Genomic DNA, 111,766 nt, shown 5'->3' on the forward strand with positions numbered 1-111,766 from the left:
GACGAACTGACGACGGCGGGCGAGGTCACCTGGGCGGGCTGCGGCGCGCTCTCCGGCGGCGACGGCTGGATCGCCCTGGCCCCGGCCGACGTGGCCGACCTGCTGCTGCCCGAAGTCGTCGAGGACATCCCGACCGGCCCGCTGCACGACGCAATCGTGTCCACTTTGGAGGGTGGCGCGCTGTTCTTCCGCCAGCTGGTGGACCGCGCGACGGTGCTGGTGGACAAGGCCCCGAACGACGCCGAGGTGGTGGCGGCGCTGTGGGACCTGGTCTGGGCCGGCCTGGTCACCGGCGACACGCTGGGCCCGCTGCGGGCGCAGGTCGCCGGGCACGGCGCCCACAAGCCGCGGCGCCAGGCACCCCGTGGCCGGTACGCCCGGCTGCGGGCGGGGCGGCCGCAGATGCCGTCGCGGTCCGGGCCGCCGACGGTGGCGGGCCGGTGGGCGCTGACCCCGCCCCGCGAGACCGACGCGACCCGCCGCGCCCACGCGCGCACGGAAGCGTTCCTGGAACGCCACGGCGTCCTGACCCGCGGCGCGCTCGACACCGAACGCGTCACGGGCGGGTTTTCCGGGATCTACAAGGTGCTCCGCGGCATGGAGGACACGGGCCAGGTGATCCGCGGGTACGTGGTGGAGGGCCTCGGCGCGGCCCAGTTCGCGGCCAAGGGCGCGGTGGACAGGCTGCGCGCCCTGTCGGGCCCGGGCCGCCCGGCACCCGGCCGCCCGGTGGTCCTGGCGGCGGCGGACCCGGCCCAGCCCTACGGCGCCGCCCTCCCCTGGCCGGCGGCCACCGGCGACACGAAACACCGCCCGGCCCGCAAGGCGGGGGCGCTGGCGGTACTGGTGGACGGGGTCCCGGCCCTGTACGTCGAGCGAGGAGGCAGGTCGCTGCTGAGCTTCACGGAGGAAAGGAAACCGCTGTCGGAGGCGGCCCAGGCCCTGTCGGCAGCGGTCCGCGAGGGCTGGCTGGGCCAGCTGTCGGTCCAACGCGCGGACGGCGAGCAGGCGTTGACATCGGAACTGGCGGAGGTGTTGCAGGAGGCGGGCTTCCGGGCCACGCCCTCGGGCCTGCGGCTGCGGGCTTGAGGGTTCGCCCCGCCGACGTGGGCGTGCGTCGGCGGAGAGCGCCACGACTTGCCTCCGTCACCAGCGCCGGCTCGCCGCGCCGCGGTCTCCGCCGCCGGTGCGGCGAACCGTCCCGGTTCTCGGGTTTCCGGTTCGCCCGCGGCGGCCATCGCGGCTGGCCTAAGCTGCCAGTCCGACACGCACGAAGGATGTTCTGCTCATGGCGATGCGCGAACTGCGCTATTTCGGCGACCCGATCCTCAAGTCCGTCTGCGATCCGGTCACCGTGTTCGACGAGAAGCTCGAGGCGCTCGTGCGGGACCTCGTCGACTCGGTGAAACCCGCCGGGCGCGCCGGGCTGGCCGCGCCGCAGATCGGCGTGGGGCTTCGGGTCTTCAGCTACGACGTCGCCGGTCTCGCGGGGTACGTCGTCAATCCCGAGATCGTCGAGCTGTCCGAGGAAACGCACGAGATCGACGAAGGCTGCCTGTCCGTTCCGGAGCTGTGGTTCCCCACCAAACGGGCGAAGCACGCCAAGGTCCGGGGCGTCGACGTCCACAACGAGCCGATCGAGGTCGAAGGCGAGGACGTGCTCGCGCAGTGCCTGCAGCACGAGACCGACCACCTCGACGGTGTTCTCTACCTCGACCGGCTCACCGCCGAACGCAAGAAGTCCGCAATGCGCGCCGCCCGGGACAAAGACTGGTTCTGGAAACGCTGAGCCCGTCTCAGACCGGCCGGAACAACCTCAGCTTGGCGCCGTCCTCGGCGCCGCGTTCCGTGCGCAGGCCGGCGCGGGCCGCCGTGCGCGGCAGGACGTCGTCGCCCGCCAGGCAGTCCGCGGACAGCTCCGTGATGCCCTGGGCCTCCGCCAGCACCGCGAGGCGCGCCAGCAGCGCCGTGCCGATGCCCTGCTGCTGCCAGTCGTCCTCCACCAGGAGCGAAATCTCCGCGCCGCCGGACGGCATCGGGATCAGCTGGGCCAGGCCGATCACCTCGCGGCCGAAGACCGCCAGCACGCTCGTGCCGCGCGGAGGCACCAGCAGCCGGTGCAGCCAGCGGCGCGGCACCGATCGCACTCCCGTGTGGTAGCGGCGGAACAGCGTCGCCATCGAGCAGCGGCGGTGCAGCTCGGACACCGCGTCGGCGTCGCCGGGGACACCCTTGCGCAGCACGATCGCCGCGCCGTCCGGGCGGTCGAGGACCACCGGGCCGGCGACGTTGCGGGCCGCCGCGGCGAGCAGCGTCACCAGCGCCTCGGCCCGGGTCAGCTCCAGCTGCACGAACGGCGCCCACCGGCGGCGCGCCACCAGCGCGCTGCCGCCGGCCAGTGCGAACACCGCCCGGTGCCCGCTCTCCGTGCGCGCCGGGTTCGCTTCGACGGCGGGGACGAGCGTGACGACGTCCGCCGCCAGGACGTCCTTGAGCACATCGGCGAGGCGGGCCGGGTCGTCGACCGCGCGGCGGGCCGCGAGCAGCGTCGACGCCGACGGGTCGACCAGCTCGTGGACGTCGGCGTCGATGATCGCCGTGCATTCGCAGCCCTCGGCGCGGATGGCGTCAGCCAGGTGCCGGCGCGGCAGGCCGGTCGCGGGCCGCAGCACGATCTCGTCGAGCACGCCGCCCGGCACCGGCAGCACGGACAGGCCGAGGATGTTGCACTCGAGGTCGGCGAGCCGGATCGCGATGCGGGCGAGGGTGCCCGGGTGGTCGTGCATCCGGATCCGCACCCGCCACGCCGACGGTGTGCCCGGCTCCTCGGCGACGGCGGCCGTCCGGCCCGGCTGGGGCAACGCTCTGGAGGTCTCCATGCCCCCACGGTCCCCCGGGGTTGTTGCCGCTCCAGGACGCCGGTGTTTCGTGCAGGTCAGCGTTCGACGCGGCCCGGCAACCCGGCCGAAACACCGAGCCAGGCCCGCAGCTCGGCCGCCAGCGCGACCGGGGCGTCCAGCTGGACGAGGTGGCCCGCACCGGCGACCGGGGCGAACGTCGCGCCGGGGAGGCCGGCGGCCAGCCGCTCGCCGATCGCCGGCGGGATCCACGTGTCCTCGGCGCCCCACAGGACGCGGACCGGCACGTCGGCCGCGCCCAGCCGTCGCTCGTTCTCGGCCAGGTACTGCTCGTCGTAGGCGGCGATCTGCCGGTAGAACGCCGGCTGTCCCTCGTCGCCGAGCCACGGGGCGGCGAGTTCGGCCAGGTCGGCCTCGCGCAGCTGCCGGCAGGCCGCGTTCGCGACGTAGGCGCGGACCAGCGCCTCGTGGATGTACGGCGGCACCTGGGCGAGCACGTCGGGGTGCTCCTTGACCAGCCGGAAGAACGGCGAGCCCGACGGCGGGATGACCACGGCGTCGGCCAGCAGCAGCGACGCGTACGGCACGCCGTGCACCAGGTGGGCGCGTAGCGAGACGGCGCCGCCGTAGTCGTGGGCGACGACGTGCGGCCGCTCGAGTTCCCAGTGCGCGAGCAGGGCCACGAACGCCTCGGTCTGGACGCCGAAATCGACCGGGTGCTCCGCGTCCTTCGACGAACGGCCGTAGCCGGGCATGTCCCAGAGGTACACGGTGAAGTCGGCGCTCAGCGCTTCGGCGAACGGCCGCCACAGCCACGACGACCAGGGTGTGCCGTGGCAGAACACCACCGCCGGCCCCGATCCGGCGCGGTCCCAGGCGATCCGGCGGCCCTGCCAGTCGAAGCTCTCCATGGTCCCCACGCTAGGTCAGCGCGGGGTCAGCACGCAGAACTCGTTGCCCTCCGGGTCCGTCAGCACGCGCCACGGCAGCGCGGGACCACCCAGATCCGCCGGCGCACCCCCGGCCGCGACGACCTCCGCCACCGCCGCGGCGTGATCCTCGCCCGCCGGGGGCGCGACATCCAGGTGCACGCGGTTCTTGACCCGCTTGACGTCGTCGTTGCGGAGGAACTCCAGCCACGGCCCCCGGCCCACCGGTGAACGCAGGCCCACCACGACGTCCCCTTCGCGGGCCTGAACCGGCCACCCGGTGATCCGCGCCCAGAAATCCGCCAGCGGCTCGGGTGCGTGGGCGTCGACCACGATCGACGCCACCGCACCCGTCCCCGCGTACCGTTCACGCGGCTCGAGGACGCAGAACTCGTTGCCTTCCGGATCCGCCAGCACGACCCACGCCACGGCCCCCTGCCCGAGGTCGACGCGACGGCCGCCCAGCTCCAGGGCGCGCGCCACCAGCTCGGCTTGGTGCGCGGGAGTGGTGCTCGCCAGGTCCAGGTGGACGCGGTTCTTCACCGCCTTGGGTTCCGGTACCGGCACGAAAACCAGGTCCAGGTCCCAGCCGTCGCCCGCCGGTGCGCGGACGTCGACCTCGCCGTCGTCCTCGATCGCGACGTGCCAACCGAGCAGCGCGGCCCAGAAGCCCGCCAGGATTTCCGGCCGCGCCGCGTCGATCACCACGTTCACCAGGCGTGTGCTCATGCGGCGCAGGCTAACCGCCACCCCCGACAGTTCCGGTTCGGCTTCCCCACCGGCCGGTCCGTCATCGGGTCGCGAGCCGCAGCAGCGCCCAGAGCTGGGCCGCCTGGTCGTGCACGCCCCGCACGGTCACCGCGGTCAGGGACGCGCGGCCCCAGAGCCACAGGTAGAGCTGCGCGGGTCCGGCCGTGACGACGTCGTCCGCGGCCTCGGCCTCCTCGGCCGAGCAGCGCCAGGCCTCCGTGGTCACGGGCCCGGCCCGCGCGATCCAGCTGTGCGCGCCGGCCCGGACGCCGACCGTGCCCGCCTTGGTGCCGGTCAGGCCGAGCATCGGCAGCTTCTGCCCGAACCACAGGGTCAGCGCCTCGTCGATGCCGTCGATCGCGACGTCGTCGGGCACACCGCGAGGCTCGGTGCCCGCCGCCTGTTCGACGTCGACCCGGTGGACGACCGTTTCGTGCAGCATCCGCCGTCGCCAGAAGCCGTACGTGCGGTCGGCCGGCCACCAGGTGTCGGCGCGGTCTTCCGGGTCGTGCGCGGCCAGCTCGTCGAGCAGTTCGGTCAGGCCCGTCTCCAGGAAGTCCCGCAGGTTCTGGCCCGGTTCGGGGTCGCGCGGCCAGTCGTCGGGGCTCCGGCCGTCGGTCAGGCGGCGCCGGACCATCCGGTAGAGGCTCCCGACGTGCCGGGCCACTTCGCCGAGCGACCAGCCCGGGCAGGCGGGCACGGGCGCCTCGACCGGCGCGGCGTGCACCGCCTCGGCCAGCAGCCTGCCTTCGATTCCCAACGCCGTGAGCAACCGCCCCTGGTCGACCGGGCCGTGCTCACGCGACATGGGCTTCCCCGGTGATCGGCAGCCCGTGCACGAGCCGGCGGACCAGCTCCAGGAACGGCGTGGCGGCGCGCACGAGCCCCTCGGCCGACTCGGCGGTGACCTTCCCGGTGATCCCGGCCTGCGCGGCGGCGCGGGTGGCGGAGTTGCTGGCGAAGAAGGCGGACCACTCCCGCAGTTCGGGGGCGACGGAGTCGAGCAGCACCCAGGTGCTGGCGGGCCGCGCCCGCCCCCGGTGCGGCCGCCCCCGCGCGGCGAGCACGGCGGCGGCCCCCCGCAGCGCGGCGAGGTAGGCACTGATGAACCGCTCGGCGGGCCGGGTTTCCCGTTCGGCCTCGGCGAGCCCCCGCCGGGCCTGGGCGAGCAGCCCGGCAGCGGCCGGAGAAGCCGGCGGCCGCAGCGCCATGGGCAGAGCGGCCTGATCGGAGCCGGCAGCGGGCGGCCGGAGAGCCATGGGCAGTTCGGAGTGCGCGGCCGGAGCGGGACGCTGCGGCGGAATCGGCAGCTCGGCCGAGGTCTGGTCCGGCTCCGCGGGGGCCGACCGGCGTTGCTGAGCCGGCGCGGGCGGCCGGGGCTGCGCCGACTCCGGGGAAACCGAGCGCCGCCGAGGCTGCGCGGCATCTTCAGGCGAAGGCTGCTGCCGCTCCGCGGGAGCCGACGGACGCTGCCGAACCTGCGCGGACGGCCGGGGCTGCCCCGACTCCGGCGACACCGTGTGCCGCTGCTGCGCAGGCTGCGTCGGCTCCGCAACGGCCGGTGGGCGCAGCTCGAGCTGCCCCGAGTCCGCTTCCGCAGTCGCCGTGGTCGGTCGCGAGAGGGCTGGGTCCGCAGGCGCCGAAGCCTGCGGGCGCGGCTCTCCGGAGGCCGGGTCCGGGCGAGCCGAGCGCAACTCGGGCTGCCCCGAGTCAGCGACAACCGAATCCGCGAAAGCCGAATCCGGGGTGCGCAGCATCGGCAGCTCCGGCTGCCGCGAATCCACCGACGGCGCCGGCGGGCGCGGGCGGGACTCGCCGGGCGTCAAGCACTGACGTGAGCGCCTGGCCGCCGGCTGTGGGGTCTGCGGGCGCAGCGACATGGGCAGCTCCGGCTGCCCGGGATCCGTGGGGGACACGACCTTGACGGACATGGCGACCCTCCTCCTGCGCGGGGTGAGCCCGATCAAGGGCCCGGTGCCGAGACGCTTCCCCCGTCCCGGTCCCGGGCACCTGACCGGTGCGCGCTCACCAGATGTCGAACGCCTGTTCGAACAATTTCCAGAGTAACCCGGACCGGGTGCCCGCTCAACCCCCGGGGGCGTGGTGCGGGACACCTGGTCGGCGGCGTGATCTCATAGGCTCATGAGTTCGCTGGAGCACCCCGCCGTCGCCAAGGTGGCGGCCGCGCTGGCCGAAGCCGGGCAACGCGGCGCCGCCGAGGGCATCCGTGTCCTGCCCGCCGAGGTCCGGACCGCCGCGCAGGCGGCCGATGCGCTCGGCGTGCCCGTCGGGGCCATCGCCAACAGCCTCATCTTCCGCCTGGGGTCCGACAAAAAAGCGCTCCTCGCCCTCACCTCGGGCGGTCACCGCGCCGATCCGGCCACCCTCGCCCGGCTGGCCGGCGGCGAAATCGGCAAGGCCGACGCCGACTTCGTGCGGGCGCACACCGGGCAGCCGATCGGCGGCGTCGCGCCCACCGGCCACCCGGCGAAGCTGCCGACCCTCGTCGACACCGCGCTGCGCGCCCACGACGTCGTCTGGGCCGCCGCGGGGCACCCGAAGGCCGTCTACCCGACCACCTTCGCCGACCTGGTCGCCTTGACCGGGGGCACCCCGGGCGCGCTCGGCGGCGCGGAGGAAGATGGACCGCTGTGACCGCGATGCCCGCCGGCTGCTCCCGCTACGTCCAGCTCTCCGCGGACGAGTTCCGCTCCCGCCTGCCCGAAGCGCTGGACATCTACGTCCGGGCGATGCGGTACCCGGCGGGCACCGCCGAGCAGCGCGCACCGATGTGGCTCACCCACGCGCTGCGCGAGGGCTGGCGCTGCATGGCCGCGTTCGACGCCGACGACGTCCTGCTCGGCCTCGCCTACGGCTACCGCGGCCGGGCCGGGCAGTGGTGGCACGAGCAGGTGCGGCACGGCCTGAGCCGCCGCGCGGGGGCCGCCGAGGCCGACCGCTGGCTGTCGGACTACTTCGAGCTGACCGAGATCCACGTCCGGCCGGAGAACCAGGGCCACCAGATCGGCGAGGACCTGCTCCGCGGCCTGCTCGACGGCGTGCCGAGCGCCAACGTGCTGCTGTCGACGCCCGAGGGCACCAGCCGGGCGTGGAAGCTCTACCGCCGCACCGGGTTCGTCGACGTCCTGCGCGACTACCACTTCGCGGGCGACCCGCGGCCGTTCGCGATCCTCGGGCGGGCGCTGCCCCTCGACCCGCGCTGAGCCGAGGGGCAGCGTCCCCTCAGCGCGGTTCCGGGCGCCAGTAGCCGACGGCCAGCGCCGCGACCAGCACGGCGGCGCCGCACCAGGCCGTGCCGCTCAGCCGTTCCCCGAGCAGCACCGCGGACAGCACCGCCGCCGTCAGCGGTTCGAGCACCGCCGACAGCGCGCCGAGCACCGGGTGCGCGCCGGCGAGGCCGCGCAGGTAGGCGGCGTAGGCGAGGGCGGTCGGGACGGCGCCGAGGTAGCACACGGTCGCGAGGACGTCCGCGTGCAGCGGGAGCGCCATGCCGGACCAGCTCGCGACCGGGAGCAGCAGCAGGCCGCCGGTGAGGCAGCCGGACGCCGTCGTCGACAGCGGGTCCAGACCTTCGACCGGCTTCGCGGTGACCAGGGTGAGGGCCGCGAAGCCGGCCGCCGCGAGCAGCGCGAAGCCGAGGCCGCCGAACGAGATCGCTTGACCGGGTGACCACTGGAGCAGCACCAGGCCGGCGAGGGTGCCCGCCACCGACACCACCGTCCAGCGCCGGAACTTCCGCACCGACAGCAGGGTGACGACGACGGGTGCGGCGCCGATCGTGGTCATGGTCGCGACGCTGACCGAGCTGAGCGCGACGGCGGCGAAGTAGCTCGCCTGGAAGAGCGCGAAGAGGCCACCGACGACGAGGGTGCGCCGGAGGGCTTCCGGTGTGCGCGGGAGACCGCGGCCCTTCAGGAGGAGGGTCGCGACGGCACCGCCGACGAGCAGCCGGTAGTCGGCGACGGCGAGCGGGTGGAGGCCGGCCCGCCGGGCGAGCAGTGAGCCGGCGAGGCCACCGGTGCCCCAGAGGACACCGGCGAGGACGAGCGCGGCCGACGAACGGGCGCGCGTGGGGAGGACGAGGGACATGAACGCTCCTGCGTCTGCGTCGAAGGAAAGGGAGTCCGACGAACGCGGGGCGGTGCGCACCATGGATCAGCCGCGGGCCGGGACGGGCCACGCGGCGAGGACCACCCCGCTCAGACGCGGGGCGGTGGGGTGACGAAAAGCCTTCGGCGCACGAGAAGAACCTATCCGGGGGAAGCGAAGCGGGGCCACCGGATTTCCGGTGACCCCGCCCACGAGCCTCAGTCCAGGTGGGACAGCTGCTCCCGCAGCGTGTCCAGACCCATCCCGCCGAGCTTCAGGGCCGCCGTGTGGAACCGCTTGATGTCGAACGCCGCCCCGGTGCGGGAGCGGGCCTCCGCGCGGGCCGCCAGCCAGAGGCGCTCGCCGATCTTGTACGCCGGGGCCTGGCCGGGCCAGCCCAGGTAGCGGTCGATCTCGTCGCGGACGTGGGCCGGGTCCGTGATCGTGCGCGTCAGCATGAACTCCAGGCCCAGCTCCGGTGTCCAGCGTTCGCCCTCGTGGAAGCCCGTGCCCGCGGGGATCGCGAGCTCCAGGTGCATGCCCAGGTCCACCACCACCCGCGCCGCGCGGAAGAGCTGCTCCGACAGCATCCCCAGCAGGTCGCCGTCGTCCGACAGGTACCCCAGTTCCTCCATCAGGCGCTCCGCGTACAGGGCCCAGCCCTCCGCGTGGCCCGACGTGAACGCCATCAGCCGCTGGTACTTGTTCAGCCCCGCCGACTGGTCGACCGCCGTCGCGATCTGGAGGTGGTGGCCCGGCGCTCCTTCGTGGTACACCGTGCTCGTTTCGCGCCAGGTGACGAACTCGTCGCGGCCCGCCGGGAGGGACCACCACATGCGGCCCGGGCGGGCGAAGTCCTCGCTCGGCGCCGTGTAGTACGCGCCGACGCCGCCGCCCGGCGGGGCGATCCTGCACTCCAGGGCCATCACCCGGTCGGAGATCTCGAAGTGCTTGCCGCGCAGGAACTCCAGGGCGTCGTCGGACAGGCGCTGCATCCACGCCTCGAACTCCGCGCGCCCCCGGACGCGGTAGCGCGGGTCCGCGTCGAGGACTGCCGCCGCTTCGGCCGGCGACGCGCCCGGCTTGATGCGGTTCGCCACCGCGCGCATCTCGGTCTCGATGCGGGCGAACTCCGCCCAGCCCCACTCGTACGCCTCGCGCAGGTCCAGCGCCGCACCCACGAAGTACCGGGACCACAGGCGGTAGACGTCCTCGCCGACGGCGTCCTTGACCGGGGCCTTCGGCGCCAGCTCCGCGCGCAGGAACCCGGCGAACTCCGCGAACGCCTCCTCCGCGGCCCGCGCGCCGTGCGCGAGGTCCGCCTTCAACGCCGAACCGGGCGAAGACGCGACGAGCTCGGTGAAGAAGCCCGTCTCGTCCTTGAGGCCTGCCCACGTCTCGCACTGCTCCGCCACCCTCGAGACCTGTCGCAGCGCCGCGACGTGCCCCGCGTCGGCCGCCGAGAGGAGGCCGCCGCGGAGGTTCGCGAGTGCGCGGGGGACCTCGCCGATGCGGGCCGAGACCACCGACCAGTCCTGCTCGGTTTCCAGGGGCATCAGGTCGAACACCATCCGCAGGTCCTGCACCGGGCTGGCGATGACGTTGAGGCTCGCCACGTCCAGGCCGGCCTCGTGGATCTCCAGCTCCAGGCCGATGCGCTCGGTGAACACGGCCTTCGCCGCCCGCTCGGCGGCGTCCCGCGGCTCGGTGGCGGCGACGGCGGCGTGCGCCCGCGCGGCGATCCCGGCGCGCTCGGCGAACCCGTCCGCCGAGTAGTCGGTCAGCTGGTGGTCGTGGCCGTTGATGCCGTGGACGGTCGCCGCGACCGGGTCGGCGGCCACGTGTTCGTCGACGTAGCGGTCACAGATGTCGTGCACGCCCGGGGAAGCAGAAGAAGCCATGGCCGCACGCTACCTGTAGCGGGTACCGGACGGTACGTACTTAAGCACGGGCGGGGACGAGGCCCAGCCGGGCGATCACCTCGCGCGTCGCCTTCGACCGGTTGAACGTGTAGAAGTGCAGGTTCGGCACGCCCTCGGCGATCAGCTTCTCGCACAGCTCGGTGATGACGTCGATGCCCGCCGCGCGGAACGCCTTCGGGTCGTCGGCCAGCGGTTCGAGCCGGTCCAGGAGCTTGCGCGGCGCCGGCGCGCCGGAGAGCTTGATCGTCGTCTGCAGCGTCCGCATGGTCGTCAGCGGCATCACGCCGGGCAGCACCGGGACGTCGCAGCCGGTCGCGGCCACCCGGTCGCGCAGCCGGAGGAAGTCCTCGGCGTCGTGGAACAGCTGCGCGATCGCGAAGTCCGCGCCCGCGCGCAGCTTGCGGACCAGGTACTTCGTGTCGGTTTCGAGGTCGGCCGAGCGGGGGTGGCCGTAGGTGGAGGCCGACACGCCGACGCAGAAGTCACCCAGCTCCCGGACCAGCTGCACCAGCTCTTCGGCGTAGGTGAGGCCGTCGGGGTGCGGGATCCAGTCGCCGTAGACGTCGCCCGGCGGGTCGCCGCGCAGCGCGAGGATGTTGCGGACGCCGACCGACGCGTACCAGCCGATCACGTTGCGCAGCTCGGCCACGGAGTGGTTGACCGCGGTCAGGTGCGCCATCGGCACCAGCGTCGTCTCGGTGGCGACGCGGGCGATGCTGCGGATCGTGCCGTCGCGGCTGGAGCCGCCGGCGCCGTAGGTGATCGACATGTACGCCGGGTCGTACGGCTCGAGCTCCCGGACCGCCTTCCACAGGACGGCCTCGTCCGCCGCGTCCCGGGGCGGGAAGAACTCGATGGAGAACTTCGGCCCGTCTCCGCGCAACCGCTCGATCACCGACGTCATACCTCGAATGTTAAGGGTCCCGGCTCTAGACTCGATACAGGAGTGAACGATGAGGGTTGACGACGCGAGCTGGGACGAAGACGTGCGCCTGGCCGTCTACCACGCCTTCGCCGACCACGGCCGCGCGCCGTCCGCGCCGGAGCTGGCCGACGCCGCGGGCGGGTCGCTGGCCGTGGCCAAACAGGCGCTGCACCGGCTCGCCGCCGCCCACCACCTGGTGCTCGACGACTGCGAGCACGTCGTCCTGGCCCACCCGTTCGCCGCGAAGTCGCTCGGGTTCTCCGTGATGGGCTCGCACACGCTGTGGTGGGGCGGCTGCGCGTGGGACTCGTTCGCCGTCCCCCACCTGGTCGACGCCGAGCCGGAGGTGCTCGTCGCGACCCGCTGCCCCGGCTGCGGGCAGCCGCACGCCCTGGTCGTCGAGCGGTCGCAACCACCCGAAGGCGCGCAGGTCGCGCACTTCCTCGTGCCCGCCGCGCGGATGTGGGACGACGTGCTGCACACGTGCGCGCACCAGCGGCTCTTCTGCTGCGAGTCCTGTGTGGACGCCTGGCTGGCGGAAACCGGGCAGGCCAAGGGGTCCGTGCTGGACCTGGTGACGCTCTGGCGGCTCGCACGCGGCTGGTACGCGGGCCGGCTGGAGCGCGGCTACCGGCGGCGCGAACCGGACGACGCCGTCGCCTACTTCGCCGAAGCGGGCCTGACCGGGCCGTTCTGGGCCCCCACCGCCGGAGTCTGAGCCGGAGTCTGATTCGCCACATCCGGGTGCCCCGGCCGCCCGCGCGCCCGCGGGTTCGGCGAGGATGGCGGGATGAACGCGCCCGCCGCCGACAGTGCCCTGCCCGCCCACGTCGAGCGCGCGCTGGCCGGGTTCCTCGATCGGGCGGGCACCGCGATCCTGGACACCGAGCCCACCGTGGCCGCCGGGATCGACGCGCTGCGCGGGTTCGTGCTGGGCGGCGGCAAACGCCTGCGCCCCACGTTCGCCTGGTGGGGCTGGCGCGGCGCGGGCGGCGACCCGGACGGCCCGGACGCCGAGGGCGTCCTGCAGGCGGTGTCCAGCCTCGAGCTGATCCAGGCGTGCGCGCTGATCCACGACGACCTCATCGACTCCTCCGACTCCCGCCGTGGCAACCCGACCGTGCACATCGCGGGCGCGAAGCTGCACGCCGACCGCGGCTGGCTCGGCTCCCCCGCGACGTTCGGCCTGGCCACCGCGGTGCTGGTCGGCGACCTGGCGCTGGCCTGGGCGGACGACATGTTCGCCGACGCGCCCCTGCCCGCGGAGACGCTCGCCGCGGCGCGCCCGGCCTGGCGCGCGATGCGCACCGAGGTGCTCGCCGGGCAGTACCTCGACGTCCGCACGCAGGCCACCGGCGACGCCTCGGTCGAGGCGGCGCTCAAGATCGACCGGCTCAAGACCGCCGCCTACACCGTGCAGCGGCCGCTGCACCTGGGCGCGGCGCTCGGCGGCGCCTCCCCCGAGCTGATCGCCACCCTGCTGGAGTTCGGCGGCGAGGTCGGCGTCGCGTTCCAGCTGCGTGACGACCTGCTCGGCGTGTTCGGCGACCCGTCGGTCACCGGCAAGCCCGCCGGCGACGACCTGCGCGAGGGCAAGCGCACCCTGCTCGTCGCGCTCGGCCTGCAGCTGGCCGCCGAAACAGGCGAGCAGGCCGCGGCCACGGTGATCGCCGACGCGATCGGCGACGCGGACCTGTCCGACGAGGGCGTCGAGACCGTCCGGATGGCGTTGCAGCAGGTCGGCGCGGTCGACGCGGTCGAGCGGCGGATCGACGAGCTGACGACGGCGGCGATGGCCGCGCTGGACCGCGCGCACCTGGCCGAGCCCGCGCCCGCGGCGCTGACCGGGCTGGTCGTCAAGGCCACCCAGCGGACGTACTGACGTGCGCACGCTGGACGGGCCGGCCGACCACGTCGTCGTCATCGGCGCGGGCCTGGCCGGGCTTTCGGCGACGCTGCACCTGCTCGGCGCCGGGCGGCAGGTCACGCTGCTGGAGCAGGCGGACGTCCCGGGCGGCCGGGCCGGGCAGCAGAGCTTCGACGGCAACGCCGTGGACACCGGCGCCAGCGTGCTCACCATGCCGGAGCTGCTGGAAGAGGCGTTCGCCGCGGTCGGCGAGCCGCTGGCCAAGAACCTGCGCCTGACCCGGCTCGACCCGGCGTACCGGGCGCGGTTCGCCGACGGCTCGGAACTGGCGCTGCACACCGACGGCGACGCGATGGAAGCCGAGGTCCGCGCCTTCGCGGGCGGCCGTGAGGCGGCGGGTTACCGGGCGCTGCGGCGCTGGCTGTCCGAGCTGTACGCCGTGCAGCGGGACCACTTCCTGGCGGCGAACTTCGACTCGCCGCTCGACCTGGCCCGCCCCGAGCTGGCCCGCCTCGCCGCGTTGGGCGGCTTCGGGCGGCTCGGCCCGCGCGTCGGCCGCTACCTGCTCGACGAGCGGGTCCGGCGGCTGTTCACGTTCCAGGCGCTCTACGCGGGCCTCGACCCGGCCCGCGCGATCGGCGCGTACGGCGTCATCGCGTACATGGACACCGTCGGGGGCGTCTACTACCCCGAAGGCGGGATGGGCGAGATCGGCCGGGCGATGACCGGGGCCGCCGCGCGGGCGGGCGCGGACGTGCGGTTCGGCACCGAAGCCGCCTGGCTCGAACGGGTGAATTCGCGGGTCCGTGCGGTCCGGACGCGCTCGGGCGAGCGGATCGCGTGCGACGCCGTCGTGCTGGCCACCGAGCTGGGCACGGCCTACCGGCTCCTCGGCGCGCGGCCCCGCCGTCCGCTGCCGCTGCGCTACTCGCCGTCCGCCGTGGTGCTGCACGGGCGTGCTCCGAAGGCCTGGGACCTCGGCCACCACACGATCTTCTTCGGCGGGGCCTGGGAGCGGACGTTCGCCGAGATCATCCGCGAGGGCAAGCTGATGAGCGACCCGTCGCTGCTGGTCACCCGGCCGACGGCGACCGACCCGGGGCTGGCCGGGCGCGGCGGCGAGATCGTCTCGGTGCTCGCGCCCGCCCCGAACCTGCGGCGCGGGCCGATCGACTGGGACCGCGTCCGCGGGCCGTACCGCGAGGAACTGCTCCGGACGCTCGAGGCCCGCGGGCTGACCGGTTTCGGCGACGAGTTCGCCGTCGACGAGACGATCACCCCGGCGGACTGGGCGGCGCGCGGGCTCACCGCCGGGACGCCGTTCTCGCTGGCGCACACGTTCGCCCAGACGGGCCCGTTCCGCCCGGCGAACCTGGTCCGCGCGGCGGGCAACGTCGTGCTGGCCGGCTGCGGCACCACCCCCGGCGTCGGCATCCCGCCGGTGCTGATCTCGGGACGGCTGGCGGCGGCGCGGATCACCGGCCGGCAGCCTTCCGCCTGAGCGCGCGGGAGGTTCGACGGCGGTCGTAGGCTGCGATCATGACCGAACGACGCATCCGGATCGGCCTGCAGCTCCAGCCGCAGCACGCCGACTACGACAGCATCCGGCGCACCGCGTCGGCCGCCGAAGACCTCGGGGCCGACATCATCTTCAACTGGGACCACTTCTACCCGCTCTACGGCGACCCCGACGGCATGCACTTCGAGTGCTGGACGATGCTCGGCGCGTGGGCCGAGTCGACGTCCCGGGTCGAGATCGGCGCGCTGGTCACCTGCAACAGCTACCGCAACCCCGAACTGCTCGCCGACATGGCCCGCACGGTCGACCACATCTCCGGCGGCCGGCTCATCCTCGGCATCGGCTCCGGCTGGTTCGAGAAGGACTACGACGAGTACGGCTACGAGTTCGGCACGGCCGGCGGCCGCCTCGACGACCTGGCGGAGTCGCTGCCGCGCATCGAGTCCCGCCTGGCCAAGCTGAACCCGGCCCCGACCCGCAAGATCCCGGTCCTGATCGGCGGCGGCGGCGAGAAGAAGACGCTGAAGCTCGTCGCGAAGCACGGCGACATCTGGCACGGCTTCGGCGACCCGGAGGTCGTCGGCCGCAAGGTCAAGATCCTCGACCAGCACTGCGCGGACGTCGGCCGCGACCCGGGCGAGATCGAGCGTTCGTGCGGCGTCCAGGGCGAGCCGGACGAGCTGGGCCCGCAGCTGCTGGAGCTGGGCGTCACGACGTTCACGGTCGGCGTGGGCGGCCCGGACTACGACCTGGGCGCACTCGAGAAGTGGATCGCCTGGCGCGAGAAGACCCAGGGCTGAGCCGGCGGTGGCCGGGGCCCGCCCCCGGCCACCTTCAGCCGCAGCTGACGACGGCGTACGCGCCCGAGCTGCTGTTCTCCGACACGACAGTGCCGTTGCCGCGGCTGATCCGGCAGGTGATCGTGCCGCCACCCGAGTTCTGCGCGTTCATGTTGATGCCCGTCGTGTCGCCGTCCGCTTCGACGGTTTTCGACCACTTCTTCCCGCGGACGCTGGTCTCCTGAGAGATGGTGAAGCCGGGCTTCGCGTAGGTGATCATCGAGATCCCCGGCCCGGTCGTCGTGACGCTGTAGACGATCTGGTTCGCTTTGCGCTCGGCTTCCTCGTCCGCCTTGCGCTGCTCCTCGGCCGCAGCCGAGGAGCTGGCCGCCGCCTCCGATTCCTGACGCGCGGACTCCGAAGAACGGCTCTTGTCCGCTTCCAGGCTCGCTTTCGCGGCGGAACTCTCCGCGGCGGCGACAGCGGGGTCCGTGGTGGTGACCGGTGCGGCCGTGGCGGTCCCGGCCGGGGTCCCGCCGGCCGTGAGGGTCGGCGCGGGATCGGCGGTGGCCGAGATCGAGCCGATGAGGACGAAGGCCGCCAGCCCCGCGGTGACCCAGGGCCACTTGGGGTGCTTCTTCGGGGTCACGGGCGGCTGCGAGGCGGGGAAGGTCATGCGGGTTCTCGTTTCGGGTCTTGCCGACGGGTTCTCCCGCGACGTCGTGACCTTCGGACGGTTCATTACCCTCCGCGACGAAAACAGGCCGAAAGACCCGGGTCGGCAGGCCGGACGACCTCAGTGCGTCACGACCGGCCCGATGCGCGACCCGCTCCCGCGTCGCGCAGCTGCCCGCGATCGCCGGGACCGGCCCGGCCGGGCTGCTCGGCGGGGCGGCCGGGATCGTGGTCGCCGTCGCGCTGGTCGCCGCGGCGATCCCGGTCGCGTGGGGGCCTGGTCCACAACGCGCCGCTGCGGCGGGCGACCGTCGCCTCGACGATCCCCTGCGTCGGCATCGGCATGGTCACCGTGTGTTACCCGTCGCTGGGCGCGACCCACCTGCGTGGCCCGGCGGACGGCCCAGCGCTGGCCGCCGGGTCCCTGACGGCGCACCTGATCACCGCGGCAGCCCTTCAGACCGCCGCGGAGAGCTGTTTCCGCAGGTCAGAACGCCATGGCCTGGGCGCGCCGCTTGACCTCGGTGCCGTGGCTGGTGCGCAGCGCGTTGATGGGGGTGCTGCCGGGCAGCGTGTCGTCGGCGGTGAACAGCCAGCGCAGCATCTCCGTGCGGCTGAACCCGGAGTCGGCGAGCACGGTGATCGTTCCGGTCAGGCCCTTGACCACGCCGTCCTTGACGAAGAAATCGCCGGGCACGCACAGTTCGCCGCCGCGCTTCAGCGCGATCAGCTGCCCGTCGCGCAGCATCTGCCGCACCTTGTTGGCCGAAGTCCCGAGGACGGCCGCCACCTCCGTCAACGGGAGGACCGCGATGGCGGTGTCGAGGATGTCTTCGGCGACAGGAATCCCACTCACAGGTGACACTGTGCCACATTCCGTCCCCCCACCCGCTAGTGCGCACGGGTGACCCGCCAGGTCTCCTCCACGAGGCGTGCGCGGTTCCGTACGATCCATACTCGTGACACGCACCCAACCCAGCCTGGTCGGCACGCTCCTGGAGCGGCGCTACCGGGTGGACCGGCTGCTCGCCCACGGCGGAATGTCTTCCGTCTACCGGGGGACGGACACCCGGCTGGACCGTCCGGTCGCGATCAAGATCATGGACCCGCGGTTCGCGGACGACCGGTCGTTCGTGGACCGGTTCGTCCGGGAGGCGCAGTCCGCGGCGCAGCTGCACCACCCGCACGTCGTGGCGGTGCACGACCAGGGCTTCGACCTGCCGCAGGGCGCGGAGTCGGGCCTGGCGTTCCTGGTGATGGAGCTGGTCGACGGCGGCACCCTGCGCGACCTGCTGGACGACCGCGGCCCGCTGGAGGTCGCGCTGGCGCTGAGCGTGGCCGAACCCGTGCTGTCGGCGCTGGCTGTCGCGCACCGCTCCGGCCTGGTGCACCGGGACGTCAAGCCGGAGAACGTGCTGATCGGCCGGGTCGGGCAGCAGACCGGCGGGGCGGTGAAGGTCGCGGACTTCGGCCTGGTGCGGGCCGTGGCGAGCGCGGGCACGACCTCCTCGAGCGTCATCCTCGGCACGGTCGCCTACCTCTCCCCCGAGCAGGTCGCCACCGGCGCGGCGTCCGCGCGCGGCGACGTCTACTCGGCCGGGATCCTGCTCTACGAAATGCTCACCGGCCAGGTGCCCTACACCGGCGACACGGCCATCTCGGTGGCGTACCGGCACGTGAACGACGACGTGCCGCGCCCGAGCGAGCTGCGCCCGGACCTGCCGCCGGCCCTCGACGACCTCGTCGTGCGCGCGACGCGGCGTGACCCGCAGCTGCGCCCGGCCGACGCCGGGGAGTTCCTCACCGAGCTGACGGCCGTGCGCGCCCAGCTGGGGCTGCTGCCGGTGACCGTGCCGATCCCGGTGTCCCACGGCCAGGGCGACCTCGCCGACACCGAGCGCACGCTGCCGCGGATCCCGCAGGTGCCCGACACCCAGCAGACCATGCCGGTGCACCGCCCGAACGCGACGCGGGCGCTGAGCCAGATCGCGTCGCCGGTGGCGCCGCCGCCGCAGCAGCCCCGGCGGCGGAGCCGGCCGGAGCCGGAGCCGGCGAAGAAGCCGGCGGGCAACCGGAAGCTGCTGCTGGGGATCGTCGCCGGAGTGCTGCTGCTCGGCGGGCTGATCGGGGCGTTCGCGTTCATCCTGACCGACACCGGCGGCGACAAGACCGCGCGGGTGCCGCACCTGGTCGGCCTGAACCAGGCCGCGGCCGGCGACGCGCTGCGCGCGGTGAAGCTGAACCCGCAGTTCAGCCAGGAGTACGACAACACGGTCCCGTCGAACACGGTGCTGCGCGCCGACCCGGCGGAGGGCACGACGCTGTCGCCGAACGCGAACGTGTCGGTGGTGCTCTCGAAGGGCCGCCCGGCGGTGCCGGACATCCGGCCGGGCACCGCGCCGGCCGACGCCGAGCAGGCGATCAAGGCGGCCCAGCTGACGCCGGTCCGCGGAACCGACGACTTCGACGCCGACGTCCCGCAGGGCGCGGTCATCCGCACGTCGCCGTCGGCGGGCAGCCAGCTGACCATCGGCGGCCAGGTCACGATCATCGTGTCGAAGGGCCCGATCCCGCTGCCGCCGGTTCCGGACGTCGCCGGCCGGTCCAAGGACGAGGCGTTCCAGCTGCTGCAGCAGGCCGGGTTCGAGCCGTTCCAGGCGGGTGAGGAGTTCCGCCAGGACGTCCCGGGCGGCGCGGTCACCCGCACCGACCCGCCGGCCAACGCGCAGCCGAAGGCCAAGCGGATCGGCGTGTTCGTCAACAACGCCGTCCAGGTGCCGGACGTCCGGTTCCGCTCGTTCGACGACGCCCAGAAGCTCCTGGAGCAGGCCGGCCTCAAGGCCGACCGCGACGGCGGCCGCGGCCGCGGCAACGGCGGCGGGTTCGACTTCGTCTTCCAGCAGGACCCGCAGCCGGGCACGTTCGTGCAGAAGGGCAGCAAGGTCAAGCTGAAGGGCTTCGGGGGATGATCGGCAGCCGAGGCCGCGTGACCGGCACGATCGGCCCCGGCCTCATCGGCGAGGTACTGCTCAACGTCCGCGGCGGCACGGAGGCGTTCTACGCGTACCCGGTGAACCCGGAGGAGACGTTCACGTCGGGGACGCAGGTGCTGGTGGTGGACTTCGAGCCGCCCCGGACGGTTTATGTGGAACGGTGGCAACCCCTGACCCGCTGACGGCGTCGAAGAGGCACCAACACACCCACAACAGAAAAGCGAGGGGGTCGGTGCCATGAGTCTCGTCGAAATCCTGCTGGTCTCGGCCGGTGGCGTCATCGCCGTGCTGATCGTCGTCTTCGGGATCCTGCGGTTGCTCTACAAGGTCGCCGAGCCGAACGAGGCGCTGATCATCTCCGGGCTCGGCGTGCGCGTCGACCGGGCGGAGACCGCGGACAGCCTGGGCTTCAAGATCATCACCGGCCGCGGGGTGAACGTCATCCCCGGGTTCCAGACCGCGCGGCGGCTGTCGCTGGACACCCGGGGCGTCAACCTGCAGGTCTCCTGCGTCACCAAGCAGGGGCTGCCGGTCACCGTGCGGGCCGTCGTCATCTACAAGGTCGGGGACGACTACGCCTCCATCGCCAACGCCGCCCGCCGGTTCCTCGACCAGCAGAAGGGCATGAACGACACCATCCACGAACTGTTCTCCGGGCACCTGCGCTCGATCGTGGGCGGGCTGACCATCGAGGAGATGATCCACAACCGGGACGCGCTCACCGGCGAGGTGCGCCAGTCCTCGGCCACCGAGATGATCAAGCTCGGCCTGATCGTCGACTCGCTGCAGATCCAGGAGATCGACGACGAGTCCGGCTACATCAACAACCTGGGCAAGCCGCACGCCGCCGCGATCGCCGCGTCGGCCCGCATCGCCGAGGCGCAGCGGGACCAGGAGGCCGCCGAGGTCGAGCAGGTCTCCGCCGCGAAGAAGGCCGCCGCCGTGCGCGAAAGCCAGATCCAGCAGGCCGGCTACCAGGCCGAAGTGGACCAGGCGCGCGCCAAGGCGTCGCAGTCCGGGCCGCTCGCCGAGGCGACGGCGCGCCAGGAGGTCGTCGTCCAGGAGACCCGCGCCGCCGAGCTGGAGGCCGCGCTGGCCGAGCAGCGGCTGCAGTCCCAGGTCCGCAAGCCGGCCGACGCGAAGGCTTACGACACGCGCACGACGGCCGACGCCGCCCGTGACGCCTCCATCGCCAAGGCCCAGGCCGAGGCGAAGGAGACCGAGCTGCGGGCCGCGGCGGACGCGACCCGCGTCAAGACGGCCGCCGAGGCCGAGGCCCAGGCCACCAAGGCGCGGGCCGAGGCGATGGCCGGCGCGACCCGGGCGACCGGTGAGGCCGAGGCCGCCGCGGCCAAGGCCCGCGGTCTCGCGGAGGCCGAAGCCGCGAAGGCGCGCGGCCTCGCCGAAGCCGAAGCGGCCCGCGCGAGGGGCCTCGCCGAGGCGGACGCGATCAAGGCGCGCGCGGCGGCGCTGGCGGAGAACCAGGAAGCCGTCGTCGCGCAGCAGCTGGCCGAGCGCTGGCCGGAGATCGTCGAGGCGGGCGCGAGCGCGTTCGGCAACGTCGACCACATGGTGGTGCTCAACGGCGCCGACGGCATGTCGGACATGTTCGCCAAGGCGCTGTCGCTCGGCGGGACCGGCCTCGGCCTGGCCCGGCAGCTGATGGACGCCATGGGCAAGCCGCCCGAGAAGGAGCTCGACGAGCCCGCCCGGAAGAACGGCGAACTGAAACTGAGCGACTGATCGCTCACGCTGGGTGTACGGCCTCTGTGGCCCGGATCACGGGTCGCGGGGGCCGTACCCCCGTTCGGGGGCGGAAATTCCCGCTCGCTTGTCCTACCGTGGGCCCATGGTGCCGGACCGTGCGTCGCGGGCCGTCCGATGAGCTTCTTCACCGGCGGTCCCCGTGAGCGTCCCCTGTTCCCCGTTCCGGAGCAGGAGCTTTACGCGTTCAACGGACGGCACTGGACCGACCCCCCGCGCGAGTACATCGTCCCGGCGGTGCTGCCGTGGGCGCAGCCGCTGGGCCGCGCCGAGCGCACGGTGGTCGCGCTGCGGGCCATCGAGGTGTGGCCGCAGGCGCTGACACTGCGCGTCACGGTGTTCTCCCGGGACAGCCTGGTGGACGACCCCGCCGAGGGGCTGATCGACCACCGGCGCAAACCCGACTACAACGGGCTGCTCGTCGGCGTGCTCTTCGCCGACGGCAGCCGGGCGAGCTCCGAGACGATCTCGGTGCCGTCCGCGTCCGAGCCGGAGGCCCCGGTGCTGCGCGCCCAGCCGGTCGGCGGGACGCGGTTCGCCGTCGACCACGAGATCTTCCTGTGGCCGCTGCCCCCGGCCGGTCCGCTGAAGGTCGTCGTGCAGTGGACGGACCGGGACATCCCGGAAACCCGGACGACGCTCGACGGCGGCGCGATCCGGGCCGCGGCGAAGGACGCCGCGGAGATCTGGCCGGGTCTCGGCAGGCGGCAGGTGAACGGGCTGCCGGTGCGCCGCGTCGGCAAGCAGGTCGCGCTCACCCCCGACTGGGGGACGCCCGCCGAGCGGGCCGAAGAGGAACCCCGGCCGGCACCGAGCGAGTGAATTTCCTTCGTGATCTGTGAGCCCGGGCACCGTGGCCCGGGGTATCTCGAATGGATGAACGGGGTCGGTAGTTAGCGTCGTGGAAACACTTCGACCACCCGGCCGTCATGTCGGGCTGGTGCAGTGAGTTCCTCCCTTCCGACGCACGAGGCCGTGCGCCCCACCGCGAACCCGGAAAGGTCGCCCATGGCAGGCTCGCCGCTCAGCGCACTCGACGTCGCTTTTCTTTGCCTGGAAAGCGAAACCTCCCCGATGCACATGGGGGCGGTGGTCACCTTCACCGCCCGCGGCCCGGTCGATCCCGCCGCGCTGACGGCCCTGCTCGCGCAGCGGGCCGCCCGGCTGCCGAAGCTGCGCCAGCGGGCGCGCGCGGAGCTGTTCCCGCCCGGCTCGGCCAGCTGGGCCGACGACCCGGGTTTTGTTGCGAGCGACCACATTCACCACGTCGTGTTGAGCTCACTGTACGAACCGGACCCCCTTTCGGCGTACGCGTCGCGCTGGATCGCCGAGCCGCTCGACACCTCCCGGCCGCTGTGGCAGCTGACCCTCGTCACCGGGCTGCCGGACGGAAAGTTCGCGCTGCTGCTGAAACTGCACCACGCGCTGACCGACGGCGCCGGGGCGTACGCGGTCGCGGCCGGGCTGCTCGACGGCGCCGGACGGCCGGACCGGATTCCCGCGCCGGCCCGCCCGATCCCGGCCCCGCGCTCCACATTGGACACGGTGAAGGGCGCGCTCGGCACGGTCTGGGACCAGGCGAACGAGACCGCCGGGATCGCGTCGTCGGTGGTGCGGGCCGCGCGCCCGCCGCTGTCCCCGGTGTCGGCCCCGCCGTCCGCCCAGCGGCGCCTCGGGTTCGTGCGGCTGCCGCTGACCGAGCTGCGCCGGGTGCGCCGCGCGCACGGCGGCACGACCAACGACGTCGTGCTGGCGGTGCTTTCGGGCGCGCTGCGCGAGTGGCTGGTGAACCGCGGGCAGCGCGCGGACGGCCGCACGCTGCGCGCGCTGATCCCGGTCAGCGTGCGCGGGCGCGCGCCCGGCCAGCTCGGCGGCAACAAGCTTTCCGGCTACCTGTGCGACCTGCCGGTCGGCGAGGACGACCCGGTCGAGCGGCTGCGCGTGGTCCGCCGGGCGATGACCCGCAACAAGGCGGCCGGCCCGAGCCGGGGCGCCGGCGCGCTGCCGCTGCTCGCCGACCGCGTCCCGCCGCTGCTGCACCGCCTGGGCACGCGCACCGCCGGCCGGGCCGCGCCGATGCTGTTCGACCTGGTGATCACGACGGTCCCGGTGCCGCCCGCCCGGCTGTCGCTGGACGGCGCCCGGCTGGCGGAGGTGTACCCGTTCGTGCCGCTGGCGCCGCGCCACGCGGTCGGCATCGCGGTCGCGACCTACCGCGACTCCGTCCACGTCGGTCTTCAGGTCAACGGCGCGGCGGTGCCGGACGTCGGCTCGCTGCGGGACGCGGTGCTGAAGTCGGCGGCCCGGCTGCTCGACGCTTCCTGACCGGCGGCCGCCCGGATCAGCCCCCGGGCGGCCCGACGGCCGGGCTCAGCCGCGCAGCATCTCCGCGACCAGGAACGCCAGCTCCAGCGACTGCTGCGTGTTCAGCCGCGGGTCGCAGGCCGTCTCGTAGCGGCCGGACAGGTCGACGTCCGAGATCTCCTGGGCGCCGCCCAGGCACTCGGTGACGTCCTCGCCGGTCAGCTCCACGTGGATGCCGCCCGGGTAGGTGCCCAGCTTGTTGTGCACCTCGAAGAAGCCCTGGACCTCGTCGACGATCCGGTCGAAGTGGCGGGTCTTGTAGCCGGTGGACGACTCGTGGGTGTTGCCGTGCATCGGGTCGCACTGCCAGATGACCTTGTGCCCGGACGCCTCGACCTTCTCCACGATCGCCGGCAGCACCTCGCGGACCTTGCCGTTGCCCATCCGCGCGATGAGCGTCAGCCGGCCCGGCTCGTTGCGCGGGTCGAGCCGCTCGACGTACTCCAGGGCCTGCTCCGGCGTGGTCGTCGGGCCGATCTTCAACCCGATCGGGTTGGCCAGCAGTTCGGCGAACGCGATGTGCGCGCCGTCCAGCTGGCGGGTCCGCTCGCCGATCCAGAGGAAGTGCGACGAGAGGTTGTAGAGCTTCGGGTCGGCCGCGTCGGCCTGGTCGAGCCGCAGCATCGAGCGCTCGTAGTCGAGCAGCAGCGCCTCGTGGCTGGCGAAGATCTCGGTGGACTGCAGCGACGTGTCGGTGACACCGCAGGCGCTCATGAACCGCAGGCCGCGGTCGATCTCGTTGGCCAGCGACTCGAAGCGCTGCGCCGCGGGCGAGGCCGACACGAAGTCCTTGTTCCAGTCGTGCACCTGGTGCAGGTCGGCCATGCCGGCCGCGGTGAGGGCGCGGACCAGGTTCATCGCCGCACCCGCGTTCGCGTAGGCGCGGATCATCCGGCCCGGGTCCGGCACGCGCAGCTCGGGCTTGGCGACGAGCGAGTTGATGATGTCGCCGCGGTACACCGGCAGGCCCAGCGCGTCGGTCGCGGCCGAACGCGGCTTCGCGTACTGGCCGGCGATGCGGCCGACCTTGACCACCGGCAGGCTGGCGCCGTAGGTGAGCACGACGGCCATCTGCAGCAGCGTGCGCAGGTTGGCCCGGATGTGCGGCTCGGTGTTGGACTCGAACGTCTCCGCGCAGTCGCCGCCCTGCAGGAGGAATGCTTCGCCGCGGGCGACCATCGCCAGCCGGCCCTTCAGCCGGTCGATCTCGGCCGGGACGGTGATCGGCGGCACGCTCTCGAGCACGCCGCGGACCCGCCGGGTCGCCTCGGGGTCGGGCCACTCGGGCTGCTGCGCGGCCGGGAGCGACAGCGCCCGGTCGAGCCGCTCACGCAGTTCGGACGGCAGCGGCGGCAGCTCGGGCAGTGTGTCGACGGGGACGTCCACAGTCCAGTTCACGAAGACCAGGATAAGGTTCGCCCCGTGTCGCGCTTCGCCCGGTTGGCCACCGAGGTCCTGGCCCCCTGGGTGTGGGTCCTCACACTGCCCCTCGCCGTCGCCTGGGCCGCCACGGGCCACCGGCCGCTGCCCGCGCTGGGCTGGGGGCTCCTGATCTCCGTCACCGGCTCGCTGATCCCGATGGCGGTGATCGTCCGCGGCGCGAAACGCGGCAGGTGGGACGGCCACCACGTGACGAACCGGGCCGGGCGCCGGGTCCCGCTGCTGGCCGCCGGGGTGTCGCTGGGCCTCGGGTTCGCCGTGCTGCTCGCCGGCGGCGCGCCCGCGCAGCTGATCGCCCTCGCGGCGTCGATGCTGGCCAGCCTGGTGGTCGCGGTGGCGATCACGTTCGGCGCGAAGTTCAAGATCTCCCTGCACGCCGCGGTCGCGTCGGCCGCGGTCGTGGTGCTCACCCTGACGTACGGCCCGTGGGCCCTGCTACTGGCGCTGCCGGTCGCCTGGGTGGCGTGGTCGCGCGTCGCGCTGCGCGACCACACCACCCCGGAGGTACTCGCCGGCCTCCTGATGGGGGTCGTCGTCGGCGGTGGCGGCTACTGGGCGCTGCTCACCGCCTTGACCTGACCCCGGGGATCAGCAGGCGTCTTCCCGGACTCCGCCCTGGGCTGACGCGCGGTCACGCGGCTTGCGCGCGGTTGTACAGGTTCTGCACGTCGGCGCCGAAGTACGGCCCGAACATGTAGCCGGGCAGGAAGTTGTAGCCGAAGCTGTTCACCGAAGCCTGCACGCCGGTGCCGGTGCTTTCGTTGAAGGACAGGAACCACGGGCCGCCGCTGGAGCCGCCGGTCATGGTGCAGCTCATGCCGTGGTCCTTGGTGAGCAGGAAGTCGGTGAAGGTGGTGCCGCTGCAGTAGATCAGCTTGGTCCCGTCGTAGGGCGCCGCGGCCGGGTAGCCGAAGGTGTACATGTTCTGGTTCTTCGGCTGGTTGAAGGCGATCCCCTGCGCACCGACGACGTCGGTGAGCCGCTGGTTGTTCAGTGGGTTGACGACGGCCATGCCGACGTCGTAGTTGATGTCCTCGCTGGCTTCCCACTGCGTCGTGCTGAGCGTGGCCCGGGCGGACCACTGGCCGTAGGGGGCGTTGCCGTTGTCGTAGCCGGGCACGAAGACCCACTGGGTGTGGCGGCTGCCCTGGTACTTCACGCAGTGCCCGGCGGTGACGACGACGCTGCCGTTGATGCTGGTGACGGCGTCGCCGGAGCAGGACGCTTTCTGGCCGTTGAAGAGGAAGAAAACGCGCCCGGCGGTCTGGGCGACCTTGCCGCCGCCGGTCCAGGCGCCGCCGCCGTTCGGGATGCTCCGGATGATCACGCTCCGGCCTTCGGCCACCTCCTCGGGCGTCGCGACCGGCGCTTTGACGAGGGAGTCCATGGGGACGGCCGCCCGCATGGCATCGGGCGTCCAGAAGGGTTTCGGCGCGGCCTGGGCGGGCGCACCGGCCAGGGCGAACGCGAGGGAGAGGACGGCGGTGATCACCGCGGCTTTCGTGTGCTTCAAGACGCCCCACCTTCCGGAGAAGTGAATCGTCGCAAAGGCGACACAACGTCTCGAAAGTAGTTGGCCGCGTACACACCGCACAGCCGCCGTCCGGCGGGATCGGCGGCCACCGTTCGACGTATCACCGACGGCGAAGGCCCCCTCACCGGCGGCGAGGGGGCCTTCGAGCGAAACGGATCAGACGACCGCGAGCGGCAACGCCGTCGGGTGCACCGGCGCCGGCAGGTCCGACGCGCCCGTCAGGTACGTGTCCACCGCGTTGGCCACCGAACGGCCCTCCGCGATCGCCCACACCACCAGCGAAGCTCCCCGGTGCGCGTCGCCGCAGACGAACACGCCCGGTGTCTCCGTCTGCCAGTCCGCGCCGCACGACAGCGTCCCGCGGCGGGTCAACGACAGGCCGAGCCCGCCGAGCAGCGGCATCTCCTCCACGCCCTCGAAGCCGATCGCCAGCAGCACCAGGTCCGCCGGCACCGTCTCCACCTCGTCGTTCACCGGGATGACCTCGCGGCGGCCCGTCGCCGGGTCCTTCTGGACGCGGACCTGCTGCAGCTCCACCGCCGTCACGCGGCCTTCTTCGGACCCCACGAACCGGCGGACCGCCACCGCGAACTTGCGCTCGCCCGCTTCTTCGTGCGCCGCGTACGTGCGCAGGATGTACGGCCACGTCGGCCACGGCGATCGCTCGTCGTCGCGCGCGGACGGCGGCATCGGATACTGGTCGAGCTGCGTCACCGACAGCGCGCCCTGGCGGGTGGCCGTTCCGTAGGAGTCCGCTCCGGTGTCGCCGCCGCCGATGATCACCACGTGCTTGCCGCGGGCGTCGATCGCCGGGGGGCCGTCGCCCTCCACGTACTTGTTGGCCGGGACCAGGTGCTCCATCGCCAGGTGGACACCCGCGAGCTCACGGCCCGGGGTCGTCGTGTCGTCGCGGCCGCGCAGCGCGCCGACCGCCAGGACCACCGCGTCGTACTGGGCGCGCAGGTCTTCCACCGACAGGTCGACGCCGACCTCGCAGCCCGTCACGAACCGGGTGCCCTCCTTGCGCAGCTGCGCCAGGCGGCGGTCGAGGACCTTCTTCTCCATCTTGAACTCGGGGATGCCGTACCGCAGCAGGCCGCCGAGGCGGTCGTCGCGCTCGTACACCGTGACCTCGTGGCCGGCGCGGGTCAGCTGCTGCGCGGCCGCGAGCCCGGCCGGGCCGGAGCCCACGACCGCCACCCGGCGGCCACTGGACACTTCGGACACCTGCGGCTGGACGTAGCCCGCTTCCCAGGACTGGTCGGCGATCGTCTGCTCGACGCGCTTGATCGCGACCGGCCCGCCCGACATCGGCGAGATCGACAGCACGCAGCCCGCCTCGCACGGCGCCGGGCACAGCTTCCCGGTGAACTCGGGGAAGTTGTTGGTCGCGTGCAGCCGGTCGCTCGCCGCCGCCCAGTCGCCGCGGCGGACGAGGTCGTTCCACTCCGGAATGAGATTGCCCAGCGGGCAGCCGGAACCACCGGAGTGGCAGAACGGGATGCCGCAGTCCATGCAGCGTGACGCCTGCTTGCGGACCTTTTCGTTGCGCTCGCCGGGATCGACGTCCGCGTAGACCTCACCCCACGAGGAAAGCCGTTCCTCGTGGGACTTCTTCGCGGGCTCTTCGCGTTCGAACTTCAGGAAACCGGTCGGGTCAGCCACGAGCGGCCTCCATGATCGCTTCGTCGACGTCGCGGCCGGCGGCGCGCGCCGCCTTCGCCGCGTCCAGGACCCGCTGGTAGTCGCGCGGCATCACCTTCGTGAACGCCGCCGAGCGGCGCGGCCAGTCGCCGAGCAGCGAGGCCGCCACCGCGGAGCGGGTGAGATCGTAGTGCTGGTGCACGGTTTTCTTCAGCCACGCCAGGTCGTCGGCGGTCGGGCGCAGCAGGTCCACCATGTCCTGGTTGACCTTCTTGCGGTCGACGTCGAGGACGAAGGCGATGCCGCCGGACATGCCGGCCGCCAGGTTGCGCCCGGTCGGGCCGAGCACCACCGCGCGGCCGCCGGTCATGTACTCGAAGGCGTGGTCGCCGACACCCTCGGCGACGACCGTGGCGCCGGAGTTGCGGACGCAGAAGCGTTCGCCGACCTGGCCGCGCAGGAAGATCTCGCCGCCGGTGGCGCCGTAGGCGATCGTGTTGCCCGCGATCGTCTGCGCCTCGGCGGCGAAGGCCGCGTCCGGGTCGGGCCGGACGACGATCCGGCCGCCGGACAGGCCCTTGCCGACGTAGTCGTTCGCGTCGCCGACCATGTCGAGGGTGATGCCGCGCGGCAGGAACGCGCCGAGCGACTGGCCCGCCGAACCGGTGAGCGTGACGTTGATCGTGCCCTCGGGCAGCCCTTCGCCGCCGTAGCGGCGGGTGATCTCCGACCCGAGCAGCGTGCCGACGGTCCGGTTGACGTTGCGCACCGGCAGCTCGATGTTCACATGGTGCGCGTCTTCCAGGGCCGCCTCGGCGAGCTGGATGAGCGTGCGGTCCAGGGCGTGCTCGAGGCCGTGGTCCTGGCCCCGGGTGCGCCGCTTCGCGCCGCCGTACGGTGTCTCCTGCGGCATCTCGAAGATCGGCGCCAGGTCCAGACCGGACGCCTTCCAATGGTCGACGGCCTCGTCGGTGTTCAGCAGCTCGGCGTGGCCGATGGCCTCGTCGAGCGTGCGGAAGCCCAGCGCTGCCAGCGTTTCCCGGACTTCTTCGGCGATGAACTTGAAGAAGTTGACGACGTGCTCGACCTGGCCGGTGTAGCGCTTGCGGAGCTCGGGGCTCTGCGTGGCGACGCCGACCGGGCAGGTGTCGAGGTGGCAGACGCGCATCATGATGCAGCCCGCGACGACGAGCGGCGCCGTCGCGAAGCCGTACTCCTCGGCGCCGAGCAGCGCCGCGATGACGACGTCGCGGCCGGTCTTCATCGCGCCGTCGACCTGCACGGTGATCCGGTCGCGCAACCCGTTGAGCAGCAACGTCTGCTGGGTCTCGGCGAGGCCGATCTCCCACGGTGTGCCCGCGTGCTTGAGCGAGTTCATCGGGGACGCGCCGGTGCCGCCGTCGTGGCCCGAGATGAGCACGACGTCCGCGTGCGCCTTGGACACGCCCGCCGCGACCGTGCCGACACCGAGCGAGGACACCAGCTTCACGTGGATGCGGGCGTGCTCGTTGGCGTTCTTGAGGTCGTGGATCAGCTGGGCCAGGTCCTCGATGGAGTAGATGTCGTGGTGCGGCGGCGGCGAAATGAGGCCGACGCCCGGCGTCGAGTGCCGGGTGCGCGCGATCCACGGGTACACCTTGTTCGGCGGCAGCTGGCCGCCTTCACCGGGCTTCGCACCCTGCGCCATCTTGATCTGGATGTCGTCGGCGTTCACCAGGTACTCGCTGGTGACGCCGAACCGTCCACTCGCGACCTGCTTGATCGCGCTGCGGCGCTCGGGGTCGTAGAGGCGCTCGGGGTCTTCGCCACCCTCACCGGTGTTCGACCGGCCGCCGATGCGGTTCATCGCGATGGCCAGGGTTTCGTGCGCCTCGGCCGAAATCGAGCCGTACGACATCGCGCCGGTGTTGAAGCGCTTGAAGATCGCCTCGGCGGGCTCGACCTCGTCCAGCGGTGCCGGCTCGCGGACGCCGTTCTTGAACGAGAACAGGCCGCGCAGCGTGCCGCCTTCGCGGTAGAGGCGGTGCACCTCGTCGGTGTACTTGCGGTACACCTCGTCGCGGCCGGTCTTGGACGCGTGCTGCAGCAGGAACACCGTCTCCGGCGTGAACAGGTGCAGCTCGCCCTCGCGGCGGTAGGCGTACTCGCCGCCGGTGTCGAGTCCACGGTGGACACGCTCGGTCGGGTTGTCCGGGTACGCGCGGCGGTGCCGGACGGCGACCTCTTCGGCGAGCACGGTCAGGCCGACGCCGCCGAGCTTCGACGACGTCCCGGTGAAGTACTCGTCGAGCAGGTCCTGGCTCAGGCCGAGGGACTCGAAGACCTGGGCGGCGGTGTACGCGCCGACCGTCGAGATGCCCATCTTGGACATGATCTTCAGGACGCCCTTGACCAGCGCCTGCACGTAGTTGCGGATCGCCTTGCCCGCCTCGATGCCGGTGACCGCGCCCTGGCCGATCATGTCCTCGATGGTCTCGAAGGCCAGGTACGGGTTGACCGCGGCGGCGCCGTAGCCGAGCAGCAGCGCGATGTGGTGCACCTCGCGCGCGTCGCCGGATTCGACGACGAGCGCGACGCGCAGGCGTTCCTTGGTGCGGACCAGGTGGTGGTGCACCGCGGCGACCAGCAGCAGCGACGGGATCGGCGCCATCCGGTGGTCGGAGTCGCGGTCGGACAGCACGAGCGTGCGCGCGCCGGCCGCGATCGCCTCGGACGCCTCGCGGCGCACGCGCTCGATCGCGCCGGCCAGCGCCTCGGCGCCGCCGTCCACTTCGTACAGTCCGGAAAGGACACTGCAGGCGAAGCCGGGGAGGTCGCCGTCGTCGTTGATGTGGATGAGCTTGGCGAGCTCGTCGTTGTCGATGACCGGGTACGGCAGCTTCAGGTGGCGGCACGACGCCGGGCCGGGGGCCAGGAGGTTGCGCTCCGGGCCCATGATCCGCGCCATGCAGGTGACGAGCTCTTCGCGGATCGCGTCCAGCGGCGGGTTCGTGACCTGGGCGAAGTTCTGCTTGAAGTAGTCGTACAGCAGCCGCGACCGCTGCGACAGCACCGCGGGCGGGGTGTCCGAGCCCATCGAGCCGATCGGCTCGGCGCCCTTCTCGGCCATCGGCGCGAGCAGGATCTTGAGCTCCTCTTCGGTGTAGCCGAAGGAAAGCTGGCGGCGCAGCACGGAGTCGTGGCTCTGCACGACGTGGTCGCGGTCGGGCAGCTCGGCGATCTTGAGCAGGCCCGCGTGCAGCCACGAGTCGTAGGGCAGCTCGGCGGCCAGGGCGGACTTGACCTCTTCGTCGTCCACGATCCGGCCGGCCTCGGTGTCGACCAGGAACATCTTGCCGGGCTTGAGCCGCCCCTTGGCGACGACGTCCTTCGCCGCGACGTCCAGGACGCCGGCCTCGCTGGCCAGGACGACGCGGTCGTCGGCCGTGCGCCACCAGCGCGCCGGGCGCAGGCCGTTGCGGTCCAGGACCGCGCCGACCAGGCTGCCGTCGGTGAAGGTGACGCACGCGGGGCCGTCCCACGGCTCCATCAGGCTCGCGTGGAACTGGTAGAACGCGCGGCGCTCGGGCTTCATGGTGGCGTGGTTCTCCCACGCCTCCGGGATCATCATCAGCACCGCGTGCGGCAGCGACCGGCCGCCCAGGTGCAGCAGCTCGAGGACCTCGTCGAAGGACGCCGAGTCCGACGCGTCCGGCGAGCAGATCGGGAACAGCCTGCTCAGGTCGCCGGTGAGGACGTCGGATTCCAGCAGCGCCTCGCGGGCCCGCATGCGGTTGCGGTTGCCGCGGATGGTGTTGATTTCCCCGTTGTGGGCGACGAACCGGAACGGGTGGGCGAGCGGCCACGACGGGAAGGTGTTGGTGGAGAAGCGGGAGTGCACCAGCGCGATGGCGCTTTCCAGGCGTTCGTCGCGCAGGTCGGCGAAGAACGCGGGCAGCTGCTCCGGCGTCACCATGCCCTTGTAGACGAGCGTCCGGGAGGACAGGGACGGGAAGTACGTGCCGCAGCCGGCGGTGACGCTTTCGTGCTCGACGCGCTTGCGCAGGCAGAACGCCAAGCGGTCCAGCTCCAGGCCGGATTTTCCGTCGCCGGTGACGAAAAGCATGGCGAAGTGCGGCATGACCGAGCGGGCGGTGGGGCCGATGTCGGCCCGGTCGGCGTCGACCGGGACCACACGCCAGCCGAGGACCTCCAGGCCCTCTTCGACGGCGATGCGTTCGGCCAGCCCCACGGCCTTGCGGCGTTCCTCGTCGTCCTGCGGCAGGAAGGCGATGCCGGCGGCGTAGGTGTGGTGGCCTTGGTCGTCGGGTTCGGGCAGCGCGAAGCCGGCTTCGGCCCGCAGCAGCGTGTCGGGCAGCTGCAGCAGGATGCCGGCGCCGTCGCCGCTGGTGGGTTCGGCGCCCGCGGCGCCGCGGTGGTCGAGGTTGGTCAGCGCGGCCAGGCCGTCGGTGACGATGCCGTGGGAGCGGCGCCCGCGGATGTCGGCCACCATGGCCACACCGCAGGAGTCCTGTTCGGTCTCCGGATCGTAGAGACCCTGCTTGCCGGGAATGGCGGAGAAGATCATGAAGGGACCTCCTTCGTCGTCTTGTCGTGCGGGGCCGGGCTACCGGCCGGGGAGCGCACGGGACGACGATGGCCCGCTTGTTAGCGCGACTTTAACACCTGGGAAACACGCCAGCAGCCCGTCGGAGCGCCCCGAACGGCGTCGGACGGTAACGATCTGGCTGCGCGGAACGACATAGTTCCTGATGGGTTCCCGGTAGTTCGCTCGGCTAAGTATACGGCCCGGAAACGCCGGTCAAGCCCAACGTGACGTGATCGAAGCCGTGTGTCCGCGGTCACTAGAACGTGTTACATTTCGCCGCATGATCCTCGATCGGTTCAAGCTCACCGACCAGGCGGCGGTGGTCACCGGAGCAGGGCGCGGAATCGGCGCGGCCACCGCCGTGGCCCTCGCCGAAGCGGGCGCCGACGTCGTGATCGCCTCCCGCACCGCGGCCCAGCTGGACGAGGTCGCCGCCCGCGTTGCGGCGGCCGGCCGGCGCGCGATCCCGGTGCCGGTGGACCTGTCCTCCCCCGAAGCGGCGGCGGCACTGGCGGCGACGGCGGTCTCGGAGTTCGGCCGGCTCGACCTGGTGGTCAACAACGTCGGCGGCACCTACCCGCGGCCGTTGCTGGAGAGCTCCGTCGAGTTCATGGAGGAAGCGTTCCGCTTCAACGTGGCGACGGCCCACGCCCTGACGGTGGCGGCGGCCCCGTCCCTGGTGGAGACGGGCGGCTCGGTGGTCAACATCTCGTCGGTGATGGGCCGCGTCTCAGGCCGCGGCTTCGCGGCGTACGGAACGGCGAAGGCAGCCCTGGCCCACTACACCCGCCTGGCGGCGGCGGACCTGGCGCCCCGCGCCCGGGTGAACGCGATCTCGGTGGGCTCGGTGGCGACGTCGGCGCTGGAGATCGTGGTGGGCAACCCGGAGCTCCGCGCCAAGATGGAGGCCGCAACGCCGCTGGCGAAGATCGGCGAGGCGGAGGACATCGCGGCCACGGTGGTGTTCCTGGCCTCCCGGGCCGGCGGCTACATCACGGGCAAGATCCTCGAGGTCGACGGCGGGTTGCAGACACCGAACCTGGAGCTGGGCCTGCCGGACCTCTGAGCCGCCCGAAACTGTCGGTGCCCTCCGGTAGCGTGGAAACCGGGGGGCGGCGCCCCAGCCCCGCGCACGAAGAAGGCCGCCACCAGGAGTCCCGGCGGCGGCCTTCCGAAAGCGCACTCAGCTCTCGTCGGTCTTCTTCGGCTCCTCGGCCGGCGCCTCCGCGGCAACAGGCTTCTCCGCGGCAGCCGGTTCCGCCGCCACCTTGACGTGCTCCGGGTCGGCGCCCTCCGAAGCCGCCTCCGCCGAGGCCGCCTCCGGCGACGCTGCGACCTTCGCGTGCTCCGGCTCGCCGTCCTCCGAGAGCGCTTCCGACGAAGCCACCTCGGCCGGGACCGCGTCCTTGCCCGCCAGCAGCTCCGGTGCCTCCCGCGGTCCCCGCTTCGCGGCGACGACGAAGTACGCCATCGCGCCCAGGAACAGCAGGATCGACGTCCACACGTTCACCCGCAGCCCGAGGATGTGGTTCGCCGTGTCGGTCCGCATCATCTCGATCCAGCCGCGGCCGACCGTGTAGCCCGCCACGTACAGCGCGAACACGCGGCCGTGGCCGAGCTTGAAGCGGCGGTCCGCCCACACCACCAGCAGCGCGACCAGCAGGTTCCAGATCAGCTCGTACAGGAACGTCGGGTGCACCGGGCTCTCCGGCAGCGGGATGTGCCCCGTCGCGACGCCGTTCAGCAGGTTGTCCGGGTCCTCCGGGTTGAAGCGCTGGTAGACCTCGAGCCCCCACGGCAGGTCCGTGTGCGCGCCGTACAGCTCCTGGTTGAAGTAGTTGCCGATGCGGCCGATCGCCTGCGCCACGACGATGCCCGGGGCGACCGCGTCCGCCATCGCCGGCAGCGGGATGCCCTTGCGGCGGCAGGCGATGAGCGCGCCCACCGCGCCGAGGGCGATCGCGCCCCAGATGCCGAGGCCGCCGTCCCAGATCGCGAACGCGTTCCACGGGTTGCGGCCCTCGGTGAAGTACAGCTCGGGGTCGGTGATCACGTGGTACAACCGGCCGCCGACCAGGCCGAACGGCACCGCGAACACCGCGATGTCGATCACCGTGCCCTTGGTGCCGCCGCGGGCGATCCAGCGCCGCTCGCCCCACCAGATCGCCACGATGATGCCGGCGATGATGCACAGGGCGTACGCGCGGAGCGGGATCGGTCCCAGGTGCCAGACGCCGCGGTCGGGGCTGGGGATCGTCGCGAGAAAGGCGCTCATCACGCGGCCACCGTAGCGCTAAGGCACCGGAGCATCCAAGGCGGCCAGGTACCCCGCCACCAGCGCGTGCGCGACCTGGGTGACGGCTTGGTCACGCGGCAGGAAGCGCTCGTCGTGCAGGCTCGGCACGCCCGCGGTGTCGCCGAGGCCGACGAACATCATCAGCCCGCGGGTGCCGCCGCCGCAGTAGTGGGCGAAGTCGTCCGCGCCGAAGGACCGGAACTGGTCGTCGACGGTGAACCCCGCGTGCCGCAGCCACTGCTGCGCGCCCGAGGCCAGCGCGGCGTCGTTGTCGAGGACCGGCTCGCACGGGCTGATCTCCAGCTCGGCCGTGCAGCCGTGGGCGCGTGCGGTGCCGTGCACGATGTCGGAAAGCGTCTCCAGGGCCCGCTCGCGGTCCTTCGCGCACATCAGACGCAGCGAGCCGAACGCGCTCGCGCTGTTGGGCACGACGTTGGCCGCCGCGCCGCCCTGGATCCGCCCGATCGAGCAGACCGCGCCGAACACCGGGTCGATCCGGCGGGACGCGAGCTGCTGCAGGCTCACGACCAGCTGCGACAGCGCCAGGATCGGATCGCGCAGCAGGTGCGGGTAGCCGGCGTGGCCGCCCTGGCCGTGCATGGTGACCTCGAACTCGTCGGTGGAGGCGTTCACCGGCCCCGGCACCGCCGAGACGACGCCGTGCGCGATCCGCGGCTGGACGTGCGCGCCGATCACCGTGTCCACGCCGTGCTCGGCCAGCACCCCGGACTCGACGACGTCGAGCGCGCCGGGCGGGGACGTCTCCTCCCGCGGCTGCAGCAGCGCCAGGATCGGCCGCGGCACGCCCACGCGGACCGCCGCGCGGCCGGCCGCGACCAGCGCGGCGAGGTGGACGTCGTGGCCGCACGCGTGCATGAACTCGTTCCCCGACGCCCACGGCACGCCGGTGCCCTCCAGCACCGGCAGGGCGTCGAGCTCGGCCCGCAGCGCCACGGCCGGGCCCGCTTCCCCGGGCAGCAGGACGGCGCGGCCGGTCTTGGCGACGCGGGTGCCCTCGCCGGCCCCGAGCGCGTCGACGACCAGGCGGGCGGTGTCCTCCTCGTCGCCGGACCCGCGGGGGTCGGCGTGCACGGCGTGCCGGAGCTCGACGGCGGCGGGCAGTTCGTCGGCGATCGCCTGCGTCCACCGGGTCCACAGATCACTCACACGTGCTCCAAGCGGTAGATCCTCTTCGCGTTCTCGTGCCCCACCAAAGCACACAGCCGGACGGCGTCCTTTTCGGACATCGCGTCGGCCGCCAAAGCGGCGCGCAGGAAGTCCGACAGGCCCTGCCGGAACAGGGCCGTGCCCAGGTGGTACAGCTCGGCCAGGCCGAAGGCGTCGGTGGAGAAGAGCACCTTCCCGAACGGCGCGAGCTCCAGGAGCTCGGCCAGCACGGCCGGCGCCCGGAAGCCCGCGTTGTGCGTGATGAGCCCGGCGTCGACGAACACGTGCCCGAAGACCTGCGCCAGATACGCGGCGTGGCGGTGGTACGGGTAGTTGTGCAGCAGCAGGATCGGCACCCCGCTGCCGCGGGTCGCCCGCAGCAGCCCGGTGAGCAGCAGCGGGTCGCAGCGGTGCAGGTCGACGTCGGCGTCTCCGTAGCCGACGTGGAACTGCACCGGCAGACCGAGGTCGAGCCCGGTGAACACGAGGTGCCGGTGCAGCACCTCGTCGGCCAGGCGGCCGCCGCCCGCGGCCAGCCAGCGCCCGGCGGCGGCTTCGACCGCCGGCCGCGACGGCCGCTCCCCCGCCAGGTCCAGGCCGACGCGGTAGGCCGCGATCGACTTGAGCCCGACGGCCGTCTCGGCGCGTTTCCCCAGCTCGTCGGCGAAAGCGGCGGCGAACCCGGCCGCGGTGGTCCCGCCGATCACCGCTTCGGCGACCTGTTCCAGCCGGACGACGTCGTGCGCGCGGGTGCCCGCCAGCCCGGCGAACTCCGCGGTCGTGGTCAGCGCGTCCGGCCGGAACCCGCCGTCCAGCAGGAAGTCGGTCGTGCCGGTGGCCCGCAGGAACCGCCGGGCCACCTCGGCCGCGCCCAGTTCCGCGCGGCGCTGCAGGTAGACCTCGGCCGGGGCGTGCTTCGGCAGGCCGAGCACGGGCGCGCAGCGTTCGCGTACGGCCAAGCCGATGAGCGAGTCGAACAGGCTCGTACCGAGCGGCGACGTCGTGTCCGCTTCGGTCAGCATCCCTTCGAAGTCCGCCCGGGACACGTCCGCGGTGCCGACGCCGTGGCAGTGGTGGTCCACCAGCGGCAGGTCCGCGACGAACGGGAGCAAACCGGTCATGCGCCTCCGTCCACCGTGCCGAGCCTCTCCCCCACCCTACGAGCGTAGGCAGGCGCGGACAGCACGAAGATCACCGCGAGCACCAGCACCGCCGCGGCCACCACCGGGAACCACCGCGCCGGGCCGTCGGCCGGGTACGGCACCACGTTGACGTACACCGTGTACCCGAGCACGGCGAGCGCACCGACCGGGAACACCAGGTGCCAGGCCGGCACGCGCATGCGGCGCTTGACGAACAGCAGCAGGATCGCGCCGGCCGTCGTGAGCAGGTAGATCACCAGGAGGATCAGCGTCCCGATCGAACCGCTCCACGCGAAGGTGTCCGACGCCGTCGCGCCGAAGAACAGCGCGCACACCAGGATGATCAGGGCCGCCGCGCCCGTCACCGCGCCGACCGCCGCCACCGGTGTGCCGCGCGAGGACGTCCGGCCGAGACCGACCCCGGCGTCGCGGCCCAGCGCGTAGAGCAGCCGCGAACCGCCGACGACGCAGGCCAGGCAGCAGCCGAACGCGCTGATCGCCGCGCCGACGCTGATGACGTCGCCGACCCACGCGCCCGCGTACCGGCTGCCGAGGTCGCCCAGCAGGGACGGCGAGTCGTGGAACGCGCCCGCGTCGCCGCCGAACGCCATCATCTCGACCGCCGTCACCACCACGAAGTAGAGGCCGCCGAAGATCGCCGTGCCGAGGATCGCGCGTGGGATGTTGCGCTTCGGGTCGTGGGTTTCCTCGCCGAGTGTCGCCGCGGCTTCGAACCCGGCGAAGGACAGGAACCCGAAGACCGCACCGAGGAACACCCCGGACAGCCCGGTTTCCGGCACGAAGACGGTCATCGTGAACCGCGCGCCGCCGGGGGCGCCGCCCGCGAGCAGGCGGACCAGGATGACGACGGTGACCAGCAGGATCACCGCGATCGTCGCGCCTTCGACGGCGAGCAGGGTGCTCGTGCCGCGGCGGGCGGGCAGCACGGACAGCAGCCACGCGCCGATCAGCGCGACGGCCGTCAGCACGAACGGCCCCCAGGACGGCGGATCCGGCCAGAGGCCCACCTGCGTCAGGAAAGCGGTGCCCAGCGTGCCCGCGGCCGAGCTGGTGACGACGGCGTAGAACGTGTACGTCCCGAGGAGACCGATGCCGGAGACCACGCCCGCGCGCGGGCCGAGGGTCGCGCCGACGAAGGCGTACACCGATCCGGCGTGCTGGTAGTGCTGACAGAGCTTCACGAAACCGTACGCGACCAGCAGGACGCCGACCGCCGAGAGCAGGAAGGCGAGCGGCACGGCGCGGCCGGCGGCGGCCGCGGTCTGCTGGGGGTTGATGTTGGCGGCCATGCTCGGGGCCATCAGCGCCACGGACAGGCCGACGGCCTGCCAGACCGAAAGGGAGCGGCGCAGACCTGGACGGGTTTCGACGGTGTCTGACACGATCTTCACCTCATTCTTCAGGCGAAGAACCAGTGAACATCGACGGGGGCAGGATGAGCCAGCTCGATCGGGCCGAACTCGCGCAACAGGGCGCCATCCGGGCCGACGGCCTGCGCGCCGCGGGCGTCGAGCTCGTCGCGCTGACCTTCGTGGACAACAGCGGCATCGCGCGGGTCAAGGCGGTGCCGGTGGACCGGCTGTGGTCGGCGGCGGCGTGGGGCGTCGGCGCGTCGAACTCGTTCGACTTCTTCCTCGCCACCGACGACATCGTGGGCGGCACGCACTCACGCGGCCCGGTCGGCGACCTGCGGCTGCACCCGGACCTCGACGCCCTCGTGCCGCTGGCCGCGCAGCCCGGCTGGGCGTGGGCGCCGGTCTGGAAGTACGACCAGGAAGGCGAGCCGCACCCGCAGGACGCGCGGGCGCTCGCCGCGGCCGCGACCGCCCGGCTCACGGAACGGGGCTACCACGCGCGGACGGCGTTCGAGCTCGAATGGGTGATCACGGCGGCCGGCGCCCCGGACGACCCGCGCTCGGCCACCGCAGGCCCGGCCTACGGCTACGCGCGGCTTTCCTCGCAGGCGGCCTACCTGCGCGCGCTGGTGTCCACGTTGACCGCCCAGGGGGTCGCGGTGGAACAGATCCACCCGGAGTACGCGGCCGGGCAGTTCGAGGTGTCGGTGGCCGCCGGCGACCCGGTGCGCGCGGCCGACATCGCGGTGCTGACGCGCGAGACCATCCGGACGGTCAGCGAGCAGCACGGGCTGCGGGCGTCGTTCACGCCGAAGTTCGCGCCCGACGGCGTCGGCAACGGCGGCCACGTCCACCTGAGCCTGTGGGACGGCGACCGCAACCTGTGCGCCGGCGGCGACCGGCGGTTCGGGCTCACGGAGACGGCGGAGGCGTTCGGCGCCGGGATCCTTTCCCGGCTGCCGGCGCTGCTGGCGATCGGCGCGCCTTCGGTGGTCAGCTACCTGCGGCTCGAGCCGCACCACTGGGCCGGGGTGTTCCGCGTGTGGGGCCTGGAAAACCGCGAGGCGCCGCTGCGGCTGGTCCAGGGCCCGGCCGGGCAGCGCGACCGGGCGGCGAACTTCGAGGTCAAGTGCTTCGACCTGACGGCGAACCCGTACCTGGTGGTGGCGGCGCTGATCTTCGCGGGCCTGGCCGGGGTCGAAGCCCGCTCGACGCTCCCGGAGCCGGTCGACGTCGACCCCGCCGCGCTCCCCTCGGCTTCGCGGCTCCCGACGTCGTTGGCCGAGGCGGTGACGGCGTTCGAAGCGGACGCCGTGCTGACGTCGGCGTTCGGGGCGGAGCTGGCGACGACGGTGCTGGACGTGCGCCGCGGCGAGATCGACCGGCTGGGCGCCCTGCCGCCCGAGGAGCTGTGCGCCGTGATGCGGTATCTGCATTGATCTTTCCCGGGCAGCTTTTCGCCGTGAATGCCTGAATTGTACCCGGAAATCGTTCTGTGATCGGGTCGTTATCTGTGCTAGCGTCCTGCGCCGGGTGAGGTGAGGAGGCCGAAAGAAGGCACAGTCCATGCCAGCAGCTCGTCCCCGCCACCGGCAACGGCCCTGGAAGCTCAAGGTGACCGTCGCGGTGGCCGCGGCGTCGCTGGGCGCGGTCGGGATCGCGGTGGCCGCACCGCGCACCCCGGCGCCGCCGCCCGCGGCCCCCAATTCATCGTGCACGCTCAAGGTGCCCGAAGATCCGTTGTCGGCGGGCGGTCTCGCCACGCCGTACCAGCTCTCCGCCACCGATCCGCGGCAAGGCGCGTGCCACGAGTCGGTGGACGCGCAGGGCGCGTTCGCCGAGGCGACCGTCCTCGACCCCGCGACCGGGAAGCTCTCGGTGTACCACCCGCTGGTCGTCGACGCGGGCACCGCGCCCGCCGCCCCGCCGGTCGTCCCGGCCCTGCCGCGGGGCGCCGTCGTCGGCCTGTGGTTCGGGTTCAACGGCGACACGCTGACCGTCACCGGCGGCCGGCGGGGCCACTGCGTCAACGGCCTCGGCGGTTCGCTGTTCGGCCAGGTCGCCTTCTGCGGCGCGCAGGCGTTCTTCGACGCGGCGAACAAGGCCGTCCAGGCCGGCAAGCTGCGGATCCCGCCACTGGGCCGGGCGAAGGACGGCCGGCCGTGCCCGTCGGTGCGCGACTTCTCGCTGGTGGACCAGGACCAGAGCGACAACGTGACGACGACGTACCTGGCGACGCGCGACGGCCGGACGGCCCAGGCCACGGCGGCGAACTCGCGGCGCGGGGGCAAGGTCACGACGCTCGCGAACGGCAGCGACAACCGCCTGCTCGACGCGTTCGTGGACCCGGCACTGGGCTGCACCCCGTTCACGGCCCCGGACCTGACGGACGGCGGCCGGCCGACGACGTCGCTCGCCCTGAACGAGCTGCAGGCGGCGGCCGGCCAGCGGAACCCGGTGGCGCTGGTGCCGCCGGGCGACCCGATGACGCTGGTCGACGGGAAACCCAGCCCGGCGAAGACGAACCTGTACCGGGCGGGCGTGGACCAGCCCGCACTCGACCGGCGCTCGGCGAGCACCCGGGCGTACTGCCGGTCGCTGCGGACGGCGGGGCTCGACCGGCTGACGTCGGACCGGCGGCTGCTGCGGGCGGCGCCGTCCCCGGACGACGGGGTGGGGTTGCTGAAGTTCCTGACGGATCGGCTGCAGGGATCGTTGCAGCAGCTGGGCTGCACCCACCCGGCGGCCTCCCGGCACCCGGCCGCGGCGGCCGAGCCGGACCCGGCGGACCAAGCGGCGGCTTCGGACGCGGTGCGGACGTTGGAGACGCTCAAGAACGGGTGATCACGACGCCAGGGCCCTGGCGACCTCGGTACGCAGTTGCGGGAGCTTCGCGTACAGGCGGTCGCCGGGGCACTCGGTGTTGTAGAAGTCGCGGTGGCCCTTGATCTCCTCGACTCCGATGCCGTACTGGCGGCAGATGTAGGCGCAGAACACGACCAGCGAGGCCCACTGCGCCTGCGGCGGCTCGACGCTCGTGTACGTGCCCTCGTTCTCGATGCCGATGGCGTTGGTGTTCTGACCCGGGCAGTGGGCGCCCTGGATCATCGTGGTGCCGCCGCGCAGGGCGTCGAGGCTGCCGTGGCGGCCTTCGAGGCGGTAGCCGCCGCGGCTGACCGTGAAGTGCTGGCCCGTGTCGGACCAGCCGTTGTTGTCGATGTGGTCGTGCTGGTCGTCGCGGGCGACCTGGAAGGCGTGCGCGAGGGAGTAGTCGGTGCTGTTGGGGCAGGCGATGTGGTGGATCAGCACCCGGTTCGCGGGGTGGTCGAGGGTGGTGAGCGCATCGGCGGGCGGGCGCGCGCCCCACTCGGCGCAGCTGTAGATCCGCGGCGCGGTGACGGCCCGCGCGGCCTGCGGGAGGAGAAGACCGGCCGCCCCGGCGGCGGCCAGGCCGGCGGCGCCGCGGAGGAAGCCGCGCCGCGGGAGGTGTGCGATGTCCATGCCGCAGACCCTCCCGCGGCGACGTACAGCTTTCGTACAAAGACCGTCGGAGGCGGATCCCGGCGCCGCCGGGACCGGGTGCTTCCGGCTCAGGCGGTCGCGACCGCCCGGCGCACACCCTCGGCCAGCTCGGCCGACAGCCGGCGAACGCCGTCAGCGCCCTCCGCCGCCGCCGTGACCAGGGCCGAGCCCACGATCACCGCGTCCGCGAACGACGCCACCTCGGCCGCCTGGTCGCCCGAGCGCACCCCCAGGCCCACACCGATCGGCAACGTCGTGTGCGCCCGGGTGCGGCGGACCAGGTCCTCCGCGCCCGCGCCGACCTGGTCGCGCGCGCCCGTCACGCCCATCACCGCGGTCGCGTAGATGAAGCCCGAAGACGCCGCCGCCGTGCGGGCGAGGCGCTCCTCCGAGGACGACGGCGCCACCAGGAACGTGCGGTCCAGGCCGTGCTCCTCCGAAGCCGTCATCCAGGACGACGCCTCGTCCGGGATCAGGTCCGGCGTGATCAGGCCGAGCCCGCCCGCCGAAGCGAGGTCACGCGCGAAGCGGTCCACGCCGTAGCGGTTCACCGGGTTCCAGTACGTCATCACGACCGCGCGGCCGCCGCGGGCCGACACCGACTCGACCACCTCGAACACGTGCTTGAGGCGGAAGCCGTTGTCCAGCGCCGTCACCGACGCCGCCTGGATGGTCGGGCCGTCCATCACCGGGTCCGAGTACGGGACGCCGACCTCGATCAGGTCCGCGCCGCCGTCGACGCAGGCCGCGATGAGGTCCTTCGAACCGTCGACCGTCGGGAAGCCCGCGGGGAGGTAGCCGACCAGCGCCGCCCGCCCCTGCGCGCGCGTCGAAGCGAAGAGGTCGTCCAGCCCGCTCATTCGTTCACCAGTCCGAACCACTTGGCCGCCGTGTCCATGTCCTTGTCGCCGCGACCGGAAAGGTTGACCACGATCAGGCCGTCCGGGCCCAGCTCGCGGCCCAGCACCAGCGCGCCGGCCAGGGCGTGCGCCGACTCGATCGCCGGGATGATGCCCTCGGTGCGGGACAGCAGCTTGAACGCGTCCATCGCCTCGGCGTCGGTGACCGGGCGGTACTCGGCGCGGCCGGTGTCCTTCAGCCACGCGTGCTCCGGGCCGACGCCCGGGTAGTCCAGGCCGGCCGAGATCGAGTGCGACTCGACCGTCTGGCCGTCCTCGTCCTGCAGCAGGTACGTCATCGCGCCGTGCAGGTTGCCCGGGGTGCCCTTGGTCAGGGTCGCGCCGTGCCGGTTGCCCTCGATGCCCTCGCCGCCCGGCTCCAGGCCGACCAGCCGCACGGACGGGTCGTCGTAGAAGCCGGAGAAGATGCCGATCGCGTTCGACCCGCCGCCGACGCAGGCCGCGACGACGTCGGGCAGGCGGCCGGCCTGCTCGAGGATCTGCTCGCGGGCCTCGGTGCCGATGACGTGGTGGAAGTTGCGCACCATCGTCGGGAACGGCGCCGGACCGGCGGCCGTGCCGAACAGGTAGTGCGTGGTTTCGGAGTTGGTCACCCAGTCGCGCAGGGCCTCGTTGATCGCGTCCTTCAGCGTCCGCGACCCGGTCTTGACCGGGATGACCTCGGCGCCGAGCAGCCGCATCCGGGCCACGTTCAGCGCCTGGCGCTCGGTGTCGACCTCGCCCATGTAGACGACGCAGTCGAGGTCGAGCAGCGCGCACGCGGTGGCCGTCGCGACGCCGTGCTGGCCCGCGCCGGTCTCGGCGATGACGCGCTTCTTGCCCATCCGCTTGGTGAGCAACGCCTGGCCCAGCACGTTGTTGATCTTGTGCGAGCCGGTGTGGTTCAGGTCCTCGCGCTTGAGGAACACCCGCGCGCCGCCGGCGTGCTCGCCGAAGCGCTTGGCCTCGGTGAGCAGCGACGGCCGGCCCGCGTAGTCGCGGAGCAGGCGGTTGAACTCGTTCAGGAACTCCGGGTCGTGGCGGGCCTTGTCGTACTCGGTGGCGACCTCGTCGACGACGCCGATCAGCGCCTCCGGCATGAACCGCCCGCCGTACGGGCCGTAGTAGCCGCGCTCGTCCGGGTCGTGCTTGTCGTGCTGTTCCGTCACCGCGACGGCCTCGGGCAGGCGGGGTGGGAACCGGCGGTGACCAGCTTGACCAGGGCGCCCTTCGGGTCGCCGGAGGCGACGAGCCCCTCGCCGACCAGCACCGCGTCGGCGCCGTGGCCGGCGTACGACATCAGGTCGCCCGGGCCGCGGACACCCGATTCGGCGACCTTGTAGACGTCCATCGGCAGGCCGGGGGCCAGCCGCGAGAAGACGTCCCGGTCCACCTCGAGGGTGTGCAGGTTGCGCGCGTTGACGCCGATGACCTTGGCGCCCGCCTCGAGGGCCCGGTCGGCCTCCTCGGCGTTGTGGATCTCCACCAGCGCGGTCATGCCGAGGGACTCGACGCGGTCGAGCAGCGCGACGAGCGCGTTCTGCTCCAGCGCGGCGACGATCAGCAGCACCATGTCGGCGCCGTGCAGGCGGGCCTCGTGCACCTGGTACGGGCTGACGACGAAGTCCTTGCGCAGGATCGGGATGTCGACCGCCGCGCGGACCGCGTCCAGGTCGGCCAGCGAACCGCCGAAGCGGCGCTGCTCGGTGAGCACGCTGATCACGCGCGCGCCGCCGTGTTCGTAGTCCTTCGCCAGCGCGGCCGGGTCGGGGATGTCGGCCAGGTCACCCTTCGAGGGGCTGCGCCGCTTCACTTCGGCGATCACGCCGATGCCGGACTCGCGCAGCGCGGACATCACGTCGCGGGGCCCGGGGGCGGCGGCCGCCCGGATCTTCAGTTCGTCGAACGGCAGCGCGGATTCCCGCACGGCGAGATCCTCCCGCACGCCGGCGACGATGTCTTCGAGCACGCTCACCGGGCGCCCCCACCAGGGCGCGTGCTCACGGTTTCACTCGCAAGGTCGCTCACAAAAACCTTCCCCTTCCCGCCGAAACGATGCTAACCCCCGCATCCGAGACGCCCGGTTCCGGGTGTGCGCGTTACTCCGAATGCCTGCCCCGGACGTCCGTCGGGTCTTCCCCTTCGGACAGCGCCTCCCACAGCTCGGCGTCCGGGTCGCGCACCTTCTTCCGGGTGGCCGGGGCCGCGTACTTCGTGCCGAGGCGCGCCGCCCGGCCGGCGCCCTTGACGGCGACCAACCCGCCGGCGGCGACGAGAATTCCCCCGAGCACGGCCAGGCCGCGGCCGAGCAGCATCTGGGTCACCGGCAGCCCGTCGGCGTAGCCGGAGAACCGGACCCCGGCGACGCCGGTCCAGACCGCCGCCACCCCGGCCAGCGCCAGCACCACGCCGAGCACGCGCCGCGCCCAGCCGCCGGTGGCCACGACCCCGGCCACGCCGGCCAGCGCGAGCAGGGCCAGCGGCACCAGCGCGGTCGCCTGCTGCTCGCCGGACTCGCGGTACAGGACCGTGCCGCGGACGCCGCCGTCGCGGAACTCGGCGAACCAGGTCAGCCGTGACGCACCCCACAGCGCGGCCGCGCCGAGCAGCAGCGCGACCACGATCATCCACAGTGGACGCCTCGACGCCGTCCCCGCCGCGTCGGCCGCGTCGGCAGCGTCGGCCGTCGGGGAGGCGGCGCCCGGCGCGTCAGACATGAGCGGCGTCCGCGGCCGGGTCGAGGGCCCCCGCCGCCACCATGGTCTGGGCCGCGGCCACCGCCGAGAGCACGGTCCGGGCCTTGTTCAGCGATTCGGTGTCCTCGTAGTCCGGCACCGAGTCGGCGACCACCCCGCCGCCGGCCTGGACGTGCGCGATGCCGTCCTTGACCAGCGCGGTGCGGATCGCGATCGCGGTGTCGGCGTCGCCGGCGAAGTCGAGGTAGCCGACGACCCCGCCGTACAGCGCGCGGCGGACCGGCTCCAGCTCCTCGATCAGCTGCATCGCGCGGACTTTCGGGGCGCCCGAGAGCGTCCCGGCCGGGAAGCACGCGGTGACGGCGTCGAAGGCCGTCTTGCCCTCGGCCAGCTCGCCGGTGACGGTCGACACGATGTGCATGACGTGGCTGTAGCGCTCGATCTGGAAGAAGTCGACCACGCGCACGGTGCCCGGCTTGCAGACCTTGCCGAGGTCGTTGCGGCCGAGGTCGACGAGCATCAGGTGCTCGGCGCGTTCCTTCTCGTCGGCGAGGAGGTCCTTGGCCAGCTGGGCGTCCTCTTCGGGGTCGGCGCCGCGCCAGCGCGTGCCCGCGATCGGGTGCGTGGTCGCGCGGCCGTCCCGCACGGTGACCAGCGATTCGGGGCTGGAGCCGACGATGTCGAAGCCCTCCAGCCGCAGCAGGTACATGTACGGGCTCGGGTTGGACGTCCGGAGCACGCGGTAGATGTCGAGCGCGTCGGCCGCGGTCGGGATCTCGAAGCGTTGCGACGGCACGATCTGGAACGCTTCGCCGGCCTTGATGGCCTCGACGGCCTTCTCGACCGCGGCGTGGAAGTCCGCCTTGGTCCGCTTCCGGGTGAATTCCGGGGCGGGCCGGTCGAACGCGGCGACGGTGGCGGGCGCGGGCACCTGCAGCTGCTCGGTCATCGCGCCCAGCCGGGCGACGGCGTCGTCGTAGGCCGCGTCCACGCGCTCGGGCGAGTCGTCCCAGTTGACGGCGTTCGCGATGAGCGTGACCGTGCCCTCGTGGTGGTCGAACGCGGCGAGGTCGGTGGCCAGGAGCATGGTCAGCTCGGGGATGTCGAGGTCGCGTTCGGCCAGCTCCGGCAGCCGTTCCAGCCAGCGCACGGCGTCGTAGCCGATGTAGCCGACCATGCCGCCGGTCAGCGGGGGCAGGCCGGGCAGCGGCTCGGTGTGCAGGGCCTCGATCGTCTCGCGCAGGACGTTCAGCGGGGTGCCCTCGGACGGCAGGCCGACCGGCGGGGTGCCGGTCCAGACCGCTTCGCCGTCGCGGACGGTGAGCGCGGCCGGGCTGCGGACCCCGATGAACGACCAGCGGGTCCAGGACGCGCCGTTCTCGGCGGACTCGAACAGGAACGTGCCGGGCCGGTCGGCGGCGAGCTTGCGGTACACCCCGATCGGCGTCTCGCCGTCGGCGAGGACCCGGCGCACGACCGGGATCACGCGGCGGCTCTCGGCGAGGACGCGGAAGTCCTCGCGGGACGGGCTGACCATGCCGGGACCGGCGGATGCGCTGACCATGGACCTCATTGTGCCGCTTGCGCGGAGCACGGCGGGCGCCGGGGCCGGAATTCAATGGATGTTGAATTCGTGGTGGCCATCGGTCATGATGGAGTGCGTGAGCACCGAGACTAACGCCCGCCGCCGCGGCCGGCGCCCCGCCGGCCAGGACACGCGCACCGCGCTGGTCGAAGCCGCGCGGGCCGTGTTCGCCGAGAACGGCTACGACGGTGCGACCGTGCGCGCGATCGCCACCCGCGCCGGCGTCGACGCGGCGATGGTCAACCACTGGTTCGGCAGCAAGGAGGGCCTGTTCGCCCAGGCCGTGCTCGAGCTGCCGTTCGACCCGATGGAACTGCAGGAGGCGCTGCGCAACGGCCCCGACGACGAGCTGGGCGAACGGATCGTCCGCACGTTCATCACCCGCTGGGACAGCGCGGGCGGCGGCCAGTTCGTGGCGCTGATCCGCAGCGTCACCGGCCACGAGCAGGCCGGCCACGTGCTGCGCGACTTCTTCCAGCGGTTCTTCAGCGCGCTGATCTCCTCGATCGGCTCGGACCGCACCGCGCTGCGGATGAACCTGTGCGCCACCCAGATGGTGGGGCTCGGCATGGTCCGGTACGTGGCGAAGTTCGAGCCGCTCGCGAACGAGGACGTCGAGGTCCTGGTGCGCGCGATCGCGCCGAACCTGCAGCGCTACCTCACCGGCGACATCGGCTGAAGCCGCGTCACCGCCGTCCCCCGCCTTCGGTGCGCTTGGCCGTCGCGACCGCCGGGACCACGTAGGGGCCGGGACGGCTCGGGCCGTTCGGGAAGAGGACGACCATGTGCCGTCCCCAGCCGCCCACCCAGGCGAGCCGGTCGGTGAAGATCGCCAGCGCCTTCGCGCCGTGCGTCGAGGGCACGGCCCGCAGCCTGATCCCGGTGCCCTCGCGGTAACGGACGTGGATCTCCGGCTGCGGCCGCCTCAGCCCGCCGCGGGTGGTGGTGAAGACCGGCACGATGTCGACCGTGGCGTTCCGCCAGCCGGTGGCCGCGACCGCGCGGGCCCGGCCCCGCCAGCCCAGCGCGGCCACGGCGGCGACCGCCGTCCCGAACGCGCCGGCCACCGCCAGGACGTAGCCGAGGTTCACGAAGAACTCGTCCTCGTTCGCCTCTTCCGTGGTGCGCACGCGGTCCGGGTCGGCCGGGTCGAAGACCACGGTGACGTGCTCGCCGACGAGGTAGGAGTCCTTCGGGTCGCGGACGATCTCCGCGGTCCGCGAGCCGTAGCGCACCTCGAACGTCAGCCGGCCCCGGTTCGCAGGCTGCACCGAAACCACCTCGCCGGTGGTCCGGGTGCCGGTCGCGAGGAGGTCGTCGGCGGCCCGGTCGAGCAGGACCAGATCCGCGGCCCCGGCCCCGGCCAGCGCCACCCAGACGAGGACGAGCGCCGCCGCGCGCCGAGCGACCCGGCGCAGCCGCCGGGTTTCGGCCGGGAAGTCGATCCGGCGGTCGTGGTCGTGCCGGGTGGGCGGCGGCAGCCAGCTCTCGAAACCGCCGAAGGGATCCATCAGCGGAGCTTAGAACCGCTTGCGCGGCCGAGGTACGGCGAGGAACGGCACAGGAAAGCGGGGCAACCGAAGGAAATCCACGGGCGTACGAGGGAGCAGGCTCAGGATCCCGGCAGCCACCGGAAGGTTTCGGCGCGCACGCCGAACAGCACCGCCTTGTCGCGCACGGGCGGCTTCGGCAGGACGAGCACCACCATCGCCGCCGGCCCTTCGCCGGCCACCAGGGCAGGCAGCCCCGGCAGCTCCGAAAGCGCCTGCACCGCGTGGCCGCCTTCCACCGGCCGGAGGTCGATGCGGCTGCCGTCCGAAAACCGCACGGCGACGGTGCCCGGCAGCCTCCTCGACGCCACTGCGCCGAGCGTCACCGTTGCGGTGCGCCAGCCCGTCCGCCGGGCGGCGAGCACCTGCCGGTGCCGGACGAACGCCCCGTAGCCGGGGATCCCGGTCAGGACCAGCGCCGCCGCCGCGGGCACCGTGAGCCCGGCGAACAGCCAGGCCGCGGCGACCAGCAGGCCCGGCACGGTGGCGAACACCGCCCGCGCGAACCTCGCCCGGAGCAGCGCCGCGCCCCGGGCCGCCCCGTCCGGCTCACCCGGTTCCCGCGGCGGCAGCCAATCGGGCACCTACCGCGCGATCAGCAGCGCGACGAGCGCCAGCGCACCGGGGAGCACCTGGACGAACAGGATCCGCTTGCTGGCCGTCGCGGCGCCGTAGAGACCCGCGACGATCACGCAGACGAGGCCGTACAGCTGCAGCTGGAACTGGCCCGCGACCAGGCCCCACACCAGCGCGAGGGCCAGGAAGCCGTTGTACAGCCCCTGGTTCGCCGCGAGGGTCTTGCTCGCCTCCGCGAACTCCTCGGTGGTGCCGAACGCGGCGCGGGCGCGGGGTGTCGTCCAGAGGAACATCTCCAGGACGACGATGTAGACGTGGATCAGGGCGACGAGCCCGACCAGGATGTCGGCGACGATGGTCACGCGTGCTCTTTCTCATCGGCCAGGAGGAGGCGCTCCTCGGTGTCGAAGCAGGTGTGCGTGCCGGTGTGACAGGCCGGGCCGGTCTGGTCGACGCGCAGCAGGACCGTATCGCCGTCGCAGTCGATCCGCACCTCGCGGACGTGCTGGTAGTGCCCGGACGTCTCGCCCTTGACCCACAGCTTCTGCCGGCTGCGCGACCAGTACGTCCCGCGGCGGGTGGCGAGCGTCGCGGCGAGGGCGTCGTCGTTCATCCAGGCCATCATCAGCACGTCCGAAGTGGCGTGCTCGACGACGACCGCGGCGATCAGGCCGTCGGCGTTGCGCTTGAGGCGCGCCGAGACGGCCGCGTCCAGGGTCATGCTTCGGCTCCCAGGATGTGCCGCTTGAGCGGCATCGAGTTCAGCAGGACGAACGCGTAGCCGTAGCCCGCGAAGGACAGGCCGGAGAACAGCTTGACCCACCACAGCTCGGCGGCGAGCAGCAGGAACGCGTGCAGCAGCGCGAAGACGACGGAGACGACCAGGCCGCCGATCCGCGCGCTGCCGTGCTTCAGGACGAGCCCGGTGGTCACGACGCCGCCGAGGATCAGCGCGAGCGCGGGCATCCGGTAGATCTCCAGGCCCGACCCGGCGCCGAGCACCTGGATCAGGTCGAGCAGCGCCCACGCGACCGGCAGCCCGACGAGCAGGAGAGCGGTGACTTTCACCTCGACGGGTGCCTGCCAGGACTTCACCGGACCTCGACCCCGCCTTCGCGCAGCGCGGTCTTGACGTCCCCGATCTTCAGCTGTCCGAAGTGGAACACGCTGGCGGCGAGCACGGCGTCGGCCCCGGTCCGCACGGCGGGCAGGAAGTGCCCGACCGCGCCGGCCCCGCCGCTGGCGATCACCGGGACCCGCACGGCCTTGCGGACGAGCTCGATGAGCTCGAGGTCGAAGCCGTTCTTGGTGCCGTCGGCGTCCATGGAGTTCAGCAGGATCTCCCCGACGCCGAGTTCCTCCCCGCGCGCGGCCCATTCGACGGCGTCGATCCCGGTCCCCCGGCGGCCGCCGTGGGTGGTGACCTCGAACCCGGAGGCGGTCGGCTCGCCGCCCTCGGGCACCCGCCGGGCGTCGACGGAGAGCACGATGCACTGGGCGCCGAACCGCCTCGACGCCTCGCTGAGGAATTCGGGCCGCGCGATGGCGGCGGTGTTGATGCTGACCTTGTCGGCCCCGGTCCGCAGCAGCCGGTTGACGTCGTCGTTGGAGCGCACGCCGCCGCCGACGGTGAGCGGGATGAAGACCTGCTCGGCGGTCCGCCGGACGACGTCGTAGGTGGTCTCGCGATCCCCGGAAGACGCGGTGACGTCGAGGAAGGTGAGCTCGTCGGCACCCTCGGCGTCGTAGCGCCGGGCCAGCTCGACAGGGTCACCGGCGTCGCGGAGGCCGGCGAAGTTGACACCCTTCACGACCCGGCCCGCGTCGACGTCGAGACAGGGGATCACCCGCACCGCGACAGACATGCCCACCAGCGTAGTCAAGGGGGTCGGGACCACCGCCGATGGCGCCTCGATCCGGCATCCCGCGTTCACGTCCCGGTCATCCGATTCGTCTACTTTCCGCCCGTGCGCAGACTCCTCCCGGTGGCCGTCGCCGCCCTCGCCCTCCTCGCCGCCGCGCCCGCCTCCGCCGCGCCGCGCGATCCCGCGCCCGTCTCGCAGACCCAGGCCTTCACCGGGGACGCCGACGCCGACGACCCCGCGATCTGGGTGCACCCGCGGGATCCCGAGCGCAGCGTCGTGGTCGGCACGCTGAAGGAAGGCGGGCTCGCCGCCTTCGACCTCTCCGCGCGGACCCTGCAGCTGGTCCCCGCCGGGCCGGGCGGGCGGTTCAACAACGTCGACGTCGTCGGCGATCTCGCCGTCGTCAGCGACCGGGGGCGGGACCGGATCCGCGTCTACCGGATCGACCCCGCGGGCTCGGGCGCCGGGGCGCACGTGCTCCGCGACGTCACCGACCCCGCCGCCGCGCCGGTGTTCTCCGCGTCGGAGTCCGAAGTGGACGAGCAGCGGACCGCCTACGGCCTGGCCGCGGCCCGCGACCCGCGCACCGGGGTCCGCTGGGTGGCCGTGACGCGGCGGCACGAGACGCGCGTCGCGCTGCTGCGGCTCGCCGACCGGCCGGACGGCACGGTCGGCACCGCGCCGGTCGCCACCGTCGACCTGCCGTCGCGGTTCCGCCTGCCGGACGGCTCGTCGTGGTCGCCGTGCGAGGAGCCCGGCGAAGGACCGCAGCTGGAAGGCTCGGTGATCGACGGCCGCGTGCTCTACACCGCCCAGGAGGACGTCGGGATCTGGCGGATCCCGCTCACCTCGGCCGGCTTCGGGCGGCCCGAGCTGATCGACCGCGTCCGCTCGTTCGGCGTCCCGCAGCGCTGGGACGCCACCACGGAGGAGTGCGTCCCGGACGGCCCCGACCCGGGCTTCGGCGGCCGGTGGCTGACCGCCGACGCGGAGGGCCTGGCCGTGGCGGACGGCACGCTGTTCGCGTCCAGCCAGGGCGACTCGCGGTTCGTCGTGTACCGAAAGCATGTCCGTGACCTGCGGATCGTCGCCGGCCGCGGGACGGACTCGGTCGAGCACTCCGACGGCTCGGCGATCTCCACGGCGTACCTGGGCCGCCGCTTCCCGCACGGCCTGCTGGTCGTCCACGACGGCGAGCGGCACCCCTCACCCGGGGACGAACCGGCCACCGGCTTCGCCTTCGTCCGGCTCGAAGACGTCCTCCCGCGATAAAACTTTTCGCCGCCGTGCATCAGCGCGGTCCTCTCGTGCGTCCCTGGGGTGAGGAGAAGGGACGCGTGTGAGCTTCGAAGAGTTCGTGGCGGAGCGGCTGGACGGGCTGCTCCGCTACGCCACCGTCCTGACGAACGACCCGCACCTGGCGCAGGACATCGTCCAGGACGTGCTGCTGCGCGCCCAGCAGCGCTGGGACGGCATCGCCGCCCCGCCGACGTACGTGCGGCGGATGGTCACCAACGAGTACCTGTCGTGGCGGCGGCGGGCCGTGCGGCGGATGGTGCCGAGCAGCCACGACGTCCTCGACGCGCTCAGCCCGCCGCAGGCCGATCCGGCCGCCGCGTGGGACGAGCGGGACGCCATGCTCGGCCTGCTCGCCACGCTGCCGCGCAAGCAGCGCGCGGCGGTCGTGCTGCGGTACTACGAGAGCTACTCCGACGCCGAGATCGCCGCGGTCCTGCGCTGCGGGGTCTCCACCGTGCGCAGCCAGATTTCGCGGGCCCTGGCCACCCTGCGCCAGGCCCCGCACCCGACGTCCATCCCCACCGGAGTCCCCGAATGACGCGCAGCGAGCACGACACCGAGACGCTGATCCGGGAGAGCCTGGACCGCCTCGCCGCCCGCGCGCCGGACGGCCACGCGGTGCGTGACGCCCTCGCGCGCGCCGGGCGCCGCCGGCGGCCCGCGACCCGGCTGGCCCTGGTCGCCGCCGCGGTGGTGCTGGTGGTCGTCGGCGTCGTCGCGGGCACGCAGCTGCTGACCCGGCCGGACCTGGAGCCGGCCGCGAGCCGTCCGGTGCTCGCGTTCGGCCCGGAGTGGCTGCCGGACGGCTTCACCGAGCAGTACCGCGAAGGCGGACCCGGGATCACCCCGCAGGTGCGGCGGTGGTTCGCCGGGCCGGCCTCCATCACGCTGCAGACGTACTCGACCGCCGACCCGGAGTGGTCGCAGACCGCGCTGAAGATCGCGGCGATCAAGGACCAGGTGCTGGTGCGCGGCCGGGTCGCGATGGTCACCGGCGGCGGCGACGCAGCGCAGCTGACCTGGCTGGCCGACGACGAGCACGTGCTGGTCGCGGCGCTCACCGGCGTCCCAGACGCCCGTGCGGTCGCCGAGCGGGTCGCCGGCGCGGTCGCCGCCGAGCCGGTCGGCGTCCGCGGCGAGCTGCGGTTCGGGCCGCTCCCGGGCGGGCTGGCCGAGCGGTCGGCCGCGGTGCGGGGCACCGGGCCCGCCGACGCGGCCACCGTGCTGACCGCGGCCGACCCGGCCCGGCCGTCGGCCGCCGCGGTGTCGGTCACCGCCGGCCCGGCATCCCCCGGGGTGAGCGGCGCGGCCTCCGTGACCGTCCGCGGCGGCGAGGGTTTCTTCGTGCCGCCGGTGAACGGGCGGGACGCGACGGTCGCGGTCCGGCTGCCGTCGGGGCGGTGGCTGACCGTGTCGGGTTCGCGGCCGGAGGCCGAGCTGATCGCCGTCGCGAACGGCGTCCAGCTCGACCCGGCACCCGACTACCGCTGGCTCGGGCGGCCTACCAGTTGACCATCGGGAACCAGATGTACCCGAGCCGGCCGAGCACCCGGACGTCCCAGTAGAGCAGCGTGAACGTGCCGCCGACGAGCAGCGCGGCGCCGGTCACGGTGGCGATCCGGGCCGGTTTCGCGGCCAGCCAGCGCTGCACGCGCCCGCCGGTGGCGTAGGTGAGGACGAGGAACAGCACGGCCATCACGACGATGTTGCCGAGCGACTGCAGCGCGAACGCGGCGGCGCCGTAGAGCACGTTGTGCTGCTCGGCGGCGCTGCGGAACATGATCCGGAACAGCGGGTACGGCCGTCCGATGAGGAACCCGCCGATGAGCGCGCCCATCAGGACCAGCGGCGCGGCGGGGTGGCGGCGGGTGAAGCTCTCGAAGGGGTTGCCGACGATGCCGAGCGCGATCAGGCCCATCACCAGGAAGACCAGGCCGACGACGCCGAAGGCGATCATGGACTGGATGCTGCGCGGCGACAGCCCGGTGGTCTGGGCGGTGGAGAACTGCGGCATCCGCGTGCCGACGATCGCCACGATGACGCCGTAGACGATCGACACGGTGAGCATGCCCGCGGCGATCCAGCCGAGCGGCTTGACCGGGTTCCGCCGCTCCCCCGCCTGGTCCCCGACGAGCGGGGCGACCGCCCCGAAGGCGGCGATGTTGCAGGCGGTGAAGGACCCGGCGAGGCCGGAGACGAACGCGAAGAGCGTCCCGGCGACGACACCGCTGATCGGGGTGGCCTTGGCGTCGTAGCCGAGCAGGCCGTTCGCGACGCTGTCCCCGATCACGGAGTCGACGAACGGTGCCGACCAGATCGCCGTGAGCACGAACCCGGCCAGCACCGCGGCGACGGCGACGGCCGCCCGCCGCGCGGGATACGGCCCGGCGCCGAAGAAGCCGGCTTGCGGGTGAGCCGGTAGTTGCTGTTTGACCGCCATCAACGCCTCCCAGTGAGCGGATGATCCAGCCCAAGAAGCGTTGCAGACGTAGGTGTTGAAACGCTTCGGCCGGGCGTGTGCGGTTTTGGCTCCGAAAGGCGTAGGCGGTTCTCACGGGCGCGTCCGGCTACGGTGGGCGCATGACTTCCGAGACCGACCGGCTCGCCGCCGAGCGCTACGTCGTCCTGACCACGTTCCGGCGCGACGGGCGGGCCGTGCCGACGCCGATCTGGGTCGCCGGGGACGATGGGGAGCTCGTCTTCTGGTCGGAGCGGAAGGCGGGCAAGGTCAAGCGCATCCGCAACGGCGGCCGCGTCGAAGTCCAGGCGTGCGACCTGCGCGGGCAGAAGACGCACGGCGCGAAGGCGTCCGGGGAGGCCCGGCTGCTCGACGCCGCGGACACCGAGCGGGTCCGGCGGGCGATCGCGCGCAAGTACGGCATCGTCGGCCGCGTCACGATGTTCTTCTCGAAGCTGCGCGGCCCGGCGGACCGGACCGTCGGGATCGCCGTCAAGCTGGCCGGCTGAAGCTGCGGAAGCCGCGCCGCAGGTAGTTGGGCAGCGCGTTCGGGTGATCGAGGGTCGAGGTGTGCAGCCACACGCGCCGGGTGCCGGGCAGCGCCCACGCGTCGGCGACGACGAGGGTGAGCGCGTACCCGCCGAGCCCCTTCCCGACGAACGCCGGCACCAGCCCGAAGGTGGTGATCTCGACGACGCCGCCGGGCTGCGGCTCGAAATCCGCGGCGCCGGCGACTTCGCCGCGGTATTCGACCAGCCGGTACTGCCGGCCCGGTTCGGCGAGCCAGCGATCCCAGTCTTCGTCGCCGCGGGCGACGCTCGGCCACCGGTACGGCGTGCCGATCAGGACGTGCAGCTCGCGGATCAGCGGCCCCGGCGGGACGGCGCGCACCGCGACCCCGTCGACGGCCGGAGCGGGGTTGAGCTGATCGGCGGCGGTCATTTCGAGCTGGGTGACGATCTCCTCCACCCGCGGCAACCTACGACTCCGGGGGACCGCTGTCAGCCCCTTTTCCCCCCTCAAGCGGCGGCGGCCCGCAGGGCGGCGGCCAGCGCGGCCGAGTCGTGGTCCGGGCCGCAGCCGTCCACCAGGATCAGGTCACCCGGGATGTGGTCCGCGCGCATCCGCAGGATCTCGCGGTAGGCGGGCGAGTCGTACCACTCGCGCGCCGCGGCGAGGCTCGGGAACTCGATGACCACCAGGGCGCCCGGCCACTCCCCTTCCCGCACCTCCACCTGCGCGCCGTGCACGAGGAACTTGCCGCCGTACGGGTCCAGCGTCACCTGGATCCGTTCCATGTACTCGAAAACCTCCTCCGACAGCACGGCGGGCGGGCGGAGGTGGGCGACTCCGTAGGCGGTCATGGCGTGTTCCTTTCGTTGTCCTGAAAGGAATCTTCGCGGACCGGGGGAACGGAGTCGATTACGCCGGAGGTAATGCCGGCTGCCCGGCCAGCAGCCGCTCCACCAGTGCCGTGACGAGGTCGCGCCGCTGCTCGCCGGTGAACAGGTCCGGCAGGGTCAGCCGTTCCACGATCAGCCAGTTCAGCGCGAGCCACAGCAGCACGACCGTGGTCCCGTCCCCGGGCAGCCCGGCCTTCTCGTGGTAGCCGACGTTGAACTCGACGTCCGCCCGGATGCGCCGGGTGAGCACGTCCCGCAGCTCGGGCCGCCGGGTGGCTTCCAGCCGCAGTTCCAGCAGGGCCAGGAAGCCGGTCGGGAAGGCGGCGACGCGGTCGACGAGCGCGTGCATCAGCTCGGTGACGCGGGCGGCGTCCCGTGGCCCGTCCAGGCCACCGGCGAGGACGGCGTCGTCGACGAGCCGTTCGTAGACCCGCTCCCCCGCGTGCCGGAGGATTTCGTCGCGGCTGGCGAAGTAGTTGGACGCCGTGCCGACCGGGACGCCGGCCCGCTGGTCGACCGCCCGGAAGGTGAGCCCGCGGGCGCCGTCCTCGGCCAGGACTTCGATCGAGGCGTCGAGCAGAGCCGCCCGCCGCTCGGGGTTGCGTCGCACCATGACCACTCCCGCCACTCGGACTACCGCAGCGAAAGTACTACAGCCGGAGTGGACCCCGGCCAGTCGGCGGATCCAGGCCGTCCTGGCCTGACGCCGCCGTGTCCCTACCCGGCTAGACCCGCGCGACCGCGGCGAGGGCCTCCGGCAGCGTGAACGCGCCGGCGTAGAGCGCCTTGCCGACGATGGACCCCTCGACGCCGTCGGAGGCCAGGCCCGCCAGCGCGACGAGGTCGGCCACGCTCGAGACCCCGCCCGAGGCGATCACCGGCGCGTCGGTGCGGGCGACGACGTCACGCAGCAGGTCGAGGTTCGGGCCGCGCAGCGTGCCGTCCTTGCCGACGTCGGTGACGACGTAGCGGGAGGCGCCGTCGCGGTCGAGCCGCTCGAGGACGTCCCACAGGTCGCCGCCGTCGGAGGTCCAGCCGCGGGCGGACAGCCGGTGCCCGGCCTCGGTGATCCGCACGTCGAGGCCGATCGCGACGCGGTCGCCGTACTCGCCGATGACCCGGGCGGTCCACTCCGGGTCTTCGAGGGCGGCGGTGCCGAGGTTGACCCGGCGCGCCCCGGTGGCCAGGGCGGCCTTCAGCGACGCGTCGTCGCGGATCCCGCCGGAGAGCTCGACCTGGACGTCGAGCTTGCCGACGACCTCGGCGAGCAGCTCCCGGTTGCTGCCCTTGCCGAAGGCGGCGTCGAGATCGACCAGGTGGATCCACTCGGCCCCGTCCCGCTGCCAGGCGAACGCGGCTTCGAGCGGGCTGCCATAGGAGGTCTCGGTACCGGCCTCGCCCTGGACGAGTCGCACGGCCTGGCCATCGGCCACATCAACGGCGGGAAGCAGCGTGAAAGTCACGCCGTCAACTGTAGGGCGGAGACCCCGATCACCCGGTCAGAGGGTCGCCAGCCAGTTGCGCAGCAGCTGCGCCCCGGCGTCGCCCGACTTCTCCGGGTGGAACTGCGTCGCCCACAGCGGCCCGTTTTCCACCGCCGCCACGAAGTCCTCGCCGTGGTGGGCCCACGTCACCTTCGGCTCCTGGCCGGGCAGCCCGTCCAGCTGCCACTTCCGCGCCGCGTAGGAGTGCACGAAGTAGAACCGCTCCTCCGGGTCGAGCCCCGCGAACAGCTGCGAATCCGCGGGCGCGCGCACCGTGTTCCAGCCCATGTGCGGCAGGACGTCGGCGTGCAGGCGGTCGACGACGCCGGGCCACTCGCCCGTGCCTTCGGTCTCTTCGCCGTGCTCGACGCCGCGGGCGAAGAGGATCTGCATGCCGACGCAGATGCCCAGGACCGGGCGGCCGCCGGCCAGGCGCTTGCCGATGATCCGGTGCCCGTGCACGTCCAGCAGCCCCGCCATGCAGGCGGAGTACGCGCCGACGCCCGGCACGACCAGGCCGTCGGCTTCGATCGCGGCCTGGGGGTCGGCGGTGACCTCGACGTCGGCCCCGGCGCGCGCCACCGCGCGTTCGGCGGAGCGGAGGTTGCCGGAACCGTAGTCGAGGATCACCACACGAGACACGCCACCCAGCGTAGCCGCCCCGCTCAGCGGCGCTCGAACGAATAGACGTCCGTCACCGTGTTGCACGGCGACGGCGGCACGACCTCCACCCGCAGCACGCCGGCGTCGTAGTCGACGCCTTCCGGGGTGAAGGTGCCGGTGCAGGTGCTGACCAGCGGGACCTGGCCGATCTCGTGCACCCGCGCGGTGACGTCACGGCCGGTCAGCGGGCGCGCGAGGTCGATCTGCAGCAGCTGGAGGTTCGTCGGGTACAGGTCGTTGTACGGGTCGCTGGTGGCGCAGATCAACGTCGTCACGCCGGTGAAGTCGCAGCCCTGGGCGCTGCGGATGTGGTGGTCGAGGTGGATCTCGGCGGCGACGGGGAGGTCACCCGCCTGCCGCGGGCCGCGCGGGTTGAGGAACGGCGTCGGGGAGACGTACAGGCGGTCGATCTCGCCGAGCGGGCCCGACACGAGCCACTGCCCGTCGGGGGTGGCCGCGACCTGCGCGTTCGCGTTGGCGGCCGGCTCGTCGGCCTGCAGCGGGTGGACGAACTCCGTCGTCGTCCCGTCGGGCCGGGTGACCAGGTACATCTTCGTCGCCGGCGCCGGGGTGCGGGTGTCCTGGTAGACGTCGAAGACGTAGCCGCGCAGCGAATCGGGGTCGCCGACGTGGCCCCAGCCCTCGTCCTTCAGGGGCTGCGGAATGGTGGCGCCGTTGCGGTAGACGAGCTCGGGGGCGTGGCCGGGCAGCCGGAGGGTCGTCAGGCCCTCCCCGCTGATGCGGTTCTCGACGCCGGTGTGGCCGGTCTGCTTCCAGCGGGTGCCGTGCGCGGTGGCGACGCCGGTGGCGGCGAGCAGGGTGGCGGCGGTGAGGGCGAGCAGACTTGCCGTCCGCAGTGCGCGCATGTGCGCTCCTCGGGAGTTGAGGCCTTGGCGGCGGCGAGGCGATTCTTCCACGGACGGGGCGCCGGCCGGAAGAATCTTGGCGAAGGCCGTTTGAGCGTCCCGCTCGCCGGGTATCAAGTCACCCGATCGTGTGGGTCCAGCCCGGCACGACCGGACGCCGGGAGGCGAAGATGGCCGAGGACGACCTGCTGTCCCAGATGCTGCACGCCTGGCGTGACGACATCGAAAGCGTGCCGTTTCCGCAGTTCAGCGAGCTGCTGATCCCCCGGCAGCAGGTCCGGCCTCGCTACCACCCGGGTGGATCTGCTGCCCGCGTGACGAACGCCACGCGGAGAACAGACGCCTGACTGTGGTTTCCTGCGGTGGCCGCATCGTCGCGTCCACCGGGAGCCCTCATGAGCAGCACCCCTGATCCGCACGACTTCCTCGACCTCGACGCCGGGCTCGCCGAGGAGGAACGCGCCATCCGCGACGCGGTGCGCGCGTACGCGAAGGACAACCTGCTCGACCACGTCGCCGACTGGTACGAGACGGGCGCGCTCCCCGCCGCCGAGCTCGCGAAGGGCTTCGGCTCGCTCGGCCTGCTCGGCATGCACCTGGAGGGCTACGGCTGCGCCGGCACCAGCGCCGTCGCGTACGGCATTGCGTGCCGCGAACTGGAGGCCGTCGACTCGGGCCTGCGCAGTTTCGTGTCGGTGCAGGGCTCGCTGGCGATGTACGCGATCCACAAGTGGGGCAGCGAGGAGCAGCGGCAGGAGTGGCTGCCGCGGATGGCCACCGGCGACGCGCTGGGCTGCTTCGGGCTGACCGAGCCGGACGCGGGCAGCGACCCCGGCTCGATGCGGACGCGTGCGGTGCGCAACGGGTCCGACTGGGTGCTCTCGGGCACGAAGATGTGGATCACCAACGGAACCGTCGCCGACGTCGCGGTCGTCTGGGCGCAGACCGACGACGGGATCCGCGGGTTCGTCGTCCCGACGTCGACACCGGGGTTCACCGCGAACGAGGTCAAGCACAAGCTGTCGCTGCGGGCGTCGCTGACCGCGGAACTGGTCCTGGACGGCGTCCGGTTGCCGGCGTCGGCCGCGTTCCCCGAGGTCCGCGGCCTGCGCGGGCCGCTGTCGTGCCTGAACGAGGCCCGCTACGGCATCCTGTTCGGCGTCGTCGGCGCGGCGCGCGCGTGCTACGAAGCCGCGTTGGAGTACACGCTGTCGCGTTCGCAGTTCGGCAAGCCCCTCGCGGGGTTCCAGCTGACGCAGCGCAAGCTCGCCGACCTGATCGTCGAGGTCAACCGCGCGGGGCTGGTGGCGCTGCAGATCGGCCGGCTGAAGGACGCCGGTTCGCTGCATCACAACCACGTCAGCTTCGGGAAGCTGGCGAACGTCCGGTCGGCGCTGGACGTGGCCCGCACGGCGCGGTCGATGCTCGGCGCGAACGGGATTTCGCTGGAGTACCCGGTGATGCGGCACATGGCGAACCTCGAGACGGTGCTGACGTACGAAGGCACCGAGGAGATGCACGCGCTGTCACTCGGTCAGGCGGTCACGGGGCTCGCGGCGTTCCGCTGATCCGTTTTTGTCGGTGGTGCCCGCTAGCTTCGGCGGCATGACCTTCTCCGACTTCGAAACCGTGCTGGAACTGCGGCGCTACACCCTGCACCCGGGCCGTCGTGACGAGCTGATCGAGCTGTTCGAACGCGAGTTCGTCGAGCCGCAGGAAGCGGCCGGTGCGCACCTGTTCGGGCTGTTCCGGTCGCGGGCGGCCCCGGACGAGTTCGTGTGGCTGCGCGGTTTCCGCTCGATGGCCGGGCGCAAGGCGGCGCTCGAGGAGTTCTACTTCGGGCCGGTGTGGAAGGAGCACCGGTCGGCGGCGAACGCGACGATGATCGACTCGGACGACGTCCTGCTGCTGCGCCCGGTGGCCGGCGGCCTCACCGCGCCACCACCCGGCGCGGAGCTGTACGTGACAGTTTCGCCGCCCGCGCCCCCGCCCGGTCCGGTGTTCGCGGCGTTCGAGACGGAGCCGGCGGAGAACACGTTCCCGCAGCTGCCGGTCCGCACCGACGGCCCGTTCGCGGTGTGGTTCAGCCGCGCGCCGGTGTCGGAGGCGTCGGTCCGGCTGGAGCCGACGTCACGATCGCTGCTCCGGTGAAAGGAACTCGACGAGGCCCCGGGGGTACAGGATCCGGCGGCCGTCCCGGAACTCGGCCAGCTCGACCCACCGGGCGGTGGCGGGATCGTCGAGGATCTTCATTTCCTCACGCCGGTAGCGGCTTTCGTCGGCGAATTCGGCTTCGTACAGGAAGGTGATCTCGTGCCCGGGCCGGCCACGCCAGGTGAAGACGTTCTCGAGCACGCCGAGGAGCGCGTGCACGGTGATCTCGGCGTCGAGTTCCTCCCGGAACTCGCGCACGAGCGCGTCCGCGCTGTGTTCCCCGAACTCGATCCCGCCGCCGAGCGGGCGGCAGTAGGTCTCGCCCTTGACGTCGTCGTGCGCTTCGAAAACCAGAAGGGCGGTCCCGCGGCGGATGACGGCGAGGACGATCGGCCGGATCGAGGGCATGGCGCCACGCTACCGGCCGGCCCCCAGGAAGTCCCGGATGGACATTCCCAGCGAGCCGGCGTCCAGGCCGTGGGCCAGGTCGTGGTCCGCGATGTCCCCGTACGAGCGGATTTCGACGTCGCGCCGGACCCCGAGGGCCTTCACCCGGTGCGGCACCTCGGAAAGCGCGTCCGCCACGCAGTGCGCCGACGTCCCGGCGAGGTACGGCTCCACCAGCACCACGTCCGGGGCGGCGTCGAGGACCGCCGCCCGCAGGCGGGCGCCGTCGAACGGGCGGATCGTCGAGGCGTACAGCACCGTCACGTCCAGGCCCGCCGTCGCGCGCAGGACGCGGTCCAGCACCGGTCCCACCGCCACCACCACGCCCCGGGATCCCTCGCGCAGCCTCGTGAAACCGACGCCCAGGTGCGCGGAAGCGTTCTCCTGCGCCGAAAGCCGCAGGTACACGCGGCCGTCGCCCGGGATCGACTCCAGCAGCAGGCGGCGGGCCTCCGCCGGGTGGCCCGGCACGTGGACCGTCCAGTCGGGCAGGGAATCGATCAGGGCCACGTCGGCCGGGGACTGGTGCGTGCGGCCCGCCGTCGGCATGTCGTACGAGGCGCCCCACGAGACCAGGACACCGCCCACGTCCTGGTGCGAGAAGTCGAGCTTGATCTGCTCGAACGCGCGCTCCACCAGGAACGACGGGAACGTGTGCACGATCGGCCGCAGCCCGGCCAGCGCCAGGCCGGCGCCCGTGCTGACCAGCAGCTGTTCGCGGATGCCGACGTTGATCACGCGGTCCGGGTGGCGCTGCGCGGCGCCGGCGAGCTGCGCGGCCGAGATGTCGGCCAGCACGACCGCGACGTCCGGGTCCGCGTCGATGATCCGTTCGGTGGTGGCGAGGAATTCTTCGCGCATCGGCAGCCTGGTCAGCCTTTCGGTTCGACGACGGCGACGACGGCCAGCGGCCGGCCGGGGTGGGGGGTGGTGAAGGCGTCGTAGAGGGCGTCGTGGTCGCGGCCGGACACCGTGCGGGTTTCCCAGCCTTCGACGGCGAAGCGGCGGGCGATCCCGCCCGGCCAGCCGCGCGTCGACGACTGGTTGTCGATCACCACGGTGGTCAGGTTTTCGAGGCCGGCCCGTGCCGCGACGACGATCGCCTCGTGGTTCGAGCCCTCGTCCAGTTCGGCGTCGCCGACGAGCGTCACGACCTTCGCCCGCGTCAGCCCGCGGGCCCGCAGGCCGAGCGCGGTGCCGAAGGCGATCGGGAGGCCGTGGCCGAGCGAGCCGCTGGAGATTTCGACGCCGGGGATGCGGCGCCGGTCGGGGTGGTGGCCGAGCCGCGACACCGGGTCGGACCACGTCGCCAGCTCCGCTTCGGCGATGAAGCCCTTCGCGGTGAGCACGGCGTAGTACGCCATCGGACCGTGCCCCTTGGAGAGCAGGAAGCGGTCGCGGCCGGGCTCGCGGAAGTTTTCGGTCGTGACGTCGAGGACGCGGTCGTAGAGCACCCAGATGACGTCCAAAGTGGACTCGGCGGCGGCGCTGTGCTTTTCGTCGCCGGTCATCAGCGCGATCAGCCGCGGCAGGTCGGCGTAGCCGGGTTCGGTCACAGTGGTCATGACCCGACGATGCAACCTCGACTAAACTCGAAGTCAAGGATAGCCTGACCTGGTGACCAGGCTCGCTGAACATCTCAGCATCGGACAGGTGGCGGAACGCAGCGGGGTTCCGCACACGGCACTGCGGTTCTACGAGGAGAAGGGGCTGATCAGTTCGGAGCGGTCGGCGGGCAACCAGCGTCGCTACGCGCGCTCGGTGCTGCGCCGGATCGCGTTCATCCGCGCCGCGCAACGCGTCGGGCTTTCGCTCGAGGACATCAGCTCGGCCCTGGCGACGCTTCCGGTGGACCACGCCCCGACGAAGGCCGACTGGGCGCGGCTGTCGCGTGACTGGCAGCACGAGCTCGACGCCCGGATCGACGCCCTGCAACGCCTTCGCGACCGGCTCACCGGCTGCGTCGGGTGCGGTTGCCTGTCCCTGCGCAGCTGCGCGTTGTACAACAACGACGACGAGCTGGCCCGGTTCGGCCCGGGCGCGAGCAAACTGCGCCCGGCCGTCGAAGGCGGCATCTAAACCGCTTGCGGGCGGGGAGGATGCTGGAAGGGCAATGAACGAAAAGCACCTGATCCGCATCTCCAAGCGCATGGCGAAGCACCTGCGCCACGACCCGGCCGCGGCCGGCCTCACCCTCTCCCCCGACGGCTGGGCACTGGTCGACGCGCTCCTGCGCGCCCTGTCGATCACGCGCGAGGACCTCGACGAGGTGGTCGAGCGGAACAACAAGCGCCGCTTCGCCTTCGACGAAACGGGAACGCGCATCCGCGCGAGCCAGGGCCACAGCGTGGCGGTCGACCTCGGCCTGCCGGACGCAATCCCCCCGGAGATCCTCTACCACGGCACGGTGTCGCACTTCCTCGACGCGATCTTCCACGAGGGCCTGCGCCCGATGAACCGCCACGCGGTCCACCTGTCGGCAACGATCGACACGGCCCACGCGGTGGGCGCCCGCCGCGGCAAGCCGGTGATCCTCCGCGTGGACGCGGCCGCGATGACCGCCGCCGCCCACACCTTCCAGGTAAGCGCCAACGGAGTCTGGCTCACCCCGGCAGTCCCACCGCAGTACCTCTCCCGCCCCGCCTGATGCCCCACCAATCACGAATGATGCCCCACCAATCACACGAGATACCCGCCTGATCACACGAACCGACCGCCCGGGTACACGAACCGACCACCCGGGTACACGAACCGACCACCCGGGTACGCGAGCCGACCTCCTGGGTACGCGAGTCGCGTGATCAAAGCCGGAACTCGCGTGCTTGGGCGCGCATCTCGCGTGATCAGCCGGGCATCTCGCGTGCTTGCGCGGGCATCTCGCGTGTTTGCGGGGGCATCACTGCCGTCAGAAGGTGACGACCGGGGTGATGGTTCGGCGGCGGGGGCGGCCGAGGAGGCGGCGGCCCACGTCCAGCAGTTCCGTGCGCAGCTCGTCGTCGCCCAGGGCGGCCAGATCCGGGGAGCCGCCGGCCATTGCGATGCCTGTCAAGGTCACCAGGGCGTTGACGCGGGCCGTCGTGTCCGGGGCCGGGCCGGAGAGGATTCCCAGCAGCGCCTGGCCGAAGCCTTCCATTCCGCCGTGGGCCGACTTCTCGATCGCGCGGGCGATGCCCGGGTCGCTCGAAAACAGCGCCACCAGCGTCCGGTGGCGGATCACCAGGTCGACGAACCCCTCCAGCAGCAGGTCCACCTGCGCGCCGCGGCGCTTCTGGGCGGCCGCGCGGCGGACCAGCTCGTCCAGGTCGCGGACGCCCGGCTCGGCGACCGCCTCGGTGATCTCCGCCTTGGTCTTGAAGTGGTAGTACACCGCCGCCTTCGTGATGCCCAGCGCGTCCGCGATCATCTGCAGCGACGTGCCCTCGACCCCGTGTTCGGTGAACAGGCGCAGCGCGGTCTGCAGCAGTCGGGTCCGGGTGTCCTCGGCCGGGCCGGCGGTCATTCTTCCTCCTCAGCGAGCCGTCGGAGCCTACGTCACGCCCTGTCGATCGGCAAACCGTCTTCCTAGCCGAACGGCTAGGAACAAACCTTGCTGTTCGGCAAGTCACATACTTGCCGATCGGCTTGGAGTCACCCTTGCCGATCGGCTAGCTTGGAAAAGACCCTGTGGAGTGACCTGACCCCGTTCGGGCGAAACGGAGCTGACTCGTGGCGACCTTCCTGTACCGGCTGGGCCGGTTCTCCTTCCGGCGGAAAGCGCTGGTCGCGGCCGTCTGGGCGGCCGTGCTCGTGGCGCTCGGCCTGGGCGCGCTGACGCTGTCGGGCCAGCTGTCGAACTCGGTGACGATCCCGGGCACCGAGTCGCAGCGGGCGGTCGACCAGCTCACCGAGAAGTTCCCGCAGGCCAACGCGGGTGGCGCCACCGCGCGCGTGGTCATCGAGGCTCCGGCCGGGACCACCGTGACCGACGCGAAGGGCAAGGCTGCCGTCGAGACCCTCGTCGGGCAGCTGAAGACGGCCCCGAAGGTCGCCGTCGTCGTCGACCCGTTCCAGGCGCAGTCCATCTCACCCGATCGGCGCGTCGCCCTCGCCCAGGTCAGTTACGGAGCGAAGGCGTACGAGCTCACCGCCGAGGACCGCCAGGCGTTGCAGGCGCCGGCCGACGCGGCCCGGGCGGCCGGGTTCACCGTCGAGTTCGGCGGCGACGCCGTGCAGGGTGTGCCCGCGACCGGCGCCACCGAGGGGCTGGGCGTGGCCGTTGCCGCCATCGTGCTGATCATCACCTTCGGCTCGCTGGTCGCGGCCGGGATCCCGCTGCTCACCGCGCTGATCGGGGTCGGCACCGGGATGGGCGGCATCTTCCTCGCCTCCGGGTTCCTCGAGCTCAACTCGAACACGCCGATCCTGGCGCTGATGATCGGCCTCGCGGTCGGCATCGACTACGCGCTGTTCATCGTGTCGCGCTACCGGCACGAGCTGAGCATCGGCCGCGACCCCGAAGAAGCCGCCGGGCGCGCCGCGGGCACCGCCGGGTCCGCCGTCGTGTTCGCCGGGCTCACCGTGATCATCGCGCTGGCCGGGCTCACCGTGGTCGGCATTCCGTTCCTCGGCCAGATGGGCGTCGCCGCCGCCGTCACCGTCGCGATCGCCGTGCTCATCGCCCTGACGCTGCTGCCCGCGATCCTCGGATTCGCCGGTGCCCGGGTCGCCGGCGGCCGCATCCGGCTGCGTCGCAAGCCGGTCGAAACGACGCACGGCGAGCGTTGGGCGCGGTTCGTCGCCCGCCACCGGATCCCGGTGCTGCTCGTCGCGCTGGCCGGGATGGCGGTGGTCGCGCTGCCCGCGCTGAGCATGCAGCTCGGCCTGCCCAACGACAGCACCGCGGCGCCCGAGTCGACGCAGAAGAAGGCCTACGACATCGCCAGCCGCAGCTTCGGCGAAGGCTCCAACGGGCCGCTCCTGGTCGTCGTCGACGTCTCCGCGAGCGCCAACCGCCAGGCCGCGCTCGGCCAGGCCGCGGCCGGCATCCAGAAGCTGCCCGACGTCGCCGCCGTCACGCCGCCGCGCGTCAACCAGGCCGGTGACACGGCGCTGCTGACGGTGATCCCGAAGAGCGGCCCGAGCAGCACGCAGACCGAAGACCTGGTGGCCGCGATCCGCGCCGAATCCGGCAAGCTGGACGCGAAGCTGGCGGTGACAGGCCAGACCGCGGCGAACATCGACGTCTCCGAGAAGCTGTCGGACGCGATGCTGCCGTACCTGGCGCTGATCGTCGGGCTGGCGTTCGTGCTGCTGATGCTGGTGTTCCGCTCGGTGGTGGTGCCGCTGAAGGCGACGATCGGCTTCCTCGGCTCGGTCGCGGCGACGTTCGGCGCGGTGGTCGCGGTGTTCCAGTGGGGCTGGCTGACCGACCTGCTCGGCGTCGAGTCGACCGGCCCGATCATGAGCATGCTGCCGATCCTGCTGATCGGCGTGCTGTTCGGGCTGGCGATGGACTACCAGGTGTTCCTGGTGACGCGCATGCGCGAGGAGCACGTGCACGGGGCGGAGCCGCAGGAGGCGATGGTCACCGGCTTCCGCCACGGCGCGCGGGTCGTCGTCGCGGCGGCGCTGATCATGATCAGCGTGTTCGCCGGGTTCGTGCTGGCGGAGTCGTCGCTGATCCAGTCGATCGGCTTCGCGCTGGCGTTCGGCGTGCTGGTGGACGCGTTCGTGGTCCGCATGACGCTGGTCCCGGCGGTGATGTCCCTGCTGGGCCGCGGCGCGTGGTGGCTGCCGAAGTGGCTGGACCGGGTGCTGCCGGACGTCGACGTGGAGGGCGAGAAGCTCACGAAGCAGCTCGACGAGCCCGAAGAGCGGGAACTGGTCGGCGCGAACCGCTGACCCTGGTTGTCCACAACCCCGCGGGGTTGTGGACAACCAGGCTTCGGCCACGGGTTTTGTCCGGCCCTGCCGGCCCCACACCCTGCGCCCGGTCGACGTCGGCGACGAGACGCTGGCGGAGCTGGAGGTGCTGGTCGGGTTCGACCACGACCTGTCCGGCGAAGCCACCCACATCGCGAACCGCATCCGTGGCCTGCTCACCGGTATCCACCCCGCCCGGACCACGGATCTCCCATCCGGCGGTGCTGGAGATCCTTTCCCGCTGCGGCGGCCCGCGGCCGGCATCGCCAAGGCCGGCTGCCGCAAACCCACTGCGATCGCGAAGGTCCACGCTCCCCGCATGAGCGAGCGGGACATCCGGCCACCTACGCCGGCATCGGCCCCCGGTCACCCACCGCTCCGGAACCAACATCACGAGCGAGCACCCGCAAGGACCGGCAACCGCCGGCTCAACCGCGCGTTCTTCCTCGCCGCCTTCGCCGCCCTGTCGGCCGCGCCTACTCCGACCGCAAACGAGCCAAAGGCGGCACCACCCGGGAAGGCGGGAGCCGACTCAGCCGCCCAGGTTGACCGCCCGGCGCACATCATCGGCATACGCCGCCGGCTGTTCCCACGCTGCGAAGTGGCCGCCTTCCCCGTGTTCCACGTACTCCCGGATGTTCAGGAACGCCTCGGCGTAGCTCCGCGGCTCCGGTTTGGTGTCGCGCCGGAACACCGAAAGCACGGTTGGCGTGTCGATCCGGGCCGGGAGGGCCGCCGGTTCGGTGTACGTGGCGAACGAGGTTCCGATCGTGCCGGTGACCCAGTAGGCCGTGATCCAGGTGAGCAGCTCGTCCGTGGTGAACGCCCCTGCGCCGGACCAGGACTCGAGTTTCTCCGCGATCCACGCCGCCAGGCCGGCGGGTGAGTCGCCGAGGGCGATCGTGAGGGTGTTCGGGCGGGTCGACTGCTCGGCGATGTACCCGCCCTCCGCGCGGAACCACTGCCCCGCGCGGGCGAGGTAGGCCGCCGCGTCGGGTGCGAGGCGTGCCGGGTCGGCCGTCAGGGCGCGCTGTGGGGCGACGTTCGTCAGGTGGAGGGCAGCCACCCGGTCCGGGTACCCGCCCGCGAGGATCTCCGCGACCGTGCCACCCACGTCGCCGCCGGACACCGTGTACCGCGCGTAACCGAGCTCGGCGAGCGCGGCCGCGATGATGCCGGCCATCCGGGCCGCCGACATCCCGGGCGTGGACAGCGGCGCCGCGAACGGGAAGCCCGGCAGCGCGGGCACCACCACGTGCACGTCGGCGAGCAGCGGCAGGACGCGCTCGAACCGCAGCACCGAATCCGGCCAGCCGTGCAGCAGCACCACGGCCGGCGCGCCGGGATCCGCGGACCGCTGGTGGATGACCCGCAGGTCGGTGCCCTCCGCGCGTACCGTCGCCCACGGGTACTCGCCGATGCGGCGCTCGTGCACGGCCCAGTCGTACCCGTTCGCCCAGCGTTCGAGGAGCGCGTCGAGGCGGGTGCCGCCAAAGCCGCGCGTGCCGTCTTCACCCCACGGGGTCGTGACCCGCCGCGTCCGCCGGAGCCGGTCGCGCATCTCGTCGTCCATGTGTATCAGCGTACACATCATGTGTATGCTCGTACACATGATTTCGCGCGACGCGACCGCCACCCGGCAGCGGATCCTCGAGCACGCCCGGCGCCAGTTCGCCCGGCACGGGTACACGGCGGTCACGGTCAAGGGCGTGGCCGACGCCGCCGGCGTGTCCCCCAACCTCATCACGCGCTACTTCGGCGGCAAGGACGGCCTTTTCCTGGCCGCCACCCGCGTGGAGATCCCGGTCGCGGACTCCTTCGACGGCGACCGCGAAACGCTGGGGGCCCGGCTCGCGGCGAACATCGTCCGGCGCTGGTCCGCCGCCCCGGGCGAGGATCCGCTGCTCGTGCTGCACCGGGCGGCCGGCGAACGCCCGGAGGCGGCCGAGGCGCTGGCCGCGTTCCTCGACACGAACTCGCTGGAACCGCTGCACCGCTACCTGCGCGACAGCGGCCTCGACGACGCGGACGCCCGCACCCGGGCCGCGGCGATCGACGCCTTCGTCCTCGGCGTTTCGACGCGGCGCCGGGTGCTGCGGTCCGAACTCGGCGATCCCGCCGAGCTCGAGGCGTGGCTGGGCGCCACCATCCAGCGGCTCGCCGACGGGTGAAGGCCTAGCTGGCGAACCAGAAGATCGCACCACCGATCGCGAGCAGGGCCGCGACGCCCAGCACCACCGCCATGAACTTCGCCGTCTTCCACGTCGAATAGACGCCGCCCACGAGGAAACCACCGAGGGCGAGCAGGAGCACGCCGACGACTCCGTTGTTCACAGGACGCCCTTCGTGGAGGGGATGCCGCCCGCGCGCGGGTCCGGCTCGGTCGCCGCGCGCAGCGCCCGGGCCACCGCCTTGTACTCCGCCTCCGCGATGTGGTGCGGGTCGCGGCCGTGGATCACCCGCACGTGCAGCGCGATCTGCGCGTGGAACGCCAGCGAGTCGAACACGTGCCGCGTCAGCACGAACGGGTAGTTGCCGCCGATCGTGAAGGTGGTGAACTGCTCGGGCTCGCCCACGTGCACGCAGTACGGCCGGCCCGAGACGTCGACGGCCGCGTGGGCCAGGGTTTCGTCCATCGGGATCCACGCGTCACCGAAGCGGCGGATGCCGCTCTTGTCGCCCAGGGCCTGGCGGATCGCCTGGCCCAGGACGATCGCCGTGTCCTCCACCGTGTGGTGGGCGTCGATGTGGACGTCGCCGGTGGCCTCGACCTTCAGGTTCAGCGAGCCGTGGACGCCGAACGCCGTCAGCATGTGGTCGTAGAACGGGACGCCGGTCGAGATCTCGACCTCGCCCGTGCCGTCGAGGTCCAGCTGCACGAAGATCGAGGACTCCTTGGTGGTCCGTTCGACCTTGCCGATGCGGGTCATCGGGAAACTTCCTTACTCGCCTCGAGGAAGGCGTCGTTCTCTTCCGGGGTGCCGATGCTGACGCGCAGGTGACCGGGGATGCCCGGGTCGCGGACCAGCACCCCGCGGTCCAAATAGGACTGCCAGGCCGCGTGCGGGTCGCCGAACCGTCCGAAGAGGACGAAGTTCGAGTCGCTCGGCACCGGGTCGTAGCCCAGGCCCGCCAGTGCTTCCACGACGCGGTCGCGTTCCGCGGCCAGCTTGTGCACACTGTCCAAAGTGGCGTCCGCGTGCCGCAGGGCCGCGCGCGCCGCCGCCTGGGTCAGTCGCGAGAGGTGGTACGGCAGGCGGACCAGCTGCAGCGCGTCGACCACCGCCGGCGCCGCCGCCAGGTAGCCCAGCCGGCCGCCCGCGAACGCGAACGCCTTGCTCATCGTGCGCGAGACGATCAACGACGACGGGTAGTCCGCCAGCAGCGAGACCGCGCTCGGCTGCGACGAGAACTCCGCGTACGCCTCGTCGACCACCACGATCCCGGTGGCCGCATCGAGCAGAGCGCGCAGCTCGGAAAGCGGGATCGAGCCGCCGGTCGGGTTGTTCGGGCTGGTGACGAACACGACGTCCGGCCGCTTCGAACGCACGAGAGCCGCCGCCGCGGCCGTGTCCAGCGAGAAGTCGTCCCGGCGCGGCGCCGGGACCCACTCGGTGCGGGTGCCGGACGCGATGATCGGGTGCATCGAGTACGACGGCTCGAACCCCAGCGCGCTGCGCCCGGGACCGCCGAACGCCTGCAGGATCTGCTGCAGCACCTCGTTGGACCCGTTCGCCGCCCAGACGTTCGCCTCCGACAGCACCACCCGCGTCGACACGCTCAGGTAGTCGGCCAGGTCCTGCCGCAACGCCACCGCGTCGCGGTCCGGGTAGCGGTGCAGCTCGGCGGCTTCGAGCCGGACCGCTTCGGCGACGTCCGCGATCAGCTCGGGCGGCGGCGGGTACGGGTTCTCGTTGGTGTTGAGCCGGACCGGGACGTCCAGCTGCGGCGCGCCGTACGGCGACTTGCCGCGCAGGTCGTCGCGCAGCGGCAGCTGGTCCAGGGTGACCTCTTCGCCGATCGCCATCAGAGCGAACCCCCGAAGCGCGCGGTGACGGCCTCGCCGTGCGCGGGCAGGTCCTCGGCGTCGGCCAGCGCGACGACGCGGCCGGCCACCTCGCGCAAGGCGTCCTCGCTGTAGTCCACGACGTGGATGCCCTTGAGGAAGCTCTGCACGGACAGGCCCGAGGAGTGGCGGGCGAACCCGCCGGTGGGCAGCACGTGGTTGGACCCGGCGCAGTAGTCGCCGAGCGAAACCGGGGCGTACGCGCCGACGAAGATCGCGCCCGCGTTGCGGACCCGGGCCGCGACCGCGCGCGCGTCCGCCGTCTGGATCTCCAGGTGCTCGGCGGCGTAGGCGTCGACCACGCGCAGCCCGTCATCCACTGTGGACACCAGGATGATGCCGGACTGCTTGCCGCCCAGCGCTTCGGCGACGCGTTCCGAGTGCTTCGTCGCCGCGACGCGGTCGGCCAGTTCCTGGTCGACGGCGTCGGCCAGCTCGGCCGACGTCGTCACCAGGACGCTCGCCGCGAGGGGGTCGTGCTCGGCCTGGCTGATCAGGTCGGCGGCGACGTGCACCGGGTCGGCCGTCTCGTCGGCGAGGATGGCGATCTCGGTCGGCCCGGCTTCGGAGTCGATGCCGATCAGGCCGCGCAGCAGGCGCTTCGCCGCGGTCAGGTAGATGTTGCCCGGGCCGGTGACGACGTCGACGGGGGTGAGTTCGGCGCCGTCGGTGTCCGTGCCGCCGTACGCCAGCAGCGCGACGGCCTGCGCGCCGCCGGCCGCCCACACCTCGTCGACGCCGAGGAGCTCGGCCGCGGCGAGGATGGTCGGGTGCGGCAGCCCGCCGAACGCGGCCTGCGGCGGCGAGCAGACGACCAGCGAGCCGACGCCGGCGATCTGCGCCGGGACGACGTTCATCACCACGGTCGAGGGGTACACGGCCAGCCCGCCCGGGGCGTACAGCCCGACGCGCTCGACCGGCACCCACTTCTCGGTCACCGTGCCGCCGTCGACGACCGTGGTCGTGACGTCGGTGCGGCGCTGCTCGGCGTGCACCTTCCGGGCGCGGGTGATCGACTCCTCCAGCGCGGCACGCACGGCCGGGTCCAGCTCCGCCAGCGCCTGCGTCAGCGAAGCACGCGGCACGCGCACGGACGCCGGGCGCACCTTGTCGAACTTTTCGGTGTACTCGAGGACGGCTTCGACACCGCGGGCGCGGACCGCCTCGACCACCGGGCGCACGTGGTGCAGCGCCGCGTCCACGTCGTATTCGGCGCGGGGGAGCTTGGCGCGCAGTTCGGCGGCGGTCGGGACCTGCCCGCGCAGGTCGGTGCGGTTCAACATGTCCTCCAGGGTACGAGGTCACGCCCAGCCGGTTTTCAGCGATACTCCCCGGTGACGGCCGATCCCAGCATGCAGGAGGCAACGGTGGCGCGAATCGCGTTGTGCCAGGTCAACTCGGGTGACGACCCGGAGGCGAACCTGAAGCTCGTTCGCACCGGGGTGGAAGCCGCGGTGGCGGACGGCGCGCGGATCGTCGTGTTCCCCGAAGCGACCATGGCGCGCTTCGGACGGCCGCTCGAGCCGGTCGCGGAGCCCCTGGACGGGCCGTGGGCGTCGGCGGTGGCCGCGGTGGCGGCCGAGCACGACGCGGTCGTCGTCGCCGGCATGTTCACCCCGGCGGACGACGGGCGGGTCCGCAACACGCTCCTGGTCACCGGCGGCGGCCACCACCGCGGCTACGACAAGATCCACCTCTACGACGCGTTCGGGTTCGCCGAGTCCGACACGGTGGCACCCGGCACCACGGCGACGACCTTCGAGCTGGACGGCGTCGTCTACGGCGTCGCGACCTGCTACGACGTGCGGTTCCCGGAGCTGTTCCGCGCGCTGGCCGACGACGGCGCCGACGTCGTGCTGCTGCCGGCGTCCTGGGGCGCCGGCGAGGGCAAGCGCGAGCAGTGGGAGGTGCTGGTGCGGGCGCGGGCCCTGGACTCGGGCTGCTGGGTGCTGGCGTGCGGCCAGGCCGACCCGGCGGCGACCGGCGTCACGGTCAACCCGAAGGCACCGACCGGGATCGGCTTCTCGACCGTCTCCGACGGCTTCGGCCGCGTGGTGGCCCAGGCGGGCGCGGCGCCGGAGACGCTGCTGGTGGACGTCGATCCGGCCGTGTCGGCCAAGGCCCGCACCGCCACGGGAGCCCTGGCCAACCGCCGCCTCTAGCGGAGCAGGCCCTCGCGGATGGCGACCCGCACGAAGCCCGCGCGTCGCCGTTCGCCGGTCTTGTCGCGGATCCGGTCCAGGTAGGACCGGACCGTGCGGACGCTGATGTTCAGGATCTCCGCCACGTCGACGTCCCGCTCCCCCGCCGCCACCAGGCGGAGGACCTGCTTTTCCCGCTCCGACAGCACGATCTTCGGGCCCGCGTGGCGCTCTTCGCTGTCCTGGATGATCATCCCGGCCAGCGTCGGCGACACGTACGCGTTGTCGTCGGCGATCGTGCGGATCGCGCGAAGCAGCTCGTCGCCGTCGACGTCCTTCGACAGGAAGCCCTTCGCGCCCGCCTGCATCGCGCCCAGGACCTCCGGCTGTTCCGCGTGCGCGGACACCACCAGCACCTTGTGCCCCATCTGCCCCACCTCCAGGACCGCCGCCGCGTCCTGGACGCCCCGCAGCTTCAGGTCCAGCACGACGACGCTGCCCGCCGGCTGCTCCTGGACCGCGAACCGGGCCACCGAATCGGCGACCGCGCCGAGCTCGATGTCCGGGGCCTCGGTGAGCACGCGGGTCAGCGCGTACCGGTAGAGCGGGTGGTCCTCGATCACCCCGACCGGGATGCGCCGCGCGGAGTCGCTCATTTGCGGCCGCCGCGCCGGGGGCCCGCGCCGCCGATCAGGCCGCGGCGGATGGCTTCCTTGACCAGTCCCGGCCGCCGCCGTTCGCCGGTCTTGTCGCGGATCCGGTCGAGGTAGCCGCGGACCGTCCGGACGCCGATGCCGAGGATCAGCGCGATGTCGACGTCCCGCTCCCCCGCCGCCACCAGCCGCAGCACCTGTTCTTCGCGCGGCGACAGCTCGGCTTCGGCCGACACGGCCGGGCGGTCGGCGTTGTCCTTCATGATCATCCCGGCGACCACGGCCGAGACGTACGCGCCGCCGCCGGCCACCGTCTTGATCGCGATGAGCAGCTCGTCGGCGTCGACGTCCTTCGACAGGAAGCCGCGCGCCCCCGCCGCGATCGCGCCGAGCACGACCTCCGGCTCGGCCTGGGCGGACACCACGAGCACGTGGTGCCCCAGCTCGCACACCTCCAGCACCGCCGCCGCCCCGGCGACGCCCGGGAGTCCGAGGTCGAGCAGGACCACGCTGCCCGGCGGCTGCCGGTGCACGTGGAACCGGGCGACCGAGTCGACGACCGCGCCGAGCTCGACGAAGTCCGCCTCGGCCAGCACACGTTCCACGGAGACGCGGTACAGCGGGTGGTCTTCGATGACCGCGACCCGGACCCGCCCCTGGTCCAGTTCACCCTCGGTCGAGCGCTCTTCTGTCATTTGCACGACTTTCACCCCGTTCCACCCGACGGAGCCGGCCGTCCGGCCGAGGCCGGGTCCAGCGCGGGGCCCGTCGGCACCAATGCCAGCAAACTACCTGCGATCGGCGGCTTGGCGACGCTTCCGTAGCCGAGCGAGGCCAGGGACTGCGCGTTCACCACCGGGTACTTCCGGCCCGTGTCGGTCACCAGGTACGTCGTGACCGAACCGGCTTCGACGACGACGGCCCCGCCCGAAGGGGGGACGAAAACCTCGTCCGCCACCCGTGCTTCGGTCCGGGTGGCGACCTGGATGGCCTTGGCGCCGGCGGGAAGCGGGAATTCGGCCGAAACGAGCAACCGGCTGCCCTGAACGCACAGCGCCACGGAGTTCCCGGTGATCGGCGCCTTGCCGGGGATGCGGTCGGGGAAGGCCGCCGGGTCGGCGCCACCGGCCCGCGGCGCGGCGACCTTCGGCACCGCGGCGACGTCGGCCGCCCGGACCTCGACCGGCGCGGGCCGTCCGGGGTAGGCGGCGGCGTTGGCCTCCGTCGTCACCAGCAGGCTCGCCTCGGTCTGCCCGACCGGTTCGAGGCCGCCCGCGCGGACCAGGTAGTACGACGTGGCGGTGCCGGGCGCGGCCATGGCGTCGACGACGGCGAGGACCTCGCCGACCCGGCTGCCGCGGCCGCCGATCGGGGGTCCCGCGGAACCGGCGCCGTCGACCGGCAGCGCGGTCAGGTCGCGGCCCGCCGGGACGGTGTCGATCCAGCGCGAGGAGACCGCGATCGTCGGGTAGCTGTCGAACTGCAGCGCGGTCGCGGCCTCGTCGCTGAGCTTGTAGCGCCGTCCGCCCGCGAGCAGGAAGCGGTCGCCCTGCGGCAGCCGCACGATCACGCCCTGGTCCCGCGGCAGTTCGACGCCGGAGGCGGGCGCGGCCAGCAGGACGGCGGTGCGCGGCTCGGCCGACGCGGGCGCGTCCTGGGTGGTCCGGCTGCAGCTGGTCCAGGGGACGGTCACGAGCGCGTTCGGCGACGGCAGCGAGTCGGGGGCGCCCGGGATGCCGATCTGGGTGCCGCGGCCGGCCTTGCCGAGGTTCTCCGGTGACACCGACACGGTCGCGTCGCCGGCGCCGCCGGCCAGCAGCCGCGCCGAGGCGTAGTTGAGCACCGGGTGCAGGACGCCGTCGGCACCGAGCACGAACCGGGCGCCGGTGCCCTCCTCGACGATCACCTTGCCGCCGGCCAGCCAGTCCTTGCCGCCGGAGGGGTTGAGCAGGCCGATGATGCCGAAGACGGCGGTCACCAGGAGGGCGGCCACGACACCGAGCACGGTGCCGAGGACGAGCCGCCGGCTCGGCGAAGTGGGGTGGTTGGCGTCGGCGGCGACGAGCGCGGAGACGAGCCTGCGGCGGAGGAACTGGTACGCCTGGATCTGGTCCCGCTGCGTCCACACGCTGCTGCGCCCCCGCTGTGTGCGTCGTCCCTCCGAGCAGCCGATGGTAGGCACCGGACCAGGGTGCGGCGAGGGTAATTTTTACGCCCACGCCGCATCTGGGGAGGCAGTAGCGTCGGGGCCCGGGGAAAGGGGAGCCCGTGTCCGCCGATACCGCCGCCGTCCACCTGCCACCGTCCCGGCCCGCGGCCACGCCGCTGCCGTGGCTGCTGCCGATCCGCCCGCTGCAGGCCGCGCTGTGGGAGATCGCCGCGATCGCCGTCCTGCTCGCGTGGATGGTCGACGCCGTCACGCAGCCGGTGCGGATCGCCGTCAGCGCGGCGGCGGGGGCGCTGGTGCTGCTGACGTCGGTGCGCGTCGCCGGGCGGCACCTGGCGGGCTGGGCGCTGACGTGGACGGCGTTCCGCTTGCGCCGTCACGACACCCGCCGCGACAGCCCGGACCCGCTGCTGTCGGTGGCCGGCCCGGTGAAGGTCCGCCAGCACGTCGACCGCGCGGGCAACCGGTTCGGCGTCGCGGAGGTCGACGGCGGCTGGAGCGCGTTGGTCCGCCTGACACCGGGACCGGGCGCACCGGGCCCGCTGGTCGACGCCCTGCGGTCGGCGTACGAGCGAGCGGACATCCCGCTGGCGTCGGCGCAGCTGCTGACGTGGGCGATCCCGCGCGGCGAGCAGGTGCTGCGGGTGCGGTGGCTGGCGGTGCGCTACCGGCCCGACCTGGCCCCGATCGCGGCGCTGGCCCGTGGAGGCGGCGATCTGGGTGCGCTGCGGAGCACGGCGTCGGCCGCGTTGAGCCTGATGGGCGTGCTGGCCGAGGCGGGGTACCAGAGCACGGTCTTGGAGGCCGGGGAGCTCGCGAAGGAGCTTCGGGTGGCGTTGGGCGTTCAGGGGCCGGCTTCCGGTGCGCCTGAAGGGTGGCGGGCTTGGACGTGGGGCGGGGCCGCGCAGGTGTGCTTCACGCCGCGGTCGTCGCGGGTGCTGGATCTGGCGGTCCCGGGGGCGGCTTTCACGGCGACGTCGTACACGCTGACGCGGACCGCGGGCGGCCGGGAGAAGGCGGAAGTGACGGTCCGGGTGGGGGCGCGGCCGGGGGCCGCGGTGCCGGTGCCGCCCGCGGTGGTCCCGCTGCACGGACGGCACGGCGCCGGGGTGCGGAAGACTTTGCCGCTGGCCCTGGACTCGTGACCGGGCTCAGTTCACGACGAACGTCCGGATGCTGCGGGCCGGCAGCTGGGCGTTGAACGCGCCGTTCGAAATGGTCACGTCGGTGGAACGCGCAAGGTTCGCGCTCGCGTTCGTCAGCCAGGTCTGCGCGGTCGCGGACCCGGTGTCCCGGACAGTGAATGCCAGGTCGGCCGCCGCGGTGTTCTTGTTGACGGCGACGATGACGATCCTGGCTCCGCTCTTGAACGCCGAGACGTAGACGTTCGCCTGCGGGTTCGCCGTGGCGGTGATCCGGGAGAACCCGGGGCGGACCCACTTCGCGAAGTGCGCCATGCAGGCGCCGCGCTTGCTGATCTGCCCGTCTTCGCGCAGCGGGCCGTAGGAGCGGCGGATGTACCACCACACGTACGTCTGGAACCGGCCGTCCACCAGCGCGCGGTGGATGTGCTCGCCGACGTCGAGGGCCTGTGGCCACAGGTCGGCCGAGTCGGTGCTGTTCGGGTAGTAGACCTCGGTCATCCACAGCTCCTTGCCGCCGCCCTTCTGCTGGAAGAGCGGGTAGGGCAGGTCGGCGAACGAGGTGCCGTAGAGGTGCGTGCCGATGATGTCCACGTTCGCCAGCGCGGTGGCGTCGTTGAGGATGGGATCGGACATGGTCTTGCGGTACTGGAACGACTCGGGCGCGATGACCCGGGTGCTCAGGGAGCCGGCGTTCTCGCGCAGGAACTTGACGATCTCGGCGGGGGTCCACGCCGTCCACGCCTGCGCGTAGTCGGGCTCGTTCTGGACCGAAATCCCGTACAGGGGCACGCCGTTGTTCGCCATGAACGCGGTGAAGTCGTTGAGGTGCTGGGCATAGGCGCCGTAGGAGGCGTACTTCAGCCGCTTGCCCCCGGAGAAGCTCTCGGTCATCGACGCGGGCGGGTTCCACGGCGAGGCGATGACCTTGGCGCCGAGCTCACTCGCGCGTTTGGCCGTGGCGACCTCGCGGCTCCAGTTGTTCCGGTCCTCGTGGACCGGGATGCGCAGCACGGTGAACCCCAGCTGCCCCGTGCCGTTCCCGAACGCCGTTTCGCGCTGGGCGGCGGTGAGATCGCTGATCCAGACGGTGTGGTTCATCCCGCCGAAGCCCAGGATCGTCTGCTGGACGTTGGACGGCTCGACGACCACCGCGGTGGCCGCCGCGGCCGGGGTCGCCGTCGCCAGCACCGGCAGCGCGGCGCCGGCCACCAGCACCGTCCGCCGGCGCAGGAGCGGCGAACCCGCGGTTTCGGCCTGTTCTGGACGTGACGTCATGGCATCTCCCTGAAAGTCGACGGCGCGAACAGTCTGGGAGCGCTCCCACGTCAGTCTTAACAGCGGGCGGGCGCCACCGTCAACCCCGGACGGCTTCGTACACGCCCGCGATCATCCCGACCGCGGGCACCAGCGACAGCAGCACCAGGAACTCCGACACGTCCAGCAGCCGCGACCAGTACGGCGAACGCAGTCCCCGCGCCACCCGCGTCGCGTACACCAGGCAGATCACCGCCGCCAGGACCACCGCGCAGCCCGCCGCGAACACCGCCGTGCGGTTGCCCGAGGCCACCAGCCACACCCCGGCGCACACCAGCGACGGCACGCCGAACCCGATCAGCACCAGCCGCTGCGCGCGGCCCGCGTACGACCGGGACCGCAGGATCCACGCCAGCCCCAGCAAGCCGGCCAGCCCCGCCTCCCACGGCCCGCCCGAAGCCAGCACGACCGACGCCGCCAGCACCACCAGGCCGAGCGCCACCAGCAAGCCGGTCAGCACCGCCTGGGCCCGGGACGTCCGGCCGATCATCTCGGTTCCCAGCGACGGCTGCTCGTCCGCGCGGAACGCCTCCATGTCGTCCGGGACGCGCGGCAGCGGCAAGCGGGCCAGGCGCAACGCCAGCATCGGGGCCACCGCCGCCAACGCCGTGCAGAGCACCGCGACCACCGCCGCGGCCGACCCCGCCGAGACGCCCGCCAGCAGGACCACCCCGCAGGTGACGGCACCGAAGCCCGCCGCGCCCGTGATCGCCACGAACCACGGCAGGCGGTCCGCCACCGAAACCGCCGCCAGCACGCCGTACACCGTCACCGCCGCGAGGCCCGCCGCCAACGGCCCCGCCGACAGCGAAAACAGCGGGTGCGGCGGCAGCACCGACATCCCCGCCAGCAACGCCACGCCGACGCCGGCCACGGCTCCCGCGGCGCCCGCTTCGGCGTCGCCGTACGCCCGGCTCAACGCGCCGCCGCCGAGCAGCAGCACCAGCGCCAGCAGCCCGGTCCCGATCGGCGCCAGGACGCTGCCCGACGCGGCCGCCTGCACCAGCAGGCCGCCCGCCAGCAGCAGGACCACCGCCGCCACCAGGCCGGACCGGCGGGCCACCGCGGGGCCCCAGCCCCCGGAGGTGTCGGCGACGCTGGCGATCGAGTCGACAACGTCGTCGAACAGCAGCGGACCCCGCGGGCGCTCCCGCGGGGTCAGGTGCAGCACTTCGCCGTCGCGGATCTGGGCCGCGGCGACGCTGAGCCCCAAGGCGAGGGGTGCCCCGCCGAGCCGGGACAGCACCCACCCCGGGTGCTCGGCCGACGCCTGCCCGGCCGCACCGGCCAGCCGGACCAGCTGCGGCACCAGCTCGGCGAACGTCGACTGCTGCGGCAGGGCGACGTCGACGCGGGCCCGCGGCGTGACCACCGTGACCCGCCGGGTCGTGCCGGTCAGAGACGCCGTCATCACACGTCTTTCGCGGCCGCGATCACCGGGGCGAACTTGGCGCTCGAAGCCTCGGCCAGCTTCTGCAGCCCGGCGTTCACCGCCTCCAGGACGATCTCCGACAGGTTGCGGGCGTCGTACTCGCGGATCGCGCGGGGGTCGATGTCGATCGAGGTGAACCGGCCGTCGCCGCGGAGGGTGACGGTGACCTCGTTCTGCCGCGAGTGCGCCTTGACCTCCATCGCCTCGACCGTGCGCTGGATCCGCTGGACCTCTTCGGTCTGCTTGCGCACCTGCGCGAGCAGCTCGTCCATGTCCGGCACCGCGTACGGATCGGTCACTGTGCTTTCCCTTCGTGCTGGCGGACGTGGACGCTGCCCACGAACCGCTGGAAACCGGGTGCGAGCCGCCGCGCGGTCGCGGGGGCGGCCGTGCAGGCGAGCTCGAGCACCAGCCGCTCCGCCGGCGTGGCGCCGGGGACGGTCAGGTGCACCTGGGTCTGGATGAGCTCGGTGCCTTCGCCGGTGCGCAGGCGCAGGAGCTGCATGACGCCGGGCGCGGCCGGCTCGCCGACGTCGCGGCGGTTCAGCACCTCGATCCCGGCCAGCGTCAGCGAAAGCCGTTCGACGGCCTCGTCGGCGACCGCGTCGATCGAGGCGCCGTCCGGCCGCTGCTGCACGCTCACCGTGATGTTCGGGACGAACTCGCCCGGCGAAGCGGCGTGCACGGCGACGAACACCGCACCCGAGTCGCCCGGGTCGACGGCGGTCCAGCCGTCCGGGATGACGAAGTCGAGGGGAAGCGTCATCACAGCCCCACGGACGAAACGGCGTCGTTCCAAGCGGATCCGACGGCGTCGGCCGCATCGGTTGCCGCGTGGCTGACCGCGTCGACGGCGGCGCCGCCGTACTCGCCGATCGTGTGGCCGAGCTTCGGCAGGTCGATGTCGATCTTCGCGCCGACGCCGAGCCCGAGGCCGAGTGCCGCGCCCGCCTTGAAGTTGACCTTGAGGTGCCCGGCGTCGTAGACGGCCTGGGCGTCGAGCTGCGCGCCGAGGCCGTACTGCAGGGTCCCGTTCGCGCCGACGCCGATCCCGGCGACGTCCGCGGCGACCTCGCCCTCGACCTTCCCGCCCACGAAGGCGTTGGCGTGCGCGCCGACGCCGTGGGCGCCGATCGTGCCGGACGCGCTGACCTCGCCGCCGGCGAACACCGTGCCCTTGGCGTGGGCTTCGGCGACGCCCCACTCCTTCTTGGCTTCGGCTTCGCCGTGCAGGGCCGCGAGTTCCGCGTGCCCGGACGCGCCGGCGTCCCAGCCCTTCGACGTGATCTTCCCGTCGTACTCGGGGGAAAGGCCGTCCTGCTCGTGCTGGAACTTGTAGTACGTGATCTCGGTGTTGCGGCCGATCTTGTTCTTCAGGCCCTCGGCTTCGGGCTGCCCGAACGGCGTGTCGGCCTTCTTCGGCGCGCGCGTGCCTTCCAGGCCGTCCCAGGTGAGCTTCTTCCAGCCCGAGTTGCCGAACCACGACGGCACGGTCCGCGGCCGCTTCCGGCCGTCGAGGGGTTCGCCGTTGAGCCAGTGCAGCGGGCCGCGGGCCCACTTGCCGAGCTCGTGCTCCAGCCGTCCGACGCCTTCGGGCGGGAACAGCTCGGCGAGCGCGTCGGAGAACTCGTCGACGACCTGGCGGGCCGCCGCGACGCTCTGTTCGCCGAGCTGCCGGGCGGCCTGGATGAACGCACCGACCGAGGCGGAGTTCACCGCGCGGGCCTGGGCGGTCAGCTGGGCGGCGTACTGGTCGAACTGCGCGAGCACCGAGTCGACGGCGGCCTCCGCGGACTGCACCAGCTGCGCGGCGGTCGAAAGCCGTTTTGCCTGGTCGTCGAGCTTCGTGGCGGCCTCGGTGAGCCCTTCGCCGAGCTTCTCCGCCGCCGTCGCGAAGGCGGTGTAGGCGTCGCCGTCCCAGTCCGCGTGCAGCGTCTTCGCGGACTCGCCGACTTCGCGCGCCTTGCCCGAGACCGTCGTGGCCTGGGTCGCGACCCGCTGCGACGCGGCACTCAGCGCGGCCGGATCACCGGTGACCCGGCGCCGGCACTCGACCAGGACCTGCCGGTACCCGGACAGCACCGAGCTGACCACCCCGGACGCGTCGACGACCCCCGAGCCCGCCACCGGTCAGTTCCCGGCCGCGTCGTAACCGACGTGCTGGCTGAAGTGCTTGCCGTTGTAGTCCAGCGCGATGTCGAGGTCGAAGTCCTGCCCGCCCGGAGCCTCCACAGTGGACTCACCGGTGCTGAGGTTGGTGTGGATGACGACCTCGTCCGGGTGCCCGGTCGAGGGGGCCGGAACGGTCGCCGGCGCGGGGGCCGGAGCGGGCGCGGGGACCGCCGCCGGTGTCGTCGTCCCGGCGGGGTCGACGGGAATCCAGCTGTTGGCCGGGGTCGCGCCGGTGCCGCTGGAACCGCCGCCGGTGGCGAGCGCGGGCGGGGTGTAGTCGGTGAACGAAGGCTGCTGCGGGATCCCCCCGCCGCTCCCGCCCGCCACCGCCTGCTGCCCCGACGGGCTCGCCACCGGCGCCGGGGTCTGCGGCGCGCCGACCGGGGTGTTCCCGATCGACGGCGTGGTCGCGCCCGAACTGCCGGAGCCGTGGTGGAAGAGCTTCTCGATCTCGCCGATGACCTGCGCGAGCGTGGTGACCTGCTGGGCGAGGTCGACCGCGCCGAGCGCCTTGAGCAGCGCGCCGATCGCGGTGATGAACGCCCGCAGCGACGCGCTCGTCGCGGTCGACAAAGCGACCGCGGCCCCGTAGGTCCACCAGTTCGACATCAGCGCGGCGACCGTCGGGTTCACCGCGGAGACCACCGCGCGGTAGGCCTCCTGCGCGGTCTTGATCAGCGTGCCGGACACGCCGAGCAGCTCGGCGCCCTTCTGCACGACGTTGATGATCTTCGTGAGCTGGCCGAGGGAGTCGCTGATCTTCTTCAGCGCCGACTCGCTCGCCGCGCCCGACCAGATCTTCCCGAGCTGGTCGGCGGCCTTGGTGAGCTCGTTGTACATGCTGAGGAACTGCTCGGCCTTCTTGACCAGGTCCACCACGTGCTTCGCGATCTGTTCCGGCTGGCCGGTGACGATCTGCGGCAGGACGGTGATCGGCCCGCCCGAGGACGCGGTCGCGTCCATCGCGCTGGAGTTCGGGAAAGTCAGCATCGGACCTCACAGAGATTCAAGGAGCGGACGATCAGGCGACGACGGAGGCGGGCCGGTAGACGCTGACCTTCGCCAGCCCGCCGATGCGGGCGTCGAGCAGCCCGTGGTTGTAGAGGCGGCCGCCGTCGCCGGCGACGCCGATGACCGGCTGGCGGTCGGAGAACATCAGCGGCTCCACGACCACGACGTCCCCGCTGTGCACCCCGCCGGGCACGTCGGAGAACGTGCGCGCGGTGCCGGCGTAGACCTCGATCAGCCCGATCCGCGCCTGGTTGTCGGCGTCGCCGGCGAGCCAGTCGTTGAAGTCGGCGACACCGTGGAAGCGGGTGTCGGTGATCGGGTGGTCGCCGAGCCGGCCGAGCCGCGCGTCACCGAGGTAGCGCAGCACGTTCCCGACCGACGACGGTTCGCCGTGGGCGCCCGCGCTGTCGTTGATGGCCAGGGTGGCGAGCTCGGAGGCGTGCGGGCTGCCCCAGATCGACGACACCGGTGCCGGCGAGCCGCCCTGGTGGCCGCCGCCGTAGCCGGCGGCCGCGTCCTGGTCGGCCGCCTGGTAGGCGTCGGCGCTGGCCTTGACGAGCCCGTTGACCTGCTGCAGCAGCTGCAGGAGCGTGCGGACGGCGGTGATCTGGCTGGAGTGCAGGGCCGCGTTCGCGGCGGCGACCGCGCTGCCGAAGGTCGCGAACGACATCGGCTGGACGACGAGCCGTTCGAGGTCGGCCACGGCGTTGATGCCGTGGGCGATGATGCCCCCGACGTTGCCCACGGCGGAGCGCATCGCCTCGGGCTCAGCCCGGTACTCGCCGGCCATGGGTCTCCTTCCGGGGGGGGTGCTCGGCTGAGCGTAGGTTCGGCCCCGGAAGCGGGCGGACGGCAAAAGTACCCACCGCGAAGGGGCGGCGAGTGGCCAAAATACCGGTCAGAGCCACCCCGAACCGCTGGAGCATCGCCCCATGAGCCTGTCCCCCGAGCGTCCTTCCGAGATCGTGCTGCAGTCGCCGCCGATGCTCCCGAAGAGCTCGTCCGGCGGGATGATGCAGCTGATGATGTTCCTGCCGATGATGCTCGGCATGGGCGCGATGTCGTTCGTCTACATCGGACGCGACGGCGGGGTGATGACCTACGTCTTCGGCGCGCTGTTCCTCTGCGCCATGGGCGGCATGGTGGTGATGTCGCTCGGGCGCGGCGGCATGGCGAAGAAGGCGCAGATCAACGACGAGCGCCGGGACTACCAGCGGTACCTGTCCGGGCTGCGCGCCCAGGTCCGCGAGATCGCCGACGGCCAGCGCGCGGCCATGATCGCCGTCCAGCCCGACCCGGCGGACCTGTGGGCCTACGTCGAGACCGGCAAGCTGTGGGATCGCCGGCGCGCGGAGCCGCAGTTCGCGCAGGTGCGCGCGGGCACCGGGCCGCAGCGGCTCGCGACGCCGCTCAAGGCACCGCAGACCGTGCCGCTGGAAGACCTGGACCCGGTGTCCTCCACCAGCCTCAAGCACTTCATCCGCACCTACTCGACGGTGGACGGCCTGCCGGTGGCGTTGTCGCTGCGGTCGTTCGCCGCGGTCACCGTGGCCGGGCGGCGGCCGGACGTGCTCGGCCTGGTGCGGGCCCTGCTGTGCCAGCTGGTCACCTTCCACTCCCCCGCGGACCTGCGGGTCGCGGTGTGCGTGTCGCCGGCCCGGCAGCACGACTGGGAGTGGGCGAAGTGGCTGCCGCACGCGACCGCGGCCGGCGCGGCCGACGCCGTCGGCTCGCGGCGGCTGGCCGCCGACACCGCGGCCGGGCTGGCCGAGCTGCTGGGCGCCGACCTCGGCGAACGGCCCGCGTTCAGCCGCCGCGCGGCCGCCGAGCTCGACCTGCCCCACCTGGTGGTCGTCGTCGACGGCGGCACCGCCCACGGCGAACCCCGGCTGATCGGCGAGGACGGCCGGCTCGGCGTCACGGTCCTCGAGGTCGGGCCGGAGCACCCGCGGACGTCCTCGACCGAACGGCTGCTGAGCCTGCACACCGCGCCGGCGTCGCTCGGCATGGTCGTCGGCGACGGCGGCGAACAGCGGCTCGGCTTCCTCGGCCGCCCGGACACGCTCGACCGCGGCGCCGCGGAAGCCCTCGCCCGGATGCTGACGCCGTTGCACACGCCGGCCGCGGTCGTCGGCGAGAAGCCGATGTCGTCGACGTTCGGGCTGGCCGGGCTGCTCGGCATCGGCGACCCGCGCGACACCGACACGGCGGTGACGTGGGCCCCGCGCGCGGCGCGGGACCGGCTGCGGATCCCGCTGGGCGTCAACCCCGAAGGCCGTCCGGTCGAGCTGGACCTCAAGGAGTCGGCCGAGGGCGGGATGGGCCCGCACGGCCTGGTCATCGGCGCGACCGGGTCCGGCAAGAGCGAGCTGCTGCGGACCCTGGTGACGGCGATGGCCGTGATGCACTCGTCGGAGACGCTGAACCTGGCCCTCATCGACTTCAAGGGCGGCGCGACCTTCGCCGGGATGACCGGCCTGCCGCACACCTGCGCCGTCATCACGAACCTGTCCGACGACCTCGCGCTGGTCGACCGCATGGCGGACGCGCTCAACGGCGAGCTGCTGCGGCGGCAGGAACTGCTGCACGCGGCCGGGAACTACGCGTCGGTCCGCGACTACGAGAAGGCCCGCGCGGACGGCGCGCCGCTGGACCCGCTGCCGTCGCTGCTGGTGATCATCGACGAGTTCAGCGAGCTGCTGTCCGCGCGCCCGGAGTTCATCGACCTGTTCGTGGCGATCGGCCGGCTCGGCCGCTCGCTCGGGATCCACCTGCTGCTGGCGTCGCAGCGGCTGGAGGAGGGCCGGCTGCGCGGGCTCGACTCGCACCTGTCGTACCGGATCGGCCTGCGGACGTTCTCGGCCGCGGAAAGCCGGGCGGTGCTGGGCGTGGCCGACGCCTACCACCTGCCGCCGGTGCCGGGGTCGGCGTACCTGAAGGCCGACACCGACACCCTGATCCGGCTCAAGGCCGCCTACGTCTCCGGGGAGCTGCCGCCGCGGAGCACGGTCGTGCGCGAGGACGGCCAGGAGCTCGGCGTACTGCCGTTTTCCCTGGCCCCGGTGGAGATCCCGGTGACGACCGAGGTGTCTCCCGCTCCGGAAGCCGACGGCACCGGCGAGACGATCATCGGCGCGATGCTGTCGCGCCTGACGGGCCGCGGCCCGGCCGCGCACCAGATCTGGCTGCCGCCGCTGGCCGAACCGCCGACGCTGGACCAGCTCCTGCCGCCGTTGGGCGAAGACGCCGCGCGCGGCCTGTGCCCGCTCGGCTGGGGCGGCAACGGGAAGCTGACGATCCCGGTGGCGCTGGTGGACAAGCCGTTCGAGCAGCGCCGCGACCTGCACTGGGCCGACTTCTCCGGCGCGGCCGGGCACGCGCTGATCGTCGGCGCGCCGCAGAGCGGGAAGTCGACGCTGATGAAGGACATCGCGGGCATGCTCGCGCTGACCCACACCCCGGCCGAGGTGCAGCTGTTCGTGCTGGACATGGGCGGCGGCGCGCTGGCGCCGATCGCCGGGCTGCCGCATGTCTCGGGGTACGCGACCCGCCGGGACGCACAGCGCTGCCGCCGGGTCGTCGCCGAGCTGACGACGTTGCTGGAGCAGCGCGAGGAGTTCTTCGCGGCGCAGGGCATCGAGTCGATGGCGGCGTTCCGCGCTCGCCGGTCCGAGTTCACCGAGAGCACCGACGGCCGCGAGTTCGGCGACGTCTTCCTGCTCGTGGACAACTGGACCACGATCCGCCAGGAGTACGAGCAGCTGGAAGAGCAGATCACCGGCCTGGCCGCGCGCGGGCTCGGCTTCGGCATCCACGTGATCGTGTCGCTGAACCAGTGGATCGGCGTCCGCGCCCAGCTGCGCGACGCGATCGGCACCCGCTTCGAGCTGCGCCTGGGCGACCCGATGGATTCGTCGGTCGACCGCAAGGTGGCGGCCAACGTCCCGACCGACCGCCCGGGCCGCGGCATCACCGCGGAGAAGCTCCACTTCCTGGCGGCGCTGCCCCGCATCGACGCCGACCAGCGCCCGGAAACGGTCGGCGCGGGCGGCATCGACCTGGTGCGGCGGATCTCGGAGGCGTGGCGGGGACCGCGTGCCCCGCAGGTCCGGCTGCTCCCGCCGGAGGTGCCCCTGGACACCTTGCCGCCGGCCCCCTCGCGTCAGGTGACGCTGGGCATCGCGGAATCGACGCTGCGCCCGGTGTACCTGGACTTCGCGGCGGACCCGCACTTCGTGGCGTTCGGCGACGTCGAGTCGGGGAAGAGCTCGTTGCTGCGCGCGGTGGCACAGGGCATCACGTCGGCCTACGCGCCCGACGAGGCGGCGATCATCGTCGCGGACTACCGCCGGGGCCTGCTGGGCGCGGTCTCCGAGCCGCACCTGCTGGGCTACGCGGGGGCCGAGGGCAAGCTGACGGACCTGATCGCGGAGTGCGCCCAGGCGATGCGCAACCGGCTGCCCGGCCCGTCGGTGACGCCGGAGCAGCTGCGCAACCGCTCGTGGTGGCGCGGACCGGAGCTGTTCGTCCTGGTGGACGACTACGAGCTGGTGGCGACGGTGGGGCGGAACCCGTTGCAGCCGTTGCTGGAGTTCCTGCCGCAGGCCCGGGACATCGGCCTGCACCTGGTGATCGTGCGCGGGTCCGGTGGTGCCGGGCGGGCGTTGTTCGAGCCGGTCCTGCAGCGGCTGCGGGAGCTGGGTTCGCCGGGGCTGGTGATGTCGGGCGCGAAGGAGGAGGGCGCGCTGCTGGGCGAGGTCAAGCCGGCACCGCAGCCACCGGGCCGGGGAACGCTGGTCTCGCGGCGGCACGGGACGGGGCTGGTGCAGGTGGCGTGGACGAAACCGGTGGAGTCCTGACGCCCCGCCCCGACACGGACCCATCCGTCACCGTCGGCAAGTTACCGACTTCGGTAGGTACCTGAAATCTGCCCCCGAACCTACTTTGGCCAGGGTCGCCCGGTTTCGGGGACGACATCCGGATCACCTGGCCGAAGGGCATTTTCATGCGAATGTCGAGGGCTGTAGCGGCGGTCGGAGCGGCCGCCGCGGCGCTGAGCCTGGTCTCAGCGGGGGTTGCGGACGCCCAGCAGGACATCATCGGCGGGAGCACCGTTTCCTCCGCGCCGTGGGGCGCCCAGATCTACTGGAACAACGTGACGACCTACGGCGGTTTCGAGTGCTCGGGGACGATCATCGCCCCGCAGTGGGTGCTCACCGCGCGGCACTGCCTGAACTCGCCGGGCATGCACGTCAAGGTCGGCAACGTGACGCTCCAGCAGGGCACCAACGCCGTCGTCGACCAGCAGAAGGCGTCCCCGAACGGGGACATCGCCCTGCTGCACCTGACGACCGCGGTCAACACCACCTTCATGAAGCTCGGCACCGGCAACCCGCCGACCGGATCGACCAACCAGATCTACGGCTGGGGCCGCACGCAGGGCAGCAGCCCGCCCTCGAGCACCCTCAAGACCGCCAACGTCCGCGTCACGGGTCTCAGCACGGACGCCTTCGGCGGCACGGCGATCGCCAGCCAGGGCGTCAACGGCTCGGCGTGGCACGGCGACTCGGGTGGCCCGCAGCTGTCCAACGGCACCCAGGTCGGGGTGTGCTCGACGGGGAACAACTCCGGTTCGAACCCGCAGGGCACGCAGAACTACGCGAGCATCGCCTCCAGCCGCAGCTGGATCCGCACCACCGCCGGCGTCTGACGAGCGCGGGTGTGCCGCGTGCCGGCGGCCGGCACGCGGCATACTCTCGCTCCATGAAGTTCCGCACGACCGTGCTGCTCGGCGGCAGGACCGCGACCGGCCTGCCGGTGCCCGCCGACGTCGTCGAGGCGCTCGGGGCCGGCAAGAAGCCCGCCGTCACCGTGACGCTGCGCGGGCACACCTACCGCACCACGGTCGCCAGCCGGGGCGGGCAGTTCCTGGTGCCGCTCAGCGCGGAGAACCGTGGGGCGGCCGGGGTCGCCGCCGGGGACGACGTCGAGGTCGAGATCGCCCTCGACACCGCGCCCCGCGAACTCGACGTCCCCGCCGAGCTGGCCGAAGCGCTTGCCGCCGACGCCACCGCGCGAGCCCGGTTCGAGAGCCTCTCCTACAGCGCGAAGCAGCGGTTCGTGCTGCCCATCGGCCAGGCGAAGACCGACGAGACCCGGCATCGGCGCGTCGCCAAGGTGATCGCCGACCTGCGCGCCGGAACGTAGTCAGTCCACAATGGACGCCCGCAGCGCCGCCTTGTCCGGCTTTCCCGAGGGGGCCACCGGGACCGCGCCCACGAAGCTGAACCGCGCCGGGATCGCCGCCTCCCCCAGTTCGGCCGCCACCGCCTTGCGCACCTCGCCGAGGTCCGGCTCCCGGCCCGGCGCCGGCACCAGGAACGCGTGCGCCGCCTCGCCGGTGCGCTCGTCGGGCACCGCCACGACGTAGGCCTGGTCGACGTCCGGGTGCGCGGCGATCGCCCGTTCGATCGGGCCGCAGTAGTGGATGACCGCGTTCACGATCACGACGTCCCGCGCGCGGCCGGACAGGTGCAGGTAGCCGTCGTCGTCGACGAACCCGAGGTCCTGGGTGCGCACCCAGCCGTCGCGCAGCACTTCGGCCGTGGCGGCCTCGTCACGCCAGTAGCCCGCGAACGCCGACGGCGTGCGCACCCGGACCTCGCCGTGGCGCGCCACGATTTCCACCGTGTCACAGGCTTTTCCGACGGATCCGAGGCCCTCGTCGGCCCGGCAGATCGTCAGCATCCCCGTCTCGGTCTGGCCGTACGCGTGGTGCATCGCGGGCCCGATCCGCTCGGCCGCTTCGGCGAGCTTGTGCGGCGGCACCGGCGACCCGGCCACGATCAGCGCCCGCACCGCGCTCAGGTCGACGTCCTCGAAACGCAGGAGTTCCAGGAGCTGGTTCAGCCGCGGCACCGTCGTCAGCGCCGCCGTGATGCGCAGTTCCGGCAGCACGCGCGCGAAGTCGGGGTTCCCCGCCGGGACGACCGCGGTGCCGCCGGCGAACAGGCACACCCCGAGCTGCTCGACCATCACCGCGCTGGCCAGCGTCCCGAACAGCAGGTACCGCCCGAACCCCGCGCCCAGCCGCTCGTGGGCCGAGCCCGGCACCGGCGGCCGCCACACCCGGCCTTCGGTCAAGGCGCGGTAGCTGTAGGCGACCCCCTTCGGGACACCGGTGCTGCCGCTGGTGAACACGACCGTCGCGATGTCGTCGAGCCGGCCCTGCGGCACCGGCTCGGCGTAGGTCCCCAGCAGGCGCTCCAGCGGCAGCACCGGCACCGCGGCGTCCACCGGCCCGTCGGCGACCACCGCCGCGACGTCACCGAGGATGTGCCGCAGCTGCGCTTCCGGCAGCCCGGGCCGCACCGCGACCGCGCGCGCCCCGAGCACGTGCACCGCCACCAGCGCGGCGAACCCCTCCGGCGTGACGCCGGTGGCGAGCCCGACGCCGTCGCCCGGGCCCAGCCCGGCCGCCCGCAGGCCCGCCGCGCACCGGCCGATCAGCTCACGCAGCTGCCCGCGGGTGGTCACCCGCGGGCCGTGTTCGAACGCCGGGACCTCCGGGCGGTGGGCCAGCTCGTCCAGCAGTGCCTGCGGGTGGACCATCTCGACCGCCTCTCGCCCGGGAGGTCCCGGTCTACCGGGCGGATCTCAGAATTTCGGCAGAAACGACCGGCGGCCGCGGCACCGACCGCAGCGACAGCGTGCCCGCGACGGCGACGGCCGCGATCAGGCCGGTGGCGGCGGCGAGCGTCCAGAAGTCCGGGTGCACGATCGACTGGCCGCGCAGGGCCTGCCAGGTGAGCAGCGCGAGCAGTCCGGCGTAGCCCGCGCCCGCGGTCCGGACCAGCCGGCGGCGGACGAGGTCGGACTCCAGCGCCGGGACCCGGCGGGCCAGCAGGAGCAGCCCGAACGCGACCAGCGGCAGCGCCTGCAGGCCGTGGATGCCGATGAAGTGCGGGATCCGCAGGTCCCCGCCGACCGTGCTCCAGCCGGTGATCGGCAGCCCGGGGCCGCCGTCGTCGATCCCGACCGAATGCGCCCCGAACGTCGAGTATTTGCCGTTCGCTTCGAGCACCGCCTGCTGCGACGGCGTGGGCGAGAACATCAGCGTCGCGACGTACATCCCCAGCACGGCGAGCCCGCTGCCCCAGCGCAGGGCCGACCGCAGGGCCCGGTCCGGGATGCGCTGGAAGAGCAGGAGGACGGCGACGGCGGCGGTCATCAGCCACGCCGTGTACGCGCCGCCCGCGACGACGTTGTTGATCGCGGCGTCCATCGGCGTCGACTGGTTGAAGTGCAGCGTGCGGCCGCGGACGATGATCTGCCACACCAGCAGCACGAAGTCCAGGCCGATCCCGGCGGCGAACAGCGTGCCGAACCACCAGCCGGCGCGCCGGCCGCGGCGCACGTGCGTCAGCAGCCACGCCAGCGTCAGCGCGTACATGCCGATGGACACCGAAAACTTGAACGGCTTGAGCCAGATCGGCGCATTGACCAGCGTGCGATCATCGAAGAGGAGCCCGAGCAGCGAGATCGCGCACAGCACCCCCATCGCCCCGGCGAGCACCACCAGCGGGCGGTGCCACGCGCGGACCGTGACCAGCGGATTTCCCTTGTCTGCCATGGTGGTAAGCCTGGCGGGCGGGCGCGGCGGAAGCACTGGAGCGAGCCACCGTCGGCGGGGTATGGCGGGCCCTACCTCCGGGGGTGTGGGTAATAGTGCCGTCAGCACGACCGGCAGTTGTGCCGTTTGACCACACAGGGCTCTTTTCTAGCGTGACTTTCACACCGCGCGGACCACCGCGCCCGGGGAATTCGCTTCAGGAAGGAGGTGGCCCGTCGATGTCCAGTCCGGGATTCCAGGCAGATTCCGCTGCCATGACGCGCGCCGTCCAGGGTTTCGAGGAAACCGCGACGAACGCCAAGTCCACGATGGCCAGCTTGGAGTCCGAGCTGACCGAGGCCCTGCGCAACTACAAGGGTGACCAGGCCGTGGCGTTCTGGGACCTCCAGCGGCGGCTGCAGGAGAAGATGACCGCGGCGGTGAAGGAGCTCGACACCATGTCGCAGCTCGTGCACACCAGCCACGCGAACTACGGCCGCGGCGACGCCGACGTCCACCAGAGCTTCCAGGGGGTCGGCCACACCCTCGAGGGCTCGGGCGTGCTCCCCCGCCTCAACCCCTGACCCGAGAGGACGCCCACCATGGCCGACGTCGTCGAAATCAACTTCGCCGCGCTGCAGCACAGCTCGGCTTCCCTGGCCGCCAAGGCCAAGGCGCTCACCTCGCAGCTGGAGCAGCTGCACCAGAACCTGCAGCCGATCACCGCGACCTGGTACGCCTCCGGCAGCTCCGCCGGTGACGCGGCCCGCCAGGCCGAAACGCGCCTGCGCCAGGCCACCGCGGACATCGTCGCGATCATCGCGCAGTTCGGCGGCAAGGTCGGCGAGGCGCACGACCTCCAGCAGTCGCTGGAGAACCGCAACCAGGGGCTGTTCGCGGGCTGATCCGCGCCAAGACGTCGGTCGGCCGGTGCGGGAAACCCCCCGCTCGCACCGGCCGACCGGCTTTCCCGTACCGCGACCAGAGAGCCGGGACCCGATGCACGACCAGTCGTACTACGTCCACCTGGAATCGCTGAAGGACTTCGTGCGGGAGCTGGAGACCCAGATCCACGCGATGTCGAAACCGAACGACTTCCTGCTCACCCTGGGCGAAGAACCGCTGTTGTTCGGCGAGTTCGGGGAGGCCGGGTCGCTGGCCGACGCCCACCGCGCCGCCGTCTCGGAGATGCAGGGCCTGCTGGACCAGGTCCGCAGCGCGATCGGGTTCGCCCAGGACGTCACCACCACGGTCGCCGACGGGTATTCCAGCGCCGACCAGGCGGTGGCCGGGGACCTGCACGCTTCGGGCGCCGTCACCGGCCTGCTCGACCCGGTGCTCGGCCTGCTGGGCGGCGGGGACACCGACGGGAGCCGCAAGGGATGACGAAGAACACCGCGCACACGAACTTCGCCGCGTACAGCCACCAGCAGCTGTACGCGATGCTGCAGGCCGGCGACCCGAACAGCGCGCGGCACGCCGCCGACAAGTGGAAGTCCGCCGCGCTGCACCTGCACGAGCAGGCCCACAACCTCGACTCGGAGCTGACCGAGTTCAAGGACCAGTGGACCGGCGGTGCGGCCGAGCAGTACCAGCACATGATCATCGACCTCGCGAACGGCATCTCGAAGGTGGCGCAGACCGCGGAGGCGATGAACGTGATGCTCGGCGACGCCGCCGACGCGCTGGTGAAGGCCAAGAAGGAGATGCCGCCGCCGGTTTCGGTGCCGGACGTCGCCCCCGCCGACGTCGCGCTCGCGGTGAACCCGCCGCTGCTGCCGCCGGACGCCTCCCCCGCCGTCGTCCAGGCCGCCGCGCAGCAGCGCCAGCAGGCCATCGCGAACGTCGAGGCGCAGCAGAGCGCCGCGAACGCGGCCGGCTCGGCGCACGGCAAGGCCATCGTCGTCATGACGCAGCTGGCCGGTGAGTACACCGTCGCCGAGGACTCGATCCCGGCGTCGCCGAACGCCGTCCAGACGCCGACGGCCCCGCCCGCCGGCGGAGGTGCGGGCAGTGTCGGTTCGCCGGGTCTGGTCGGCAACGGCATGACCGGCCCCGGCGTCATCGTGACGCCGGCCGACGGGCACCCGCTGCCGTCGACGAACATGCCCCAGCCGGGGACGACCGTGCCGACGTCGAACCCGCTGTTCGGCGACATGTTCACCGCCGGGCTCGCCGCGGCCTCGGCCGCCGCGTTCGGCCGCTTCGGCTCGATCATGCCGAAGGTGCCGTCGTGGGCCACCGGCAAGGATCCCAAGGACGACAAGGAACAGCCGCCGGGGACGAAGCTCGGCGGGGGCGGCGCCGGCGTCGAGGGCGGCACCGGCGGCGGCATCCCGATCGGCGGCGGGGACGCGCCTTCGCTCGGCGGCGGCGGGGTTTCGGTCGGCGGCGGCGGGCTCTCGGGTCCCGGCGAGGTCCCGGCGGCGCACTCCGGCCTGGCCGGCGACGGCGGCGCGGGCAACGCGCTGAGTGGGCTCGCCGGCGGCGCGGCCGGGGCCGTGGGCGCAGCGGCGGCCAAGAGCGCGATGCCGATGATGCCCATGATGCCGATGGGCATGGGCGGCGGCGGGGACATGGGCTCCGGACGGCGGATCCCGGCCTGGCTGGTGGAGACCGAGAACGTCTGGGGCCAGTCGGCGCCGGTCGCCCCGCCGGTCATCGGCGAAGACGGCTCCTGATGACGGCGGCGGGGTACCGCGTGGCGCCGGCCCGCCTCGACGCGGTGGCCGGCGAGTCCGGCTCGCGCGCCGAGGCGCTGGCCGGGGCGCAGACCGCGGTGGCGGGCGAGAAGCTGCCCGCCGCCGCGTTCGGCCGGGTGAGCGAGTCCGCCGCCGCGGCCAAGACGTTCGAGAAGACCATGGCGGAGCTGGGCGGCAAGCTCGAGTCGAGCGTGTCCCGGCTGCGGACGATCCAAAGTGGACTCGTCGCCTGCGCGGCCGGGTACCGGCGCACCGACGCGCAGGTCGCGGCGATGTACCGGGCGCTGCTGCCCGAGGACCCGTTGCCCCGCGCCGGGAATCCGGCCGGGATCGGCGGCGCGGCCGACACCGGCGCGTGGGCGCACGCCATCGCGGGCAACCGCGTGAAGGTCGCCGACGCCTTGACGGCCGAGCGGGCGCGGCTGGCCGCGTCGACCGATCCCGGCGAGATCGCGCGGTCGCAGTCGCGGATCAAGCTGTACGAGGACATCCTCGCGAACGACCGGCAGATCCTGCGGTTCGATCCGTCGGGCAACGGCCGGATCGCCGAGCTCGTCGGGCACGTCGAGCCGGGGACGCGGAACGTCGGGCTGTTCGTGCCGGGCGTCAACACGCAGATGTCGAACTTCGACGCCTACGCCGGTCTCGGGCGCAGCCTGGTGGCCGCGGACCCGACGGGACGCACCGCGGTCGTCGTCTGGGCCGACGGGGTGTTCCCCCAGGGCCCGGTGGCGCAGGGGCCGGACGCGAGCTACGCGCAGGCGATGGCGCCGGACCTCAAGACGTTCGCCGACGACCTGCGCGGCGAGATCGCGGGCCACGCCGGCCCCGGCGTCACCCTCACCGCGATCGGGCACAGCTACGGCGGCGCGACGGTCGGGCTCGCCGAGGCGCACGGCCTCGACGTCGACCGCGTCCTGCACGTCGAGTCGGCCGGGATGGGGCACGGCGTGTGGTCGCCGTCCGACCTGCCGCCGAGCCAGGCGGGTGTCCAGCGGTACTCGATGACGGCACCGCTCGACCCGATCGTGCTCGCCCAGGGCAACGCGTGGGGCCTGGAGTGGACCGGCATCGGGCACGGCGCGGACCCGGACGTCTTCCCCGGCGTCACCGAGCTGCCGACCGGCAACGCCGCGGACGGTTCGGCACTGTGGGGCGTTTCGTCGCACAATGACGTGCTGAAGCCGGGTTCGGATTCGTGGACGAACATGTACCGCGTCCTCACCGGCGACGGGAGCGTGCTCCGATGAGCCCGGAACTGACCCGCCTGGCGGCCGAGCTGACCACGGTGATCGACGACGTCGCGGCCGCCTTCGGCGCCCCGGCCGAGGAGACCGTCGACGGCGAGCTGGACTGCGACCCGATCAACCCGGGGAACCTGCTGTGCTGGCAGTACGGCGTCCGCCTGACGGACCCGCCGGCCCCGGAAGACCGCCTGGCGGCCCTGCTCCCGGCGTTGCACCGCGACGGCTGGGAGTCCCACGACCGCAGCACCCCCCGCGAGCACATCACCCGCTTCTCCCGCGCCGGCGCGGACTTCACGATCCACGTCACCCGCGCCGGCACCGCCGTCTCGATCATCGGCTCCACCCGCCCCCTCCCCGCCTGATACCCCACCAACCACACGAACCGACCCTCCAGGTACGCGAGCCGACCGTCGGGGTACGCGAGCCGACCGTCGGGGTACGCGAGTTCGCCGTCCCGGTACGCCGAACTCGCGTGATCAGACCCGGAACTCGGGGTATCACGCGTGATCGGGCGGGCATCTCGCGTGATTGGCGGGGCATCACGCGTACCCGGAGGGTCGACTCGCGTACCCCGACGGTCGGGTCGCGTACCTGGAGGGTCGGTTACGGGGTGAAGCGGGAGGGGCGCCAGCCACGGCGGCGGGCGCGGCGGACGGCGGCGACCAAGACTCCGGCGGCCGCGGCCACCGCGACGCCGGCCAGTGCGATCGTGCCCGCCGCGACGTCGGCGTGGTGGGGTGCGGGGGCCGCGGCCGGGACCACCGCGGGAACCGACGCCGGTGCGGGAGCCGCGCCGGGCGGCGCGACGTCGGCCGGCAACGTCGAGGACACCGCCGCGTAGGCGTCCAGGACTCCCCAGCCCAGCCGCGGGTCGTGGGACCCCGACGGCGGGCGGTGGGCGGTGAGCGTCAGGCGCGTGACGACCTGGTCGCCGGACAGCGCCGGGTGGTACGCCCGCACCAGGGCCGCGACGCCGGCGACGTAGGCCGCCGCGAGGCCGGGGTCCGTCACCGGCCAGCGGTGCGCCACCGCGCCGCCCGCGCCGGCCGACGTGCTCACCAGGTCCGCGCCCGGCGCGGCCATCCCGACGTGGTCGCCGGCCTCCGTCTGCACCGGCTCGCCCGCCGGGTTCACCGAGCCGACGGCCAGGACCCCGGACGTCGCCGTCGGGTACGTCCGCGCGCCCTGCTGGGTCGCCGACGCCGCCGAGACGACCACCGCCCCTGCCGAACGCGCCCGCGAGACCGCCGCCGACAGCGCCGGGCTGTCGGCCGCCGCGGGCACCGCGACCAGGATGACGCCGGCGTGGCGGTCCACGGCCGTGTCGATCGCCCCGGCGAGCGCACCGGGGTCGCCGCCGTCGGACGCGGTATAGCGCAACGGAAGCAGCCGCACGCCGGGGGCGACACCGGCGAACGTCGTCGACGGATCCGGTTGCGCGCCGACGATCCCGGCCGCGATCGTGCCGCGGCCGTCGCAGTCGGTCCGCTCGGTGCCCGCGCCGCCTTCGAGCTGGCCGGGTGCGAACTGGGTGTTCTGCCCGTCGACGCCGGTGCCGATCACGGCCACCAGCTGCCCGTCACCCCGGGTCAGGGGCCACAGCCGCGCCGGGTCGACCAGGCGCTGGCCCCACGGGACTTCGCCGGTGTAGGTGCCGGAGGGGTTCGCGCACCCCTCGGCCGTGGCCGCCGGTGCGCCGAGCACCCCGGAAGCAGCCACCAGGCCCGTGACCGCGAGCACCGCCGGTAACCGCACCCCAACCCCCGAAGAAAGACGGTGGCGGAAAAGGATTCCGCCACCGTCAGTCTAGCCCGGAACACCGCCTCAGCGAAGGTCCATCCCGAGGTCCAACGCGGGCGACGAATGCGTCAGCCCGCCCACCGACAGATAGTCCACACCGGACCGGGCGTACGCCTTACCACGGTCGAGCGTGAGCCCACCAGAGGATTCCAGCCGCGTCTTCGGCGAGACTTCGTCGCGGCGCGCCACCGCCCGGCGGCACTCCTCGGGCGTGAAGTTGTCCAGCAGCACCTCGTCCGCCCCCGCAGCCAGGGCCTCTTCGAGCTGGTCCAGCGTGTCGACCTCCACCTCGCAGGCCAGTTCCGGCGCGTGCGCCCGGGCCGCGGCCAGCGCCGCGGTCACCGAACCCGCGGCGACGACGTGGTTGTCCTTGATCAGCACGGCGTCGCCGAGGCCCAGCCGGTGGTTGACCCCGCCGCCGCAGCGGACGGCGTACTTCTGCAGCAGCCGCAGCCCCGGCAACGTCTTGCGGGAGTCCCGGATCGCGCACCCGGTACCGTCCACTTCGGACACCCAGGCGGCGGTCGCGGTGGCGACCCCGGAGAGGTGGCAGAGCAGGTTCAGCGCCGTCCGCTCGGCGGTGAGCAGCCCGCGCACCGGCCCGGCCAGCACCAGCGCCGGCTCCCCGGCGACCAGCCGGTCGCCGTCCTCGCGCCGGGCCAGCACCTCGTAGCCGTCGCCCAGCACCAGGTCGAACACCGCCAGCGCCACCGGCAGCCCGGCGATCACGCCGTCCACGCGCGGGGTCAGTTCCGCGACCGCGACGGCGGATTCGGGCACGGTCGACGCCGTCGTCGCGTCCGGCCCGTACCGCAGGTCCTCGCGCAGCGCCGTGGTCACCACGCGCTCGACGTCGTCGACGTCCAGCCCGGCCGCGGCGATCAGCTTGCGGACCGGTTCGGAAAGGGGGAAAGTCATGCCACACCTTCCAGGGGGATCGGGTCGGCCAGCACGGGCTGGCCGGAGGGGCTGAGCCGGATGAGCTGGCTGCGCCGCCAGCCTTCGCCGGGCGCCGGGAAGTCGGTCCGCACGTGGCACCCGCGCGACTCGGTGCGCCGGACGGCCGCGGCGAGCAACGCCTGCGCCACCACGGTGAGCGCCGCGTCCTCCACCGCCCGATGCGTCCACAACGGAGTGTCCGAAAGCGACAGATCGAGCACCGAACCGGCCGCCGCGAGGCCGTCGGCGTCCCGGCCGATCGCCGCGTACCGGCTCATCACGCGCTGCAGCGAATCACGCGAGGCGGCCGGCGCGGAAGTCCACCACGGAAGCCGTCCCCGCGCCGGATCGGCCAGCAGCCCGGCCGCGAGGTCCGCCGCGACGGCCTCCGCGACCCGCTGCCCGACGACCAGTCCTTCGAGCAAGCTGTTGGACGCCAGCCGGTTCGCCCCGTGCAACCCGGTCCGCGCGACCTCGCCGGCGGCGTACAGCCCGGGCACCGACGATCGTCCGTCCACAGTGGTCACCACGCCACCGCACGAGAAGTGCGCCGCCGGCGTCACCGGGATCGGGTCCACGGCGGGGTCGAGCCCCAGTGCCCCGCACGCCGCGAACACCGTCGGGAACCGCCGCGCGAACCCGGCGATCCCGGTCGCGTCGAGGAAGACGTGGTCGTCGACGCCGCCCGGCGCGGTCGCCATCCGGCGGGTGATCGCCGCCGAGACGACGTCGCGGGGCGCGAGGTCGCCGAGCGGGTGCACACCGCGCATCACCGGCAGGCCGGCGCCGTCGACCAGCGTCGCGCCTTCGCCGCGCACGGCCTCGGTGACCAGGGGACAGCGCCCCCGCGCGCCCGGGGTGTACAGGACGGTCGGGTGGAACTGGACGAACTCGATGTCCGCCACCGTCGCCCCGGCCCGCAGCGCGAGCGCGAGGCCGTCGCCGGTGGCGATCTCCGGGTTCGACGTCGCCTGGTAGAGCTGCCCGATCCCGCCGCTGGCCACCAGCACGGCCGCCGCACGGACGACGCCGGGCACGCCGTTCCGGTCGAGCACGGTGACGCCCGCGACCCGGCCGCCCGGCGTGCGCAGCGCGTCGACGGCGATGTGGTGCTCCAGCACCGGCACCCGCGCCTGCCCGGCCTGCGCGACCAGGGCGCGTTCGACCTCGGCGCCGGTGGCGTCGCCGCCCGCGTGGATCACCCGGAACGCACTGTGCCCGCCCTCGCGGGTCCGTGCGAGCAGGCCGGACGCCGCGGCGTCGAACCGGGCGCCGTCCGCGCGGAGCCGGGCGACCGCGGCCGGGCCGCCGTCGAGGATCGAGCGCGCGGCCGGCTCGTCGACCAGCCCGGCACCCGCGGTGAAGGTGTCCTGCGCGTGCTTGTCGACCGAGTCGTCCAGGTCGTGCTCGTTTTCCAGCACCACGGCGACACCGCCCTGGGCCCAGCGCGTGTTGCCGTCCGCGACCGCCGCCTTGGTGACCACCAGGACGTGCAGCCCGAGCGCCTGGGCCCGCAGCGCCGCGGTCAGCCCCGCGACGCCACTGCCGATCACCACGAGGTCCGCGCGAGCTTCCCAGACCGGGGTTTTCGCCTGTGGGACATTAACCGGCGTGGTCATTCGCCGCCGCCGGGCTGCCCGATCTCGATCATCCGCTGCACCGACGCCCGCGCGCGAGCGGCCGTTTCGACGTCGACGTGGACCTCGTCGAGGCCGTCACGCAGGCACCGCAGCAACGCCGCCGGCGTGATCATCTTCATGTACCGGCAGGACGCGCGGTCGTTCACCGCGCGGAAGTCGATGTCCGGCGCGGCCTTGCGCAGCTGGTGGATCATGCCGATCTCGGTGGCCACCAGCACGGTCTTGGCCTTGGTGTCGCGGGCCTCGTGGACCATGTCGCCGGTCGAGAGGATCTTGACCCGCTCCGGCGCCACCGCCCCCTCGCCGGCCAGGTAGAGCGCCGACGTCGCGCACCCGCACTCGGGGTGGATGAACAGGTCGGCGGCCGGGTCCTCGGCCGCGCGCTCGGCCAGCTCGGCGCCGTTGATGCCGGCGTGGACGTGGCATTCCCCGGCCCAGACGTGCATGTTCTCCCGGCCGGTCACGCGCTTGACGTGCGCCCCGAGGAACTGGTCGGGCAGGAAGAGAACTTCCTGGTCAGCGGGGATGGAGGCGACGACGTCGACGGCGTTCGAGGACGTGCAGCAGATGTCGGTCTCGGCCTTCACCTCCGCCGTGGTGTTGACGTAGGAAACGACCACCGCGCCCGGGTGCTCGGCCTTCCAGGCCCGCAGCTCGGCGCCGGTGATGGAGTCGGCCAGCGAGCAGCCGGCCCGCGCGTCCGGGATCAGGACCGTCTTCTCCGGCGACAGGATCTTCGCCGTCTCGGCCATGAAGTGGACACCGCAGAAGACGATGGTGGACGCGTCGCTGCTCGCGGCGATGCGGCTCAGGGCCAGCGAGTCGCCGGTGTGGTCGGCGATGTCCTGGATCTCCGGGAGCTGGTAGTTGTGCGCGAGCAGGACCGCGTCCCGCTGCTCCGCCAGGCGCCGCACCTCCTCCGCCCAGGCCGCGTTCGCCTCGACCCCGCCGAACGGGGTGAGACCTTCCGGAACCAACGTGGTGGTCATCGGGCCCTCCTGGACCTCTCTCCGGTTTTCGCCTTACAATCGAAAACCGTGCGAAGTCATCTTAACACCCAGGCCCCCCTGGCCCACGAGGTTTTGGGCGCGGTACTCCAAGTGCGCTCGGACACACTGCGGGTGCTGCTGTGGCGCCGGGCGCTGGACCCGCACCTCGGCCGCTGGTCGCTGCCGGGCGGGCGGCTGCGGCCCGACGAGGACGTCGAGACGTCGATCCGCCGCCAGCTCGCCGAGAAGGTCGACGTCCGCCAGCTCAAGCACGTCGAGCAGCTCGCGGTGTTCAGCGACCCGGACCGCGTGCCGGGGCCGCGGGTGGTGGCGACGGCGTTCCTGGGGCTCGTGCCGTCCGACGTCGACCCCGAGGTGCCGGAGGACACCGAGTGGCACGACGTCGCGAAGCTGCCGCGCACGGCGTTCGACCACGAGGCGATCGTGCTGCGCGCCCGCGACCGGCTGCGGTCGAAGCTCTCCTACACGAACCTCGGGTTCGCGCTGGCGCCGGACGAGTTCACGATTTCCGCGCTGCGCGGGCTGTATTCGGCGGCGCTGGGCTACCGCGTCTCGGCGACCAACCTGCAGCGGGTGCTCTCCCGGCGCGGTTTGCTGGTCCCCACCGGCCACACGGCCGCGCCCGGCCGGGCGGGCGGGCGGCCCGCGGCGCAGTTCTCCTTCGCCGGCAAAGGCATGCAGATCACCGATCCGTTCGCCGTGTTCAAGCCGCCATCACGGTGACCAGGCTGCGCCGGAGGCGTTCTCCCCTTACCGTGGACGCGTGACCGAGCCGGAATCGGAAAGTGACGCGACGACGACGATCCTCCCGTTGTTCCCGCTGCAGACCGTGCTGCTGCCCGGTACCAACCTCCCGCTGCACATCTTCGAACCGCGGTACCGGCAGCTGACGGCGGACCTGGTGAACGGGACCGTGCCGGGGCGCGAGTTCGGCGTGGTCGCCCTGCGGTCCTCGCTGACCCGCGAGGTTCGTGGTCTGGACCAGCTGTACGAGGTGGGCTGCAGCACGGTGCTGCGCGAGGCGAAACGCCTGCCGGACGGCCGGTTCGACGTCGTGACGCAGGCCCAGCGCCGCTTCCGGCTGCGCGAGCTCGACTGCGTTTCGGCGCCGTACCTGATCGCGTCGGTGGAGTGGGTCGACGACGACCCGGTGTCCCCGGCCGGCGACATGACCGAGCGGCTGGCGACGGTCGCCCGCGCGGCGCACCAGCGGTACTGCGAAACGGCGTGGCGCAGCGACGACTGGCACGCCCCGGAGCCGGACACCACGATCGGCGAACTGGCCTACACGCTGGCGTCCGACTGCCTGCTCCCGCTGGAAGACCGCCAGCGGCTGCTCGAGGAACGCCACCCGCTGCGCCGGCTGCGCATCGCCTGCCGCCTGCTGACGCGGGAAACGGGCTTCCTGAACACCCTGGGCGCGGTGCCGCTGCCGCCGGGCGAGCTCACCGACCTGAGCCGCCCGGCCAGCCTCAACTGACGCCCGTCAGGACGAGGAACCGTTGCCGAACTTGGTCCACACCTTGCCGGCCGCGCCCGAAACCGCTTCGCCGACGTCGCTGAACACCTTCGTCAGCGGGTCGGCGGACGAGCTCCACGAGTCCTTGTACGACTGGGCGGCCGACTTCAGGTCGTCCTTCCAGTCCGACGTCGGCCGGTCGGAGTCCCGGCGCGGGTAGTCGCCGGCGAGGATCGCGCGGTACTCCTCCGAGGCCGCCCACTTCTGCAGCTGGGCCGCCCGGACCACGGCGAACGGGTGCGACTCGGTCTCGACGAACTTGAGCTTGAGGAAGCTGTCGCGGACGTCCTCGACCGACTCGTACTCGGCGGCCTGCTGCAGGAACGACGGGACGTCGATGCGGGCCGGGTCGATGCCGCCCGCGACCTGGATCTGGGCCCGCAGCGCCGCCGTCGGGTCCTGGCTGCACAGCAGCCCGGCGCGGTCGCACGACAGCTCGGCCTTGCGGAACCACTCGCGCAGCGCCGCGATGATCGCCCGGATCCCGAGCGCGCTGACCGGCGTCCACGACATCGACACCTGCAGGCTGATCAGGCGCACCATGATCGTGCGGTAGACCGCGTGCCCGGACAGCACGTGCCCCATCTCGTGGCCGATCGCGAACCGCAGCGACTCCTGGTTCATCAGCTCGACGAGCCCGGTGCTCACGCGGATGAACGGCTCGTCCATCCCGACGGCCGACGCCTGGATGCGCGGGTCCTGGTAGACGAAGAGGTTGGGCACGGCGGGCAGGTCGAGCGTCTCGGCGCATTCGTGCCGGAGCCGGTCGAGCTCCGGGTACTGCTTCGGCCCGACGCGGATCGACGACGCGAGCGCCATCAGCCGCTCGCCGCGTTCGTTGTAGAACCCCGAAACGGCCTTGACGACCTGCGCGAACCCGGGCACGGCCCGCAGCGTGGCGAGCGCGCCGCGGTCCACCGGGTGTTCGTAGGCCCGCGGGCTGATGCCCGGGAAGCGGACGGCGTTGTGCCGCGAAACTTCGATGTCCTCGGTCACTGCTGGTTCCCCCCTGTAGGTGACGGCGCCCACTTTAGGGGAAACCGATCACCCGAGGCGGCGGCCCAGGTCGTCGCGGCCGTTCCAGGTGGCCAGCAGGCTGTAGGCGATCGACACCCCGAGCGGGCCGGTGAGCAGCACCCACCACGACTCCAGGCGCGGCGCCAGCTCGATCACCGAGCCGAGCGCGGGCGGGGTGGCCACGGCGTAGTGGCTGTTCGCCCAGCCGACGCCGAGCAGCACGGCGAGCGCACCGGCGAGCCCGACGCCGAGCACGGCGGCGAGGAACACGACCGGGCCACGGCGTTCGCGCAGCAGCCAGACCACGACGCCGACGACGATCCCCAGCCCGAGCAGGAGGAACCCGAAGACGGCGAGGTCGTCGAAGCGGTGCCAGCTCTCCAGTTCCAGGGCGCCCTGGGTGCCGTCGGCGGCGACGATGCGGACGCGCTCGGGCGGCGCCAGCCGCGACCAGGCGAAGGCGAGCGGGAAGCTCAGCAGGCTCAGGGTGCCGAGCACGCTGACGGCGGGCAGCAGGTCGCCCTTGACGACCACGCGCGGCCGCCGTTCCCGGAACAGCACGGGCACCGACCACGGCCCGGCCACGGCCGACGGCCGGTGCGCGGGTCCCGACGACTCACTCACCCGGACTCCCTCCTGCGATGTGCCACCGAGCGTAACCGGTCGATGCGTGCGGGCCGTGAGCCGCTCGCCCGTGTCGCGTCGGGCCGGGTGAACGGTCCGGTCGTCTACCCGTCAGCCGCCGGCCGTGTCGCCGTGGCGGCTGCAGCGGGCCGTCCAGCCGAGGGGGCTGACCTGGACCACCAGCCGGCGCGCGCAGAACGTGCAGTAGCGCGGCGGTTCCAGCGCCGTCCTCGGGTTGTGGCACGCCGGGTGGTCCGCCCCGCCCGGCGCTTCCTGTCCACAATGGACGCAAAAGGCCGGGTCAGAGGCTGTCACTGAGGGCCTTGATCGGCATCTTGAGCTCGTCCAGCATCTCCAGGTCCGCCGAAGCCGGCCGGCCCAGGTTGGTCAGGTAGTTGCCGACGATGATCGCGTTGATGCCGCCGAGCATGCCCTGCTCCGCGCCCAGGTCGCCGAGGGTCAGCTCGCGCCCGCCCGCGAACCGCAGCATCGTCTTCGGCATCGCCAGCCGGAACGCCGCGACCGTCCGCAGGGCGTCGCGCCCCTCGACGATTTCGTAGTGCTCGTACGGCGTCCCCGGCTGCGGGATGAGGAAGTTCATCGGCACTTCGTGCGGGCTCAGCTCGGCCAGCTGCACCGCGAACTCCGCGCGCTGCTCGACCGTCTCCCCCATGCCGATGATGCCGCCGCAGCAGACCTCCATGCCCGCCTCGGCGACCATCCGCAGCGTGTCCCAGCGCTCCTCCCACGTGTGCGTCGTGACGACCGCGGGGAAGTGCGAGCGCGCCGTCTCGAGGTTGTGGTTGTAGCGGTGCACGCCCATGTCGACGAGCTCGTCGACCTGCTCCTGCGTGAGCATGCCGAGCGAGCAGGCGATCTGGATGTCGTTGCCGTCCTCGCGGATGGCCTTGACACCCTCGCGCACCTGCGAGAGCAGCCGCTGGTCCGGCCCGCGGACGGCGGCGACGATGCAGAACTCCGTCGCGCCGGTTTCGGCGGTCTGCCGGGCGGCCTTGACGAGGTTCGGGATGTCGAGCCACGCCGAGCGCACCGGCGTCGGGAAGCGGCCGGACTGGGAGCAGAAGTGGCAGTCCTCGGGGCAGCCGCCGGTCTTCAGGCTGATGATGCCCTCGACCTCCACCTCGGGCCCGCACCAGCGCATCCGCACCTCGTGCGCGAGCGCGAGGAGGTCGGGCAGCCGGTCGTCGGGCAGCCGCAGCACGTCGAGGACCTGCTGTTCACCGAGGCCTACGCCGTTCTCGAGGACCTGCTCGCGTGCGAAGGCGAGGACATCGGTGTCCGGGACTGCGGTCACGGGCGCTCCTTGATCGTGGTGGTGCGGCAAACGTCCTCATCGTGCACGAAGGGGCGTCGAGGCGACAGCGATGCAGGTCACTTCCCGGCGGAAGCGCACCCCGCGAACAGTTCGGGGTCGAACTCCCCGCCGAACCACGGCGACAGCCCGGCCCGTGCGGCGGACAGGAACTCCTCGCGCGAGGCGTCCCCCAGGCCGGCGGGCAGCGCGCCGAGCAGCGGCGCGCCCGCGGCGACCGGCAGGTCTTCGAGGTTCGAGAGGGCGGCGAGGTCCGGTTCGGCCGGCCAGGAGCCGATGATGACCCCGGCGACGGTGAGCCCGCGCTTGGTGGCGACCTCGGCGGTGAGCGCGGTGGCGTTGAGCGTGCCGAGCCCGGCCTCGGCCACGATGATGACCAGCGACCCGAGCGACCAGGCGACGTCGGCGAGGCTCGCGCCGGTGCTGTCGAAGCGCACGAGCAGCCCACCGGCGCCCTCGATCAGGGTGAGGTCGTGGTCGGTGTCGAGGTCGGACGCGGCCTGCGCGATCTCCCCGGGGTCGAGCGCGGGCAGCCCGCTGCGCCGCGCGGCGGCCTCCGGTGACAGCGGATCGGGGTAACGCCGCAGCTCGCGGGTGGTGACCCCGGCGCCGGCGAGCCGGACGACGTCCTGCAGGTCACCGGCCTCGTCGGGCCGCACCCCGGTCTGCGCCGGCTTGAGCACGGCCACCCGCTGCCCCCCGGCCACCGCCACGGCCGCGATCGCCGCCGTGGTGATCGTCTTGCCGACCCCGGTCCCGGTCCCCGTCATCACCAGCATGGTCACGGACCATCAACTTAGTGAGTCACCCACCGCACGCGCACGCGGGCCGTGGTCAGCGGGCCCCGCTCGTGAGTGGCAAGGCGGGTTCTAACCCGCCTTGCCACTCACGACGGGTGGGTCAGGTGCCCGGGACCGCCACCGGTGCCCCGGCCGGGCGGAACGTCCGCCCGGCGCCGTCGAACAGGTACACCTGGGCGTCGCCGACGTGGAAGTACATCGCGGTCAGCTGCAGCTTCCCGGCCGACTCGGCCGCCGCCACCGACGGGTACTCGCGCAGGTGTTCCAGCTGCTGGAGCACGTTGTGCAGGGCCAGCCGGTCGCCCTCGCGGTCCGGGACGGCTCCGTCCAGCGTCGCCGAGCCCAGGCGGTGCGCGCTCGGTTCCGCGTGGCGCAGCCAGGCCGACAGCGGTCCCGGCGGCGGGCCGTCGGCCAGCGCGGCCATCGCCCCGCAGCTCGAATGCCCGCACACCACGATCTCCGCCACCCCGAGCACGCCCACCGCGTACTCGATCGAGGCGTTCATCGAGGGGTCCGCCTGCCCCGGCGGGACCAGGTTGCCGATGTTGCGGATCGTGAACAGGTCACCCGGGCCGCTGGTGGTGATCAGGTTCGGCACGATCCGGGAGTCGCCGCAGGTGATGAACAGCGTGCGCGGCCGCTGGCCGTCCGCCAGCCCCGACAGCGTGTCGCGCAGCAACGGCGCCGCGCGGCGGTGGAACTCCGTCGCCCCGCGGCGGGTCTGCTGGGCCGGGATCCCTTCGACGGCCTGCCACTCCGACCACGGCGCCAGCCAGCGCGGCACCGCCCGGCTCGCGTGGATCCGGGACCGCGTCGGGCGGCCCGCCTTGCCCTCGCCGAACCACGGGTGGCCGACCTCGTCGACCTCCACCGTGCCGCCGGCGCGCTCGTGCGCCTGCTGCCACGTGTGCAGGCTCTCGAACGCGGCGTGGTCGAGGTAGTCGACGACCAGCTCCAGCCGCACCGTCACGCCGCCCGGGACGCTCCCGAGCACCTTCGACAGCCGCGGCACCGACAGGAACGTCAGCACGCCTTCGACGACGACGCGCCAGTCCTCGCCTTCCCTTTCGATGTGGATGCCCGACCAGACCGTGCGGCGCAGCATCAGCACCAGCGCCAGCCCGATCCCGGCGAGGACCCCGGTGAGCAGGTCGAACACGACGACGCCGGCGAGGGTGAGCAGGTAGACGGGCAGGTCGCCGTGGGCGAGGACGGTCTTCATGTGCCCGGGGTTGACCAGCTTCGCCCCGACGTGCACCAGCAGCCCGGCCAGCGCGGCCAGCGGGATGCTCTGGATCAGGCCGGCGAGCAGGACGACGAACAGCAGCACCCAGCCGCCGTGCAGCACCGCCGACGCCCGGGACTTCGCCCCGGCGGCAACGTTGGTGGAGCTGCGGACGATGACGCCGGTGACGGGCAGGCCGCCGAGCGCGCCGGAGAGCATGTTGGCCGCGCCCTGGCCGACCAGCTCGCGGTCGAGGTTGGCGCGCGGCCCGGTGTGCATGCGGTCGACCGCGACCGCCGAGAGCAGGCTCTCCACGCTGGCGATCAGCGCGATCGTGACGACGGCGAGCGCGAACCCGCCCCAGCCGCCGTCCGGCAGCTGCGGGACGAGGTGGATGTTCAGCAGGTCACCGGGCAGTTCGACGCGTGGCAGCGTCATCCCGAAGGCCACCGACACCACCGTCGCCGCCGCGATCGCGGCGAGCGGCCCCGGCACCTTGCGCACGGCGGCCGGCAGCTTCGGCCAGGCCAGCAGGATGCCGATGGTGAGCAGGCCGACGATGGCGGCGGCGTCGTGGTGGGCGACGATCTGGCCGGGCAGCTCGGCGATGTTCTCCAGCGCGGAGCTCTGGGCCTTGCCGCCGAGGATGACGTGCAGCTGGCCGAGCACGATCGTGACGCCGATGCCGGCCAGCATGCCGTGCACGATGGCCGGCGAGATGGCCAGCGCGGCGCGCGCGATGCGGCTCAGCCCCAGCAGGATCTGGCACGCGCCGGCGGCCACGGTGATCGCGCAGGTGACCACCCACCCGAACGTCTGGATGGTTTCGGCCATGACCACGGTCAGGCCGGCGGCGGGCCCGCTCACCTGGAGCGCGGAGCCGCCGAGCGCGCCGGCGACGATGCCGCCGACGACGGCGGCGACCAGCCCGGCGGCGACCGGGGCGCCCGAAGCGAGGGCGATGCCGAGGGACAGGGGGACGGCTACGAGGAAGACGACCAGTGAGGCCGGCAGGTCGTGTCGGAGCACGGCGAGGGGTCTCATGATCACCATGCAACAGGAAATCGAGTGAAATGTCCGCTATGTACCACCCGATCGAGTGAACAACTGGCCACAATTAGCCTGAATGTCACATATCGGGCGTCGCGTTAACACGCCGTTCACGGCCCGCTGCCTGTCACGTGACAGGTGAATCCCGTACGACACAAGGGTTTGCGCCGGAGGCCACCCGCGGGGGCGGCCTCCGGCGGGGCGATCAGTGCTCCAGCGCACCCGCGGGGACGAACCCGCGCGCGGCACCGTCCAAAAGGGACACTTGTGCCGCGCCGACGTCGAAGTACATCCCGGTCAGCCGCAGCGCGCCCCGGTCCAGCGCGGCCGCGACCACCGGGTAGCCGCGCAGGGTTTCCAGCTGCTGCACCACGTTCTGCAGCGCGAGCTGGTCGGCCTCCGCGGCCGGCCGCTCGCCGCCGAGCAGCAGCGGCGCCTCCCGGGCCCGGCGCCGCAGCGTCGCCTCGCCGTGGCGCAGCCAGCTACCGAGCTGTTCGAGCCCGTCCGGCGCCCGGCCGAGCAACGCCTTCATCGCACCGCAGCCCGAGTGCCCGCACACCACGATCTCGGCGACGTCCAGCACGCCGACGGCGTACTCGACCGCCGCGCCGACCGAGGAGTCGGTGCCGTCGGCCGGCGGCACGAGGTTGCCGATGTTCCGCACGGTGAACAGGTCACCCGGCCCGCTGGTGGTGATCAGGTTGGGCACGATCCGCGCGTCGCCGCAGGTGATGAACAGCGTGTGCGGCTGCTGGCCGTGCGCCAGCCCGCTCCACGTGTCGCGCAGCAGCGGCGCGGTGCGGCGCTGGAACTCCGAAGCGCCCCGGCACAGCAGCGAACTGGCGGTGCGCTGGGCGGGCAGCACGACGTGCTCGGCCTGCCACTCCGACCACGGCGCCAGCCACCGCGGCACGACCCGCGCGGCGACGCTGCGGCGCACGGTCGGCTCCCCCGCGCGGCCGCGTTCGAACCACGGGTGCCCGATCTCGTCGACCGTGACCGGCCCGGCGTGCGCCTGCTGCCAGCCGCGCAGGCAGTCGAACGCGGCGTGGTCGAGGTAGTCGACGAGCAGTTCGAGGGTGACGTCGGCGTGCGCGGGCACCTCGGCGAGCACCCGGGTCAGCCGCGGCACGGACAGGAACGTCAGCGCGCCTTCGATGACGACGCGGTGGCGCCGTCCGTCGGTCTCGACGTGGATCCCGGAGAAGATCATCCGCCGCAGCATCAGCGCGAGCGCCAGCAGGACGCCCGCCGCGACCCCGGTGAGCAGGTTGACGGCGACCGCGCCGGCCAGCGTGACGACGTACACGGGCAGGTCGCCGTGGCGCCGGACCTCCTTGAGCCCGTTGAGGTTCACCAGCTTCGTGCCGACGTACACCAGCAGCGCGGCGAGCGCGGCCAGCGGGATCAGCCGCAGCAGGCCGGTGAACAGCAGGCAGGCGGCGAGGATCCAGGCGCAGTGCAGGAGCGCCGACGCGCGGGTGCGCGCGCCGGCCTCGTAGTTCGTCATGCTGCGCACGATGACGCCGGTGACCGGGAACCCGCCGAGCGCGCCGGCGGCGACGTTCGCCGCGCCCTGCCCGATGAGCTCGCGGTCGAGGTCGGTGCGCGGGCCGCCGCGGAGCTTGTCCACCGAAACGGCGGACAGCAGGCTTTCCAGGCCGGCGATGAGCGCGATGGTGACCGCGGCGACGGCGAAGCTCCCCCAGCCGCCGTCCGGCAGCCGCGGCACGACGTGCAGCGCGGGCAGCCCGGCCGGGAGGTCGACGCGTGGCAGGGTCAGGCCGGCCAGGACGGACAGGCCGGTGGCCAGCGTGACGGCGGCCAGCGGCGCGGGCACGCGGCGCACGGCCTTCGGCAGCCGCGGCCAGAGCAGCAGCACGCCGAGGGTGACGACGCCGATCAGCACGGCCTCGTCGTGGTGCGCGGCGACCTGGCCGGGCAACGCCAGGACGTTGGCGAGCGCGGAGCCCTGCGCCGTGCCGCCGAGCACGACGTGCAGCTGGCCGAGCACGAGCGTGACGCCGATGCCGGCGAGCAGGCCGTGCACGATGGCCGGCGACACGGCGAGCGCGGCGCGGGCGAGGCGCGTCAGGCCGAAGAGGATCTGGAGCAGGCCCGCGGCGACGGTGATCGCG

112 protein-coding genes and 1 pseudogene (2 of these 113 only partly in view) are annotated in these 111,766 nt (G+C 72.9%); 43 read left to right on the plus strand and 70 right to left on the minus strand.

The window, feature by feature from the left end; genetic code table 11:
* On the plus strand, positions 1–1,089 hold the final stretch of the coding sequence (locus ABZW17_RS17215) for a DEAD/DEAH box helicase (protein WP_354814367.1). It extends 3,582 nt beyond the left edge of the window; only the last 1,089 of its 4,671 coding nucleotides appear in the window; the start codon falls outside the window, past its left edge; the stop codon is at positions 1,087–1,089.
* Positions 1,090–1,288: 199 nt separating this feature from the next.
* Positions 1,289–1,789, plus strand: coding sequence for a peptide deformylase (gene def, locus ABZW17_RS17220; protein WP_354814369.1), 501 nt, complete (start codon positions 1,289–1,291; stop codon positions 1,787–1,789).
* A gap of 7 nt (positions 1,790–1,796) precedes the next feature.
* Here the strand turns inward: def and ABZW17_RS17225 are convergent, their stop codons facing one another.
* The 5 genes from ABZW17_RS17225 to ABZW17_RS17245 form a co-directional block, all read right to left on the minus strand.
* Positions 1,797–2,861 carry a GNAT family N-acetyltransferase gene (locus ABZW17_RS17225; RefSeq protein WP_354814579.1) on the minus strand — a complete coding sequence of 355 codons (1,065 nt, stop codon included), beginning with the start codon at positions 2,859–2,861 and terminating at the stop codon, positions 1,797–1,799.
* A gap of 74 nt (positions 2,862–2,935) precedes the next feature.
* Positions 2,936–3,769, minus strand: a complete 834-nt coding sequence (locus tag ABZW17_RS17230) for an alpha/beta hydrolase (protein WP_354814371.1) — start codon at positions 3,767–3,769, stop codon at positions 2,936–2,938.
* Positions 3,770–3,784: 15 nt separating this feature from the next.
* Positions 3,785–4,516 carry a VOC family protein gene (locus tag ABZW17_RS17235; RefSeq protein WP_354814373.1) on the minus strand — a complete coding sequence of 244 codons (732 nt, stop codon included), beginning with the start codon at positions 4,514–4,516 and terminating at the stop codon, positions 3,785–3,787.
* Positions 4,517–4,577: 61 nt separating this feature from the next.
* Positions 4,578–5,345 (minus strand): maleylpyruvate isomerase family mycothiol-dependent enzyme, encoded by a 768-nt coding sequence (locus tag ABZW17_RS17240; RefSeq protein WP_354814375.1) that lies wholly within the window; start codon positions 5,343–5,345, stop codon positions 4,578–4,580.
* Entirely contained in the window at positions 5,335–5,748 is a 414-nt protein-coding gene (locus tag ABZW17_RS17245) for an SAV_6107 family HEPN domain-containing protein (RefSeq protein ID WP_354814377.1), read from the minus strand. Before ABZW17_RS17245 ends, ABZW17_RS17240 begins: the two co-directional genes overlap by 11 nt.
* A 931-nt stretch (positions 5,749–6,679) precedes the next feature.
* Between ABZW17_RS17245 and ABZW17_RS17250 the strand changes: the two genes are divergently transcribed.
* Together ABZW17_RS17250 and ABZW17_RS17255 are read left to right on the plus strand one after the other, a co-directional pair.
* The gene (locus ABZW17_RS17250; RefSeq protein WP_354814379.1) at positions 6,680–7,192 is read left to right on the plus strand and encodes a YbaK/EbsC family protein; all 513 of its coding nucleotides are present in this window, start codon (positions 6,680–6,682) and stop codon (positions 7,190–7,192) included.
* Positions 7,189–7,761, plus strand: coding sequence for a GNAT family N-acetyltransferase (locus ABZW17_RS17255; protein WP_354814381.1), 573 nt, complete (start codon positions 7,189–7,191; stop codon positions 7,759–7,761). Before ABZW17_RS17250 ends, ABZW17_RS17255 begins: the two co-directional genes overlap by 4 nt.
* A gap of 19 nt (positions 7,762–7,780) precedes the next feature.
* Here the strand turns inward: ABZW17_RS17255 and ABZW17_RS17260 are convergent, their stop codons facing one another.
* The 3 genes from ABZW17_RS17260 to ABZW17_RS17270 all read right to left on the minus strand — a co-directional run bounded on the left by ABZW17_RS17260 (position 7,781) and on the right by ABZW17_RS17270 (position 11,473).
* On the minus strand, positions 7,781–8,647 hold the full coding sequence (locus ABZW17_RS17260; RefSeq protein WP_354814383.1) for an EamA family transporter: 867 nt from the start codon (positions 8,645–8,647) through the stop codon (positions 7,781–7,783).
* A 218-nt stretch (positions 8,648–8,865) separates the two neighbouring features.
* Positions 8,866–10,548 (minus strand): DUF885 domain-containing protein, encoded by a 1,683-nt coding sequence (locus ABZW17_RS17265; protein WP_354814385.1) that lies wholly within the window; start codon positions 10,546–10,548, stop codon positions 8,866–8,868.
* Positions 10,549–10,588: 40 nt separating this feature from the next.
* On the minus strand, positions 10,589–11,473 hold the full coding sequence (locus ABZW17_RS17270; protein WP_354814387.1) for a methylenetetrahydrofolate reductase: 885 nt from the start codon (positions 11,471–11,473) through the stop codon (positions 10,589–10,591).
* Positions 11,474–11,522: 49 nt separating this feature from the next.
* Between ABZW17_RS17270 and merB the strand changes: the two genes are divergently transcribed.
* The 4 genes from merB to ABZW17_RS17290 all read left to right on the plus strand — a co-directional run bounded on the left by merB (position 11,523) and on the right by ABZW17_RS17290 (position 15,680).
* Positions 11,523–12,212, plus strand: coding sequence for an organomercurial lyase (gene merB, locus ABZW17_RS17275; RefSeq protein ID WP_354814389.1), 690 nt, complete (start codon positions 11,523–11,525; stop codon positions 12,210–12,212).
* Between the two features lie 72 nt (positions 12,213–12,284).
* Positions 12,285–13,376: a polyprenyl synthetase family protein gene (locus tag ABZW17_RS17280; RefSeq protein ID WP_354814391.1), complete on the plus strand. Its 1,092-nt coding sequence runs from the start codon at positions 12,285–12,287 to the stop codon at positions 13,374–13,376.
* A gap of 1 nt (position 13,377) precedes the next feature.
* The gene (crtI, locus tag ABZW17_RS17285) at positions 13,378–14,862 is read left to right on the plus strand and encodes a phytoene desaturase family protein (protein ID WP_354814393.1); all 1,485 of its coding nucleotides are present in this window, start codon (positions 13,378–13,380) and stop codon (positions 14,860–14,862) included.
* Positions 14,863–14,900: 38 nt separating this feature from the next.
* Positions 14,901–15,680 carry an LLM class F420-dependent oxidoreductase gene (locus ABZW17_RS17290; RefSeq protein WP_354814395.1) on the plus strand — a complete coding sequence of 260 codons (780 nt, stop codon included), beginning with the start codon at positions 14,901–14,903 and terminating at the stop codon, positions 15,678–15,680.
* A 34-nt stretch (positions 15,681–15,714) separates the two neighbouring features.
* Here the strand turns inward: ABZW17_RS17290 and ABZW17_RS17295 are convergent, their stop codons facing one another.
* The 3 genes from ABZW17_RS17295 to ABZW17_RS17305 form a co-directional block, all read right to left on the minus strand.
* Entirely contained in the window at positions 15,715–16,335 is a 621-nt protein-coding gene (locus ABZW17_RS17295) for a hypothetical protein (protein WP_354814397.1), read from the minus strand.
* A gap of 128 nt (positions 16,336–16,463) precedes the next feature.
* Entirely contained in the window at positions 16,464–16,679 is a 216-nt protein-coding gene (locus ABZW17_RS17300) for a hypothetical protein (protein ID WP_354814399.1), read from the minus strand.
* 142 nt (positions 16,680–16,821) lie between these two features.
* Positions 16,822–17,190: an Rv2175c family DNA-binding protein gene (locus tag ABZW17_RS17305; RefSeq protein ID WP_354814401.1), complete on the minus strand. Its 369-nt coding sequence runs from the start codon at positions 17,188–17,190 to the stop codon at positions 16,822–16,824.
* 103 nt (positions 17,191–17,293) lie between these two features.
* Here ABZW17_RS17305 and pknB point away from each other — a divergent pair, with 103 nt between their 5' ends.
* The 5 genes from pknB to ABZW17_RS17330 all read left to right on the plus strand — a co-directional run bounded on the left by pknB (position 17,294) and on the right by ABZW17_RS17330 (position 23,416).
* Positions 17,294–19,303 (plus strand): Stk1 family PASTA domain-containing Ser/Thr kinase, encoded by a 2,010-nt coding sequence (gene pknB, locus ABZW17_RS17310; protein ID WP_354814403.1) that lies wholly within the window; start codon positions 17,294–17,296, stop codon positions 19,301–19,303.
* Positions 19,300–19,509 (plus strand): hypothetical protein, encoded by a 210-nt coding sequence (locus ABZW17_RS17315; protein WP_354814405.1) that lies wholly within the window; start codon positions 19,300–19,302, stop codon positions 19,507–19,509. Before pknB ends, ABZW17_RS17315 begins: the two co-directional genes overlap by 4 nt.
* Positions 19,510–19,564: 55 nt before the next feature.
* Positions 19,565–21,070 carry an SPFH domain-containing protein gene (locus ABZW17_RS17320; protein ID WP_354814407.1) on the plus strand — a complete coding sequence of 502 codons (1,506 nt, stop codon included), beginning with the start codon at positions 19,565–19,567 and terminating at the stop codon, positions 21,068–21,070.
* A gap of 138 nt (positions 21,071–21,208) precedes the next feature.
* Entirely contained in the window at positions 21,209–21,913 is a 705-nt protein-coding gene (locus ABZW17_RS17325) for a hypothetical protein (RefSeq protein WP_354814409.1), read from the plus strand.
* A 186-nt stretch (positions 21,914–22,099) separates the two neighbouring features.
* Complete coding sequence (locus ABZW17_RS17330; protein ID WP_354814411.1) at positions 22,100–23,416, plus strand: wax ester/triacylglycerol synthase family O-acyltransferase; 1,317 nt, start codon at positions 22,100–22,102, stop codon at positions 23,414–23,416.
* Between the two features lie 45 nt (positions 23,417–23,461).
* On the opposite strand, the gene ABZW17_RS17335 is transcribed toward ABZW17_RS17330, so the two are convergent.
* Complete coding sequence (locus ABZW17_RS17335; RefSeq protein WP_354814413.1) at positions 23,462–24,853, minus strand: class II 3-deoxy-7-phosphoheptulonate synthase; 1,392 nt, start codon at positions 24,851–24,853, stop codon at positions 23,462–23,464.
* Positions 24,854–24,877: 24 nt separating this feature from the next.
* Between ABZW17_RS17335 and ABZW17_RS17340 the strand changes: the two genes are divergently transcribed.
* The gene (locus tag ABZW17_RS17340; RefSeq protein WP_354814415.1) at positions 24,878–25,474 is read left to right on the plus strand and encodes a hypothetical protein; all 597 of its coding nucleotides are present in this window, start codon (positions 24,878–24,880) and stop codon (positions 25,472–25,474) included.
* Between the two features lie 52 nt (positions 25,475–25,526).
* On the opposite strand, the gene ABZW17_RS17345 is transcribed toward ABZW17_RS17340, so the two are convergent.
* From ABZW17_RS17345 to gltB, 3 genes are all read right to left on the minus strand, one after another.
* Complete coding sequence (locus ABZW17_RS17345) at positions 25,527–26,408, minus strand: peptidase (protein WP_354814417.1); 882 nt, start codon at positions 26,406–26,408, stop codon at positions 25,527–25,529.
* A 177-nt stretch (positions 26,409–26,585) separates the two neighbouring features.
* Positions 26,586–28,094, minus strand: a complete 1,509-nt coding sequence (locus ABZW17_RS17350; RefSeq protein ID WP_354814419.1) for a glutamate synthase subunit beta — start codon at positions 28,092–28,094, stop codon at positions 26,586–26,588.
* Positions 28,087–32,640 carry a glutamate synthase large subunit gene (gltB, locus tag ABZW17_RS17355; protein WP_354814421.1) on the minus strand — a complete coding sequence of 1,518 codons (4,554 nt, stop codon included), beginning with the start codon at positions 32,638–32,640 and terminating at the stop codon, positions 28,087–28,089. The genes ABZW17_RS17350 and gltB overlap by 8 nt, the downstream gene beginning before the upstream one ends.
* Before the next feature lie 301 nt (positions 32,641–32,941).
* On the opposite strand from gltB, the gene ABZW17_RS17360 reads away from it, so the two are divergent.
* A complete protein-coding gene (locus ABZW17_RS17360; RefSeq protein ID WP_354814423.1) occupies positions 32,942–33,727 on the plus strand; it encodes an SDR family oxidoreductase in 786 nt (261 codons plus the stop codon).
* Between the two features lie 117 nt (positions 33,728–33,844).
* Here ABZW17_RS17360 and lgt read toward each other — a convergent pair whose 3' ends face one another.
* The 4 genes from lgt to ABZW17_RS17380 are packed head-to-tail and all read right to left on the minus strand — an operon-like array spanning position 33,845 to position 38,669.
* Positions 33,845–34,936, minus strand: coding sequence for a prolipoprotein diacylglyceryl transferase (gene lgt / locus ABZW17_RS17365; protein ID WP_354814425.1), 1,092 nt, complete (start codon positions 34,934–34,936; stop codon positions 33,845–33,847).
* 18 nt (positions 34,937–34,954) lie between these two features.
* Complete coding sequence (locus tag ABZW17_RS17370; protein WP_354814427.1) at positions 34,955–36,124, minus strand: amidohydrolase; 1,170 nt, start codon at positions 36,122–36,124, stop codon at positions 34,955–34,957.
* Positions 36,121–37,245, minus strand: coding sequence for an amidohydrolase family protein (locus ABZW17_RS17375; protein WP_354814429.1), 1,125 nt, complete (start codon positions 37,243–37,245; stop codon positions 36,121–36,123). The genes ABZW17_RS17370 and ABZW17_RS17375 overlap by 4 nt, the downstream gene beginning before the upstream one ends.
* On the minus strand, positions 37,242–38,669 hold the full coding sequence (locus ABZW17_RS17380) for an APC family permease (protein WP_354814430.1): 1,428 nt from the start codon (positions 38,667–38,669) through the stop codon (positions 37,242–37,244). Before ABZW17_RS17380 ends, ABZW17_RS17375 begins: the two co-directional genes overlap by 4 nt.
* Before the next feature lie 53 nt (positions 38,670–38,722).
* Between ABZW17_RS17380 and ABZW17_RS17385 the strand changes: the two genes are divergently transcribed.
* Complete coding sequence (locus ABZW17_RS17385) at positions 38,723–40,081, plus strand: glutamine synthetase family protein (protein ID WP_354814432.1); 1,359 nt, start codon at positions 38,723–38,725, stop codon at positions 40,079–40,081.
* A gap of 127 nt (positions 40,082–40,208) precedes the next feature.
* The gene (locus ABZW17_RS17390) at positions 40,209–41,486 is read left to right on the plus strand and encodes a hypothetical protein (protein ID WP_354814434.1); all 1,278 of its coding nucleotides are present in this window, start codon (positions 40,209–40,211) and stop codon (positions 41,484–41,486) included.
* Here the strand turns inward: ABZW17_RS17390 and ABZW17_RS17395 are convergent, their stop codons facing one another.
* From ABZW17_RS17395 to ABZW17_RS17420, 6 genes are all read right to left on the minus strand, one after another.
* On the minus strand, positions 41,487–42,143 hold the full coding sequence (locus ABZW17_RS17395; RefSeq protein WP_354814436.1) for a peptidoglycan recognition family protein: 657 nt from the start codon (positions 42,141–42,143) through the stop codon (positions 41,487–41,489).
* An 89-nt stretch (positions 42,144–42,232) separates the two neighbouring features.
* Entirely contained in the window at positions 42,233–43,024 is a 792-nt protein-coding gene (gene trpA, locus ABZW17_RS17400; RefSeq protein WP_354814438.1) for a tryptophan synthase subunit alpha, read from the minus strand.
* Positions 43,021–44,232 carry a tryptophan synthase subunit beta gene (trpB, locus tag ABZW17_RS17405; RefSeq protein ID WP_354814440.1) on the minus strand — a complete coding sequence of 404 codons (1,212 nt, stop codon included), beginning with the start codon at positions 44,230–44,232 and terminating at the stop codon, positions 43,021–43,023. The genes trpA and trpB overlap by 4 nt, the downstream gene beginning before the upstream one ends.
* Positions 44,229–45,038, minus strand: a complete 810-nt coding sequence (gene trpC / locus ABZW17_RS17410) for an indole-3-glycerol phosphate synthase TrpC (protein ID WP_354814442.1) — start codon at positions 45,036–45,038, stop codon at positions 44,229–44,231. The genes trpB and trpC overlap by 4 nt, the downstream gene beginning before the upstream one ends.
* 124 nt (positions 45,039–45,162) lie before the next feature.
* Complete coding sequence (locus tag ABZW17_RS17415; protein ID WP_354814581.1) at positions 45,163–45,690, minus strand: Trp biosynthesis-associated membrane protein; 528 nt, start codon at positions 45,688–45,690, stop codon at positions 45,163–45,165.
* A gap of 82 nt (positions 45,691–45,772) precedes the next feature.
* Positions 45,773–47,323, minus strand: coding sequence for an anthranilate synthase component I (locus ABZW17_RS17420; RefSeq protein WP_354814444.1), 1,551 nt, complete (start codon positions 47,321–47,323; stop codon positions 45,773–45,775).
* A gap of 85 nt (positions 47,324–47,408) precedes the next feature.
* On the opposite strand from ABZW17_RS17420, the gene ABZW17_RS17425 reads away from it, so the two are divergent.
* Positions 47,409–48,023: a TetR family transcriptional regulator gene (locus ABZW17_RS17425; RefSeq protein WP_354814446.1), complete on the plus strand. Its 615-nt coding sequence runs from the start codon at positions 47,409–47,411 to the stop codon at positions 48,021–48,023.
* Between the two features lie 7 nt (positions 48,024–48,030).
* Here the strand turns inward: ABZW17_RS17425 and ABZW17_RS17430 are convergent, their stop codons facing one another.
* The 6 genes from ABZW17_RS17430 to hisF form a co-directional block, all read right to left on the minus strand.
* Positions 48,031–48,855, minus strand: coding sequence for a DUF3592 domain-containing protein (locus tag ABZW17_RS17430; RefSeq protein WP_354814448.1), 825 nt, complete (start codon positions 48,853–48,855; stop codon positions 48,031–48,033).
* A gap of 101 nt (positions 48,856–48,956) precedes the next feature.
* Positions 48,957–49,478, minus strand: coding sequence for a hypothetical protein (locus tag ABZW17_RS17435; protein WP_354814450.1), 522 nt, complete (start codon positions 49,476–49,478; stop codon positions 48,957–48,959).
* On the minus strand, positions 49,479–49,832 hold the full coding sequence (locus ABZW17_RS17440; protein WP_354814452.1) for a DUF1304 domain-containing protein: 354 nt from the start codon (positions 49,830–49,832) through the stop codon (positions 49,479–49,481).
* On the minus strand, positions 49,829–50,191 hold the full coding sequence (hisI, locus tag ABZW17_RS17445) for a phosphoribosyl-AMP cyclohydrolase (protein ID WP_086841627.1): 363 nt from the start codon (positions 50,189–50,191) through the stop codon (positions 49,829–49,831). The genes ABZW17_RS17440 and hisI overlap by 4 nt, the downstream gene beginning before the upstream one ends.
* A complete protein-coding gene (locus tag ABZW17_RS17450) occupies positions 50,188–50,565 on the minus strand; it encodes a hypothetical protein (RefSeq protein WP_354814454.1) in 378 nt (125 codons plus the stop codon). Before ABZW17_RS17450 ends, hisI begins: the two co-directional genes overlap by 4 nt.
* Positions 50,562–51,335 carry an imidazole glycerol phosphate synthase subunit HisF gene (gene hisF / locus ABZW17_RS17455; protein WP_354814456.1) on the minus strand — a complete coding sequence of 258 codons (774 nt, stop codon included), beginning with the start codon at positions 51,333–51,335 and terminating at the stop codon, positions 50,562–50,564. Before hisF ends, ABZW17_RS17450 begins: the two co-directional genes overlap by 4 nt.
* A gap of 120 nt (positions 51,336–51,455) precedes the next feature.
* Here hisF and ABZW17_RS17460 point away from each other — a divergent pair, with 120 nt between their 5' ends.
* The 3 genes from ABZW17_RS17460 (at position 51,456) to ABZW17_RS17470 (ending at position 54,146) form a co-directional block, all read left to right on the plus strand.
* A complete protein-coding gene (locus ABZW17_RS17460) occupies positions 51,456–52,607 on the plus strand; it encodes a phytase (RefSeq protein ID WP_354814583.1) in 1,152 nt (383 codons plus the stop codon).
* Between the two features lie 67 nt (positions 52,608–52,674).
* Positions 52,675–53,172, plus strand: coding sequence for a SigE family RNA polymerase sigma factor (locus ABZW17_RS17465; RefSeq protein ID WP_354814458.1), 498 nt, complete (start codon positions 52,675–52,677; stop codon positions 53,170–53,172).
* Entirely contained in the window at positions 53,169–54,146 is a 978-nt protein-coding gene (locus ABZW17_RS17470) for a hypothetical protein (protein WP_354814460.1), read from the plus strand. Before ABZW17_RS17465 ends, ABZW17_RS17470 begins: the two co-directional genes overlap by 4 nt.
* Here ABZW17_RS17470 and ABZW17_RS17475 read toward each other — a convergent pair.
* The gene (locus ABZW17_RS17475; protein WP_354814461.1) at positions 54,136–55,074 is read right to left on the minus strand and encodes a hypothetical protein; all 939 of its coding nucleotides are present in this window, start codon (positions 55,072–55,074) and stop codon (positions 54,136–54,138) included. The two genes, ABZW17_RS17470 and ABZW17_RS17475, sit on opposite strands and share 11 nt — an antisense overlap.
* Before the next feature lie 140 nt (positions 55,075–55,214).
* Here ABZW17_RS17475 and ABZW17_RS17480 point away from each other — a divergent pair, with 140 nt between their 5' ends.
* Positions 55,215–55,601, plus strand: coding sequence for a PPOX class F420-dependent oxidoreductase (locus tag ABZW17_RS17480; RefSeq protein WP_354814462.1), 387 nt, complete (start codon positions 55,215–55,217; stop codon positions 55,599–55,601).
* On the opposite strand, the gene ABZW17_RS17485 is transcribed toward ABZW17_RS17480, so the two are convergent.
* The 6 genes from ABZW17_RS17485 to ABZW17_RS17510 form a co-directional block, all read right to left on the minus strand.
* Complete coding sequence (locus ABZW17_RS17485; protein WP_354814464.1) at positions 55,585–56,061, minus strand: GNAT family N-acetyltransferase; 477 nt, start codon at positions 56,059–56,061, stop codon at positions 55,585–55,587. The genes ABZW17_RS17480 and ABZW17_RS17485 overlap by 17 nt on opposite strands.
* A gap of 50 nt (positions 56,062–56,111) precedes the next feature.
* Positions 56,112–56,456: a DUF1330 domain-containing protein gene (locus tag ABZW17_RS17490; protein WP_354814466.1), complete on the minus strand. Its 345-nt coding sequence runs from the start codon at positions 56,454–56,456 to the stop codon at positions 56,112–56,114.
* Positions 56,457–56,514: 58 nt separating this feature from the next.
* Positions 56,515–57,108, minus strand: coding sequence for a TetR family transcriptional regulator (locus ABZW17_RS17495; RefSeq protein ID WP_354814468.1), 594 nt, complete (start codon positions 57,106–57,108; stop codon positions 56,515–56,517).
* Between the two features lie 112 nt (positions 57,109–57,220).
* The gene (gene priA / locus ABZW17_RS17500; protein WP_354814470.1) at positions 57,221–57,958 is read right to left on the minus strand and encodes a bifunctional 1-(5-phosphoribosyl)-5-((5-phosphoribosylamino)methylideneamino)imidazole-4-carboxamide isomerase/phosphoribosylanthranilate isomerase PriA; all 738 of its coding nucleotides are present in this window, start codon (positions 57,956–57,958) and stop codon (positions 57,221–57,223) included.
* A 36-nt stretch (positions 57,959–57,994) separates the two neighbouring features.
* A complete protein-coding gene (hisH, locus tag ABZW17_RS17505) occupies positions 57,995–58,612 on the minus strand; it encodes an imidazole glycerol phosphate synthase subunit HisH (protein ID WP_354814586.1) in 618 nt (205 codons plus the stop codon).
* Between the two features lie 32 nt (positions 58,613–58,644).
* Entirely contained in the window at positions 58,645–59,508 is an 864-nt protein-coding gene (locus ABZW17_RS17510; protein ID WP_354814472.1) for a hypothetical protein, read from the minus strand.
* A 170-nt stretch (positions 59,509–59,678) separates the two neighbouring features.
* Between ABZW17_RS17510 and ABZW17_RS17515 the strand changes: the two genes are divergently transcribed.
* Genes ABZW17_RS17515 through ABZW17_RS17525 form a run of 3 tightly spaced genes read left to right on the plus strand, consistent with a single transcriptional unit; the run spans position 59,679 to position 61,659 of the window.
* The gene (locus ABZW17_RS17515; protein WP_354814474.1) at positions 59,679–59,855 is read left to right on the plus strand and encodes a hypothetical protein; all 177 of its coding nucleotides are present in this window, start codon (positions 59,679–59,681) and stop codon (positions 59,853–59,855) included.
* 48 nt (positions 59,856–59,903) lie between these two features.
* Positions 59,904–61,076: an acyl-CoA dehydrogenase family protein gene (locus tag ABZW17_RS17520; protein ID WP_354814476.1), complete on the plus strand. Its 1,173-nt coding sequence runs from the start codon at positions 59,904–59,906 to the stop codon at positions 61,074–61,076.
* Positions 61,077–61,113: 37 nt separating this feature from the next.
* Positions 61,114–61,659, plus strand: a complete 546-nt coding sequence (locus ABZW17_RS17525) for an NIPSNAP family protein (protein WP_354814478.1) — start codon at positions 61,114–61,116, stop codon at positions 61,657–61,659.
* Here ABZW17_RS17525 and ABZW17_RS17530 read toward each other — a convergent pair.
* The 3 genes from ABZW17_RS17530 to ABZW17_RS17540 are packed head-to-tail and all read right to left on the minus strand — an operon-like array spanning position 61,639 to position 63,674.
* Complete coding sequence (locus ABZW17_RS17530) at positions 61,639–62,070, minus strand: NUDIX hydrolase (protein ID WP_354814480.1); 432 nt, start codon at positions 62,068–62,070, stop codon at positions 61,639–61,641. The genes ABZW17_RS17525 and ABZW17_RS17530 overlap by 21 nt on opposite strands.
* A gap of 9 nt (positions 62,071–62,079) precedes the next feature.
* Entirely contained in the window at positions 62,080–62,976 is an 897-nt protein-coding gene (locus ABZW17_RS17535; protein ID WP_354814588.1) for a transketolase, read from the minus strand.
* Positions 62,977–62,981: 5 nt separating this feature from the next.
* Positions 62,982–63,674: a thiamine pyrophosphate-dependent enzyme gene (locus ABZW17_RS17540; RefSeq protein WP_354814482.1), complete on the minus strand. Its 693-nt coding sequence runs from the start codon at positions 63,672–63,674 to the stop codon at positions 62,982–62,984.
* A gap of 52 nt (positions 63,675–63,726) precedes the next feature.
* Between ABZW17_RS17540 and soxR the strand changes: the two genes are divergently transcribed.
* A complete protein-coding gene (gene soxR / locus ABZW17_RS17545; RefSeq protein ID WP_354814484.1) occupies positions 63,727–64,188 on the plus strand; it encodes a redox-sensitive transcriptional activator SoxR in 462 nt (153 codons plus the stop codon).
* 34 nt (positions 64,189–64,222) lie between these two features.
* Entirely contained in the window at positions 64,223–64,756 is a 534-nt protein-coding gene (locus ABZW17_RS17550) for an RNA 2'-phosphotransferase (protein ID WP_354814486.1), read from the plus strand.
* Between the two features lie 258 nt (positions 64,757–65,014).
* Here ABZW17_RS17550 and ABZW17_RS17555 read toward each other — a convergent pair whose 3' ends face one another.
* Complete coding sequence (locus ABZW17_RS17555; RefSeq protein WP_354814488.1) at positions 65,015–65,608, minus strand: TetR family transcriptional regulator; 594 nt, start codon at positions 65,606–65,608, stop codon at positions 65,015–65,017.
* A gap of 206 nt (positions 65,609–65,814) precedes the next feature.
* Between ABZW17_RS17555 and ABZW17_RS17560 the strand changes: the two genes are divergently transcribed.
* Positions 65,815–67,989, plus strand: a complete 2,175-nt coding sequence (locus ABZW17_RS17560; RefSeq protein ID WP_354814490.1) for an MMPL family transporter — start codon at positions 65,815–65,817, stop codon at positions 67,987–67,989.
* Positions 67,990–68,062: 73 nt separating this feature from the next.
* Positions 68,063–68,332 (plus strand): annotated as a pseudogene (locus ABZW17_RS17565) (transposase); the annotation flags it as partial.
* A gap of 210 nt (positions 68,333–68,542) precedes the next feature.
* On the opposite strand, the gene ABZW17_RS17570 reads toward ABZW17_RS17565, so the two are convergent.
* Positions 68,543–69,583, minus strand: a complete 1,041-nt coding sequence (locus ABZW17_RS17570) for an epoxide hydrolase family protein (protein WP_354814492.1) — start codon at positions 69,581–69,583, stop codon at positions 68,543–68,545.
* Between the two features lie 37 nt (positions 69,584–69,620).
* On the opposite strand from ABZW17_RS17570, the gene ABZW17_RS17575 reads away from it, so the two are divergent.
* A complete protein-coding gene (locus ABZW17_RS17575) occupies positions 69,621–70,181 on the plus strand; it encodes a helix-turn-helix domain-containing protein (protein ID WP_354814494.1) in 561 nt (186 codons plus the stop codon).
* 4 nt (positions 70,182–70,185) lie between these two features.
* Here the strand turns inward: ABZW17_RS17575 and ABZW17_RS17580 are convergent, their stop codons facing one another.
* The 4 genes from ABZW17_RS17580 to hisD are packed head-to-tail and all read right to left on the minus strand — an operon-like array spanning position 70,186 to position 73,359.
* Positions 70,186–70,344 carry a hypothetical protein gene (locus ABZW17_RS17580; RefSeq protein WP_354814496.1) on the minus strand — a complete coding sequence of 53 codons (159 nt, stop codon included), beginning with the start codon at positions 70,342–70,344 and terminating at the stop codon, positions 70,186–70,188.
* Positions 70,341–70,940: an imidazoleglycerol-phosphate dehydratase HisB gene (gene hisB, locus ABZW17_RS17585; protein ID WP_354814498.1), complete on the minus strand. Its 600-nt coding sequence runs from the start codon at positions 70,938–70,940 to the stop codon at positions 70,341–70,343. Before hisB ends, ABZW17_RS17580 begins: the two co-directional genes overlap by 4 nt.
* Positions 70,937–72,037: a histidinol-phosphate transaminase gene (locus ABZW17_RS17590; RefSeq protein ID WP_354814500.1), complete on the minus strand. Its 1,101-nt coding sequence runs from the start codon at positions 72,035–72,037 to the stop codon at positions 70,937–70,939. The genes hisB and ABZW17_RS17590 overlap by 4 nt, the downstream gene beginning before the upstream one ends.
* Positions 72,037–73,359: a histidinol dehydrogenase gene (gene hisD / locus ABZW17_RS17595; RefSeq protein ID WP_354814502.1), complete on the minus strand. Its 1,323-nt coding sequence runs from the start codon at positions 73,357–73,359 to the stop codon at positions 72,037–72,039. Before hisD ends, ABZW17_RS17590 begins: the two co-directional genes overlap by 1 nt.
* Positions 73,360–73,443: 84 nt before the next feature.
* On the opposite strand from hisD, the gene ABZW17_RS17600 reads away from it, so the two are divergent.
* A complete protein-coding gene (locus ABZW17_RS17600) occupies positions 73,444–74,238 on the plus strand; it encodes a carbon-nitrogen hydrolase family protein (protein WP_354814504.1) in 795 nt (264 codons plus the stop codon).
* On the opposite strand, the gene ABZW17_RS17605 is transcribed toward ABZW17_RS17600, so the two are convergent.
* The 3 genes from ABZW17_RS17605 to eccB are packed head-to-tail and all read right to left on the minus strand — an operon-like array spanning position 74,235 to position 76,998.
* Positions 74,235–74,873 (minus strand): response regulator transcription factor, encoded by a 639-nt coding sequence (locus ABZW17_RS17605; RefSeq protein ID WP_354814506.1) that lies wholly within the window; start codon positions 74,871–74,873, stop codon positions 74,235–74,237. The genes ABZW17_RS17600 and ABZW17_RS17605 overlap by 4 nt on opposite strands.
* A complete protein-coding gene (locus tag ABZW17_RS17610; protein WP_354814508.1) occupies positions 74,870–75,565 on the minus strand; it encodes a response regulator transcription factor in 696 nt (231 codons plus the stop codon). The genes ABZW17_RS17605 and ABZW17_RS17610 overlap by 4 nt, the downstream gene beginning before the upstream one ends.
* Positions 75,566–75,576: 11 nt before the next feature.
* Positions 75,577–76,998, minus strand: coding sequence for a type VII secretion protein EccB (eccB, locus tag ABZW17_RS17615; RefSeq protein ID WP_354814510.1), 1,422 nt, complete (start codon positions 76,996–76,998; stop codon positions 75,577–75,579).
* A 140-nt stretch (positions 76,999–77,138) separates the two neighbouring features.
* Here eccB and ABZW17_RS17620 point away from each other — a divergent pair, with 140 nt between their 5' ends.
* Positions 77,139–78,182: a type VII secretion protein EccE gene (locus ABZW17_RS17620; RefSeq protein WP_354814512.1), complete on the plus strand. Its 1,044-nt coding sequence runs from the start codon at positions 77,139–77,141 to the stop codon at positions 78,180–78,182.
* 6 nt (positions 78,183–78,188) lie between these two features.
* On the opposite strand, the gene ABZW17_RS17625 is transcribed toward ABZW17_RS17620, so the two are convergent.
* The 7 genes from ABZW17_RS17625 to ABZW17_RS17655 all read right to left on the minus strand — a co-directional run bounded on the left by ABZW17_RS17625 (position 78,189) and on the right by ABZW17_RS17655 (position 84,901).
* Positions 78,189–79,457: a glucuronoxylanase gene (locus ABZW17_RS17625; RefSeq protein ID WP_354814514.1), complete on the minus strand. Its 1,269-nt coding sequence runs from the start codon at positions 79,455–79,457 to the stop codon at positions 78,189–78,191.
* A 79-nt stretch (positions 79,458–79,536) separates the two neighbouring features.
* Positions 79,537–80,907 (minus strand): type VII secretion integral membrane protein EccD, encoded by a 1,371-nt coding sequence (gene eccD, locus ABZW17_RS17630; RefSeq protein ID WP_354814516.1) that lies wholly within the window; start codon positions 80,905–80,907, stop codon positions 79,537–79,539.
* Entirely contained in the window at positions 80,907–81,227 is a 321-nt protein-coding gene (locus ABZW17_RS17635) for a YbaB/EbfC family nucleoid-associated protein (protein WP_004558471.1), read from the minus strand. Before ABZW17_RS17635 ends, eccD begins: the two co-directional genes overlap by 1 nt.
* Positions 81,224–81,694 carry a hypothetical protein gene (locus ABZW17_RS17640; RefSeq protein WP_354814518.1) on the minus strand — a complete coding sequence of 157 codons (471 nt, stop codon included), beginning with the start codon at positions 81,692–81,694 and terminating at the stop codon, positions 81,224–81,226. Before ABZW17_RS17640 ends, ABZW17_RS17635 begins: the two co-directional genes overlap by 4 nt.
* A complete protein-coding gene (locus ABZW17_RS17645) occupies positions 81,694–83,055 on the minus strand; it encodes a WXG100 family type VII secretion target (protein ID WP_354814520.1) in 1,362 nt (453 codons plus the stop codon). The genes ABZW17_RS17640 and ABZW17_RS17645 overlap by 1 nt, the downstream gene beginning before the upstream one ends.
* 3 nt (positions 83,056–83,058) lie before the next feature.
* Positions 83,059–84,090: a hypothetical protein gene (locus ABZW17_RS17650; protein ID WP_354814522.1), complete on the minus strand. Its 1,032-nt coding sequence runs from the start codon at positions 84,088–84,090 to the stop codon at positions 83,059–83,061.
* Between the two features lie 31 nt (positions 84,091–84,121).
* Positions 84,122–84,901 carry a WXG100 family type VII secretion target gene (locus ABZW17_RS17655; RefSeq protein ID WP_354814524.1) on the minus strand — a complete coding sequence of 260 codons (780 nt, stop codon included), beginning with the start codon at positions 84,899–84,901 and terminating at the stop codon, positions 84,122–84,124.
* Between the two features lie 142 nt (positions 84,902–85,043).
* On the opposite strand from ABZW17_RS17655, the gene eccCa reads away from it, so the two are divergent.
* The 3 genes from eccCa (at position 85,044) to ABZW17_RS17670 (ending at position 90,318) form a co-directional block, all read left to right on the plus strand.
* Positions 85,044–88,970, plus strand: a complete 3,927-nt coding sequence (eccCa, locus tag ABZW17_RS17660; protein WP_354814526.1) for a type VII secretion protein EccCa — start codon at positions 85,044–85,046, stop codon at positions 88,968–88,970.
* Between the two features lie 152 nt (positions 88,971–89,122).
* Entirely contained in the window at positions 89,123–89,821 is a 699-nt protein-coding gene (locus ABZW17_RS17665; RefSeq protein ID WP_354814528.1) for a trypsin-like serine protease, read from the plus strand.
* Positions 89,822–89,874: 53 nt separating this feature from the next.
* The gene (locus tag ABZW17_RS17670) at positions 89,875–90,318 is read left to right on the plus strand and encodes a YdeI/OmpD-associated family protein (protein WP_354814530.1); all 444 of its coding nucleotides are present in this window, start codon (positions 89,875–89,877) and stop codon (positions 90,316–90,318) included.
* Here the strand turns inward: ABZW17_RS17670 and ABZW17_RS17675 are convergent, their stop codons facing one another.
* On the minus strand, positions 90,319–91,722 hold the full coding sequence (locus ABZW17_RS17675; protein ID WP_354814532.1) for an AMP-binding protein: 1,404 nt from the start codon (positions 91,720–91,722) through the stop codon (positions 90,319–90,321).
* Between the two features lie 31 nt (positions 91,723–91,753).
* Positions 91,754–92,743 carry a hypothetical protein gene (locus tag ABZW17_RS17680; protein WP_354814534.1) on the minus strand — a complete coding sequence of 330 codons (990 nt, stop codon included), beginning with the start codon at positions 92,741–92,743 and terminating at the stop codon, positions 91,754–91,756.
* A gap of 218 nt (positions 92,744–92,961) precedes the next feature.
* Between ABZW17_RS17680 and ABZW17_RS17685 the strand changes: the two genes are divergently transcribed.
* The 6 genes from ABZW17_RS17685 (at position 92,962) to ABZW17_RS17710 (ending at position 97,033) form a co-directional block, all read left to right on the plus strand.
* Entirely contained in the window at positions 92,962–93,306 is a 345-nt protein-coding gene (locus tag ABZW17_RS17685; protein ID WP_071831485.1) for a WXG100 family type VII secretion target, read from the plus strand.
* 18 nt (positions 93,307–93,324) lie between these two features.
* Positions 93,325–93,627: a hypothetical protein gene (locus ABZW17_RS17690; RefSeq protein ID WP_003057455.1), complete on the plus strand. Its 303-nt coding sequence runs from the start codon at positions 93,325–93,327 to the stop codon at positions 93,625–93,627.
* A 94-nt stretch (positions 93,628–93,721) separates the two neighbouring features.
* Complete coding sequence (locus ABZW17_RS17695) at positions 93,722–94,108, plus strand: hypothetical protein (protein ID WP_003057444.1); 387 nt, start codon at positions 93,722–93,724, stop codon at positions 94,106–94,108.
* On the plus strand, positions 94,105–95,403 hold the full coding sequence (locus tag ABZW17_RS17700; RefSeq protein ID WP_354814537.1) for a WXG100 family type VII secretion target: 1,299 nt from the start codon (positions 94,105–94,107) through the stop codon (positions 95,401–95,403). The genes ABZW17_RS17695 and ABZW17_RS17700 overlap by 4 nt, the downstream gene beginning before the upstream one ends.
* Positions 95,403–96,674, plus strand: coding sequence for an alpha/beta hydrolase (locus ABZW17_RS17705; RefSeq protein WP_354814539.1), 1,272 nt, complete (start codon positions 95,403–95,405; stop codon positions 96,672–96,674). Before ABZW17_RS17700 ends, ABZW17_RS17705 begins: the two co-directional genes overlap by 1 nt.
* Positions 96,671–97,033 (plus strand): hypothetical protein, encoded by a 363-nt coding sequence (locus ABZW17_RS17710; RefSeq protein WP_354814541.1) that lies wholly within the window; start codon positions 96,671–96,673, stop codon positions 97,031–97,033. The genes ABZW17_RS17705 and ABZW17_RS17710 overlap by 4 nt, the downstream gene beginning before the upstream one ends.
* A gap of 241 nt (positions 97,034–97,274) precedes the next feature.
* Here ABZW17_RS17710 and ABZW17_RS17715 read toward each other — a convergent pair whose 3' ends face one another.
* The 4 genes from ABZW17_RS17715 to nadA all read right to left on the minus strand — a co-directional run bounded on the left by ABZW17_RS17715 (position 97,275) and on the right by nadA (position 102,039).
* Positions 97,275–98,411 (minus strand): S8 family serine peptidase, encoded by a 1,137-nt coding sequence (locus tag ABZW17_RS17715; RefSeq protein WP_354814543.1) that lies wholly within the window; start codon positions 98,409–98,411, stop codon positions 97,275–97,277.
* An 84-nt stretch (positions 98,412–98,495) separates the two neighbouring features.
* A complete protein-coding gene (gene nadC / locus ABZW17_RS17720) occupies positions 98,496–99,389 on the minus strand; it encodes a carboxylating nicotinate-nucleotide diphosphorylase (protein WP_354814545.1) in 894 nt (297 codons plus the stop codon).
* Positions 99,386–101,029 (minus strand): L-aspartate oxidase, encoded by a 1,644-nt coding sequence (locus ABZW17_RS17725; RefSeq protein ID WP_354814547.1) that lies wholly within the window; start codon positions 101,027–101,029, stop codon positions 99,386–99,388. The genes nadC and ABZW17_RS17725 overlap by 4 nt, the downstream gene beginning before the upstream one ends.
* Entirely contained in the window at positions 101,026–102,039 is a 1,014-nt protein-coding gene (gene nadA / locus ABZW17_RS17730; RefSeq protein ID WP_354814549.1) for a quinolinate synthase NadA, read from the minus strand. Before nadA ends, ABZW17_RS17725 begins: the two co-directional genes overlap by 4 nt.
* Positions 102,040–102,150: 111 nt before the next feature.
* Between nadA and ABZW17_RS17735 the strand changes: the two genes are divergently transcribed.
* Positions 102,151–102,783, plus strand: a complete 633-nt coding sequence (locus ABZW17_RS17735; RefSeq protein ID WP_354814551.1) for an NUDIX domain-containing protein — start codon at positions 102,151–102,153, stop codon at positions 102,781–102,783.
* Between the two features lie 40 nt (positions 102,784–102,823).
* On the plus strand, positions 102,824–103,540 hold the full coding sequence (locus ABZW17_RS17740) for an LON peptidase substrate-binding domain-containing protein (protein ID WP_354814553.1): 717 nt from the start codon (positions 102,824–102,826) through the stop codon (positions 103,538–103,540).
* A gap of 6 nt (positions 103,541–103,546) precedes the next feature.
* Here the strand turns inward: ABZW17_RS17740 and ABZW17_RS17745 are convergent, their stop codons facing one another.
* The 7 genes from ABZW17_RS17745 to ABZW17_RS17775 all read right to left on the minus strand — a co-directional run.
* Positions 103,547–104,575: a M48 family metallopeptidase gene (locus ABZW17_RS17745; RefSeq protein ID WP_354814555.1), complete on the minus strand. Its 1,029-nt coding sequence runs from the start codon at positions 104,573–104,575 to the stop codon at positions 103,547–103,549.
* 48 nt (positions 104,576–104,623) lie between these two features.
* On the minus strand, positions 104,624–105,220 hold the full coding sequence (locus tag ABZW17_RS17750) for a DUF2567 domain-containing protein (protein WP_354814557.1): 597 nt from the start codon (positions 105,218–105,220) through the stop codon (positions 104,624–104,626).
* A gap of 111 nt (positions 105,221–105,331) precedes the next feature.
* A complete protein-coding gene (locus ABZW17_RS17755; RefSeq protein WP_354814559.1) occupies positions 105,332–105,535 on the minus strand; it encodes a hypothetical protein in 204 nt (67 codons plus the stop codon).
* Positions 105,522–106,535: a biotin synthase BioB gene (bioB, locus tag ABZW17_RS17760; protein ID WP_354814561.1), complete on the minus strand. Its 1,014-nt coding sequence runs from the start codon at positions 106,533–106,535 to the stop codon at positions 105,522–105,524. Before bioB ends, ABZW17_RS17755 begins: the two co-directional genes overlap by 14 nt.
* Before the next feature lie 77 nt (positions 106,536–106,612).
* A complete protein-coding gene (gene bioD / locus ABZW17_RS17765; RefSeq protein ID WP_354814563.1) occupies positions 106,613–107,338 on the minus strand; it encodes a dethiobiotin synthase in 726 nt (241 codons plus the stop codon).
* Positions 107,339–107,453: 115 nt separating this feature from the next.
* On the minus strand, positions 107,454–109,631 hold the full coding sequence (locus tag ABZW17_RS17770; RefSeq protein ID WP_354814565.1) for a bifunctional SulP family inorganic anion transporter/carbonic anhydrase: 2,178 nt from the start codon (positions 109,629–109,631) through the stop codon (positions 107,454–107,456).
* A gap of 202 nt (positions 109,632–109,833) precedes the next feature.
* Positions 109,834–111,766: the 3' portion of a SulP family inorganic anion transporter gene (locus ABZW17_RS17775; protein WP_354814567.1), read on the minus strand. Its footprint extends 296 nt past the window's final position; the window shows 1,933 of its 2,229 coding nt (coding positions 297–2,229); the start codon falls outside the window, past its right edge; the stop codon is at positions 109,834–109,836.

Origin of the sequence: Amycolatopsis sp. NPDC004625, assembly GCF_040609695.1 — a bacterium.
Classification (GTDB): domain Bacteria; phylum Actinomycetota; class Actinomycetes; order Mycobacteriales; family Pseudonocardiaceae; genus Amycolatopsis.

Excerpts from the sequence above, each read along its gene's own strand:
- def (WP_354814369.1), top strand. The coding sequence starts at position 1,289 with ATGGCGATGCGCGAACTGCGCTATTTCGGCGACCCGATCCTCAAGTCC.
- ABZW17_RS17230 (WP_354814371.1), bottom strand. The coding sequence starts at position 3,769 with ATGGAGAGCTTCGACTGGCAGGGCCGCCGGATCGCCTGGGACCGCGCC.
- ABZW17_RS17235 (WP_354814373.1), bottom strand. The coding sequence starts at position 4,516 with ATGAGCACACGCCTGGTGAACGTGGTGATCGACGCGGCGCGGCCGGAA.
- ABZW17_RS17240 (WP_354814375.1), bottom strand. The coding sequence starts at position 5,345 with ATGTCGCGTGAGCACGGCCCGGTCGACCAGGGGCGGTTGCTCACGGCG.
- ABZW17_RS17245 (WP_354814377.1), bottom strand. The coding sequence starts at position 5,748 with ATGGCGCTGCGGCCGCCGGCTTCTCCGGCCGCTGCCGGGCTGCTCGCC.
- ABZW17_RS17250 (WP_354814379.1), top strand. The coding sequence starts at position 6,680 with ATGAGTTCGCTGGAGCACCCCGCCGTCGCCAAGGTGGCGGCCGCGCTG.
- ABZW17_RS17260 (WP_354814383.1), bottom strand. The coding sequence starts at position 8,647 with ATGTCCCTCGTCCTCCCCACGCGCGCCCGTTCGTCGGCCGCGCTCGTC.
- ABZW17_RS17265 (WP_354814385.1), bottom strand. The coding sequence starts at position 10,548 with ATGGCTTCTTCTGCTTCCCCGGGCGTGCACGACATCTGTGACCGCTAC.
- ABZW17_RS17270 (WP_354814387.1), bottom strand. The coding sequence starts at position 11,473 with ATGACGTCGGTGATCGAGCGGTTGCGCGGAGACGGGCCGAAGTTCTCC.
- merB (WP_354814389.1), top strand. The coding sequence starts at position 11,523 with ATGAGGGTTGACGACGCGAGCTGGGACGAAGACGTGCGCCTGGCCGTC.
- ABZW17_RS17280 (WP_354814391.1), top strand. The coding sequence starts at position 12,285 with ATGAACGCGCCCGCCGCCGACAGTGCCCTGCCCGCCCACGTCGAGCGC.
- ABZW17_RS17290 (WP_354814395.1), top strand. The coding sequence starts at position 14,901 with ATGACCGAACGACGCATCCGGATCGGCCTGCAGCTCCAGCCGCAGCAC.
- ABZW17_RS17295 (WP_354814397.1), bottom strand. The coding sequence starts at position 16,335 with ATGACCTTCCCCGCCTCGCAGCCGCCCGTGACCCCGAAGAAGCACCCC.
- ABZW17_RS17300 (WP_354814399.1), bottom strand. The coding sequence starts at position 16,679 with ATGCCGATGCCGACGCAGGGGATCGTCGAGGCGACGGTCGCCCGCCGC.
- ABZW17_RS17315 (WP_354814405.1), top strand. The coding sequence starts at position 19,300 with ATGATCGGCAGCCGAGGCCGCGTGACCGGCACGATCGGCCCCGGCCTC.
- ABZW17_RS17320 (WP_354814407.1), top strand. The coding sequence starts at position 19,565 with ATGAGTCTCGTCGAAATCCTGCTGGTCTCGGCCGGTGGCGTCATCGCC.
- ABZW17_RS17325 (WP_354814409.1), top strand. The coding sequence starts at position 21,209 with ATGAGCTTCTTCACCGGCGGTCCCCGTGAGCGTCCCCTGTTCCCCGTT.
- ABZW17_RS17330 (WP_354814411.1), top strand. The coding sequence starts at position 22,100 with ATGGCAGGCTCGCCGCTCAGCGCACTCGACGTCGCTTTTCTTTGCCTG.
- gltB (WP_354814421.1), bottom strand. The coding sequence starts at position 32,640 with ATGATCTTCTCCGCCATTCCCGGCAAGCAGGGTCTCTACGATCCGGAG.
- ABZW17_RS17360 (WP_354814423.1), top strand. The coding sequence starts at position 32,942 with ATGATCCTCGATCGGTTCAAGCTCACCGACCAGGCGGCGGTGGTCACC.
- lgt (WP_354814425.1), bottom strand. The coding sequence starts at position 34,936 with ATGAGCGCCTTTCTCGCGACGATCCCCAGCCCCGACCGCGGCGTCTGG.
- ABZW17_RS17375 (WP_354814429.1), bottom strand. The coding sequence starts at position 37,245 with ATGACCGGTTTGCTCCCGTTCGTCGCGGACCTGCCGCTGGTGGACCAC.
- ABZW17_RS17385 (WP_354814432.1), top strand. The coding sequence starts at position 38,723 with ATGAGCCAGCTCGATCGGGCCGAACTCGCGCAACAGGGCGCCATCCGG.
- ABZW17_RS17390 (WP_354814434.1), top strand. The coding sequence starts at position 40,209 with ATGCCAGCAGCTCGTCCCCGCCACCGGCAACGGCCCTGGAAGCTCAAG.
- ABZW17_RS17395 (WP_354814436.1), bottom strand. The coding sequence starts at position 42,143 with ATGGACATCGCACACCTCCCGCGGCGCGGCTTCCTCCGCGGCGCCGCC.
- trpA (WP_354814438.1), bottom strand. The coding sequence starts at position 43,024 with ATGAGCGGGCTGGACGACCTCTTCGCTTCGACGCGCGCGCAGGGGCGG.
- ABZW17_RS17415 (WP_354814581.1), bottom strand. The coding sequence starts at position 45,690 with ATGATCGTGGTCGCGCTGCTGCTCGGCGCGGCCGCGCTGTGGGGTGCG.
- ABZW17_RS17420 (WP_354814444.1), bottom strand. The coding sequence starts at position 47,323 with ATGGTCAGCGCATCCGCCGGTCCCGGCATGGTCAGCCCGTCCCGCGAG.
- ABZW17_RS17425 (WP_354814446.1), top strand. The coding sequence starts at position 47,409 with ATGATGGAGTGCGTGAGCACCGAGACTAACGCCCGCCGCCGCGGCCGG.
- ABZW17_RS17430 (WP_354814448.1), bottom strand. The coding sequence starts at position 48,855 with ATGGATCCCTTCGGCGGTTTCGAGAGCTGGCTGCCGCCGCCCACCCGG.
- hisI (WP_086841627.1), bottom strand. The coding sequence starts at position 50,191 with ATGACCCTGGACGCGGCCGTCTCGGCGCGCCTCAAGCGCAACGCCGAC.
- hisF (WP_354814456.1), bottom strand. The coding sequence starts at position 51,335 with ATGTCTGTCGCGGTGCGGGTGATCCCCTGTCTCGACGTCGACGCGGGC.
- ABZW17_RS17470 (WP_354814460.1), top strand. The coding sequence starts at position 53,169 with ATGACGCGCAGCGAGCACGACACCGAGACGCTGATCCGGGAGAGCCTG.
- ABZW17_RS17475 (WP_354814461.1), bottom strand. The coding sequence starts at position 55,074 with ATGGCGGTCAAACAGCAACTACCGGCTCACCCGCAAGCCGGCTTCTTC.
- ABZW17_RS17480 (WP_354814462.1), top strand. The coding sequence starts at position 55,215 with ATGACTTCCGAGACCGACCGGCTCGCCGCCGAGCGCTACGTCGTCCTG.
- ABZW17_RS17490 (WP_354814466.1), bottom strand. The coding sequence starts at position 56,456 with ATGACCGCCTACGGAGTCGCCCACCTCCGCCCGCCCGCCGTGCTGTCG.
- ABZW17_RS17495 (WP_354814468.1), bottom strand. The coding sequence starts at position 57,108 with ATGGTGCGACGCAACCCCGAGCGGCGGGCGGCTCTGCTCGACGCCTCG.
- ABZW17_RS17510 (WP_354814472.1), bottom strand. The coding sequence starts at position 59,508 with ATGCGCGCACTGCGGACGGCAAGTCTGCTCGCCCTCACCGCCGCCACC.
- ABZW17_RS17515 (WP_354814474.1), top strand. The coding sequence starts at position 59,679 with ATGGCCGAGGACGACCTGCTGTCCCAGATGCTGCACGCCTGGCGTGAC.
- ABZW17_RS17520 (WP_354814476.1), top strand. The coding sequence starts at position 59,904 with ATGAGCAGCACCCCTGATCCGCACGACTTCCTCGACCTCGACGCCGGG.
- ABZW17_RS17525 (WP_354814478.1), top strand. The coding sequence starts at position 61,114 with ATGACCTTCTCCGACTTCGAAACCGTGCTGGAACTGCGGCGCTACACC.
- ABZW17_RS17530 (WP_354814480.1), bottom strand. The coding sequence starts at position 62,070 with ATGCCCTCGATCCGGCCGATCGTCCTCGCCGTCATCCGCCGCGGGACC.
- ABZW17_RS17540 (WP_354814482.1), bottom strand. The coding sequence starts at position 63,674 with ATGACCACTGTGACCGAACCCGGCTACGCCGACCTGCCGCGGCTGATC.
- ABZW17_RS17550 (WP_354814486.1), top strand. The coding sequence starts at position 64,223 with ATGAACGAAAAGCACCTGATCCGCATCTCCAAGCGCATGGCGAAGCAC.
- ABZW17_RS17555 (WP_354814488.1), bottom strand. The coding sequence starts at position 65,608 with ATGACCGCCGGCCCGGCCGAGGACACCCGGACCCGACTGCTGCAGACC.
- ABZW17_RS17570 (WP_354814492.1), bottom strand. The coding sequence starts at position 69,583 with ATGGACGACGAGATGCGCGACCGGCTCCGGCGGACGCGGCGGGTCACG.
- ABZW17_RS17575 (WP_354814494.1), top strand. The coding sequence starts at position 69,621 with ATGATTTCGCGCGACGCGACCGCCACCCGGCAGCGGATCCTCGAGCAC.
- hisB (WP_354814498.1), bottom strand. The coding sequence starts at position 70,940 with ATGACCCGCATCGGCAAGGTCGAACGGACCACCAAGGAGTCCTCGATC.
- ABZW17_RS17590 (WP_354814500.1), bottom strand. The coding sequence starts at position 72,037 with ATGGCGATCGGCGAAGAGGTCACCCTGGACCAGCTGCCGCTGCGCGAC.
- hisD (WP_354814502.1), bottom strand. The coding sequence starts at position 73,359 with ATGTTGAACCGCACCGACCTGCGCGGGCAGGTCCCGACCGCCGCCGAA.
- ABZW17_RS17605 (WP_354814506.1), bottom strand. The coding sequence starts at position 74,873 with ATGAGCGACTCCGCGCGGCGCATCCCGGTCGGGGTGATCGAGGACCAC.
- ABZW17_RS17610 (WP_354814508.1), bottom strand. The coding sequence starts at position 75,565 with ATGACAGAAGAGCGCTCGACCGAGGGTGAACTGGACCAGGGGCGGGTC.
- ABZW17_RS17625 (WP_354814514.1), bottom strand. The coding sequence starts at position 79,457 with ATGACGTCACGTCCAGAACAGGCCGAAACCGCGGGTTCGCCGCTCCTG.
- eccD (WP_354814516.1), bottom strand. The coding sequence starts at position 80,907 with ATGACGGCGTCTCTGACCGGCACGACCCGGCGGGTCACGGTGGTCACG.
- ABZW17_RS17640 (WP_354814518.1), bottom strand. The coding sequence starts at position 81,694 with ATGACGCTTCCCCTCGACTTCGTCATCCCGGACGGCTGGACCGCCGTC.
- ABZW17_RS17650 (WP_354814522.1), bottom strand. The coding sequence starts at position 84,090 with ATGCTGACTTTCCCGAACTCCAGCGCGATGGACGCGACCGCGTCCTCG.
- ABZW17_RS17655 (WP_354814524.1), bottom strand. The coding sequence starts at position 84,901 with ATGGCCGGCGAGTACCGGGCTGAGCCCGAGGCGATGCGCTCCGCCGTG.
- eccCa (WP_354814526.1), top strand. The coding sequence starts at position 85,044 with ATGAGCCTGTCCCCCGAGCGTCCTTCCGAGATCGTGCTGCAGTCGCCG.
- ABZW17_RS17665 (WP_354814528.1), top strand. The coding sequence starts at position 89,123 with ATGTCGAGGGCTGTAGCGGCGGTCGGAGCGGCCGCCGCGGCGCTGAGC.
- ABZW17_RS17670 (WP_354814530.1), top strand. The coding sequence starts at position 89,875 with ATGAAGTTCCGCACGACCGTGCTGCTCGGCGGCAGGACCGCGACCGGC.
- ABZW17_RS17675 (WP_354814532.1), bottom strand. The coding sequence starts at position 91,722 with ATGGTCCACCCGCAGGCACTGCTGGACGAGCTGGCCCACCGCCCGGAG.
- ABZW17_RS17680 (WP_354814534.1), bottom strand. The coding sequence starts at position 92,743 with ATGGCAGACAAGGGAAATCCGCTGGTCACGGTCCGCGCGTGGCACCGC.
- ABZW17_RS17685 (WP_071831485.1), top strand. The coding sequence starts at position 92,962 with ATGTCCAGTCCGGGATTCCAGGCAGATTCCGCTGCCATGACGCGCGCC.
- ABZW17_RS17690 (WP_003057455.1), top strand. The coding sequence starts at position 93,325 with ATGGCCGACGTCGTCGAAATCAACTTCGCCGCGCTGCAGCACAGCTCG.
- ABZW17_RS17695 (WP_003057444.1), top strand. The coding sequence starts at position 93,722 with ATGCACGACCAGTCGTACTACGTCCACCTGGAATCGCTGAAGGACTTC.
- ABZW17_RS17700 (WP_354814537.1), top strand. The coding sequence starts at position 94,105 with ATGACGAAGAACACCGCGCACACGAACTTCGCCGCGTACAGCCACCAG.
- ABZW17_RS17705 (WP_354814539.1), top strand. The coding sequence starts at position 95,403 with ATGACGGCGGCGGGGTACCGCGTGGCGCCGGCCCGCCTCGACGCGGTG.
- ABZW17_RS17710 (WP_354814541.1), top strand. The coding sequence starts at position 96,671 with ATGAGCCCGGAACTGACCCGCCTGGCGGCCGAGCTGACCACGGTGATC.
- nadC (WP_354814545.1), bottom strand. The coding sequence starts at position 99,389 with ATGACTTTCCCCCTTTCCGAACCGGTCCGCAAGCTGATCGCCGCGGCC.
- ABZW17_RS17725 (WP_354814547.1), bottom strand. The coding sequence starts at position 101,029 with ATGACCACGCCGGTTAATGTCCCACAGGCGAAAACCCCGGTCTGGGAA.
- nadA (WP_354814549.1), bottom strand. The coding sequence starts at position 102,039 with ATGACCACCACGTTGGTTCCGGAAGGTCTCACCCCGTTCGGCGGGGTC.
- ABZW17_RS17770 (WP_354814565.1), bottom strand. The coding sequence starts at position 109,631 with ATGGTGATCATGAGACCCCTCGCCGTGCTCCGACACGACCTGCCGGCC.